Below are 115,343 nucleotides of genomic sequence, written 5' to 3'. Positions count from 1 at the left end.
TCTGGCCCCTGCCGCTCAGGTTTTGCATCAGACCTTCGGCATTGAACATGGCCTGATGAACACCACTCACGCCTACACCAACAGCCAGGCGTTGCATGATCAACCTGAAAAAGATTTACGGGGTGCGCGTGCGGCAGCGGTTTCCATTGTTCCGTATTCCAGCGGCGCAGCGAAAGCGATCGGGAAAGTTATCCCGGAACTGGACGGACGCATGACCGGTTATTCACTACGAGTTCCGGTGCCGGTGGTTTCCATCGTCGATTTAACCGTTAACCTTAAACGCGAAGCGACTGTTGAAGAAATTAACGCCGCGTTTCGCAAGGCGGCTGAATCCGGTCCGCTTAAAGGCATTCTGGGTTACAGCGAGGAGCCACTGGTGTCGAGCGATTATCGCGGTGATCCGCGTTCATCCATTATTGACGGGCTTTCAACATTGGTGATTGGCGGCAAGCTGGTGAAAATTCTCGCCTGGTATGATAACGAATGGGGCTTTTCAAACCGCCTGGTCGATTTGGCCCTGTTAATGGAAAAACGCGGTTTATAACCTCCTCTTTTCCTGCGAGAATAATGACAGACACCGCTTTATGCGGTGTCTTTTTATATGTCAAAGACGATCAGTATTTTTAATAAAACACACTGTATGTTGTAACTAATTAATTATTTCTTGGTCCAGGAACGAACGTCATTTCTCCTGCGGCCCGATGGTCATAAACGGGTTATAGGCGATTTCCCACAGATGTCCGTCCGGATCGGCGAAATAACCCGAATATCCACCCCAGAACACTTTCTGTCCCGGTTTAATCAATTTACCTCCCGCACTGACTGCCTGAGCCAGAATGGCATCCACTTTAGCTTCACTGGCCACCGTTTGCGCCAGCGCCATACCGCGAAAACCATACCCTGCCGGGCTGACTTGCGCATCTTTGGCCAGTTCATCCCACGGAAACAGAGAAAGCCAGGCACCTGCCAGTTCAAAAAAACTGACACCTTCAGAATCGATAACCACTTTTGGAAAGCCCAGTCCGTGCTGATAAAATTCGGTAGAAGCGGCCAGGTCTTTAACACCCAGCGTGATCATGTTGATGACAGGTTGCATTGTATTTTCTCCGTCAGAGGGATAAAGCAAACAGATAAAACGGCTTTCCGGACAGCATAAATAGTTTCCGGAAACTTTACTTAGATAACCCTTCCACTTGTCTCAAAATGTTAACGGCACCCGTCCTTTTCTGATAAATGTTGCTTATCGTGCTAATCTGACGTCTCAGAACCTGCTAATCCCCGACGTTGAGGATCTCCTGTGACAATATTACGCCGCCGCCCGGAAGCCACCTCTCCTGCCGTCCGTTTCCTGCCTGAAACTATTCATATCGGCCGTCAGTTGCGGACTTATTGTGATGCCCGTTTCAAAACTATTGGCCTGACACTGGCTCGCGGGCAAGTGTTATTACATCTGGAATCCGCCAGCGGACGCCTGCCTCAGGGTGAACTGACCGCGTTGCTGGAAGTGGAACACCCTACCGCCATTCGCCTGTTTGACAGCCTCGCCGAGCTGGGCCTGCTGGAACGCTGCCCCGGAGAAACCGATCGTCGTTCGAAAGATATCAGACTGACAGAAACCGGAACTGAGCTGGCAAACCAGGTACGCATCATGACGGATGACATTCTGATCCGCGTCATGGAAGGTATTCCGCAAAATGATGTGGATATCGCCCGGGGTGTTCTCGCCAGTATTACTGCCAATATCGCCGCGCTTTAATTGGCATTTTTTCTCGTTTTATAGCTTTTCCCGCCCGAAATAGTCACTTCCGTTACTGATTTGTTACTCGTTATTTTCATTTGTAAATATCACCAGTATGAATAATTGGGTAGACACCGTGGAAACGCCTTATTACATTATGTAGCAAGGTACAAATTAGTCGGGTAATGACTTACAAGGCGAAACGATGACGACGCGTTCTGATTCAGATGTCCGGCAGGATGCCGGTGAATTATCAACACGGGAAGCATCACCACCCCAGGAACAGGCAGCACAACCTGAAAAGCCCGCGCCGGTACCGCCGTCGCAGCATCACCCTTTCGCCGTTCAGGTCAGCACCGGGTTGCTGCAATATCCGCGTCTGCGGATTGTTGTCTATGCCATGGCATCACTGATTATCGGGCTGACGCAGGGGCTGGGGATTAATCTGGTCAGCTCCAACCTGCCGGGTATTCAGGGTTCGCTGGGCATTTCCAACGTCGAAAGTTACTGGCTGGTAGCGGCCTATACCGCAACCAGTGTCACCGGCACGATCCTGTTGTACAAAATCCGCACCCAGTTTGGTTTTCGTCGGTTTGGCGAATATGGCCTGCTGTTTTTCGCTGTCGCGTCAATGGCACAGACATTTACGCATGATTTTCAGACCGCGCTTGCCGTGCGTGCCGTGATGGGTTTTGCAATGGCGTCGCTCGGACCACTGGCGTTGTTTTATATGTTCGAGATCTTTCCGCCCGCTAAAAAACTGACGGCAGGATTATGTTTCGGACTGGCGGGCAGCCAGCTGGCGTTGCCGATCTCGCGCATTATTTCTCCGCATTTGTTAGATCTCGGACACTGGCATCAGCTGACGATGCTGGAGTCCGGCCTTTCGCTTATCTGCCTGACCATTATCTGGATTTTGCCACTTACCCATCCGCCGCGAGTGAAAGTGTTCGAGCGTACTGACTGGATAAGTTATCCGCTCATTGCCACCGCGGTAGCCTGTATGTCGGTGGTTCTGACCATGGGCCGTTATTACTGGTGGCAGGAAAAAGACTGGATTGGCGAAGTGCTGGTGGTCGGGATTATTGCGCTGACGCTGTCTTTTATGGTCGAGCTGAAACGCAAAAATCCGATTATCGATTTACGCTGGCTGATGACGCCGGAAATGCTGCTGTTCACCGGTTCGATGCTCTTCGTGCGCATGCTGTTGTCGGAACAAACTACCGGCATGGTCGGGTTTCTGAATCTGGTGGGATTAGTTAACGATCAGCTGATCATGCTGTTTTGCGTGATTCTGGCCGCGACTTTTGCCGGACTGGTGGTGGTCAGCATCATTCACAAAGCTAACCGGATTGTTTACATCCATCTGTTTTCAATTGCCCTGATCGCCGTCGCCTCGTTGACAGACGCCAACTCCACAGCAGATACCCGTCCGGAACAGTTTTACCTGACACAGGGAATGATCGCGTTTGCCGGAGCGATATTTCTTCCGACGTCTCTGTGGCTCGGGTTTATCCGTGCACTGCAATTCGGGCAGAGCCAGATCATCAGTTTTATTCTGGTGTTTCTCACGACCCAAAATGTCGGCGCTCAGGTGGGCAGCGCATTCCTTGGCACGATCCAAATCCTGCGGGAGAAATTTCATTCCAGCACGCTGGTCGAAAACATCAGCCTGCAAAACCCGCTGGTCGTTGAGCGTGTTTCCCAATACAGCCATTTGCTGAAACCGATATTAAACGACGGCACGCAACTGAATGCCGAAGGTCTGGCTCAGCTGAGCCAGAAAGTGACACAACAGGCCGGATTGCTGGCCTATAACGATGTTTTTATGGTGGTTTTCTATATGTCGCTGGGCTGCTTTGCCGTCCTTGTCGCGCACATTATTGCCGGACGGATGTTGATGAAGAAACGCGCAGCCGCAGAGGTTGTCGCGTAAGCACATTGTTTCTGTTAATGAACAAAAAGAGTAAAGCGGAAAAAACTGATGAAAAATATCTTTCGTTATCCATCAATTATTGTGGTGCTTTTCCTCGGCATTATCGGGGTCATGATCGTGCTGTACAGCTGGCAGTTGTTCCCGTTTAACTCTCAGGTGGAATCGACGGATAACGCGTATATTCGTGGCAACGTTACCCTTCTCAGCCCCCAGGTGTCAGGCTATATCACCGACGTCAAAGTACAAGATTTCATGCCGGTGAAAAAAGGTGACGTGTTGTTTGTGATTGATAACAGCACCTATCTTCAGGAGCTATTACAGGCAGAAGCCGCCGCCGCACAAGCACAGGTCACATTGCAAAACTTTGAGCAGAACCGCGCCTCGGGTGCCGCAAGCCTGCAACTGGCGGAGGCTGAACTGCAAAGCGCGCAGGCCGCACAAAGCAAAGCAGCACTCGATACCGGGCGTAACGGGCCTTTGCTGGAGAAAGGACTGGTGTCTAAAACAACCGGTGACGAACTTCATGCGGCGCTTTTGACTGCACAGGCAAACGTTGCCAAAGCACATGCCTCCGTGAATATCGCCCGGCAGGATCTGGCCCTGGTGGATGCAAATAAAGCTTCGCTGGCCGCCGCGTTAAAAGCCGCACAGGCGAAAGTTGAAGTGGCACAAATCAATCTGCAGCATACGCAGATCGTTGCCCCTTCAGACGGTCAGCTCGGTGAAGTCAGCGCACGACTCGGGCAGTACGTCAGTGCCGGGACACAACTGACCTCGGTTACGCCGAAACAGGTCTGGGTGACTGCCAATTTCAAAGAGCGCCAGCTGGCGGGCATCGTTATCGGCACACCGGCGACGTTCACTGTCGACGCCCTGAACGATCACCCATTTAAAGGGCATGTGGTACGGATTTCCCCTGCGGCAGGTTCGGAGTTTAGCGTTCTCAAAGCGGATAACGCGACGGGTAACTTCACCAAAATCTCACAACGTATCGCGGTGCGCATTGAACTGGAACCGGGACAGCAGCAAAGTAACCGTCTGCGTCCGGGCATGTCCACCATGGTCAGCGTAGATACTGCACAGGCCCCGGTCAGCCAGCAGTATTAGCCCCGGGGAAATCAGAATAATAGCGCTGTGCCACGTCAGGATGTGAGCGCAGCCGCCCTTTCAGATAATTGAAACCCACATCGCGGAATAACGGATTCAGCGGATCGCTGGCCTCTCCCCGCGCTTCCTGCGCCAGTTCTGCGGGCAACGGGAATAATGGCACAACAGCATCAAGCTGAGCGCCGAGGAAAAATGCCAGCGACAAGCGCTCGCCGCCTTCCGGTGGCGAGACAACCCGATGTACCGTAGCGCGCAGATAGCCGTTGGTGGCAAGTTCCAGTAACTCCCCGATATTTACCACCAGCGTATCAGGGACCGGAAACGCGTCGATCCACTGGTTTTCTTCCACTTCAACCTGTAAACCACGCTGTTCATCCTGCAAGAGAAAACTGAGGAATCCTGAATCCTTGTGCGCACCGACCCCCTGATTTCCGGCGCCCACCGTGCGCCCCGGATAACGAATCAGTTTGATATGTTCATTGGGCTTTACGCCATACAGCGGATCAAACGCGTCTTCCGGCAGTTTCAGCGCCAGGGCAAAAGCCCGCAGCAGACGCAGCGACATGGCCGTCATCTCCCGTTGCCAGCGCAGTAACAGCGGGCGCAATTCCGGCAATGCTTCCGGCCATTGATTCGGCCCCTGCAATCTTGCCCAAGCAGGCGTACTCTCTGTCACCGGCAGTTTTGGCCGCTCGGCACCGAGATCAAACTGTTCGCGCCAGTCCGGCTGACCCCGGGTAATCTCCGAGGCGGCCCGGTTATAACCGCGAAAGTGTGGCGAGTTGATCATCGCCACAGCCAGTTTGTCTTCCTCGGGCAGTGCAAAGAATTGTCGGGCAACCCGCTGAACATCCTTCAGTAACTGCGCATCAACGCCATGATTTTTCAGATAGAAAAAACCAATCTCACGCGCGGCATAACGCAGTTGCGCAAGGAACGCTTCCCGCTGTCCGGGCGTTGCAGAAAACTGACTGAAATCGATCAGAGGGATAGAGGGGGATGTCTGACTCATCGCGTAGTCCGCCGTGATGTTATTAATAATTATCAACGCTATCACGGTTGCCGGATGACAGACCAATAGCCAGATGGTCTGGTTTATACTTCAGGGTTATGAATGAGAGGCAGAAAACAGCCAGCCCTTCCGTGGACAGGCCGCTGATTTATTCACAAATTTCTAATGACTTAAGACTTAAGACTTATTGCCAAGATAGTGATACACCACCGCCAGATCCTTCCCGCCATAACCGCCATCGACCGCACCCTGCCAGGTCTGACTGATACGTTTCATCACCGGCAGTTCAAGATTACTGCCCGCTTCCAGCGCCAGATTGATATCTTTCAGGGCCCAGGTCAGCTGCATCTGCGGGGTGTAATCACCGCTTTTGAACATCTCCATTTTGCCCCTGATATACGGCGCAGCAAGCGGACCGCCTTCCAGCACATTCCACAGATCGTCGGGGGTGAAACCCAGCGCTTCGGCAAGTTGCGTAGTTTCTGCAATACCTTCCATCATGGCAATCAGCCAGGCATTGACCACCAGTTTCATTCTGGATGCACGCCCGGCTTCGCCCAGCCATTTTGTCGCTTTGGAAATGGCGGCAAATACCGGCTCAATAGCCGCACCCGCTTCGCGATCCCCGCTGGCCAGCACCACAATTTGCGCCTGCTCGGCCGGTGCTTTCGTCCCGGAAACCGGTGCATCAAAGAACACCACATCAGGACGCAGCGTTTTAATCAGCGCCATCAAAGATTCCGTCGCGTCTACGCCGAGCGTTCCCATTTGAGCGATAATGCCGCCCTGTTTCAGGCCGGCAAGCAAACCGTTGTCACCCTGATAAACGTCAAGGGACGTTTTGCCATCGGACAGCATTGTAATCACCACATCCGCCCCTTCAGCGGTTTCACGGGGTGTCCGGCCGCGTGTCGCACCGGCTTTCACCAAATCATCACCCCGTGAAGCCGTCCGGTTCCAGACGCGGGTATTGAACCCTTTTTTGATCAGGTTAGCGGCGAACGCGTGCCCCATTGCGCCCAGCCCCAGTACGGCGACCGTGGGTTGTTGCTGACTCATGCCTGACTCCTTACGTAAACAATGTATGTTGTAAAAAGGCTAACACCCCGGCGCGCTGTCCGGGGCATTGGCTTCTGTAAGCGAATGCAACAGAAAGGCTGATATTACTTAACCTCTGCTGAGTAAGTGGCGTAACATACGCGCTTTCGCGCCTGGCGTTTAATATTGATTTATTCAGGCAGCTTATGATTTGACTGATAATTTTCAGGAGTGGCAAGCATTATGAGTAAAGTTGTTTTGATCGGGATTGTTTCAGTCATTTTCGTTTTGATGGTGCTGATGTTGGGCTCAGTGTATATCTACCCGTGGTGGATGCAGCGCTCCACAGAAGGTGCGTGTGCCGATATCAGCAAGGACAATGCCATCGATACGGTCACCCGTGATTACATGGAAAACCGTATCCCTAACTGGGGCAATGATAAAGACAACATGGGCACGTCGGTGCCGGTTCTGAATTTCATCAGCGATGACGCTAAAGAAGACAAAGGGACCTATAACATCCCGTTCAGCGCGAAAGGTCCGAACGGCACCCTGGGTTATGTCGCGCACTTTAACTGTTCCAATCACTACGTGAAATATTCGACGGTGGAATAAATCCAGACGAACACCCTGGGCTTGCGGCTGTGACCCCGCCCGCTGGAACACCGACTCCGGCAACAGCGCGCAGTGAGAAAAATGCAGGATTCCAGGGGGTTCGTTTCAAATTCTTTGAGCCACTGTGGGCGGCAACCCACAACCTTGACCTGGATTCTAAATTTAAAAGCGCTCCGGAGCGCCCGCTCAGGCATCAGCTAAGCCGATTCCCTCTCCACCAGCCCCGGTGGCACAATAATATTCTGCGCTTCCAGATTCTGCCCGCCAATCCTCAGCAACAAGCGCCTGGCCGTTGCGTGGCCAATTTCCCGTGCGGAGTTCGCAATGGAGGTCAGCGGAGGCTCGGTCAGCTCCGATTCCGGTGCATCTTCCATACCTATCAGGGCAATTTTTTGCTGGAAGAAACTGTCTACTGCCCCGCCGCCGACTTGTGCGCCGGTGCGCAGAACGCCGAAATAGGCACCCAGTGCGACGGAAGATTTATGGCAGACAATCGCGCTGATTTTCGGATAGCGGGATAATAAGGTTTCGGCAGCATCGGCGGCACATTTTTGCTGATAGTCACATTCGATAATCCATTCAGTGCGAAATGGCAGACCGTATTGCAGCAGTGTGGCGCAGAAGCCGCCGAGGCGTTCGGCGCGGGTTAACGAATTGCTCAATCCGCCAAGATAGGCGATTTGTTTGTGGCCCTGTTTGATCAGATATTCCGTGGCCATTTTCGCCGCAAGCATATTATCGGGACGGACAACGTCCACCCCCTCAATGCCGCCGGAGCGCGCGGCGCAAATCAACGGGACGCCATGTTCTTCGGCCTTTTCTCTCAACCCACCGAGGGTATTCACGCCACCGGCGATCACAATGCCGTCCACGCCGTGGGTCAGCAACGTATCGAAACAACGCATCAGCCCTTTACCGGACGGGCCGCTTTGCAGCAGAAATAACACTTTGCCCTGCGCTTCAAACATCTCACTGAGACCGGCGGTCATTTCGGCATAAAACGGTTCACAGATATCGCGGACTATCAGCCCGACCACGCCGGATTCTCCGCCGCGCAGCGTACTCGCCTGCCGGTTGCGCACAAAACCCAGCGCATCAACCGCCCGGTTAACCCGTTCTGCGGTTGTCTGGGAAATCCGTCCCTTGCCGCTGAGCACCAGTGAAACCGTGGTCACGGACACTCCCGCGTGCTGCGCCACATCTACGATCGTGATTTTTTTAGGGTTCATCGGGTGTTGCCGTTGATTTGAAATGCCATGAAACAGGATCCCTGCCCGCCCGCTTTACTCGAAGGCTGGAATAATTAGCGTGGTCAGACAGTTATACCTAATTCCACTCTTTGAGTAAAACGTTTAACCTTCCTTTCACCAGCGTAGTGCAAGCATCATTAAATATTGTGAGGTACGACACGTATTATTTAGGTAAAACGTTTTATCTTAGCCGCCATCAAAAGCAGCTTAATAAAACAACTCATGGAGCGGGTATGCCTGCAAATAAAAAACAACGTGTCACACTTTGGGAATTCTTCCAAAGCCTGGGGAAAACTTTCATGCTTCCGGTCGCCCTGCTGTCGTTCTGCGGCATCATGCTGGGCATCGGCAGTTCGTTAAGCAGTCATGATGTGGTGACGCTGATCCCCGCATTAGGGAATCCGATCCTGCAACTGGTTTTCGTCTGGATGAGCAAAGTCGGATCGTTTGCCTTCAGCTTCCTGCCGGTAATGTTTGCTGTCGCTATCCCGCTGGGCATGGTGCGTGAAAACAAAGGTGTGGCGGCTTTCTCCGGCTTCGTCGGTTTCGCCGTGCTGAATCTGGCGATTAACTTTTTCCTGACCGCCAACGGCACATTGCCGACCGTCGACCCGATGGTGCTGAAAGCCAATAATATCCAGATGATCCTCGGCATTCAGTCTATCGACACCGGTATTCTGGGCGCAGTAATTGTCGGTATCATCGTGTACATCCTGCACGAGCGCTACAACACGATCCGTTTGCCGGATGCGCTGGCCTTCTTCGGCGGCACGCGTTTTGTCCCGATTGTCACCACTGTGGTGCTCGGTCTGGTCGGTTTGCTTATCCCGCTGATCTGGCCTTTCTTCGCTGCTGGCATTAACGGTCTGGGCCGCCTGATTCAGGGCGCAGGGGTATTTGGTCCGATGATTTTCGGTTCCGGCGAGCGTCTGCTGTTACCTTTTGGTCTGCATCACATTCTGGTTGCACTGATCCGCTTCACCGAAGCTGGCGGTACGCTGGATGTCTGTGGTCGCGAAGTCAGCGGCGCGCTGACCATCTTCCAGGCGCAGCTTTCCTGCCCGACCACGCACGGTTTTTCTGAAAGCGCGACACAGTTCCTTTCTCAGGGCAAAATGCCTGCGTTCCTCGGCGGCCTGCCGGGTGCTGCACTGGCGATGTACCACTGCGCGAAACCTGAAAACCGTCATAAAATTAAAGGCCTGCTGATTTCCGGCGTGGTTGCCTGTGTGGTTGGCGGCACCACTGAACCGATCGAATTCCTGTTCCTGTTTGTTGCGCCGGTTCTGTACGTGATCCACGCCATTCTGACCGGTCTGGGCTTCACCATCATGTCGGTTCTGGGTGTAACCATCGGCAATACTGACGGCAACATCATCGATTTTGTGGTCTTCGGTATCCTGCACGGCACTGCCACCAAGTGGTATCTGGTGCCGGTTGTGGCGGCTATCTGGTTCGCGGCTTACTACGCTATCTTCCGCTTCTCCATCACCCGCTTTAACATTAAAACCCCGGGCCGTGAATCTGAGAACATGCCTGCTGCCGCTGCGGTGCCGTCTTCCAGTAAATCTGGCTACAACGTGCCGGTTATTCTGAGCGCGCTGGGCGGTGCCGGTAATATCGTTTCTCTGGATAACTGCATCACCCGCCTGCGTCTTTCCGTGGCAGATATGTCGCTGGTTGACGATGCCACGCTGAAAGCCAACCGCGCCATCGGTGTTGTGCATCTTAACGAACACAATCTGCAGGTGGTGATTGGTCCGCAGGTGCAATCAGTGAAAGATGAACTTGATTACCTGATCCGCACCGCGGCGAGTCAGCCCGCGCCGGAACCGGCTATCGCGTAACTATGATTAACAGGGCGACTCCGGTCGCCCTTTTCTGCTTTATTCAGGGAGTGAAAAGAATGACTTTTGATTTCTCCACCGTTACCGACCGTCATGGCACCTGGTGCACCCAGTGGGATTACGTCGCTGACCGTTTCGGCAGCGCAGACTTACTGCCATTTACCATCTCCGACATGGATTTCCCTGCCGCGCCCTGCATTCTCGATGCGCTGCAAAAACGTCTGCAACACGGCGTGCTTGGTTACAGCCGCTGGCATCACGATGATTTCCTCGGCGCGGTGGCGCACTGGTATCAGCAACGTTTTAACAGCCAGATTGACCGCGAAATGGTGGTTTACGGCCCGTCAGTGATTTACATGGTTGCGCAACTGATCCGCCAGTGGAGCCAGCCGGGCGACGGCGTGGTGACATTTACGCCCGCCTATGACGCCTTCTTCAAAGTTGTGGATGGCAATCAGCGCCGGATGCTGGCCTGTCCGCTGATTAAAAACGCTAACGACTGGGCACTGGACGCAGAACATCTGGAAAGCCTGCTGGCGCAACCGGCCTGCTCTTTGCTGTTGCTGTGCAGCCCGCATAACCCGACCGGTAAAGTCTGGACGCGTACAGAACTGGCGCTCATCTCAGAACTTTGCGAACGCCACCACGTGCGGGTGATCAGTGATGAAATCCACATGGATATGGTCTGGGGCGAAAACCGCCATACGCCGTGGAATGAAGTCGCACGCGGCGAATGGGCGCTACTGACCTCCGGCTCGAAAAGTTTCAACATCCCGGCGCTGACCGGCGCTTACGGCCTGATCAGCCATCAGGCCCCGCGCGAGGCGTATCTGCATCAGCTAAAATCCTGCGATGGCTTATCGTCTCCGGCAGTGCTGGCCATTCATGCGCACGTTGCCGCGTATCATCACGGTGAACCCTGGCTTGACGCGCTGCGGGAATATTTACAGGGCAATCTGCAATACGTTGCGCAACAACTGAACGCCGCCTTCCCGCAGCTCAACTGGCAGCCGCCGCAATCCACCTATCTGGCCTGGATTGATTTGCGCCCGCTCGGGCTTGACGATAATCAACTGCAAAATGAGCTGATCGAACATCAAAAAGTCGCCATCATGCCGGGTTATACCTACGGTGAAGAAGGCAACGGCTTCCTGCGCCTGAATGTTGGCTGTCCGAGATCGAAGGTGGAAGCGGGTGTTGAAAAATTAATCAATGCTATCAGGGAGTTGGTCTAAGCTCCTCCCCCTGCGAAGGGGGAGGACGGGAGAGGGTTTTAAGGGCAAACACCTGGTCGATTCACACTTCAACCTCCTGATATTTCTTTAATACCCCACCCCAACCCTCCCCTTCGCAGGGGAGGGAGCAAATTCAAAACCCTTCTTGTTGCGCAACTAAATACAGTTATAATGCCCCGCACATTTCAATAATAATGAGTGCACACCATGATCGACACACGCCTTCCCCTGACCGACATTCACCGCCACCTTGATGGCAACATCCGCGCTCAAACCATTCTCGATTTAGGCCGTCAGTTTAACCTGACCTTGCCTGCCAATGAACTTGAAGCCCTGCGCCCGCATGTCCAGGTGATGCATACCGAACCGGATCTGGTGAGTTTTCTGCAGAAACTCGACTGGGGCGTAAAAGTGCTGGGCGATCTCGATGCCTGCCGCCGTATCGCCAAAGAAAACGTTGAAGATGCGGCGCGGGCCGGTCTGCATTATACCGAGCTGCGTTTCTCCCCGTATTACATGGCGATGAACCACAAACTGCCGGTCGCTGGCGTGGTGGAAGCGGTGATTGAAGGGATCCGCGAAGGTCAGCAACATCATGATATCGATGTGCGTCTGATTGGCATTCTGAGCCGTACCTTTGGTGAAGATGCCTGCCAGCAAGAGCTTGAGGGTTTGCTGGCGCACCGCGACGGCATTACCGCACTGGATCTGGCCGGTGATGAACTGGGTTTCCCCGGCAGTCTGTTCCTCAGCCACTTTAACCGTGCACGTGACGCAGGCTGGCGCATTACCGTGCACGCCGGTGAAGCCGCAGGGCCGGAAAGCATCTGGCAGGCGATCCGCGAGCTGGGCGCAGAGCGTATCGGCCACGGTGTGAAAGCCGCACAGGATCCGGAACTGATGGATTTCCTGGCGAAGCATCAGATTGGTATCGAATCCTGCCTGACTTCCAACATACAGACCAGCACCGTTGCCTCTTTTGAGCAGCATCCGCTGGCGATTTTCCTGCGTCACGGCGTGCTGGCTTCCATCAATACCGATGACCCGGCGGTTCAGGGCATTGAGATTGCTAACGAATATAACGTCGCCGCACCGGCTGCCGGGCTGACGCCAGACGAGATCCGCAAGGCACAGGAAAACGGCCTGACCATGGCGTTCCTGACCGATGCTGAAAAGCAGGCCATTCGCGACAAAGTAGCGGCGTAACGCTTTCTGTGATAATAAAAAAGGGCGGGAATAATCTCCGCCCTTTTCTTTTTGATTCAACCTGTTAAACCGTTTTTACTTCTTCTTTCTTCAGCAGTGCTGCGGCTTCTTCACGTGCCACACGTTTGGCATAGCGTGAGGCCAGTACCGCGCACACCATCAACTGGATCTGGTGGAAAATCATCAGCGGCAGCACCATCGCCCCTACGGCGGCAGCCGGGAACAGCACGTTCGCCATCGGAATACCGTTCGCCAGACTCTTCTTCGACCCGCAGAACACAATGGTGATTTCATCTTTGGTGTTAAAGCCAAACAGACGCGCCACGTAAGTGTTGATGATCAGCACAATAGTGAGCAGAACAACAGAACAGCCGAGGATCGCCAGCAGCGACCAGCCGTTGATCTGATGCCAGATCCCCTGCACCACCGCTTCACTGAACGCCACATATACCACCAGCAGAATCGATGAACGGTCAGTGACGTTGACGATTTTCTTGTGACGCTGTACCCAGCCGCCAATCAGCGGACGACAAAGATGCCCGATGATAAACGGCACCATCAGTTGCAGCACAATAGAACCGATGGCATGCAGGGTGTCAGTGGTGCCGCCCTGTGTATGCATCAGCAGGCCGACCAGCACCGGCGAGAGGAACACGCCAAGAATACTGGATGCCGACGCGCTGCAAATGGCCGCCGGAATGTTACCGCCCGCCACCGAAGTATAAGCAATCGCAGACTGCACGGTCGCAGGTAGTGCGCAGAGATACAGGAAACCGTAGTACAACGTCGGCGTCAGGATCCCTACCGGCACCAGCCATTTCATGCCCAGACCGAGCAGCGGGAACAACGCGAAGGTGCTGAGGAACACCACAACGTGCAGACGCCAGTGGCTGATACCCGCCATGATCGCTTCACGGGAAAGCTTCGCACCGTGCATAAAGAACAGCAGCGCGATAGCGGCCGTGGTCAGGTAACCGAAGAAGGTTTTATAAATGCCTTCACACGGGAAAAATGAGGCGACCACGACAACACAAACCAGGATCAGCAAAAACTTGTCGATTTTCAGACGTTGTAACCAGGACATGAACCTTCCTTGCAAAGTGAATAACAAATGAAAAATAAAAGTGCCACCAAAGTGACACTTAAGAAGCGTAGACGACGTGTTAGTTCTTGATGACTTTCAGGGTCGCCTGTTGTTCTGAGGACTGCATCCCCAGTTCGAGCATTTCCATCACACGGATAGCATCCGCCGCCGGAACCGGATTGTCGCCCTGTCCGTTAATGGCATCCCGCACCCCGGCATAATAAGCCGGGTAATTGCCCGGAATGGTCAGCAGCGATTTTTCCGCCAGTACGCCCTCGTGGCTCAGCGTAATCACACCATCGCGCTTGTCGAATCCCCAGTCAGGCTGTGGCAGACGTTCACCGGCTTTCAGACGATCTTCCTGCGGATCCAGCCCGAATTTCACGTAGCTGCCCTTTTCGCCCTGCACGATAAAACGCGCAGTTTCGGCAACCGCATACACCGTACTGTGCAACACCACGCGACGGCGCGGATAGGTCAGCACCGCGTTGAAATAGTCCACGGCTTTACCGCCGGGGCGCAGTACAGCCAGATCCGCCTGCAACGTTTCCGGCAGTCCGAACAATTGCAGCGCCTGATCCAGAAGATGCGAACCCAAATCGAACCAGATGCCGCTGCCCGGCGCATCACTTTCACGCCAGCGCTGCTGAACCTGCGGTTTGTAACGATCGTAATGGGATTCGAAATAGACGATATCGCCGAGCGCACCTTCTTCAATCAGCGTTTTAACCGTGAGGAAATCCGAATCCCAGCGACGGTTATGAAATACTGACAGCACCTTGCCTTTTTCACGCGCCAGCGCGTCAAGCTCGCGGGCTTCCTCAAGTGTTACGGTAAAGGGTTTATCCACGATAACGTGCTTACCCGCTTCCAGCGCCAGTTTCGCCAGCGGGAAATGGGTGGTATTGGGCGTCGGGATCACCACCAGATCAATGGACGCATCGGCAAACAGCTTTTCCGGCGAATCTACCACCTCCACATTGGGCCAGTCCGCATGGACTTTGCCCGCATCGCTGCTGGAAACCACCGCCAGCTCAAGGCCGGGCGTGCCATCAATCAGGGGTGAATGAAAGGTTTTACTGGCGAAGCCGTAGCCGACGAGGCCGGTACGCAGGGTCTGGGTCATAGGATTTCCTTTATTTAACGGTCTTACCCGCTGGAGGCTAATCATCTGATTTGACACCAGCCACGCAGGATGAACAAGTGAAAAATTTGCCCTGTCTCTTTGCACCGCTCCCTGCGAAGGGGGAAGGAGTTACCGCCCGATGAACGCATTAATATCTCGCGCCAGTTCCAGCCGCATCCCCTGCTCCCATATTCTCTCTGCCCCTTCCGCCGACATCACCCGCGTCGCCAGCGAGATAAACTTCTGTTTAAGCTGCTCATCAGAAACCGGATTTCCCGGTGCGCCAAGCGCGACATCAACCCGCAGGGTTTGCGACTGGCCAGAACGGGTGAAGAGCGTGACATCCGGCTCGCCGTCGGCGCTCAGGGTGTCGTCTTCCCGCAAATCAATCCGGCGGATCATCTCCAGCAAGGCCGGATCCTGACGTTTATCAGCGTCATACGCCGCCAGCCCTGCGTGTCCAAAGACCACACGGGCGGCGATAGCGTAGCGGATACTCATCTGCGCGGCGGCCAGCGTGGCGATTTCGTTGTCGCCGCACATGCCGTTGAGGAACGGACACAAGCGCACAACGATTTTTTCGATATCCCCCGCGCTGGCATTCAGTCTTTCCAGCAAAATGCCGGTGGCGTCGATGGCTGAATGCGTGCCACGACAGGAGGCGTAAGGCTTGATGGAACAACGTTCCAGCTTCCAGATTTCCCCCAGTTGCGCGGTCAGCGCTTCCGGCGTTGCACTGGCAGGGGCCAGCGTGGAAAGAAATCCTCCCCATTTATCCCCGAATAACTGCGACGGGCCGCTGATGCCCTGCCTGGCACTCAGCGCGGCCAGCACACCGCCTTCGGCAGCACGTCCGGCGTGCAGTTTTTTACTCTGCGAACCGTCGTGGATAAACGCCCACAAGCCGCCGCTGAAACTGCCGGAGATGCCTAATGCCGAACTGATTTGCGCCGCATTCAGCCCCATTAATTTTCCGGCTGCCGCCGCCGCACCAAACACGCCGCAGGTGGATGTCGAATGCCAGCCTGCGCCGTTATGTGGTGAATATCCGCCACAGGCTTCCAGCACGCGGCGCGCCACGTCATAACCGATCACGACCGCAGTGATAAACGCTTTTCCGCTGACCGGTTGCGGGCATAACGGCAGTACTGCCAGCAAAGCCGGAATCACCACCGCGCCGGAATGATCGCAACCGCCGGTATCATCAAGTTCCAGCGCATGCGCCGCCACGCCGTTAAGCAGCGCGGCGTTGCGCGGCGACGTCAGTTCGCGACAGCCCCACACCGGCGAAAGCGGCAATGCGCCTTCACCGAGGATCATCGCCGCCACCTGTTTTGCAACATCGCTGGCGGATCCCACCAGCCCCGCGCCGAGCGTGTCGAGGATATGCCGTTTGGCGCGTTCAACAAGCCGTGGCGGCAAATCCTCAAAACGGGTGTTCACCACGAATCCGGCCAGAAGCTGCTGTTGTGAAACATTACTCATAGCTGACTCCCGGCGCGGTGTGTTGCATCCAGATTTGCGCCGGATGCGACGCCTCGTTTTGCGGCTGATTCTGCGACCACCAGTCCGCGACTTCGCCGGCCGTCGCCACCCAGACATCCGGGTGCGAAGTGATGTAATCCAGCAGTTCCGCCAGCATACCAATGCGCCCTGCCGTGCCGATCACTTCCGGATGCAGGCGAAGCACGTAACACAGGCCAAAACGGTGGAAACCGTCGAAATCCATCTTCATATTGCCGAGGGTATGGCGGTAAGAGGCAATCCGCGACTGCGCCGGAGGCACCGCCGGGCTGAGGTTAAAGGCAAAATACGGCTCGTCTTCCATTTCATAATGCAGCGGCAGTTCCACCAGCCGCGACGCCAGACCATCCTGCATCGGCTGGAAATAGGGTAAATCATCCCCGCGCCAGCCGGATGTCCAGCTGAATCCTTCATCCGCCAGCACATCCGCAAAGCCCGGCGCCCAGTTACCGGCGGGCAAACGAAAGCCGCGTGGCACTTTACCCGTCAGCGCTTTCAGCGCCGCTTTACCCCGTTGCAGGCTGTCAGTTTGCTGATGCAACGACAGGCCGTCAAAATGGACGAATTCATAGCCACAGGTCGCCAGTTCGTGACCGGCACGGTCTATATCACGGATCTTCTGCGGGTTTTCATCCGCCACAATGCCCGGCACACACCACGAGCTGCGCAGGTTTTTCTCCTCCAGCAAAGCCAGCAGCCTGTCGATGCCGCGCAGCGTGCCATAACGCCAGACGGACAGCGTTTTTTCGCGTCCGGCCACCGCAGGCACCTGACTGAGAATGCCGTGAATATCATTGAAATCAACAGTAATCACCACCGCAGAGCGGTAACCTGCGGGCCAGTTTTGTTCAGTCATTGGCATGCTCCTGCATCCACCAGTGCGCGACGTCCCGGCAACGTGCAAACCACACGTCATCCCGCGCTTTCAGGTGAGCAAAAAATGCGTCAAGTAGCATAATGCGTCCGGGTTTTCCGCTGATTTTGGGATGGAACAACGTGGTCAGGCTCAGCCCTTCATCCATCGCGCCATCGAATTCACGACACCAGTTATCCAGCGTCAGTTCATAGCTGGCGGTGCGGTCTAAGCCTGAGGGGAAATTCGGCTCGCGGGTATAAGCAATAGAAGCGTAATCGTCCATTTCCCAGCGGCCCGGGATTTCCACCAGCGGGCGATCATGCCCCGCAACGTTGATGAGATAAGGCCGGTCGTCGCCGCGCATACTGCTGGAATAGGTCACGCCCGCCTCCAGTAACATGGCGGGGGTTTCTGCATGCCAGTCACCGGAAGGCGTGCGAAAACCCTCGGCTCGGATGCCGAGAAACTGCCAGAAAATCTCGCGGGATTTCTGCATCACCCACAACTGCTTCTCCGCGCTGATGGCGTAAAAAGACTCATGACGGTAACCGTGATACGCCACTTCATGGCCGCGTCCGACAATCGCCTGACACTGTTTCGGCCAGTTCTCCACGACCCACGCGGGGATGAAAAATGTCGCCGGAAGCTGGTGATCATCAAGCAAATCAAGAATGCGCTCCAGCGCGCGGTAGGGCCCGTAAGCGCCGAAGGTAAAGTAATCCGCTTTCTGCCAGAGGGTGCCGTTAAGCATCGCATCGCCGGTCGGGCCGTCGAGGTCAAACGCCAGCGCCATGCAGCCGCGTTTGTTTTGCGGCCATAAACTGGCCGCCTGTTGTGAAATCGTCATGAGTCAGTCCGTCACCTGAGGTTATTTGCCTTTGTTGATGGTCACTTCCTGGATTGCACCATCCTGCAAACCCCATTTGGTGAGGATTTTCAGATAGGTACCGTCGGCGATCATGTCGGTCAATGCGCCTTTTACCGCGTCAATCAGCGGCTGATCGTCCTTGCTGATCCCCATACCGGTCACCTGATAGGCAAAAGCTTTGCCCAGCGGTTTATAGGTGTCTTTCTCCAGATTCATGATGTACGGCAGGGTTTCGCTGCCCTGCACCACGCCTTCAATACGCCCCTGACGCAACTGGGTGCGCGCATCCGCCGTGCCTTCCGCGCCAATCACCACGATGGCGGGCTTACCTGCCGGAACGCAGTTAGCTTCACTCCAGGCCGCAATTTCAGCCGGGAATGTGGTACGGCGGCTGGTGCCGACTTTCTTGCCGCACAAATCCAGCATGGTATTGATTTCTTTGTGCGCGACGGTGGTATAGAACTGCGGCCCGCTGTTGTAGTAATCGACGAACGTGGCGATGTCCTGACGCGGTTTGGTGTCGGTCATACCGGATAAAATCATATCGACACGATGGGTGGCGACGGCGTTAACCATCTGTTCGAAGCCGATTTCCTGCCAGCTGATTTTGCGGTTCAGGCGTTTGCCGAGTTCCATGCCCAGATCGTAATCCATGCCGGTCAGATTACCGGTGGCCGGATCTTTGAATTCCAGCGGCGGATAGTTCGGCATCATCGCCACTTTAATTTCGTCTTTTTGCTTCAGCTCTGCCGCGCTGGCGACAGAAACAGCGCCGTTCAGCAGCACGCCAGCGGTAATGAGGGACAACAATGTTTTTTTCATGAAGGCATTCCCATAGTCAAAAGTTAACGTCAAAAGGGTCAGATCAGGACGGCAGAAATAAAGTTCTGCGTCCGTGGATTTTGCGGGTTGAGCAAAATATCTTCCGGATTACCACTTTCTATAATTCCGCCCTCGTCCATGAAGACCACGCGGTTTGCCACTTCCCGCGCGAAACCTAATTCATGCGTGACCACAATCATGGTCATGCCTTCTGCCGCCAGGCCGCGCATCACCGCCAGCACTTCGCCCACCATCTCCGGGTCGAGCGCCGAGGTGGGTTCATCAAACAGCATCACTTTGGGTTTCATCGCCAGCGCCCTGGCAATCGCCACGCGCTGTTGCTGGCCGCCGGAAAGTTCCAGCGGATAAGCATCACGCTTATGCGCCAGCCCGACGCGTTCAAGCAGCGCCATCGCTTCCTGCGTCGCCTCTTTCACCGGACGCAGCAGCACCTGACACGGTCCTTCGATGATGTTTTCCAGCGCGGTTTTGTCCGGGAACAGATTGAAACGCTGGAATACCATGCCGGTTTTCAGCCGCTGACGGGCAATCTGCCGGTCATTAAGCGGATACAGCTTTTTGCCGTCCATGCGGTAACCGACCAGTTCGTCATCGACCCAGACGCCCCCGCTGTCGATACGCTCAAGTTGATTGATGCAGCGCAGAAATGTGCTTTTCCCTGAGCCGGAAGGCCCGATGATGCACATCACTTCGCCGTGTTTAACCTCAAGATTGACGTTTTTCAGCGCCTGAAACTGATCAAAGTACTTATTGACGTTGACGGCTTTGATAATACTTTTCATGGTCAGGCTCCTGTCAGTGGCTGGTGCGGCGGCGGGTGCCACGGCCAAAATATCGTTCCAGACGGTTCTGCCCGAGCGACAGCACGGTCACCACCACCAGATACCAGATGCCCGCCACAAACAGCAGTTCCATTACCCGCGCATTGGCGAAGTAAATGGTCTGCGCGTTATAGAGCACTTCGGAATACTGGATCATGCTGGCAAGGCTGGTGGTTTTCACCATGCTGATGAATTCGTTACCAATGGGCGGGATAATCACCCGCATTGCCTGGGGCAAAATAATCCGCCGCAGCGCGTGCAGACGGGTCATACCGATGGATTTCGCGGCTTCGTACTGCCCGAGATCGACCGAGATCAGCCCGGCACGCACCACTTCCGAGGTGTACGCGCCCTGATTAATGCTCAGGCCGAGCAGCGCGGCGGTGAACGGCGTCATGATATCGACGGTCTGAATGTTGAATACGCCGGGAATGGCGATGACCGGGAAAATCAGCGCCAGGTTAAACCACAGCAACAGTTGTAAAATCAGCGGAGTGCCGCGAAAAATCCACGTATACCCCATCGCCACGCTGCGCAGGACCGGGTTTTGCGACATGCGCATCACGGCGATAATCACCCCGAACACGATCCCCAGCGCCATCGCCAGCACCGACATCACAATGGTATTGCCCAGACCGAACAGAATGGCTTTGGCAGTCAGGAACTGCGCCACGTACTGCCATTCGATTTTGCCGTGCGCAAAGGCATTCACCAGCAACGCCAGCAGCAGCAGGATCACCACCGAGGCAAAAATCCGGCCGTAATAACGTTGCGGCACGTAGTGATATTCGCTGAGATCAATCTCTGCGCTTTTCGCGTTTTCCGACATTTTCTGATAAGGGGTCATAAGCCTTCTCCCGCCCGGTTATAAAGACAAGCCAGCGTAGCCTATAGCCCAGTTCGCCTGCGCCTGCAGACGAATTTTCAGCCGCGCAATTTGCTCCTCCACCCGCACCGGCGCCGTGCCGCCTTTGCCGCTGCGGGCGTTGATCGCCGCTTCCAGCGTCAGGCATTCACGCACGTCGGCGCTCAGGCGTGCGTCTACTGCCAGTAACTGCGCGTCGCTGACCTCGTGCAGCGCCAGATTATGTTGCTCACACACCTGCACCAGTTTGCCGGTGATTTCGTGGGCTTCCTTGAACGGCACGCCACGGCGCGACAGCCAGTCGGCCACTTCAGTCGCCAGCGTAAAGCCCTCCGGTGCCTGTTCCCGTAAACGCTCAACATTGACGGTCATGGTATCGATCATGCCCGCCATCGCAGGCAGCACTAACAGCAACTGTTCGACGGTATCCAGCGCATTACGTTTGTCTTCGATAAGGTCACGGTTATAGGAAAGCGGCAGGCCTTTCATGGTGGTCAGCATGGCGGTGACGTTGCCAATCAGCCGTCCGCTTTTGCCGCGCGTCAGTTCAGCGATATCCGGGTTTTTCTTTTGCGGCATGATGGAACTGCCGGTGGCGTAGCCGTCGTCCAGTTCAACCCAGCGGAACTGGCGCGATGCCCACAGACACACTTCTTCACTGATGCGGGAAAGATTGACGCTCAGCATACTGCCCGCAAACAGGAATTCTGCGACGTGATCCCGGCTGGCCACGGCATCAATCGAGTTCTCACAGGCGCCGTCATAACCGAGATCTTTGGCGGAGAGTTCCGGGTGCAGGGCAATGGCAGAACCCGCCATCGCCGCCGCGCCCAGAGGCGACAGTGCGCAACGCTTATCCCAGTCCTGAAAGCGTTCAATGTCACGGCAAAAGGACTGCGCATGCGCCATCAGCTGATGCCCGAACACAATCGGCTGCGCCTGCTGAAGATGGGTAAAGCCCGGTGCCAGCGTATGAATATGCTGTTCCGCCTGCTTCACCAGTGCAGTCTGAAGTTCGAGCAATGCCGCCACAATCTTGCGGGCGTGGTCGCGCAGGTAGAGGCGTAAATCGTTAGCGGTCTGATCATTACGTGAACGTCCTGCCCGCAGCTTGCCGCCGAGTTCCCCCAGCCGCTCGGTCAGGCTGCGTTCGATAAACGTGTGAACGTCTTCATCCCCCTGAACCGGCTGAATAATGCCGGCACGGAAATCCTTCGCCAGTTGTTTAATAGCCTCCACCATCAGGACGGTTTCATTTTCGTCGAGTAAACCGGCGCGGCTTAATTCATACGCATGGGCGCGGCACCCTTCCAGATCATATTCGGCAAGGGAAAAATAATATTCCGGGCTGCGCGATAACGCGCTTAATGCGGCGGCTGGCCCGTGTTTGAAGCGTGCTCCCCACAGTAATTCTGGCTGTTGCGACATAATTTTTTCCTTGTATGGCATAAATGTTGCAAACCTGGATCCGGTGGCATGTCTGACGGTAAGAGAAAATAAAACCCTTCCGGCAACATGACGAATGACACTGAACAATCTGAGGCTTGCAAGGTAATAACGAGTGAGGCTACGTGAATTTGATGGTGTAGATTTTAAAGGCGGGGGTAAATATTAATTATGGAAAGTCCACTTTCCAAATCAGGAAACACATCACCCGCAAAAAGTGATATTAACCAGCACAGCCTTGGCGTCGCCGATTTAAAACTTTTGCGCGTCTTTAAAACCGTGGTGGAAGCCGGTGGCTTTACCGCCGCATGCAATGAACTGAATATTGGCCTGGCGGCGATCAGTAAACAAATTTCTGATCTCGAAATCCGTTTTGGCATGAAACTTTGCACCCGAGGACGCGAAGGATTTTATTTAACCGAACACGGTAAAGTGGCTTATCAGGCCTGCCTTGATTTATTTTCATCCATCAATCAGTTTCGCGACAAACTCAATCACGCCCGTCATGAACTGTTTGGCGAGCTGAATATTGGCATCATCGACAACACCATCACTGACCCGCAATCGCCCGTAGTCAGTGCGTTGGGTGAGATTTACCGTCAGGCACCGAAGGTCAGTATTCGCCTGCACGCCACTCAGCTGGACGAGATTGAACGCGGGATTATCGACGGACGTTTTACCTGTGGCATCATGCCGGTGTATCAGGAAAAACCGGAGTTTGCTTACTATTTCCTCTATCATGAAATGGCTTATCTTTATTGCGGCGACAAACATCCGCTGTTCAGCGTCCCTGCCGCTGAAATAAAAGAATCACAGATCAAATCGTCGCACATGGTGAATCATTTTTACGCCAATCACAGTAAAAAAAATATCTTTTCGGATGTCACTTCCACGCACGCCATTGCGGTGCAAGTCGAAGCCGTCACCATGCTGCTGATGACGGGAAATTATCTCGGATTTCTGCCTGAACATTACGCCAGTGCCTTTATGGGCGGAAATAAACTCCGCGCACTGATGCCGGAGAATATTGAAATTGCCACACCGTTCAGCCTTGTACTGAAAAAAGGCGCACCGTTTAATTCGGTGATGACGTTATTTTACAACGCCCTTAAACAGGCATTAATCCCCGTTCCTGAAGCCAGAGCCAGCTGACCGGCTTATGCACCCTTTGTATATCACTGTTTTTCTGCACCCTGAAGGTGCAAAGAAAGTCATGTTGTGGTGCGGATTATCACTTTTAATTATAAGTTCATTTACCTTCTTCTCATTAATTATCTAAAAATGTATAACATCAAAGCCCTGCATGATTTCCTTCTGCGATTTCAACTGTGGCGCAGTAATTGCTTCACCTACTTGTCTATACAGGGTTGCACATTAGGATTTTTATTGGCCGTCTTTTTCTCTTCCCACACCAAGCGAGGAAATTATGTCACCTTCTCAGACCTTTACGGGTTTCTTCAAAAACAAACTGGCTCTGGCCTGTTGTCTTGGCGCACTCAGCACATTCAGCCTGAGCACCTCCGCCGCTGCACCCGAAGCGGGCACGTTCAAAATGGGCATTGAACCCTGGCTGGGTTACGGCCAGTGGCACGTCGCACAAAGTCAGGGCATTTTTAAACAACAGGGGCTGGAGAAGGTCGATATCATTAACTTCGCCGAAGATAAAGACATCAACGCCGCCTTAGCCAGCGGCCAGATCGACGGCGCAAACATTGCCACACATACCGCGATGGCGATGGTCTCTGCCGGTTTGCCGATCAAAGTGGTGCTGTTACTGGATCAAAGTGAAACCGCAGACGCCCTGCTGGTGGGCAAAGACATCACCACGCTGAAAGATCTGAAAGGCAAGCAGGTGGCCTTTGAAGAAGGCACCACCAGCGACATTCTGTTGCACAGCGCCGTTAATTCTGCAGGTCTGAAATGGAGTGATATCACACCGGTGCCGATGCCAGCCGATTCTGCGGGCAGCGCGCTGATTGCCAAACGCGTCACTGCTGCCGTCACTTATGAACCCTATATTTCTGCCGCGAAAAAACAGGACCCGTCGCTGAAAATGCTCTACAGCGGCTCTTCCGATCCCGGCCTGATTGGCGATGTGCTGGTGGTCCGTGATTCCGTACTGAAAGAAAAACCGGGGCAAATCGCTGCGCTGATCAAAAGCTGGGACGCCGCCCTGACCCATTATCAGGCCAATACCACAGCGGATCGCGCCATCATTGCCAAAGCGGTTGGCGCAACGCCTGCAGATCTGGAAACCGCGTTTGACGGCGTGAAATATTACTCGCTGGCGGAAAACAAACAGGTGCTCAGCCATTCCTTCTCCGACCAGACCTTCGCCCACGTGCTCAAAGCCGCCACCGCCGCCGGGCTTATTCCTAAACCGGTAACCGCCGCCGGGGTGATTGACGCCAGCTTCGTGAACAGCCTGCCATGAGTTCGCGTCGTAAACCGCTCAATCTGATGGTGATTGGCCGCCTGCCGTCGCGCAAAGTGTTCGTCGGCATTGCGGTCACGCTGTTCGTGATCCTATTTCTTGCCTGGGGGCTGGCAACACGCAGCGGCGCGATCCCGCCGATTTTCCTGCCCAAACTGACCGATGTCTGGCTGAAAATGGTCAGTCTGGCGCAGGACGGCACGCTATGGAGCGACATTAAAAGCAGCCTGTACCGCATCAGTATCGCCTTCGCGATTTCCTCAGTGATGTCGATTGTGATTGGCGTGCTGGCAGGCTGTTACGGTTTCTTCAAAGCGCTGACCGAACCGCTGGTGGACTTTATCCGTTACATGCCGGTGGTGGCGTTCGTGCCGCTGACCATTCTGTGGACCGGCACCGACGATGTGCAGAAATTCCTGATTATCTGGATCGGCACATTCTTCCAGCAGGTTCTGATGGTGATCGACGCAGTGAAACGGGTGCCCGGCGATTTTGTCGGTTTAGGCCGCACGTTAGGCATGCCGGACCGCAAAATCTTGTTCCGCATCGTTTTACCCGGTGCACTGCCGGGTATCTGGGACGCACTGCGCATCAGTCTCGGCTGGGCGTGGACATGGCTGGTGCTGGCCGAACTGGTGGCATCCACGTCCGGGCTCGGTTACCGCATCGTGGTGTCGCAACGTTTCTTCCAGACTGACACCATCATCGGCTACATCCTGCTGCTGGGTATTCTGGGTTTAATCAGCGATCAGATCATGCGTGCACTTGAGCGCGTGCTGTTCCGCTACAACAAGAGGCGCGCCTGATGTCGGTGTTAACCATTTCCCATCTGCACAAAAGTTTTCAGGTTGGCAAACAAACGCGCGAAGTGCTGCACGACATCAGCCTGACACTGGCGGACAATGAATTTGTTTCGGTGGTTGGCACATCCGGCTGTGGCAAAAGCACCTTATTGTCGATTGCAGCCGGGCTTGAGGATTACGACAGCGGCGACGTTCAGGTGGATGGCAAAACCATTCGCGGCGCGGGCATTGACCGTGGCGTGGTGTTTCAGTCATACACCCTGTTGCCCTGGCTGACAGCGCGTCAGAACATTGAGTTTGCGCTGAAAGCTGCCGGATTCAGCCGCGCGGAATGCCGTGAAAAAGCCAGTCAGCATCTCGAACTGGTGCAACTGACGCAGTTTGCTGATGCCTGGCCCGCGGAGCTTTCCGGTGGCATGAAACAGCGTGTCGCCATCGCCCGTGCGCTGTCTTACCGCCCTAAAATCCTGCTGATGGATGAACCCTTTGGCGCGCTGGATGCCATGACCCGCCATCAGATGCAGGAATTACTGACCGGCATCTGGGAGCAACACCGGCTGACCGTCATGTTCGTCACCCACGATATTGAAGAAGCGGTATATCTTTCTGACCGCATTGTGGTGATGGGCCCCGGCACGATTGCCGCGACTTACGACGTGCCGTTACCGCGTCCGCGCCGTGAGGAACTGAGCGCCAGCCCTGAATTCACTGATCTGCAACGCCAGGTCCTGCACACTATCCGCAGCGGCCATCCCCGCGCTGCACTGGCCTGATAACCGGAGATTGACCATGTCTGCACCTTTTCAAGCCGTAACTTTTCATGATTTGAGTGATTCGTCTGAACTGCCAGCGGAGCTGTTCAAACGCACGGAAGCCGATTTGTCGTTTTTCACTGAGCGCGTTGCGCCGATCATTGAAGCGGTGCGTACCGAAGGCGATGCCGCCCTGCGCCGTTTTGCCCGCGATTTCGACGGCGTTACCGCGCCGCATATGAGCATTCTGGCGGAAGATACGGAATTCGAAACGGCGTTTGAACGCCTCGATCCGCAGGTAGTGGAATCGATCCGTTTCGCCGTCGAAAACGTCCGCGCCTTCCATGAAGCACAAAAACCGGAAGACATGTGGATGAAAGAAATCCGCCCCGGCGCCTTTGCCGGTGACCGCCATGTGCCTATCGATTCCGTAGCCTGTTACGTGCCACGCGGCAAAGGCTCATTCCCAAGCGTGTTACTGATGACCACCATTCCGGCGGTGGTCGCAGGGGTAAAACGCGCCATTGTCATCACCCCGCCTGGCCCCGACGGCAAAGTCGATGACGCCACGCTGGTGGCCGCACGTCTGGTTGGCATTACCGAAGTGTACAAATGCGGCGGCGCACAGGGCGTCGCTGCCGTGGCATTCGGCACGGAAACCGTGCCGAAGTGCCTGAAGATAGTCGGCCCCGGCAGCCCGTGGGTGGTGGCCGCCAAGCGTCAACTCTCGAATCTGATCGACCCCGGCATTCCTGCCGGTCCAAGCGAAAGCCTGATCCTCGCCGATGACACCGTGGACGGTGCGCTGGCAGCGCTGGATCTGATCATCGAATCAGAACATGGCCCGGATTCTTCGGCGTATCTGGTCACCAGCAGCCGTCGGGTCGCTGAACAGGCCATCGCCGCACTGCCCGGTTACTGGGCGCAGCTCGATGAAAAACGGGCCGGATTCTCACAGGCCGTATTATGCGGAACCCACGGCGGCGTGGTGCTGACAGCAGATTTCACCGCAGCCGTTGAATTTGTGAATCAGTACGCGCCGGAACATCTGGAAATTCTGGCCGAAGAACCGATGGCCGTGATGGGCAAAATCCGCAATGCCGGTGAAATCCTGCTGGGCAATTACACACCGATCACGCTGGGGAATTTCGTCCTCGGACCGAACGCAGTTCTGCCGACCAATGGCGCAGCGAAAACCGTCGGGCCGCTGTCTGTGTTCGATTACATGAAACGGATCTCCGTAGGCTATGTCACCCGCGAAGGCTATCAGCCGCTGGCCGATAAAGCACACGCCTTTGCATTGTATGAAGGATTCCCCGGCCACGCGCTGGCGGTATCGGCTTTACGCACTGAGATCATCAACAAAAAAGGCCAGTAACGATGAGCAATATGACGGGCAGTGAACCGCTGGCCGCGCAGGCGCGTCAGTTAGTGCAGGCGGGAGAATGGCAGCAGGCGGCAGACGTTTTGCGCCAGCTTATCGGCGAAGTCACCGGCGTGGCTGCCGGTCAGCTCACCATCAACCGCGATCAGTACAGCCTCAACTCTCTCAACGGCACCGTAACCCTTGAGGATGGCCGCGCCCTGTTCTTCAAATATCACAATGAAGAAGGCGAAGATAAAACCATCGAGGAGTATTACAACGCAGAATTGCTGCGTGAAAGCGGCTTTCGCGTGGATGTTCCTGTCTATGCCTGCGGCGAGCCGGGGCGGCAGATTCTGATGTACACCCTGCGCCATGACCGGCGCATGGCGGACATCTGCCGCGATATCGAACAGCAGCAGGCGTGGGACCAGGAAGCGGAAATCGAAGAGGCACAGCGCCGCGCTGACCGCGATATTCTGACCCATACCCTGCCGACGCTGAAACCCGGCTCAGTCAGTGCGGTGGCGGCCGAACCTGTCCATCAGTTGTTCTATCACCGGCTAATTTCTCCGGAAAACCCGGAAATCACCGCGGGTTTTGGTGGTCGCGTGGCCCGTTTTTACGTCGGTAAAACCTTCCGGCTGGAAGATGAGGAACTGGAATGGCAGACACTGAGCAACCTGCGATGGGTAATCAACGGCGTGGCTTATCAGCACAGTTTACGCCAACTATTCAGTGAAGCAGGCGTCCGCCTGGCACCGGCGGCACTGGCCGATCACGGGGTGATTACCGCGCACGGTGACGCGCATAATGCCAACGTCTGGTACGACACTACGGAGGAAATCCCGCAACTGGTCAGCTTCGACCCGGCGTTTGCCGGTCGCAATATTCCGGCGCTACTGGCGGAAATCAAAGCCACATTCCACAACATTTTTGCCCATCCGCTGTGGCTGTATGAACCTGCACGCTGCGGCGAACTTTACAAAGTAACCGTGATGCGTCGCGGCGACACGTTATATGTCGATCATAACTGGCAGTTAACCCCGCTGCGCGCAGCGTTTTTACGCGACAAAGGCGAGGAATACTGGCAGCCGTTACTGACGCAACTCGCCCGCCACGGCTGGCTGCCCCCCCACTGGCAGCGGATCTTCCGGCTCGCCATGTTCTGCTGCCCGACGCTGGTGCTGGATTTACGCGCCGGAGGTTTCAGCGGCCATACGCCAACCAGTTCCGCCCTCGGGCTGGCAATGGCCGTCATGCTCGGCAGCGAACCGGTCGAAGATACCGATGAGTTCAGCGACTGGCTGGCGCGGATAAGCCCGGTGGGGAGACCCTGATGGCCTCTCCTTTCTCCCTGCAACGTTTCTCGCTGCAAGGCAGGCGGGTACTGATCACCGGCAGTTCACGCGGCATTGGTCAGGCCCTGGCTTCAGGTATGGCACAAGCCGGAGCCAGCGTCATTGTCTCCGGGCGTGATATCACCACGCTGAATGCCGTTTGCGAACAAATCCGCCAGCAAGGCGGTGACGCCACGCCGCTGGTACTGGACGTCACGCAGCCCGCCACTTTTGCCGACGCTTTCGCCTCCCTGCCCGCACCGCCGGATGTGCTGGTTAACAATGCCGGTACTGAACAGTTATGCCCGTCGATGGATGTCGACGAAGTGCTGTGGGACCGCATTCTGACCACCAATCTTAAAGGCGCATTTTTCTGTGCCCAGGCCGCAGCGCGGCTGATGGCTGAAAATGGCGGTGGCAGCATCCTGAATCTGTGCTCCCTGACCAGCCAGGTCGGCGTGCCCGGCGCTGCTGCTTACGGCGCATCTAAATCGGCGATGGTCGGCCTGACACATACTCTGGCGACAGAATGGGCCTGTAAAAACATCCGGGTGAACGGCATCGGACCGGGATATTTCAAAACAGACCTGACCGCTGAGTTTTATGACAACGCCGCCTGGTGCCGGCAGATGCAGGCAAAGATCCCGCTGGGAAGATTTGGCGAACTGGAAGATCTGATCGGCGCAGCGGTATTTCTGAGCAGTCCGGCCGCGGCGTATATCACCGGGCAGGTGCTCTATGTGGACGGCGGATATCTGGCGGGGATCTGATGTCAGACACGGGTTGGCTCAGGCCCCGTGCAAGCTCGGCGTTCAACCGGAGTGTACATAAGTTACTGTTTTGTCTGTAATACCCCACCCCAACCCTCCCCCTTCGCAGGGGAGGGAGCCGACCGGGTTGCTTGTGGGATTGGCTTTTGCTCCTCCCCCTGCGAAGGGGGAGGCCGGGAGGGGGTATTAATGAAAAACCAATAAGTTAAAGCTTGCACGACACACCTGAAACTCTAAAAAACCTTAAATTCTCGCCCCCATTTCCTCCACCCTCGCAATTGCCGCATACAGCGCCTCCGCCGTCACCTGTTCCGGCATATTCGCCATATCCGGCGCATGCAGTGATGCCTGCACAATACTTTCCAGCTCATCCTCATTAAGATCGGCAATCTCACTCAGACGCAGCGGCACAGCGCAGGCTTGCGCAAGTCTGACGGCTTCCAGCAGTTCCTCATCACTGCGGTTTTCCAGCGCCAGCAGGCACAGGTTGCCGAAGCCGACCAGCAGACCATGGCCGAATTCACGGGTTTTATCACAGACCGTGAAACCTTCATAAATGGCGTGGGAAGCAGCGGCATGTGCCCCGCTGCTCATCAGCGATGTCAGGCCCGCAAACATGAAAATAGCATCGAGTACCTGATCCAGCCCGGCGTTCGGTTTACCTGCGCGGACGGCGTCGCAGGCCGCCGGGCCGTAAGATTCGATCAGGTCATAGCAGATCCGGCTGTTGGCGCTGGAAGAACGTGCGACGCCGCTCAGCTGGCCATGATGACTGCTGATGGCACGGAATTCATACCATTTTGCCAGCGTGTCGCCAAGGCCAGCAGCCAGCCAGCGCAACGGGGCAACAGCCAGAATTTCGCTGTCGATGATCACCGAAGCCGGTGCCTGTGGCAGCGGGAATAAATCCCGGAAATGACCGTCGTCGTGGTAACGGATGGTCAGCGGCGTGACGGCGGCGCAGGTCGCGGCAATCGTCGGAATCGTCACAACCGGCACATTGGTTTCCACGCCAACGGCTTTGCAGGTATCAAGAGATTTGCCGCCACCCACACCAATCACGATATCGGCTTTTTTATCTTTAACGATTTTAGCCAGGCGGCTGATATTGCCCTCACTGCTTTCCCCGCCAAACCATTCGCTGCCAACCAGTTCCACGGCGGAACCCTCAAGCTGGTGGCGGATTTTATCCCCCACGGCGGCCAGCGACTGATGGCCACCAATCACCAGCGCACGCGTACCCAGCAGTGCGCAAATGTCACCAAGCTGAGAGATAACGCCGGGGCCGCGCAGGATTTGCGCCGGGAAGATAATATTCTGTGCCTGCATAACTGCCTCTCCGTGATTTTTGTATTTGACGGGTCTGATGAAAATTCTCTGAAGATGTTTTTGTTATTACTTCAAATCAATAGGGTTGTTGACGCAACAAATGCGGCCCAAGCTGGCGAACCGACGTGCAGCCAAGCTGCGCCATCGTGCGGTCAACTTCCTGCAAAATAATCTCCAGCGCCCGTTGCGCACCCGCCTCACCGGCTGCGGCGACACCATATAACATCGGTCTGCCGAGCAGCACCGCATCCGCGCCCAGCGCCAGGGCTTTCACCACGTCAGTGCCACGGCGAAAACCGCTGTCGATGAGGATCGTCGCCTGCGAACCACACAGCTTGCGGATTTCCGGCAGCACTTCCAGTGCACTTACCGAACCGTCGAGCTGACGCCCGCCGTGATTTGACAGCACAATGCCATCGGCTCCGCTCGCAAAAGCGAGCTGTGCATCTTCCGGCGCGAGGATCCCTTTGATCAACAATGCACCCTGCCACTGGCTGCGGATCCAGCGCAGTGTTTCCCAGTTCAGACGGGTATCCATCTGCGCTGAAAAGTAGCTCGCCCCGCCCGCTCCTCGTTGTTTATCTGCCGGAACGTAGGGTTTGAGATTGCCGAAACCAGGCATTCCTGCCGGTTTTAAGGTTCTCCAGACCCAGCCCGGATGCAGCGCGACATCAATCATGCTCAGCACCGATAGCTTCATTGGCCGCCGGTAATTACGCTTATCTCTTTCGCGGTTACCGAAATGCACCGCATCAACCGAGACCACCAGCGTGGTGCAACCGGCTGCTCTGGCGCGCTCCAGCAGGCTGGTGGTGACGCTCCGGTCTTTGAGCACATACAACTGAAACCAGTGCTGGGGCAGATTTTGTGCCGCGATTTCTTCAAGCGAAGCGGATGAAACCGTGCTCTGGATATAGGCGATACCCGCACGTTTCGCTGTACGGGCCAGCATGGTATCCGCGCCGAAACGCAACATGCCGTTATAGCCTGTCGGTGCAATCAGTAACGGTGCAGAAAGCCGCTGCCCGCACACCGTGACGGACAAATCGCGCTGGCTTGAATCGTTCAGTACCGGCGGAATAAAGCGCCAGCGGCCAAAAACCTCACGGTTATCCTGCAGCGTTTGCTCATCATCCGCCCCGCCTTCAACATAGCTAAACGCAAAACGGGGCAAGGCGCATTTCGCCTGCCGGCGCAGATCGTCAATGTTCAGCGCAGCACGTTTCACTCCGCCTCCTCCGTCAGGATACGTTTCAGGCTGTCGATAAACTGCCGGTTATCCTGTTCATTACCGATGGACACGCGGATCCAGTTTTCATAACCGGTTTCACGCCAGGGTTTGATAATCACGCCATAAGTAAGCAAGCGTTGTGCCAGTTCCGTAGCCGGGCGGCCGCAATCGAAGAACAGGAAGTTGGCATAGGATGAGGCGACGTTAAAACCGAGCGCGGTAAGTTCGGCCGCCATGTCCTCACGCAGTGCGGTGACCAGCGCAATGCTGTCGCGGACATGCTGTTTATCCTGCAATGCCGCCACGGCAGCCACCTGCGCCGAACGGTTGATGTTGAAAGGTGTCCGCACCCTGTCCAGCAAATTCACCAGTTCAGGGTGACTGGCTAAACCATACCCCACCCGCAGCCCTGCCAGCCCGTACGCTTTCGAGAAAGTCCGCAGCACAATCCACGGTCGTGGCTGCTCAGCCAGCACCAGCAGACTGTCAGGATAGGCAGCGTCGGTTTCGCAATATTCGAAATAGGCTTCGTCAATCACCAGCACGCAATCCGCTGGCGCGGCATTAATAATGCGGGTGAATCCTTCCCGGTTAAGCATGCAGCCCACCGGATTGGACGGGTTGCTGAAAATCACCATTTTGGCCGGTGTGCGCAGTGCGGTTTCCCAGGCTTCAACATCAAATTCCTGCTGTGCATTCACGCCGACCATCGTGACATCCGCCCCCATCATGCGCGGGAAGATTTCGTGTAAACCAAACGAGGGGATCAGCGTCACAACACGGTCGCCGGGGTTAAGAAACGCCAGCGCCAGCATATGCAGAATGTCTTCGGAACCGTTGCCGATAACAATATTTTCGGCTGCCACGCCGGTATCTGCTGCCAGCGCGTCACGCAGCACCGCACTCGATGCATCAGAATAAATCGCACTGAAACGGGCATCCGCTTCTAACGCCGCCACCACCTGCGGGCTGGCACCAAGCGGGTTTTCATTACTGGCCAGTTTGGCAATATGAGTCACGCCGTATTTTTTTTGCACCGCATCGGCCGAAAGCCCGGCGTTATAAACGCTCAGTGACCGCGCCCCGGGCCTTGCCAGATTTTTCAGAAGCTGTTGCTGCTTTTTAAATGCCGAATCAAGAACTGCCAGATCTGAAGCCATTACTTACCTCACACTGTAGATATGCTCCCGAGTATGCCGTAAATCAGCGGATTTTTACGCCACTTTTTGCAGCATTTTCCGAATGTTTTTAAAACAAAACGGGCAACGGCCTGCGCCACTGCCCGTGAGGTTTGTTCAATTTAATTTCTCAATGAATTAATCACTTACCATTATTACTTTGCGAGCATTGGCAAATTCAGGTGATGACGTTCAGCACAGTCTTTTGCCTGTTCATAGCCAGCGTCTGCGTGGCGCATCACACCGGTTGCCGGGTCGTTCCACAGCACGCGGTCAAGGCGGGCATCGGCTTCCCGGGTACCGTCAGCCACAATCACCATTCCGGCGTGTTGCGAGAAGCCCATCCCGACGCCACCGCCATGATGCAGACTGACCCATGTTGCGCCGCCCGCAGTATTAAGCAAAGCGTTCAGCAGCGGCCAGTCGGAAACTGCATCAGAACCGTCTTTCATGGCTTCCGTTTCACGGTTTGGTGAGGCAACAGAACCGGTGTCGAGATGGTCGCGGCCGATAACCACCGGCGCTTTCAGCTCGCCATTACGTACCATTTCATTGAATGCCAGACCGGCAATATGGCGCTCTCCCAGCCCCAGCCAGCAAATACGCGCCGGTAACCCCTGGAAAGCAATACGTTCGCGCGCCATGTCCAGCCAGTTAATGAGGTTTGCGTTATCGGGGAACAGTTCTTTCAGTTTGGCGTCTGTTTTGTAGATATCTTCCGGGTCCCCGGAAAGCGCCACCCAGCGGAACGGGCCTTTGCCTTCACAGAACAGCGGACGGATATAGGCAGGCACAAAACCCGGGAAATCAAAGGCATTCTCCACGCCTTCGTCTTTGGCAACCTGACGGATGTTATTGCCATAATCGACCGTCGGAATGCCCATCGCATGAAAATCGAGCATTGCCTGAACGTGTTTGGCCATCGACGCACGGGCAGCTTTCACCACCGATTGCGGATCTGACAGTCGTGCATCCTGCCATTTTTCCAGGCTCCAGCCTTCCGGCAGATAGCCGTTCAGCGGGTCATGTGCCGAGGTCTGATCAGTGACGATATCCGGGCGCAGACCGCCTTCTTTTGCGCGGGCAACCAGTTGTGGCATCACCTCTGCGGCATTGCCCATCAGCCCCACGGAAATGGCTTTTTTCTCGGCGCAGGCTTTTTCAATCATGGCCAGCGCTTCATCAATGCTGTGTGCTTTGTAATCGAGATAACGGGTGCGCAGACGGAAATCGATGCGCGATTCCTGACATTCAATTGCCAGTACGCAGGCTCCGGCCAGCACGCCCGCCAGTGGCTGGGCGCCGCCCATGCCGCCCAGACCGGCAGTCAGGATCCATTTGCCGCGCAGGTCGCTGTTGTAATGCTGGCGTCCCGCTTCCGCGAAGGTTTCATAAGTACCCTGCACGATGCCCTGCGCACCGATGTAAATCCAGGAACCGGCGGTCATCTGGCCGTACATCATCAGGCCAGCTTTATCCAGTTCGTGAAAGTGATCCCAGTTTGCCCAGTGCGGCACAATGTTGGAATTGGCAATCAGCACGCGGGGCGCATCGGTATGGGTGCGGAAAACGCCAACCGGCTTGCCGGATTGCACCAGCAGCGTCTCGTCTTCACGCAGCTTGCGTAAACTGTCAAGAATGCCTTCAAACGCCGGCCAGTTGCGCGCGGCTTTACCAATGCCGCCGTAAACCACCAGATCTTCCGGGCGCTCAGCGACATCCGGATCGAGGTTGTTCTGGATCATGCGGTATGCCGCTTCAATCAGCCAGTTCTGGCAGCTCAGTTCCGTGCCCTGCGGCGCACGAACAACGCGGGCAATGGCCGTTTTTTGTGGAGCGTTCATCATCGTTTCCTTCTCTGAAATAGGGTGTTTGAATCAATCTTTACAGGACAAAAGTCATCAGGCAAAGCTTGGCAGCAGCGCTTCAATCGCCGCAGGCCAATGCTCGCGGGAAGCCCACAGACGCATCATTTCAACGTCCGGTGCCATCAGGCGGTCTTTTTCAAGAAACGCCACGTTTTCACGGATAGCTTTCATTTCATTTTCCAGCGTCGCTGAACTTTGCAGCGGACGAAGGAAATCAATACCCTGTGCGGCGGCCATCGCTTCAATGCCCACGACCACGCTGGTGTTAAAGCACATGTCACCCAGACGGCGGGCGGCGTAGGTTGCCATGGATACATGATCTTCCTGATTCGCCGAGGTCGGCAGGCTGTCAACGCTGCCCGGATGCGCCAGCGATTTGTTTTCCGACGCCAGTGCCGCTGCGGTAACCTGCGCAATCATAAAGCCGGAGTTCACACCGCCGTCATTGACCAGAAACGCCGGTAAACCGGAAAGCCCGGTATCGAGCAGTAACGCCATACGACGCTCGGAAATCGCGCCGATCTCAGCGACGGCCAGCGCGATGATATCGGCAGCAAAAGCCACCGGTTCGGCATGGAAGTTACCGCCGGAAATCACGTCACCGTTTTCGGAAAACACCAGCGGATTATCAGAAGCAGCATTGGCTTCGATGCGCAGGATACGGGCAGCGTGGTGCAGGTTATCCAGACAAGCCCCCATCACCTGCGGTACACAGCGGATGGAATACGGATCCTGTACGCGGCCGCAATCTGCATGAGACGTGACAATGTCACTCCCGCGAAGGATCTCGCTCAGTGCCGCCGCCACCCCAATCTGACCCTGCTGGCCGCGGGCTTCGTGAATGCGTGCATCCAGCGGTTTTACGGAACCTTTGATGGCTTCCAGCGACAATGCGCCCGCCACCAGTCCGGCAGAAAATACGCGTTCGGCTTCAAACAGACCGGACAACGCCAGCGAGGTGGAAACCTGTGTGCCGTTAAGCAGGGCCAGCCCTTCTTTCGGCCCAAGTTCAAATGGCTTCAGGCCTGCCGTCGCCAGACCTTCAGTCGCCGACATTTTTTCGCCTTGCGCCGTGACCTGCCCCTCACCAATCAGCATCAGGGAGAGATGCGCCAGCGGCGCTAAGTCACCGGATGCCCCCACTGAGCCTTTCTCAGGAATACACGGATAAACACCGGCATTGAACAAGGTAATCAGTGCGTCGATCACCTCAATGCGGATGCCGGAATGGCCGCGAGACAGGCTCAGCACTTTGGTCGCCATCACCAGACGCACCACGTTATCCGCCAGATCCTTGCCGATGCCGACGCTGTGCGACAACACCAGATTGCGTTGCAGTTCCGCCAGACGCGCCGCCGGAATACGCGTCTGTGCCAGCTTGCCGAAACCGGTATTGATGCCGTAGACCACTTTCCCCGACTCAACAATGCGGGTGACCGTTTCCTGCGACGCCAGCACGCCTGCGCGCGCCTCCTCAGCCAGTTCAAGGCGGACATTGCCCTGATAAATCTTGCGCAGCATCGGCAGATCAACATGACCTGGTTGCAGGCGGCAAAGGGTTAACGCATTGGATGAAGAAGCCATAATCTATTCCTGTATAGACAAGTGAAACCGGAAGTAAACCCGGCTAAGGACGCAGCCCGCCGGGCATTTACGCATTACATGACGAATCTACAATCTATTCTGTACAGATGCGGGGCGGTGAAATCAGTGATCCATTGCCTGCATCGTTTCGGTACGAATTTCTTCGGTAACCCGCGCTTTCAGCGCCATAAATTCCGGCGACGTTTTCAGGGTGTAGTCCCGCGGATGCGGGAAATTAACCGCCACTTCGGTTTTGATCCGCCCCGGCCGGGCACTGAAAATCGCCACCTTATTAGCCATGAAAATCGCTTCGTCGATATCATGTGTCACGAACAACACGGTTTTGCGCGAGGATTCCCAAATCGATAACAGCAGTTCCTGCATCATCACGCGGGTCTGATTATCCAGGGCGCCAAAAGGCTCATCCATCAGCAAAATTTTCGGGTCATTCGCCAGTGCGCGGGCGATGGCGGTGCGTTGCTGCATCCCCCCGGAAAGTTGACGCGGGAAGTGCTGCTCAAAACCCCGCAGCCCGACCTTATTAATAAAGTAGTCGCTGCGCTCTTTTTGCGCTGCCTTACTCACGCCACGCTCCTGCAAACCGAAACAGATGTTCTGTTCAACGGTCAGCCACGGAAACAAGGTATAACTCTGAAAGACCATGCCGCGATCGGCACCGGGGCCGTCCACCTGTTCACCATCGAGCCACACTTCGCCACGCGTTGGCTGATCCAGCCCGGCGACAATGCGCAGCAGCGTGGATTTACCACAGCCGGAAGGCCCGAGAATGGTGATGAAGTCGTTTTCATCAACCCGATAATCCACCGGCAACAGCGCCTGCGTTTTCTCGCCCTTCGGGCCGGTAAAAATACGTTCAACCTGACGGACACTCAGTTTCGGATGGCTCATCACAATGAACTCCATACAAACAGCCGACGGTTGGCCGCTTTGAACAACAGATCGGAGAGCAAACCAATGCAACCAATCACAATAATGCCGAAGATCATTTGCCCGGTATTGAGCAGTGCCTGACTGTTAACAATCATGTGTCCGATACCGCTCGAGGATCCGATAAGCTCCGCCACAATGACATAAGTCCATGCCCAGCCGAGCACAAGGCGCAGCAACTCAGCAATTTCCGGTGCCGCACCGGGAATGATCACCCTGCGCACCACACTCTGGTTGGTGGCGCCCAGCGTATACGCGGCTTCCACCAGGTCACGCCGCGCTGCTCCCACGGTTACCGCCACCATCAGGGTGATCTGGAAGAAAGAGCCGATGAAAATCACCAGAACTTTCTGCATTTCACCAATACCCGCCCACAGGATCAGCAACGGCACAAACGCTGACGCAGGCAGATACCGGCAAAAGGACACAAACGGTTCGAAAAAAGCTTCGATCAGTTTGTAAGACCCCATGAGGATGCCGAGCGGAACGGCAATGGCGCAGGCCAGAATAAAGCCGCCCAGCACGCGCATCACCGTCATACCTATATCAGTCGTAAAATCAAAATCGGTAAAGAGTAAAATCCCTTCCTGCAACATGCTCGCCGGGCTGGCGAGGAATGTCGGGGAAACAAGGCCGGTAAACGTCACCAGCGCCCACACAGCAAAAAACAGCACAAAGAAACAGAACCCGAGAAACCAGCGACGCCGCGACGCGACCGGACGCAAAGGCACCATCATCGGGTTATGCCAGACTTTTTTGCTTGCCGGCAACGGTGCCGGCTCGCGTAAGGCTGACTGCGAAGTCATATGTTGTTCTGCTGTCTGGCTGACAGGGCTGTTCATATCGCGGTCCTTCATGGCTATTTCACGTACTTCGCGTCATATAACGTATTGATTTCCGGCGTTTTACGCAGAATTTTCATCTCAGTCAGCAGGCGCGCCGCTTCGTTAGTGAAGGTCACAATTTCACCGCTGAAGAATTTCTGATTGGCCTCACGATCCTGCCAGCGCAGATAACTGGATTCTTCTGCAAACTGTTTGCCGGTCTCTTTCACTGCTGCGCCCATGATCTCGTTGGATTTCTCCGGTTCTTTCCTGATCATATCCAGCGCTTCAAAGTAGCTGTTCACCAGCGCCTGAGCGGCTTTAGGATTTTTATCCAGCCAGTCTGGCGTACAGCCCAGCGTGTCCATCACCATCGGATATTCCAGCGTGGTTGCCAGAATCTTCCCTTTATCCGGGCTCTGGCGGATGTTGGAAAGATAGGGTTCATAGGTCACTGCCGCATCATTCTGTCCGGCAATAAAGGCATGCGCAGCGGCATCCGGCCCGAGCGTGGCGAGTTTGACGTCTTTCATCGTCATGCCGTTTTTATCGAGGATCCACGCCAGCAGGAAGTAAGAGGACGTACCCGGTGCATCCACGCTGATGGTTTTGCCTTTCAGATCGGTAATCTTGTTGATACCGCTACGCACCGCGATACCATCTGCACCGTAAGATTTATCCAGCTGTACGATTTGTTTGATCGGCACCCCGCTGGCGTTCCAGGTTAAATAGGTTTCCACGGTGGTCGCCGCACATTGCAGGGAACCGGAAGCGATGGCCAGATGACGCGACTGCTGCGGCACCATTTTCAGCGTGACATCCAGACCGTTCTTTTTAAAGATGCCCGCTTTGTCTGCCAGGGTCAGTGGTGCAAAACCGGTCCAGCCAGAAATACCAATAGCAACCGGCGTATTCGCCGCTTGCGCCACGCTGACTGTCACACTACCCAGCGCCACTGCCAGCCCTAACAAAGACAACGAACGCTTCAGTACAGCCCTGGAAATCATGTTGCTCATCTGCCACTCCTGCCAAAGTATCTGTCTCGGGGGAAATGCCTGCTGCAGTGAAAGCCGCAGGCAAATTACGCTACTGTATATTCTTGTCTATACAAGTCAGTCGACAATATTTAAGCAAGCTTTATGCCAGTTTCTGCACATGCACTTTTACAACATTCAGCGCCGGTTATGGGGCGTTTTGCGCGGGCTGATGAATCAATTCGGTGCGCGCCATGCTCCCTTTTAGCGCAATCCTGTAAGGTATTTATCAGCTGATCGCCGCCCACAACAGCAGGCATCTCTGTTGCTGAGCAACTGGGGTCAGACTCACTGAACCCTGTTGCGATTGTGCCGCTGTCTCAGACCAGTAATACCCCTCGCCCGCCCTCAGCAGCGGGCCATCCGCCAGTTGCCACATCCCGCTGATGACATAAATCACGCCACCTTTTTCCCGCGTCACCGTCAGGTGTTCACGTGCGGCAATCACCCGTGCGGCACATTCAGTACGTCGCGTCATGATGTTAAAATCAGTTGTCACTCCTCCCATCAGGCGGGCATGGAGCGCAGTATCACCGCTGAAGGCAAAAGGCTCACCAGCGACAACGAGTAAGTGATCGACATCAGGCTGTGCCTGTAAATGCACACCTTCCCCGCTCAGCAAGGTGATGGAACGGTCAATACCGGGAAATGCCGAGAACGGGCCGTCCTGTGCGATGGTGGCAATGCTGGCGCGCCAGTCAAAATCATGGCCACCGGCAGGGAAACTGAAGATTTCGCGGGTTTCGCCACCGCCGTTACGCCACGGGCTGACCGGCAGGTCATCGAAGGTGAAATGCTGCCAGGCAATCATGCAACGTCCCCCGCCAGCTGACGGAGAAGCGCGAGGAAATCCGCCGCCGCAACCTGTTGTTGTTCATGCTGGCCGTTCACAATGCGCGCAATACCGCCGACATACACATCACGGATCTGCCCGGTATTACCGGCGAACAGCCAGCGGTTGAGCAGTTCACTGTTTTTTGCGGCGGCAAGATAGGGATCCTGCCCGTCGAGCACCAGCCAGTCGGCACGATAACCCGCAGAAAGCTGCCCGATAGCCGCGCCGCAAGCCTGTGCACCGCCCTGTAATGCCTGCGTATACAGCACATCGCCTACAGAATTTTGCGCAGAGGTCGTCAGCCGGTTACGTCGCTGGTCACGCAGGCGTTGCCCGTATTCAAACCAGCGCAGTTCTTCAACCACGTTCAGGGAGACATGGCTGTCGGAACCGATCCCCCATCGACCTGACTGCGCCAGATAATCGACGCCGGGGAAAATGCCATCGCCCAGATTAGCCTCGGTGGTCAGACACAACCCCGCGACCGCCCCGCTGTTTGCCATGCTCGCCAGCTCGAAACGGTCAGCGTGCGTGGCGTGGATCAGACACCAGCGGGAATCAATATCCAGATTGTCATACAGCCAGGAAATCGGGCGCTGCCCGCTCCAGCCCAGACAATCGTTCACTTCTTTCTGTTGTTCGGCGATATGAATATGCACCGGCAGGTTTTTATCTGCGGACTGCAACACCTGCTGCATTTGTTCCAGCGTGACTGCGCGCAGGGAGTGGAAGCACAGTCCCTGATTTTGCAGGCTTTTACCGCTGAGTTGTTTGCGGATAATTTCCTGTTGTTTGAGGTAACTGTCCGTATCCTGAATAAACCGTTTCTGTCCGGCCTGTGCCGGTTGCGCGCCAAATCCGGCGTAACTGTAAAGCACCGGCAGCATGGTCAGTCCGATGCCGGTTTGTGACGCGGCTTCACTCAGATGGGCAGTCATTTCACCGTGGTCGGCATAAGTCTGACCGCTGATGTCGTTATGCAGATAGTGGAATTCAGCCACCTGCGTGTAACCCCCTTTGAGCATTTCGATATACAACTGACGGGCAATGACACCCACCTGCTCAGGCGTGAGGCGCTGCACCATGCGATACATCAGCTCACGCCAGGTCCAGAAGCTGTCCTGCGGATCACCGGCGACTTCCGCCAGCCCGGCCATCACCCGCTGAAAGGCGTGTGAATGGAGGTTCGGCATGCCCGGAACCACCGGGCCGGAAAGGGGAAGACACCCCTGCGCATCGTTGTCCGGGGTCACCGCAGTCAGCATTCCGGCTGCATCGACGTCCAGCCGCACGTTATGCGCCCAGCCATCTGAAAGTAAGGCGCGTGAAGCAAAATAAGCAGGCATAACAGCATCATTCCTGAACAGTAAGAAGAAACATAAATGCAATTTTACGGAAACAATTGCAAAACTTTTAACCGACTTGTCTATACATATACATATGCCTGATTGCGCTGTAAACTTGCAACAACCCTTTTTTTATAAATTTAGTTTTCCGTCACGCCCTTTCCGTTTACTTTCCACTGATGGAAAATGCCGGGCGAACAGGCAAGCTTTCCCAATATTTCTGGAATTTCATTGAGTGAGGTAAGAGATATGTCGGAGCCCACACCACTTTCTCAACATGGTGCCGCGCCACATCAGGTCACACAACAACAGGGCGTGTCGCAGCAGACATTGTCCGAACTGGCGGCCGCGATGAGCGATACACCCGCACCGATTTATCAGCGGGTGAAACAGGCGATCATCAGCCAGATCCGCGCCGGTGTCTGGAAACCGCATCAGCGGGTACCTTCTGAAAGTGAGCTGGTCAATGAAATTGGCGTCAGCCGTATGACCATCAACCGTGCTTTGCGTGAACTGACCAGCGAAGGTTTTTTGATCCGCATGCAGGGAGTCGGCACGTTTGTGGCCGAAGCCAAGGCCTACACGCCGATGCTGGAAGTGCACAACATTGCCGATGAAATTGCCCAGCGCGGTCATCGCCACGACAGCAAGATTCTGGTGTGTGAAGCGCGGCTGGCGGATGCCGATCAGGCGCTGCAACTGGGTATCGCCACTGGCACGATGATGTTTTATTCGCAAATTGTTCATTACGAAAACAACGTCGCGGTGCAGATTGAAGACCGTTTTGTGAACCCGGAAACCGCACCCGATTATCTGCAACAGGTGCTGAACAAGCAGACGCCCTATACGTACCTGATGGAAATCGCGCCGCTGACGGCGGGTGAACATCGCGTTGAAGCCATCAGCGCCAGCGATGAGCAACGCGAGCTGTTGCAACTGAATGAACATGAGCCTTGTCTCCTGATCCACCGCCGGACCTGGAGCGGCAGCCGCGTAGTGACTTCCGCGCGCCTGATTTACCCGGGTTCCCGCTATCAATTATTTGGACGTTTCACCAGCCACGGCTGATTCCGGCACACCTTAATGGCGGCTTTGTACGGCCGCTATCTCTTCGTTCAAATTTTGGAAGACGTCTCGTAATAAGAAAAAACTATCGCCGGGCGCCTTGCCGGTTTAACGGTTATGCGTTAGGTTGACTTTAGTTGTCTATACAAGATGAATTCAGCCTGGAGCCTGTCATGCCGGTAGCGATATCCCCTTCTTTTTCTTCCGAACCCCCTTCCCGTTGTGACAGCGTATGGCGCGGTGCCACGCTGGTCACCATGCAGGACGGCCATTACAACCTGATTGAAAACGGGGCGATTGCTGTCGCAGGCGGGAAAATCGTCTGGACCGGCCCTGCCGCAGATTGTCCGGTTTTCGCAGGCGCCACACAGCATGAATTCAGCGGCGGGATCATCACGCCGGGCTTTGTTGACTGCCATACGCATCTGGTATTTGGCGGCGACCGCAGCGCAGAATTTGAACAGCGGCTGAACGGCGTCAGCTACGCAGAAATCGCCGCAGCCGGTGGGGGAATTCTCTCCACCGTCAATGCCACCCGCGAGGCCACCGAAGATGAACTTCTGGCTCAGGCGTTGTTCCGCTTACAGCCCTTGCTGGCCGAAGGCGTAACCTGTGTTGAGATTAAATCGGGTTACGGGCTGAGTGTAGAGAGCGAGCTGAAGATGCTGCGGGTGATCCGCCGGTTAGGTGTCATGCTGCCAGTCGAGGTGAAATCCACCTGCCTTGCCGCTCATGCCCTGCCGCCGGAATTCAAAGGACGCGCTGATGACTATATTGACCTCATCTGCGACACATTATTGCCGGAGGTTGCCAGTGAAAATCTGGCCGACGCCGTCGATGCCTTTTGTGAACATCTGGCGTTCTCACCGGCACAGGTTGAACGGGTTTTTAATGCCGCAAAAACCTTAGGTTTACCGGTTAAATTACACGCCGAACAACTGTCTTCCCTGCATGGTAGCGCCCTGGCTGCACGACATCATGCGCTGTCAGCCGACCATCTGGAATACGCCACAGCAGAAGATGCTCAGGCAATGGCCGCCAGCGGCACCGTCGCCGTATTACTGCCCGGGGCCTATTATTTGCTGCGCGAAACACAATGCCCGCCGGTGGATGAGTTCCGCAAACATCGGGTGCCGATGGCGCTGGCCAGTGATGCCAATCCGGGCACATCGCCTGCGCTTTCATTGCGTCTGATGCTGAACATGGGATGTACCTTGTTCCACCTGACGCCTGAAGAAGCGCTGGCCGGGATCACCTGCCATGGTGCACGTGCGCTGGGTTTACAGGACACGCACGGCACGCTGGAAGCGGGCAAAGTCGCTGACTTTATACACTGGCCACTGTCGCGTCCTGCCGGGCTGGTTTACTGGCTGGGCGGTCAGTTGCCCTGCACTGTTGTTTTTCGTGGAGAAGTACGAGGAGAGTTACGTTCATGAGCCTTTCAACTGCCAATGTTATCGCTGAACCGTACCATTTTATCCAGGGTACAGCGCCGTTACTGATCAGTATCCCTCACGCAGGTACACATCTGACGCCAGAAGTCGCCAGCGGTCTGAGCGAAGCCGCCCTCCCGCTTTCCGATACCGACTGGCATATCCCGCAACTGTACGATTTTGCGCGCTCACTGGGTGCCAGCATTTTGGTCGGCCAGTATTCACGGTTCGTTATCGATCTCAACCGGCCTTCCGACGATAAACCGCTGTATACCACTGCCACCACGGGTTTGTATCCCGAGACGTTATTTGATGGTCGCGCGACCTTCAAACCAGGCATGACGCCGACAAATACCCAACGCCAGCAATATTTGGATCAAATCTGGCAACCGTATCACCAGAAAATCCAGTCAGAACTGGCGCGCATGAAACAGGAATTCGGTTATGCACTTCTGTTTGATGCGCATTCCATTGCATCGGTGATCCCGCGTCTTTTCGACGGCCAGTTACCGGATCTCAACCTCGGCACCAACAGCGGCGCAAGCTGTTCACCGGCGCTGAGTGAAATCCTTGAGAGAACCTGCCAGCAACAAACCCGCTTCAGCCATGTGCTTAATGGCCGTTTTAAGGGCGGATATATCACGAGGGCTTACGGCCAGCCTGATGTGGATATTCACGCTGTTCAGCTTGAGCTGGCGCAGGTGAATTACATGGAGGAGATGGAGCCATTTGCCTACTCGCCTGATAAGGCGGCTGAATTGCAGGTGTTATTGAAACAGTTGCTGGAAGGGATGGTGAGATGGGGGACGGACAGGTATAAACAAAGCGCTGTTTAATTTCGCTTTTCGCTGGCCGCTAAGGCTTGATCGAGATTATTTCGGTTTCTCAATTGTGGTTATCACCCGGCCTTTCGCGCCGAAATTGTTTTGTTTTTTTAAAAGCCAGGGGCGATTCAGAAATCTTGCTGAACGGAGCGGCCTGGAGACCAAAGGCTCCAGGACCGAGTGAAGGAACCGCAACGCGGCAAGATTTCCAGCCTGTCTCCTTGGTTCCTGAAACATAGCCAGCGAGCGAAGCGCGTAGTGAAAAAGCGCGGGAGTCCAGAGGGCGCGCGCTTACGCGTCCTCTGGGCCAGTTTGGGCGGCGAGCCCAAGGTCTTGAGGTTTAACCGTCATAACCGCTGATAAGAAACCGAAATTTTCTCAATCAAGCCACTGCTGCAAGCGAGAAACCGCCCTAATGCCCGGTCTGCCATTATTTAAAGTCCGCATACGGCACTAACGGTTCCGGCGGCATATCCAGATCCCCTTGCCAGCCGCTCATCGAATATCTCGCGTAGAGCAGAAAGTGGCTTGGCGTGTAATCCTTCGCCTGCTGAATATCAATCCCCCCGCCGACGGTCCAGTGAGAACTGACGCGCCGTTCGAGCAGTGCCTGCAATGTATAGCCAAAACCGGATCCACTGCTGCCGGTTTCGATGGCATTTTTATCCGGTAATGAATCCGGGATCAGATTCTGGATCGGATAGCGTTTCTGATCGCTGGTTGAGGAGCGCGACCAGGAGACCGAACCGCCAAGCTGCCATGACCAGTTCTCCGTGCGCTGGCGATAACTGACCGGTACGGAGAGTGAGAAGTATTGCTGCGGACTGTAGTAACCCCCCTGTCCCAGCGTGTAACCGCTGAGATCTTTCTGGTAATGCCAGAGCATGGAGCTGAGGCCCACCGTGGCGCGGCGGTTATCTTCGTTAATGACTTTGTAGTAATAGCCCCCCATCAGGCGTTCGCGGGTGTTGTCTTCGACATTTTCACCGGTCAGCTGATGCGCGCTGAGATCAGCCCACACGCCGTTAGCCTGCCCCTGATCGTAACTTAATCCCAGGCTGGCACCGGTCGCACGAACGCCGCCCCAGGTGGTGCCGGTCCCCGGATCTTTTGCGCCCGCGAAAGAAAGTAACGAACTGGAAACCGGACGGCGTGACACAGTGGTCGTCCAGCCGATATCGCCCCAGTCACCGCTGTAAGCCAGCCCGCCGACCCAGTCTACAACCGGGAAACCCAGTGGCGTGGTGCCTAAATCGCCTTTCCATTTGTCATTTTCCCATCCTGCGCCAAGGCTGACGCCATTGGCGTTCTGGCTGCGGTAACGGCGGCAGTTTTGATCGCTACAGGTCCCGAAACTGGCTTCGTAATTACCGTCTTCGTTATCAAAGGTTCCGGCATCCATCCGCACCCAGTCGGCCCTCAGGAATCCGCGCCCCTGATAAACCGGCATATCCGCCTGCAACATGGTGGTGTTGGCCGTGAGATCAGATTTCCCCGGCGTGCCGCTTGATGTCCACGAATCGGTGTCCAGCGTGAAATTCACATCCTGCTGACGGTACAGATCATGCGCGTCTGAACGGATACCGCGTTTCAGCCAGTCATCCGTGGCATTGTTGCGGGTCAGGCGCGTATAGCTGTCGTTATCTTCTGGCACTTTACCGGTGATGCCGCTGGCGACCATCGCCTGTGCGTAATCCTGACGCGCCGTTTGTGGCTGTCCGAGTTGCTGCTCAAGGTTGGCGGCGTTGCGATAAATCAGCGCCTTGTCTTGTCCGTCCGGCTGCGAACGCGCAGCCGTTTTCAAGGGTTGTAACAGCGCCGCCGCTTTGGTGGTTTCACCGACATCACGCCAGGCCATGGCGACCTGTCGTTGCTGATTCAGGCTGAGTTCATGCAGATCAGCCTGCTGCAACTGCTGTTTCGCCTGCGAGGTATTACCGGCAGCAAGGGAAGTATCAATGGCGGTCAGGGTTTTACCGAGCTGAATGCGCTGCGCCATTTCGCGCATGTTGTCGTCCCATTTCGCCTGCGGCAAGGTATTGAGATGGCGCAGTGCGGCGTCGTCACGATCGGAACCGGACAGATACAACGCATAAGCGTAAACCTGTTGCGGATCCACCGGACGCTTCGCCGCAAGCTGTGCAAAAGCCGCATCCGCCTGCGCCGGTTCACCCGCCTCACGCAGGGCACTGGCATAATGGTAGGTCGTCCAGACATCGTCCGGATTGAGTTTCAGCACCTCGCCGTAGCGGTTCGCAGCCTGATTCCAGTTGTGTTCGGCGGCATATTTTTGCGCCTGCGCAGTGACAACGTCACTTTGCAGTCCACGCTGTTTATCGCTGAGTTTCGCCTGCGATGCACCAGGCAATGAATTAATGTAATCCAGCGCTTTTTGCGGCGACTGACGCTGATAGATATTCGCCAGCCCGCGCTGGGCGCTACTGTTATCGTGCTCCAGCTTCAGTGCGCGACGGTAAGCCTGCTCCGCCTGCGTGTCATTTTTGCGCTCAACCGCCACATCCCCAAGCCCGATCTGCGCCCACGGGTCGCGGGAGTCCAGACGTTGCGCCTGGTTGTAAGCCGCTTCGGCCTGATCAAGCAGCCCGGTTTTCAATGCCTTATCGCCCTGCTCGATTTTCAGCCAGTAGCTGTTGGACCGGATCAGGCTGTTCCATTTACCCGCGTTATAGCCATCTGTTTCGGCGGCTTTCGCCCGCTGAAACAAAGTCAGCGCCTGCTGGCGGTTACCGGCGCGGGAATAAGCCAGCCCCATCGCACCGAGGACTTCAGCATCGTCAGGTTGCGCCTGCAATGCCTGCTTCAGCGGCGCAATCGCGCCGGTGGAACCACCATTATTAATCTGCGCCAGACCACGGAGTCGCGCCTGATAACGCGGATCGGCCAGTAACGCCTGCTGGCGCTGAAGTTCCTGCTGCGCGGCAATCACCTGCGGACCGGTGTCGAACGTGGCGATAAACTGTTGCAAGGCATCGACGCTCGGGTTGCCCACAGGCTGGTCCTTAATCTTCTGCAGCCATAAATCAGCGGCCGGAGAACGCCCTTCATTGGTGGCGGCGATTTGCTTAATCAGCCCGACAGCTTTGGCGTTATCCCCTTCGTCAAACGCCATCTGCGCCAGTTGCAGACGTAACTGCACATCACCCGGATACTGATTATTCAGCGCCTGAAGCTGTGCCTGCGCACGGGCTTTTTGCCCCGGCAGCCGCGCAATAAGTTGCCAGTATTCTACTGCCAGATCCAGCGTTGGCGGCTGGCCACCAAACAACTCATCATATTGCGCTTTGGCTTCATCGAGCCGCCCTGCCGTTGCCAGTAACCGCGTCTGCTGGAGTTTTTGCTGCATTTCCGGGGAGGCGATTTTCAGGCTCAGCTGCGCCTGCCGGTATTCATCCGAACCAGGCGAAACCTGTTTAATTTTTTCCAGTTGCTGCTGTGCCTTGGCCTGATCGCCTTCGCGGAGAAGCAAACGTAAACGGGCGGACATGACTTTCGGGTTTTGCGGATCCATTAATTCCAGGCGAAACAGGGACTGACGCACCAGATCGTCCTGATGACTGGCTTCACCGACCCGCACCTGTTCCAGTAACCATTGTTCCGGTGAAACAACGGGGGCTGCAACCGCAGGCGCAGCCAGCAAGGCCAGCCCTATCGTCAGGGCCAGTCTGCTGCGCAAAAACAGGTTTGTGCGCTGTGTGTTCACGGACTTATTCCTGGTCATCATCAGACAGACGACGACGGGCCAGAGAACGCAAACCGGTCCACAACAGGATTGCTGCCAGAATCACCACGATCACCGCCATAACCGCCAGCAATACCGGATGGTTCGCCAGGGCGTTCCATACCCGCTCCCACCACGGCAAATGGCCAGCATAATAGGTATCACCGACTTTCAGGCTGCTGACGCCGGAATCACGCACCACCGCTACCGAGCCAAAGACCTGCGCCCTCTGTTTGCTATCCTGCATCGACTTGTTCAGCATTTCGAAGCCCTGCTGACCGTTTGCCATCAGCGCGACCACGCTGCGCTGATCAAAGTACGGCGACTGTAACCCGACAACCGCTGCAATCGGGCCTTGCGCACTGATTTGCGCGCTGGCATCCACCCGCGCATCGCTGGCCGGTGCCGTGTTATCCGGTAACGATGTCTGGCGGACTGGCGTATTCACCGCATCGCGCGCTGCCTCGATCAGTAAGCTGGCCTTTTTCTCATCGCGCATGCTGTCGTCACGCAAATCCGCAGGCAGATTGCCGATCACCAGCAGATCGGCGTCGGTGGATTTTGCTTTTGCCGCATCTTCGGTCAGCCCCACGCCAAGCGCCGGATAACCGGTGAGTGCGCCAATATTGCCCATCGTATCAAGCAGCGTGGTTAACTGAACCGGTTGCGGTTGCGGCTGAACCAGAAGCAGCGTCTGGGATAAATCCGCCAGGCGGCTGAACGGGAAACCGGCGTTGGCGAAGGCGCGCAAGTCAGGCATCGCCATGAAATGGCGGTAACCGGAGAAGTCGATAGTGGAGCTGTCATCTATCACCACATGATTTGGCACGGTGTTATAGGTTTCACAGCGCCCTTCGGTGCCGCTCGCCAGCAGCGAGGTGTAGTCAAAATCGAAGCGGATCTGGTTAACCGCACCCAGTTTCAGCGCGGGAATATTCAGGTCTTTGCTGCCATCCAGCAGCCCCTGTAACAGGGACAGATGCAGTAATTGTGAATCCTCATCGTGTCCGGTTTTCAGGGTCAGATCCTGCACAAACTGGTTATTCAGGCTGATGCTCAGGCGAGAAGTGTTTTTCAGCTGTGGCGAGGTATAACGGTACTTCAGCCGCATATCGATACCGGAGCTGTTAATCAGGAACAGATCCGGCGGCAGATTAATGTTGAGCGTGATCGGATTCGGCTGGATGCCGTCAGACTGTAACTGTTCCGCATACTGTTTCAGTTCGCCAAAGTTCATCGGGCGATCGGTACGCACCCAGTTTGGCGCGTCATACGGCTGGCGTGGCTGGATCCTGTCCACTTTATCGACGCCGATCGTTTCGCCACGAAACAGGATATTCCCCTGCGCAATGCCTTGTACTGCCGTCAGTAAGTCCTGATCATCACGACCGAGGATCAGCAGCATTTTGATGTACGGATTATCCGGGCGGCTGATCATCTGCACCACCGGCCCTTTCACCGGCGGCAATTCTTTGAGGAAATCAGGGCGTTTGCCATTGGTTGCAAACACCACCGCGTGGCTGTCCGGCAACTGGTTATACAACGTCGGGAAGGATTGCCCGCGCCACTGGGCTTTGGTGCCGAACCAGGAGGCCAGAATCGCCGCTGCCTGTTGCTGGCCGGCATCCGGAGACGTGGCAAAGACCATCGGCAGGCTCAGCGGACGACTGTCGCGCGCATCAAAGAACGGTACCGGGAAATGTGCCAGATCGTTGCTCAGCGGCAGTTTCTGATATTGCAGGCTAAGCGAACTGCCCTTGCCGATTTCCAGCCACAGGGTGGTGTTCGCCGGGTTTTCACAGACGTTCTGGTAGTGACCAATAAACTCCAGACGGATGCGGTTGAAGTCGGTGACATAACGCGGGTCAATGGTCATCTGCAGGTGATTTTTCTTGCCGAGCTGGTCTTTATCAATCACTTCAACGCCCATCAGCTGGTCGTTGAGATACACCTTAAGATGCGACTGAACCGGGATCAGCGATGGCGACGGCGTGAACTCGAGATTCAGTGTGGCCTGTGTCACGACTTCGTCACTGCGCACACCGAACTCAATCTGTCCGTTCGGCTGAATACCGCGCAAGGTGATGGCACCCGGCTGCGGTGCCACATCGGCAAACGGTAATGTCACGCTGCGCACTGGCGCACCCGGAATAATCATCGGGTTTACCGCAGGCGCCACCATCGGCAGGGTCACTTCAGGCGCAGGCGTGGCGTTGCCCGGTACAACCGGTGCAGGCGTCTGTTCACTGAAGGCCGGAGCCACAGAACCCAACGCCAATGTCATCAAGGCAGATGCCATAAAAGTGGTTAACGGAAGTCTTTTCATTGTTTTGTCATCATCAGGTTGTATTCATCAGGCTGAACGGCAAGCGGCGGATTACGCGGAGCGAAAGACAGCAGCCAGCGGCCAAACGTTCGGGTTCCGGACGCCAGCGGACGGTAGCGTTGCGGGGCGATGTCCAGCATCCGCAGATAGCCACGGATCCCCAACCCCAGCACCTCACGCAGGCTTTCCATCGGTTTGTCTTCAGGGAAGTTGTCTTCGCGTAATACCCAACTGTCGGCCCGGGCAAACGTACATTGGATGAAATCGATATGTTGTTGGGTGGTTAATGGCAGTAACTGCATGCCGATGCTTTCACCAAACACGCGGCTGATCTGCATCGGGAAGGTATATTCCTGTTGTCCACGGTGAAGCAGCAACGTGACGTTGTCACCGGCATGAAACTGGCTTGCGCTCGGGGTTTCCAGTCCGACACCGTTGTCGGAGTAGTCCTGAATGGTGCAGACATAAATGTGTCCGTCGGGTTTTAATAGTGACGCGGGCATTCTGGCTTCTACACGGTGTGCCTGGCGCACCTGTTTGGATTCGAACGCCACGGCAATCGCCCCGCCCAGAATAATCATGTTGTAAATCACCCACGCCATACTCACCAGCACCGTCAGGATTTCATCCGGGCGGCCATAAACAATGCGGTAAGCACCGAAGAATAAACCGGCCAGATTGAGCAACATCAGGATCTGATACGGGCGGCTGATTTTCCAGTCAACGTAAGCGTGCTTATTCAGGCCGCCTTTGGCCGTGACGTTGAAAGCCCCGGCATGCGGATTAAACAACGCCACGGTGGTTGGCCTGGCGATATACCAGGCCAGCACGGTTTCGTAGATTTCATTCCAGAACGAATGGCGGTATTTGCCCTGTACGCGGGAGTTAGTCAGGCTGGCATGGATCATGTGCGGCAAGACATACAGTGCGATGGCAACGGCCGGTGCATAAATGATGTAAGCATGCAGCAGCAGAAACGCCAGGGGCGCTGTGAGGAAGATCAGGCGCGGAATACCGGCCAGAAAATGCAACATGGCGTTGGCGTAACACAACCGTTGCGCCAGCTTCAGTCCTTTACCAAACATCGGGTTATCGAGGCGGAATATCTGTACCATGCCGCGCGCCCAGCGGATCCGCTGGCTGATGTGAGCAGACAGGCTTTCCGTCGCCAGCCCCGCCGCCTGCGGAATACGAATATACGCCGACGTGTAACCGTGGCGGTGCATCCGCAGAGACGTGTGCGCATCTTCAGTGACCGTTTCTACGGCGATACCGCCGATTTCATCAAGCACATCGCGGCGCAATACGGCGCAGGATCCACAGAAGAAACTGGCATCCCACAGGTCGTTGCCGTCCTGCACCAGTCCGTAAAACAGTTCGCCTTCGTTTGGCGTGCGGCGCATACGGCCCAGATTACGTTCGAACGGATCGGGCGAGAAAAAATGATGCGGCGTTTGCAACATGCTGAGTTTTTTATCTTTAAAGAACCAGCCGACCGTCAGTTGCAGGAAAGAACGGGTCGGCACGTGGTCGCAGTCAAAAATCGCCACAAGCTGGCTTTTCGCCTGTTTCAGTGCGTTATTGATGTTGCCCGCTTTGGCATTTTCACGCGTTTCACGGGCGATGTATTTCACACCAATTTCATGGGCAAAATCGGCGAATTCCTGCCGGTTGCCGTCATCAAGCAGATAAATGGTCAGTTTGTCCCGGGGCCAGTCGAGACCCAGCGCGGCGTACAGCGTCGGTTTCACGACGCTGAGATCTTCGTTATACGTCGGGATCAGCAAATCCACCGTCGGCCACGTCGAGACATCCGCAGGCATTGGCACCGGTTTACGGTTAAGCGGCCAGAGGGTCTGGATATAGCCCAGCACCAGCACCGTCCAGGAATAGGTTTCGGCACCTAACAGAAGCAGGCCGCAAATCAGACTCAGCGGATCTTCCCAGTTCAGCGTTGAGGTGTAGCGCCACCATAAATAACGGCAGGAAATGGTCAGCGACAACACGATCATCATCAGCGCCGGGAAGCGGCCCGGAATACGGCGAATAATCATCGCAATGCTCCACAGCAGCATCACGAAGACAAACTGTGCGATGTAACTAAAAGGCTGAGAAATACAGAACATCGCCAGGGTGAGCGCCACCAGTGCGGTCATCCAGACCAGAATACGTTTACCGAGACGGCTCATTTTGCCGATACGGCGTGTGACCTTAATTTCCAGCGGACTGTGTGTGACCTGTTCAGGCAATAATTCGAGCCACAAATGGATTTTTTTGCGTAACTGCTGTGGCCAGCGGGTGTGAATCACACGTCCGCGCCGGCTTTCAGCAGGCAGGATGATCAGCAACCACAAGCTTTGCACGATATAGCGCAGCGGATCGGCCAGACGCGGGCGCGACGGCGAAATCTGCGGATACCAGCGGGTGCGTTGTGCTTTAACACGCTGCCAGACAGGGGATTCAAAACGCAAAAACAGCCAGCTTAACGCCACGCAGAAAATCATTACGCCAGCGGCGGTCCGTGAGGAGTGGCTGGCGCGATAGTACCGGTAGCGGTTTTGTAATTCGAAAACTACCGGCGGCACCAGAAACAGGTTGAGCACGCGGTTCATTTTTCCGGACTCCGCCCCATTGTCTGGCTGTGCACGTCCCCTGAATGGCGCAAATGCAGCAGGAACCAGTTCGCCAGCGTGTTAATTTCGCGACTGATTTTACTGTTACTATTCCATTCCCCTGCCGGTTGTTTCGCCGCCAGTGACTCCGCCATGGCTTCGTCGCGGTGTAAAATCACCGGAATCAAAACGGGTAAAGTTTCCTGCCATAACAGCAAAATATCCTGCTGTAACTGACTGGAAGGAATGAACTGATTGAGCAGATAGCGCCCGTTGGCTGGCAGCACATACTGATGTAAACGGGTGTGTGACTGGGTATCGGCGTGGAGAAGCACTACCGTACTGTCGGCAATTTTTTGCGCGGTCAGCGGATCGGCTGCCGGAGAGTCGATCAGGATCCAGTCATATACGCCGGTATTTTTAAGCTGAGTGATCGCCTTTTGCCAGTCAAAATCCGGCTGACTGGCGTCGCCGGTCGTGGCATGCCCGTAAGGCAGGAAATCAAGATGAGAGTGGTAACGCAGTGCGGAGTTTTGCCACGGCTCTCCTGTATTGTGCGCATAGCGCCATCCGCGAGCCTGAGCGAAAGGCATACCAAAGTGCAATCGCAGTAAGTTTTCCGGTGAAAAGTCGATGACCAGAACCTTTTCATTTAATTGCGCAAGACCCCAGGCCAGTGCAGCCGTGACTGAAGTGGTGCCCGTACCGCCACGAATTCCCTGTAAGGCAATGACAGCCATATTATTTTTTCTCCGCGCCGCGTTCACCGTATTGCGCCAGCTCAGCCAGTAGCGGCCAGCGGGACATTAGTTGCGGAATCTTTTCTTTACGGGCTATATCGACATAATTTAATTCTGACAAAGAAAAAAGGTGACTCAGTGCAAAGAAATCATCATCTTTCGTCGGTTCAGATTCCTCCGGGTCTACAATATTGGCTCCCACCGATTCTTTCTCCCTGCTTCAATCTAAATACTGATACCACGACAGCCAAAATGCGCTGACCTGTCTGGGCTTTTTAGTATCAAACATTATTGTGAAGTATTATGATTATTTAATGTAGCAATGATAGAATTTATTATACTCACATTTCTCAGTGTGTCCCAAGCAGACTTTTAATCAAAAACGATACAAGCAGATTAACTATATGGCACTCTCCTTTTCATTGGGCATGAAGCAATTCTGGAATGGATTAGCCCGGATGCAGGCTCAGGGGCTTTACTGGGTTAACACCGAAAGTCAGGAAGCCGCTTATCATCTTTGCGGACAAACGGTTGAGGCTCAGCAAGGTGAAGTTCCGGTCAACGTTTTTTTCCCACAGCACAATTTAATTTGCACTGCACAAGAAAACAGGCTATCTGACGATGATATCCTTCTCACTTATTTAAAAAAATATCAGAAAAAAACGTTTTATTACCTGTTAGCGAATGGGAAGAAAGCATTTCTCTCCCTTGCAGCGGATATTAATCGTTTGCCTGCTCACTCAGCCTCATTAATGATTCTATTACTTCCGGTCAGTACCTGGCAGGCGCTAAATGATAAACAATGGGTCCGCTGGCTGAGTGAAATGAGCGCATGTGTCAATAATAAAGGTGCAACGATCCTTATTATCTGCTATGGAGCCGGTATTAATGCGGTTAAAACTCAGCTTCATTTATACCATCGCAATATATGCGGTCTTGCGGATTTGAAAACAGATGTTGAACCGAACCAGTGGGGCGTTTCCTGGTGGCATGACAATTTGGGGGCAGAAGCCAATACACTTTATCCCCTGACGCGCCGCCCAACCGGCTGGGAAATTCAAAAGAACGCCTCTGCCGCTGTTTCCGAACAAACCGGCGATGATCAGTGGATGCTGCTGGCCGAACGCTCAGTGCTTGAAGGCGCTCCTGCGCTTTCAGAACGCTGGTTCCTGTTCGATGATAATGAAGCGCTGAGCGAGCGCGCGGCACATGCGCGATCGGCGACGGTCATTTTCGCCCTCACCGGTAATGACGAAGTCGAAGTGCTGGCCCGTCAGGTTCATCGTTTACGCATGCAGCGTGGCAATGGTTTAAAAATTGTCGTGCGCGAAATGAATTCTTCTTTGCGCTATGTCGATCAGCGTCTGCTCCAGGCCTGTGGCGCGAATCTGGTTGTGCCACAGGCAGCGCGCCTCTCCAACTTTCTGACCCTGCTCGATGACCTGCAAAATCTCACTTATACCCGCCATGTGCCGGATGATATCGGGCTGCTGCTCGACAGCCGCCTGCCCACGCATCATAAGGGTTATCTGCCACTGCCGGTTTTCTGCGAAGTCATGCACGATATCTGGAATCACGCCGCGCTGGCGACGGAATCCCGGGGCATTTTAATTTCGCTGCGCCCTGCCGCCGGGATCAGCCCGCAGCAGGCGATGTCTTTGTGTTCGCTGCGCCGCGACGGCGATATTCTGACGGTTACCGGGCGTCATCTGTATCTGTTCCTGTCGAACTGTCAGGTCAGCGACGTCGAAAATGTACTGGCGTTTCTGTTTAATCTGCCGGTCAAAGAAGTGTTCACCAGCCAGACGTTCTGGAGCCAGGAGCTGGATATCCGCACGGAAGTTCTGCGTCTGGCCGCCAGGCCGCCGATGGCAAATCCGGTGTCTGAAGCGCAGCCTTTTGTGGCGCATAAAACCGAACCTTTAAAACGTGCGCAGGTTCATCAGCCCGTTCCCATCACGCTGGCCGTGAGCGATACGCCAGTTATTCAGGCGCAGGAGTAAAAGAGATGGATATTCAGGATATTATCGAAATCTTTATTCTGGCGGCGGTGATTTTTATCCCGCTGGGATATGCCCTGCGTAGCCGTTTGCCGCGCTGGAAAAACCGCTTTGCGACGCGATTTCTGTCGCCGCGTTATTTAACCCCCATGACCATCAGCAGCATCAATAAGAACCGCAAACGCTCCGCTACTTTGCCTGAAACTTCTGCGGCTACAGGAAAATCCAAAACTTCACTATGAACGAATCGCAATCTTCTTCGCCGCGTTTGCGGATCTGGCAATCCTGGCGCGGCCTCGGTGCCTGGAACTATTATTTTTTACTCAAGTTTGTTCTGCTTTCACAGGGTTATCTGAATTTTGATGCCCTGAGCAATGTCGTCTTTGCCGCCGTGTTGCTATTCCCGTTACGTTCGCTGCGCCTGCACCGCTGGAGACAGTGGATTGCCCTGCCTTTCGGGCTGGCGTTGCTGTATCACGATACCTGGCTGCCCGGCTGGCGTTCAATTGTCAATCAGGGGGCGGACGTAGCAGGCTTCAGTTTCAGTTATCTGCTCGAACTGGCCGATCGCTTTATCAACTGGCAGTGGATTGCCATCGGTTTCGCTTTGCTGGTCGGTTATCTGTTTATATCCCAGTGGATCCGGCTGACCACGTTTACCGTCATTGCGCTGCTGTGGCTTAACCTCAGCGGGCTGATCACACCGTTTTTCGCGCATTCGCCGCCACCGGCTATCGCCCAAAATGCCGTAACGACACCGGTGACCGTTGCGCCATCAGCCACTGATAACACCGTGAACGGCCCGCCAACCAATGCCAACCTGAACGCTTATTTAGAGCAGTTCTACCAAAACGAACGGCGTAAGGCGACGAAGTTCCCCGACGCACTTCCTGCCGATGCACAGCCGTTTGACCTGCTGGTGATCAACATCTGTTCGCTGGCCTGGTCAGATCTGGACGCCGTGAATCTTTCGAATTCACCGCTGTGGTCGCGTTTTGATTTTGTTTTCAGCAATTTCAATTCAGCCACAGCCTACAGCGGCCCGGCATCCATCCGCCTGCTGCGCGCCAGTTGCGGTCAGACATCGCATCATGATTTGTATCAGCCTGCCGGTCAGCAGTGTTATCTGTTTGACGATCTCGCGCGTCTGGGCTTCACGCCTCAGCTGGCAATGGACCATACGGGTGTGTTCGGTAATTACATCGGTAACCTGCGTGATGATGCTGACATGAAAGTCCCGCTGATGTCCCAGGCCGGTCTGGGTTATGAGCTGACGTCCTTTGATGGCTCACCAATTTTCAACGACGGACAACTGTTCTCCCGCTGGCTGGAGAATCAGGAGAAAGCCGGTACCGCACGCACCGCAACCTTCTTTAACCTGATTCCGCTGCATGACGGCAACCGTTACGTGGGCAGCAATAAGGGCGCGGATTATCATAACCGTGCGCAAACTCTGCTGAATCAGCTGAATATCTTTATGGATCAGCTGGATAAATCCGGCCGCAAAGTGATGCTGGTGGTGGTGCCTGAACACGGCGCCGCGCTGGTGGGCGACAAGATGCAAATCTCGGGTCTGCGTGATATCCCGAGTCCGGGCATTACCCATATTCCTGTCGGGGTGAAATTCTTTGGGATGCAGGCACCGCACGCGCCATCACCAATGAAAATTGACGGCCAGAGCAGCTATCAGGCGATTTCAGAAATGGTCGCCCGCGCAGTTGATGGCAAAGTGTTTACCAGCCCGACGATGGACTGGAAAACCTTCGGTTCGAACCTGCCACAAACGCCGCTGGTATCTGAAAATGAGAACTCAGTGGTGATGGAATATCAGGGGAAAATCTATATTCGCCTGAATGGCGGGGGATGGGTGCCGTATCCGAGCTGATGCTATTTTGTGGGCTCGCCGCCCACACGGGCAAAACCTTGGGTTGTCACCCAAGGTTTTGATTTAAAGCCGCCTGTGTCCGGCATTGACACTCTCATTCTGCAAATAACTGGTCATACACATGCTGTAAATGCCGGCTCATTCTTGCCTTCGCCCCTGCGCCATCCTGCGCCAGAATCGCGTCTAAAATCCCCTGATGATCGGCATTCATTTCACGGGCAAAATCCACTTCGGTGTAATGACTCTCCAGACGCATAAACCGACGTGAACGACGTTTATCCCACAAATATCCCATCATATCGTGCAGCACTTCGTTGCCGGTCATTTCACTGATCATCATATGGAAACGGCGGTCAGCTTCGAGAAAAGCGTCGTTATTGGCATTCAGTTCGTTTAATTCCCGGGCGATGGCTCTCAGTTTTTCACGCTGCTCTTCGGTGCCGTTAATCGCCGCCAGTTCTGCTGTCATCGATTCATAAACCTGGCGCGCTTTCACCAGCGATTGCAGGCTGAATTCCTCTTCGGTACTTACCGTTTGCACCGCAGGTGTGGCCTGCGGCAACGGGTCGCTGACGTACACGCCGTTGCCGGTACGGATTTCCACCCAGCCAGTGATCTCCAGCGCAATCAATGCCTCACGGATAGATGAACGACTGACGCCAAGTTGTTTAGACAAATCCCGTTCTGACGGGATCATCGCGCCCGGGGCAAACTGCCCGGTATTAATGCAGTTAATCAATACATTAGAAATCTGGCGATACAGCCGTTCAACTTTAAGGGTGGGTAATGCCATTATTTTCTCCGTGTTCATGCTGAATCCCAGATCTGTTATCCCGGTCACATTAATGTTCGGTTTGATGCTGAATCATATGTCGGTCTGATGGCCTGACCAGCAGACCACCTGACCAGGCCGCGCATTAAGATTGAACTTATCACCGGCCCTGCGTCAACTACATTCAGACAGTCAGTTAACAATTTTAAGGAAAACACATGGAACAGACATGGCGTTGGTACGGCCCGAACGATCCGGTTTCACTTGATGATGTGCGTCAGGCTGGCGCAACCGGCGTGGTTACCGCCCTGCACCATATTCCTAACGGTGAAGTCTGGCCGGTAGAAGAGATAAAGAAACGTAAGGCGATAATTGAAGCCAAAGGTCTGGTGTGGTCCGTAGTGGAAAGCATTCCGGTGCATGAGGAAATCAAAACCCGCAGCGGGGATGTTGAAAAGCACATTGCTAACTATCAGCAATCTATCCGTAATCTGGCGGAATGCGGCATCTATACGGTCTGCTATAACTTCATGCCGGTTCTCGACTGGACACGCACGGACCTCGGCTATCTGCTGCCGGACGGTTCACGCGCCCTGCGCTTCGACCATATCGCATTTGCGGCCTTTGAATTGCATCTGCTGAAACGCGAAGGTGCGACGTCTTATTACAGCGCGGATGAGCAAAAACAGGCAGCCGAATACTTTGCGGCGATGACACAGGCGGAGAAAGATCAACTGGTGTCTAACATCATTGCCGGTTTACCGGGTGCGGAAGAAGGCTACACGCTGGACCAGTTCCGTGCGCGTCTGGCGACTTACGACGGTATCGACAAAGCCAAACTGCGCGAAAACATGGCGCATTTCCTGCGCAGCATTGTGCCGGTTGCCGAGCAATGCGGTTTAAGTCTGGCAGTTCACCCGGACGATCCACCGCGCCCTATTCTCGGCCTGCCGCGTATTATCTCCACCATTGAAGATATGCAATGGCTGAAAGAAACCGTCGACAGTATCCACAACGGTTTCTGCTTCTGCACCGGTTCTTACGGCGTGCGTGAAGATAATGACCTGGTGAAAATGATGACCACTTACGCCGACCGCGTGCACTTCATCCATCTGCGCGCCACCCAGCGCGAAGACGTGCCGGAAAGCTTCCATGAAGCCGATCATTTAGATGGTGATGTGGATATGGTGGCGGTTATCAAAGCGATTCTGACGGAAGAACAAACACGTCGCCGCGCTGGCAATCTGCGCGCTATCCCGATGCGTCCGGATCACGGCCATCAGATGCTGGATGATTTGCATAAGAAAACCAATCCGGGGTATTCGGCGATTGGACGTCTGCGGGGACTGGCGGAACTGCGAGGTGTGGAGCGGGCTTTGAAACAAAGCTTCTTTAGCGAATGAATTCGCGCTTCTTAATAACTGAATTGTGAAATTTCGGTTTTTCAATAACGGTTATCACTCGGCCTTTCGCGCCGAAACCGACCAAGAGGGAAAAGTGCTTTTTCCCTCTTGGATCTCCCTTCGCTTTTCAACACGCGCTAACGCTCGCTGGCTATGTTTCAGGTACCACCGCGACAGGCTGGAAAGCTTGCCGCTGCGCGGTGCCTTCATTTCGGGATTGCAGCCTCAGGTCTGCAACCTCTCATTCAGCAAGCTTTCTGAATCGCCCGCACGATCTTAAAATCAACGGCAGATTGTCTTTTATCTTTTAGAAAAGTTGATTGGCGTGATCAAAATTCAGCTGAACGGAGCGGCTTCGAGACCTGTGGCTCGAAGACCGAGAGAAGGTAGTGCGAAGCACCTGGATTTGCGCCACTGACTAATGCACCAGAACATGTCCGTCATACCCGCGATAGCGCGCAGTGAAAAAAGCGCGGAGTCCAGAGGCCCGCGCGTTACCGGGTCTCTGGTCGGTGTGGGCCGACGCCCACGACCTTAAGGCCAGTTTGGGTGGCAACCCAAGGTTTCAAGGCCGCCCCTTTTGCAGCGGCCCACTCTGCAAAACTCAAAAATGATACGCCACGGCATTTTCATGCTCAGGCCACGGATGTGATTTATACGGCTTGGCCGGATAGTTAATCTCCACACTCCGGCGGCGGAAATCACTCGGGCTGACCCCCACCCGTTTACGGAAGACCCGCGAGAAATACAACTGATCGTCATATCCCACCACACGGCCAATCGTCGCGATGGATTCCTGCGTAGTTTGTAATAAGAGTTTGGCGCGGATCACCCGCTGATCTTCGCGCCAGCGCAGGATGTTGATCCCGACCTGTTCGCGGAATAAATGCGCCAGCCGCGATGGTGAGAGGCAAACATGGCGGGCGACTTCATCGATACGCAGCTCACCCGCCAGATTGCCGGTAATAAACTGGCAGGCTTCGATGACACGTGGGTCCATGATTTTCTGCGGACTCTGCGGATCTTCTTCCATGGCACGCAGCAACAGACGTTCCAGCAGATTCATCCCCAGCTCTTCGCAAAAACGTCGCCCCGATTTTTGCGTTTGTTCGATGTTGGCAAACAGACGGTCAAATTCCAGCAACAAGGTATTATTCGGTAAAGAAAGACGCCCGACATCGCGGGTTTTGGTGTGCCATTCCAGCCAGTCTGCCCAGTAGGCGCGCGGGCGGAAATACACCCAGCGATGATACCAGGAGTCGGCGTTGGCAGAACGACTGTAAAGATGGCGGGCTATCGGTGGGAATAACAGCAGATCACCGGGATTGCAGTAGAACGTGTCTTCGCCGTCGAAGACTTTACCCTGCCCCTTCACCGTCAAATTAAGAATGTAGCCTTTCATTCCACCCGGACGGTCGATGGCGAAATCCAGTGGCCCGTCAGCAAGGATAGGTGTCATACCGGCGACCAGATAGGCATTGAAACTGTAACCCGGTAACAGCGGATTTTGCTGCTGATCCTGAATCATACGGTGATACATCGAACCTCCTGAAACTTCACTGGACTATGGACTTTTCATCTATTCTAATCGGCAGTGAAAACGCTGCCAGTAAAGGTTGCTAAATTGTGAACAACCACGCGTTTTTTCGGCATTTAACCCGTAATAGCGTTAAATGCCGCGTGATGATTGCGTGAAAGCGTTATCACAAAACCAGATTAAACGGTCTTTTTCGCTTTCTGTTTGTAGCGGTCGAAGATAACTGCCGCCAGCAGGATCAAGCCACGTACCACATATTGCGAGAACGGAGAAATGTTCAGCAGGTTCATGGCATTTTCCACGGTACCCAGAATGAGGATCCCGGAAACCACATAGGAAATTTTACCGATACCGCCTTTCAGGGAAACGCCACCCAATACGCAGGCAGAGATAACGATCAGCTCGAAGCCCAGTGAGGTCATCGGCTGGCCGCTGGTCATACGTGACGCCAGAATGATCCCCGCCGCCGCTGATACCAGCCCGGACAGCACGAAGATGATGATTTTCGTACGCACCACCGGCACACCGGCCAGACGCGCCGCATCTTCATTACCGCCAATCGCCAGTGTGTTACGCCCGAAGGTGGTTTTGTTCAGCAACAGACCAAAGATGATCAGACAGCCGACCGTCAGCCAGATAGGTGCAGGCAGCCCCAGCCAGTTGGCATAACCGAGGGTGAAGAAACGTTCGTCTTCGATGCCCACCGCTTTACCGTCAGAAATGATGTACGCAAGACCGCGCACAATCTGCATAGTGGCAAGCGTGGTGATCAGCGCATTGATTTTCAGACGGGCGATAACAAAACCGTTGAGCAAACCGGTCAGCATCCCGAGCAGTAAACCGGCAGCAACGCCGATCCACAGGCTTTCGGTCATGTTGATCACCACGGCGGTGGTAACGCCCGCACAGGCAATCACCGATGCAACAGACAGATCGAAGTCACCGGAAGCCAGACAGAACAGCATCCCGCAGGCCACCATGCCGGACATCGAAATCGCCAGCCCCAACCCTTTCATGTTGATGAAAGAACTGAAGTTTGGCACGAAAATGGTACAGGCGATAAACAGCACGGCGAACACCACTAACATGCCGTAACTGTCCCAGATACGCATCAGACCCTGGCCGCCGCGTGAGGCTGCTGAAGGTTGATCCGGTTTGGCTGAATTGGTTGTCATACTCGACATAATATTTTTGCTCCTCAGTCAGGCAGCGTCATGGGCAGAATCAAGAACTGGCGTGCGCAACATAGCGAGCCCCAGCGCTTTTTCTTCGGTGGCGTCGTCATGCAACAGTTCGCCGGAGATTGCGCCTTCGCGCATCACCACCACCCTGTCGGCCAGACCCAGCACTTCCGGTAAATCACTGGACGCAAACAGCACCGCAATGCCTTGTTTTGCCAGTGAATAAATCACATTATAAATTTCATGCTTGGCGCCAACGTCAATACCCCGCGTTGGTTCATCCAGCAAAATGACTTTCATTTCTTCCGACAACCAGCGACCCAGAATGGCTTTTTGCTGATTACCCCCTGAAAGGTTCATGATCAGTTGCTGGTCGCTGGGGGTTTTGATATTCAGCGCATCGATATGTTTACGCGCATTTTTCGCTTCCCAGGCGTTGTTGATCAGGCACCCTGCTTTCACCGTTTTGCGACGGGCGCTGATGTTGATGTTGTCGCGCACCGAGTGCACAGGAATAATGCCGTCAGCTTTGCGGTCTTCCGGGCACAACATGATGCCCTGGCGGATCGCATCTGCCGGTTTACGAATATTCAGCGCTACACCGTCCAGCCGGACGGTACCGCCGGTAATACGCGTACCACCAAATAATCCTTTCATCAGCTCACTGCGCCCTGCACCCACCAGCCCGAACAGGCCGACGATTTCGCCCTGACGTACCGTCAGGCTGATCGGCGTTCTCACGCCCGGTGCTTTCACCTCATCCAGTTCAAGGCGAATTTCGCCGTGCGGACGTGGCGCGTAACCGTAAATGTCATCGAGATTACGGCCAACCATCGCCTGCACCAGCTTGCTGTTATCCACCTGCGTCATGTCGTCAAAGGTGCGAACGTAACGTCCGTCTTTGAAAACGGTGACAGCGTCACTTAATGCAAAGATCTCTTCCATACGGTGTGAGACATATAAAATCACACGTCCTTCCGCCCGTAACTCACGGATAACACGGAACAATTGTTCAATTTCGCGTGCAGAAAGCGAACTGGTAGGTTCATCGAATGCAATAATTTTGGCATTGCGCGCCAGCGCCTTGGCAATTTCCACCATCTGCCACTGGCCGATGGAGAGATATTTCAGCGGTGTATCGGGGTCGATATCCAGCCCGAGATGTTCAAGCTGAAGTTTGGCTTCGTAACGCAGCAATTTACGGTTCACAAAACCGTGTTTGCTCGGCAACTGCCCGAGATAAATGTTCTCTGCTACCGTCATTTCCGGCACCAGATGGAGTTCCTGATAAATGATCGCCACACCGGCATCGAGCGCATCCGTGGTATGGCTGAACGCGACCGGCTGGCCTTTGATATGAATATTGCCCTGGGAAGGCTGATAGTTCCCGCTGAGGATCTTCAGCAGGGTGGATTTCCCCGCTCCGTTTTCGCCCATCAGCGCATGAATTTGTCCGGCGTAACAATTGAATGAAATACCGTCCAGCGCTTTCACGCCCGGAAAAGTTTTGCCAATGTCATGGAATTCCAGATACGGCCTGGCCGCATCAAACTCCGTCAGTGACGGTGTCAGCAAAGGCGTCTTATTATCGAAAGATTGCTGAGTCATAGTGGCTACCTGGAAGTTGAGTAAGTATGGATGCACGCCACTGCAAAGCAGAAAACAGTTCAAACTATTTAAAACTGTCGTCCGTTCTGCAGCAGCGTCTTCTAATGCTCGTTCTCAATCGCATTCCTCTAAATCATTCGGGTTGCAGCCAACGCATCTGCAGCCCGAAGGATGACGAGGAAATTACATTAAGCCTTTCTTCTTCAGCTCTTCTTTGAAGTTGTCGCGGGTAATCAGGACAACATCCGTCACTTCGGTAAATTTCGGTGGTTCAACGCCTTTGGTAACCCATTCATTCAGCATCTGAATACTTTTGTAACCGTGGATATCCGGGCTAGGTAACAGGGAACCGTAGAAGCCAGTCTGGGCGCTTTTTGACAACTCATTCACTGCATCCACACCGTTGATGCCGATGCCGATCACGTTAGCCGCTTTAAAGCCCTGACCTTCGGTTGCACGCACGCCACCCAATACGGTGTTGTCGTTCATGCCGATGATCAGCCAGTTTTTCACTTCAGGATGTTGCACCAGCAGGGAGTTACCGGCATCCAGTGCGCCCGGGATGTCGTTAGATTTAGTCGGGACTTTGTAGATTTGTTTTTCCGGGAAACCGGCAGCTTTCAGTGCCTCCATTGAACCGGAGGTGCGGCGGCGCGCCGTATCGAGTTCATCGGCAGTAATGGCCATCACGCCGGTATCAGCGACTTTCCAGCCACGTTTTTGCATTTCTTTATACAGTTCCTGCCCCTGACGTTCGCCGATTTTGGTCGCGGCCATCATGACTAATGGCACTTCTTCCATTGGCTTGCCTTTGGCATTCACAAACTGGTCATCCACCTGGATCACTTTCATGTCATAGCTGCGCGCTTTCGCCATGATGGCAGGGCCGAGACGCGGATCCGGCGTACAGATGACAAAGCCTTTCGCGCCGTTGGCCGCCAGGCTGTCGATTGCATTCAACGTTTTTTCACCATCCGGCACGGCGATTTTAATGACGTCGAAGTGAAGATCCTTACCGGCTTTATCTGCGAACCGCCATTCAGTCTGGAACCACGGCTCTTCCGGCTGTTTAACCAGGAAGCCCAGCTTCGGATTCTCGGCTGCCATAGCTGAATGTGACATAAGGGCAGCTAACCCGACCGCCGCTAATGCCTTAGTGAATTTATGCATGATGTTCTCCGACTTTTATTGTTGTTTTTCACAATCACAGTCTTAAATCTGGTGGTTTGCCGCAATCGTGAAAACGTTATCAGTAGCGTAAAGAAACAAAGTGAAAGTGCGGCGAAGTCCAGTTTATAGAGGATTTGCGTCACACTCTCTTGTAAGACGGGTTAAGTTTTAGCGGTAATTTTGCAGCGGAATGTAGAGCGCTATCACACGGCGGGAAAACAGCAGGTTTGTGCATAGATATAGCGATTTTAGCCAAACGCTAACATTTGACCAACCTCACAGAAACATCATTGGGAGCAGATTTGTGCATACTTCCAGCTAACGCCTCCTCACTCACTTTTTTGCATCCTCCTACTGTTAGAGCAATTCGATTCGCCGCCGTAATGACTACGGCAAACCTGAAGGAGTGAGAAAGAATGACGCAAGGTGCGATTGCTCTTGGTCTTGATTTTGGCAGCGATTCCGTCCGTGCCCTGGCTGTGGATTGTCAGACCGGTGCCGAGATGGAAACCGATGTGGTTTATTATCCGCGCTGGAATGAAGGTCGCTATTGTGATGCGGCAATAAATCAGTTCCGCCATCACCCGCTCGACTATATAGAGGCAATGGAGCAGGCGATTAAAAACGTTGTGCAACGGCTGGGCAGCGAGCGGGCTGCACGCGTGGTGGGTATCGGCGTCGATTCCACCGGCTCAACCCCGGCTCCTGTCGATGAGGAAGGCAACATTCTGGCGCTGAAAGCGGAATTTGCCGAAAACCCGAACGCCATGTTTGTGCTCTGGAAAGATCACACGGCAATAGAAGAAGCGGAAGAGATCAACCGTCTGTGTCGCAGCGGCGATTTCCCCGACTATTCCCGCTATATCGGCGGCGTTTATTCCTCAGAATGGTTCTGGGCGAAAATCTTGCACGTTTCCCGTGCTGATGCTGCGGTTAAACAAGCAGCCGCGTCATGGGTTGAATTGTGCGACTGGGTGCCCGCCCTGCTTTCCGGCACCACCGCGCCGGACAAAGTGGTGCGCGGACGTTGCAGCGCCGGACACAAAATGCTCTGGCATCCGTCATGGGGCGGCCTGCCACCAAAAGCGTTCTTTGCCGCCCTCGATCCGCTGCTGGTTGAACATCTGCCCTATCCGCTGTTTACCGACACCGTCACCGCCGAACAGGCTGTTGGCACACTGACACCTGAATGGGCAGAACGTCTTGGCTTACCCGCCAGTGTGGTGCTTTCGGGCGGCGCATTCGACTGCCATATGGGGGCAGTCGGCGCGGGCGCACAGCCTTATACGCTGGTCAAAGTGATCGGCACCTCCACCTGCGACATCCTGATCGCCGATAAAGAACGCGTAAACGACCGCGCTATCGCCGGGATCTGCGGACAGGTGGAAGGCAGCGTCGTGCCGGACATGATCGGGATGGAAGCCGGACAATCCGCTTTCGGCGACATGTACGCCTGGTTCAGCCGTCTGCTGAGCTGGCCGCTGATTCAGGCCGCAAAAGCCCATCCGGAAATGGCACCGCAACTGACCAGCCTGCAAAAAAATCTGCTGACCGATCTCACTGTGGCCTGGGCCGCTCATCCGAAACTGGATCATCTGCCGCTGGTGCTCGACTGGTTTAACGGCCGCCGTACACCGTTTGCCAACCAGCGCCTGAAAGGTGTCATTACCGATATCAATCTGGGCACCGAAGCACCTGAACTGTTCGGCGGCTTTATCGCAGCGACCGCTTTTGGCGCGCGCGCCATCATGGAATGTTTCGAACAGCAGGATATCCCGGTGGAAAACGTGCTGACGCTCGGGGGCATCGCGCGTAAATCGCCGGTCATCATGCAGGTTTGCGCCGATGTGATGAACCGTCCGTTGCAAATTGTCGCTTCCGATCAGTGCTGCGCCCTGGGTGCCGCGATTTTCGCCGCCGTCGCTGCCGGGGAGTTCAAAGATGTTCCTGCCGCACAGGAAAAAATGGCCTGCAGCATCGAACGTACGCTGACGCCGGATCCGCAGCGCGTCGCGCAATATCAGCGCCTGTACGAACGTTATCAGCAATGGTGTGCCACGACTGAACCGCTGTTTGCAGCGAAACCGGCGCATTAACCCGTATTTCATCTATCCGATATTCAGGAGTAATAAATGGACGCGTTTAAACATCTCGAAGTGTGGTTCGCCATTGGCAGTCAGCATCTGTACGGTCCGCAGGCATTACGTCAGGTAAAAGAGAACGCCGAGAAGGTGGTCAGTAGCCTGAACAGCGAAGCCGGTTTGCCGATAAAACTGGTGCTCAAACCGCTGGTGACCACGCCGGACGAAATCACCGCATTGTGCCGTGAAGCCAACTATGACAACGCCTGCGTGGGCATCATCACCTGGCTGCATACCTTCTCGCCGGCCAAAATGTGGATTGCCGGGCTGAGCATCCTGCATAAGCCGCTGATGCAGTTCCATACGCAATTCAACGCTGAAATTCCATGGGAAACCATGGACATGGACTTCATGAACCTGAACCAGACCGCGCACGGTGGCCGTGAATTCGGCTTCATCGGTGCCCGTATGCGCCAGCAACACACCGTGGTGGCCGGTCACTGGCAGGACGGTGAATCTCACCGCCGTATCGCCCAGTGGATGCGCGTTGCTGCCGCCAAAAACGAAAGCCAGCACCTGAAAGTGGCACGTTTTGGCGATAACATGCGTGAAGTTGCTGTCACCGAAGGCGATAAAGTCGCCGCCCAAATCCAGTTCGGCTACAGCATCAGTGCCTACGGAATTGGTGATTTGGTCAGCGTAATCAACGAAGTCAGCAAAGGCGACATCGATACGCTGGTGGAAGAATATGAAGCCACCTATCGCCTGACGGATGCGGTAAAAATTAACGGCGAACGTCGTGAAAACCTGCTGGATGCTGCCAAAATTGAACTTGGTATGACCCGTTTCCTCGAACAAGGTAAATTCGGGGCATTCACGACCAACTTTGAAGATCTGCACGGCATGAAACAACTGCCCGGGCTGGCAGTCCAGCGTCTGATGCAGAAAGGCTACGGCTTTGGTGGCGAAGGTGACTGGAAAACGTCTGCCCTGCTGCGCATCATGAAAGTCATGGCCAGCGGTCTGAAAGGCGGCACTTCTTTCATGGAGGATTACACCTACCACTTCAAACCAGGCAGTGATCTGGTGGTGGGCTCGCACATGCTGGAAGTGTGTCCGTCGATTGCCAAAGAAGAGAAGCCGCTGCTTGATGCGCAATATCTCGGCATAGGCGGTAAAGCGGATCCGGCGCGTCTGATTTTCTCCACACCGGCAGGTCCGGCGGTCAATGCCAGCGTCATCGACATGGGCGACCGCTTCCGTCTGCTGGTCAATCTGGTGGATACCATCGAACAGCCACACCCGCTGCCAAAACTGCCGGTTGCGCGCGCTATCTGGAAAGCCCAGCCATCACTGGCAACAGCGGCAGAAGCGTGGATCCTCGGCGGCGGCGCGCACCATACCGTGTTCTCACAGGCACTGGATATTGACGCGCTGCGGTTATATGCAGAATTTTCCGGGATTGAATTGCTGGTGATCGATAACGACACGACGTTGCCGGACTTCAAGAATCAGATCCGGTGGAATGAGGTGTATTACAAGCTTTGCAGTCGCTGATTTGTTTGCAGAAGGCCGCTGCAATGGCGGCTTACACTGCTAAAGCGAGTTAGCGTAAATTTCGGTTTCTTACGTGCGGTGATCACTTAACGCGCTGCGCCGAAACCGCCCAAAAGGGGAAAGTGCTTTTCCCCTTTTGGATTTCCCCACGCTTTTTCAACACGCGCTCCGCTCGCTGGCTATGTTTCAGTTGCCGCGGTGACAGGCTGGAAATCTTGCCGCTACGCGGTACCTTCATTTCGGGATTGCAGCCTCAGGTCTGCAACCTCTCATTCAGCAAGCTTTCTGAACCGCCCGCACGATCTTAAATTCAAAGACAGAATGTTGTGATCTTTTAGAAAAGTGGATTGGCGTGATCAAAAATGGCACCGAATGAATGGTTCGAGACCTTAGGCTCGAAGCCTGAAATTCGGGAATCGCGCAGCGATGACATTTTGCGCCACTCTCCAATGTACCGGAACATGTCCGTCGTACCTGCGATAGCGCGCAGTGAAAAAAGCGCGGAGTCCAGAGGCCCGCGCGTTACCGGGTCTCTGGTCGGTGTGGGCCGACGCCCACGGTTTTGAACTTGAACTTGAACTTGAACTTGAACTTGAAGTTTGTTTTAAACACCCCTCCTGATGCCCGTTAAGCATCACAAATTTAAATATTCCCCGCTTTTTCATCACCCATAATTGATAAGCGTCATAACGCCCGGTGAACTATTTCGGCAAAGTGCCCGCCTTTCACTTGGATCCAAATTTAATCTCGGGGAATACAATAATGCTGGAATTACTGATCGGGCTGGTAGTCGCCGTCTTTGTCGGCCGCTATATCATTAAAGGCTATTCACCCACCGGCGTTCTGATGGTCGGCGGCTTATTATTGCTGATTATCAGCGCCATCATGGGTCACAGCATTCTGCCGGAAGGCACCAAAAGTACCGGCTGGAATGCGACAGATATCGTTGAGTACGTCAAAATTCTGCTGATGAGCCGCGGTGGCGATCTGGGGATGATGATCATGATGCTGTGCGGTTTCGCAGCCTATATGACCCATATTGGTGCCAACGATGTGGTCGTCAAACTGGCGTCGCGCCCGTTACAGATGATCAATTCACCGTACATTCTGATGGTTGCGGCGTATATTCTGGCGTGTCTGATGTCCCTGGCCGTGTCTTCGGCGACCGGTCTGGGCGTGTTACTGATGGCAACGTTGTTCCCGATTATGGTCAATGTCGGCATCAGCCGTGGCGCGGCGGCGGCGATTTGTGCGTCTCCTGCGGCGATCATTCTTTCCCCTACCTCAGGTGATGTGGTGCTGGCGGCGCAGGCGGCGAATATGCCGCTGGTGGATTTTGCCTTTAAAGTCACCCTGCCGATTTCGATTGCTGCCATCGCGGCGATGGCGGTCGCGCACTTCTTCTGGCAACGCTATCTGGATAAACGCGATACCTCCGTGCTGGCAGATGCTGTCGATTCCAATGCTGACGATGTCATTGAAACCAATGCTCCGGCTTTCTACGCTATTTTGCCTTTCACGCCGATTATCGGTGTGCTGATTTTTGACGGTAAATGGGGACCCAATCTGCATATCATCACCATTCTGGTGATTTGTATGTTACTGACCGCCCTGATTGAAACCGTGCGTAACCGTAACGGCAAAGCGGTATTCGCCGGACTGGACGTGGCTTATCGCGGCATGGCGGATGCATTCGCCAACGTGGTGATGCTGCTGGTCACGGCGGGCGTGTTTGCTCAGGGGCTGAGCACCGTCGGGTTCATCAGCAGCCTGATAGGACTGGCGCAAAACTTTGGCTCCGGCAGCATCGTCATGATGCTGGTGCTGGTAGTCATCACCGTGCTCGCCGCCATGACCACTGGCTCCGGTAATGCTTCGTTTTACGCCTTCGTCGAACTTATCCCAAAACTGGCCGCGAAAATGGGCATCAACCCGGAATATCTGGTCATCCCGATGTTGCAGGCATCCAACCTGGGTCGCACTATTTCCCCTGTTTCGGGCGTCATAGTGGCCGTGGCCGGTATGGCAAAAATATCGCCTTTCGAAGTCGTCAAACGCACGTCCGTTCCCGTGCTGGTTGGCCTGATTGTGGTAATTGTCGCCACCGAAATTCTGGTGCCGGTGCATTAAAGCCTTTCTATTTAAATCCCCTTCCTGAGCGAAGGGGATCATTGATCACATAAATACGATAACGAGAATGCCTCTCACAGGTTAAGCTACTGCGCCTTGAAGGTCGGGGAAGTTTCCCTGTGCTGATTTGATAGCAAAACCAGCGTGAGAAAAGCTTTTATGTTGAATAATCCGGGTTATAAACGTATTGGCGGGTGGCTACTGGCCCCGATGGCGTATCTGATTGTGACGCTGCTGAGCGTGGTATTAATGCTGTTTCTGTTTTCAATGGCGTTATTTATGCCGGAATCGCGCGAATATCTCATCACCAACTCTCAGGCATTTACCCTGCAATGGTATTTCTCGGTGGTGACCACGTTAGCGATGGGGTTATTTACCGTCGCGGTATTGCTGCAATTCTGTAAGCGCGCCAGAGTGTTACCCAAAATGTATATTATCTGGTTATTGTGCACAGTACTTCTGGCGGTAAAAGCCTTTGCATTCTCACCGGTTACCGATGATTTGGCCGTGCGTAACTTATTGTTACCTTTATTGGCCGCCGCCGTCTTTGTGCCTTATTTCAAGCGCTCACTGCGGGTAAAAGAAACCTTCACGGAATAACCCTGAGGTTTTTAATGTTTATTATGTCCGGGCAATTGTCATGACCTCTTATTTATTACTTTTTGTCGGCACTGTGCTGGTAAATAACTTCGTACTGGTTAAGTTTCTTGGCCTGTGCCCGTTTATGGGCGTTTCCAAAAAACTGGAATCCGCTATCGGTATGGGTCTCGCCACCACATTTGTGATCACCCTGTCGAATATCTGCTCGTGGATCGTCAACACTTTCGTTCTGATGCCGCTGGGGCTGGTCTATCTGCGCACTATGGCCTTTATTCTGGTGATCGCGGTTGTTGTGCAGTTCACCGAAATGGTGGTGCGCAAAACCAGCCCGTCTCTGTACCGCCTGCTGGGCATCTTCCTGCCGCTTATCACCACCAACTGCGCCGTGCTCGGCGTGGCGCTGCTGAACATCAACCAGCAATTCAACTTTATGCAATCTGCGCTGTACGGTTTCGCTGCGTCACTGGGCTTCTCGCTGGTGATGGTGCTGTTTGCCGCTATCCGTGAACGTCTGGTGGTGGCTGACGTCCCGGCACCGTTCAAAGGTTCTTCGATTGCGCTGGTCACGGCTGGCCTGATGTCATTAGCCTTTATGGGCTTCACAGGTCTGGTGAAATTCTAATGTTTGAATTATGGGTAGCGATTGGCGCGCTGACCGCTCTGGCGCTGGTTTTTGGCCTGCTGCTGGGTTACGCCTCGCGCCGTTTTGCCGTGGAAGGCAACCCGGTTGTCGATCAGATTGACGATATCCTGCCGCAAAGCCAGTGTGCGCAATGCGGCTATCCCGGCTGCAAGCCTTACGCCGAAGCGGTCGCCAATGGCGACAACATCAATAAATGCGTGCCGGGCGGCGAAGCCGTCATGCTCAAGCTGGCGACCTTGCTTAACGTTGAGCCGCAGCCGATGGGTGAAGACGCCGCGGCTGCTGTCCCGGTGCGTAAAGTGGCCTACATTGACGAGAGCAACTGCATCGGCTGCACCAAGTGTATTCAGGCCTGTCCGGTGGATGCCATCGTGGGTGCCACCCGCGCCGTACATACCGTGATTACTGATTTATGTACCGGCTGTGACCTGTGCGTCGCGCCGTGCCCGACGGACTGCATCGAAATGCTGCCAGTAAAAACCACCACCGCAAACTGGAAGTGGGATTTGAAATCCATTCCGGTTCAGGTCATCCATGCGGAGTAACATGTTTAATCTGTTTGCGGCGCTCAAAAAAGACAAAGTCTGGGACTTCGACGGCGGTATTCATCCGCCGGAAATGAAGACTCAGTCAAGCCACGTTCCGCTGCGCAACGTGCCGCTGCCTGAGCGCTTTATCATCCCCCTTCAGCAACACCTTGGCCCTGAAGGCGAGCTGTGTGTGAAAGCCGGCGACCCTGTGTTAAAAGGTCAGCCGCTGACCACTGGCCGTGGCCGTACCGTGCCGGTTCACGCGCCGACGTCGGGCGTGATCACGGCCATCGAACCGCACATCACCGCGCACCCTTCCGGTCTGAAAGAACTCTGTGTGCTGATTGAAGCCGACGGCCTTGATACCTGGTGCGAACGCGAATTCATTGCCGATTACCGCCAGCTTTCTGCTGATGAACTGAATCAGCGCATCAGTCAGGCCGGTATTGCCGGGCTGGGTGGCGCAGGCTTCCCGACCGCCAGCAAATTAGCCGGTGGCCTGACATCGACCCGCACACTGATCCTCAACGCGGCCGAATGTGAGCCTTACATCACTGCCGATGACCGGCTGATGCAGGAACATGCCATGGAAATTCTCCAGGGTACGCGCATCCTCTGCCACATGTTGCATCCTGAACGGGTGCTGATCGGCATCGAAGACAACAAGCCTGAAGCGATTGCCGCGCTTAAAGCCGCGATCAGTGCTGAAATCTCCGACGGAGTGCGTTTCGAACTGCGGGTCATTCCGACCAAATACCCGTCCGGCGGTGCCAAACAGCTCACCAAAATCCTGACCGGCCTCGAAGTGCCGAAAGGCCATCACTCGTCGTCCATCGGCGTACTGATGCAAAACGTCGGCACCGTGTTTGCCATTAAACGCGCAATCATTGACGGCGAACCGCTGATCGAACGCGTGGTCACGCTGACCGGTGAAGCGATGGCAAAACCGGGTAACGTCTGGGCGCGTCTGGGCACGCCGATTGAACACCTGATGCAGGAAGGTCAGTTACAACCGCAGGGCGATAAAAAGATGGTGATCATGGGCGGCCCGCTGATGGGCTTCACCCTGCCATCGCTCAATGTGCCCGTGGTCAAAATTTCCAACTGTCTGCTCGCGCCGTCTGACGCCGAACTGGGTCAGCCGGAGCAGGAAGAAGCCTGTATCCGTTGCAGCCTGTGCGCGGAATCCTGTCCGGCCGGTTTACTGCCTCAGCAACTTTACTGGTTCAGTAAAGGCGAAGAACACGAAAAAGCGCGCAAGCATAATCTGTTCGACTGCATCGAATGCGGCGCCTGTGCCTATGTCTGTCCGAGCAATATTCCGCTGGTGCAATATTACCGTCAGGAAAAGGCCGAAATCCGCGCCATCGATGCAGAGACTGCCCGGGCCACCGAAGCCAAAGCCCGTTTCGAAGCCAAACAGGCGCGTATGGAACGTGAGAAATTAGCGCGTGAAGAGAAACATCAGAAAGCGGCAGTGAAGCTGGACGACGTCGCAGCAGAAGAAGCACCTGTCGCTGAAAAGGCCACGGAACAACAGGCCGAAGCCGATCCGCGCAAAGCGGCGCTGGCCGCTGCCATTGCCCGTGCGAAAGCCAAAAAAGCCGCCGCTGAGCAGGACATTCCGGTGGCTTCTGAGCCGGTGCCTGAAACGCCGCCATCTGCAGAAGACGATCGTAAGGCCGCCGTGGCAGCCGCTATTGCCCGCGTGAAAGCGAAGAAAGCCGGTAATAACGGCGTTGTCGTGGAAGCCAAGGAAAGCGAACTGAACGTTGCACCAAAGCCCTCCGCTGACGACGATCGCAAAGCTGCTGTCGCCGCCGCCATTGCCCGCGTGAAAGCCAAAAAGGCCGCTGCTGCGCAACCTGCGGGCACTGAAGAAAACGTGACAACGTCACCTGCAGAACCTTCCGCAGACGACAAACGCAAAGCGGCGGTGGCGGCTGCCATCGCGCGTGCCAAAGCCAAAAAAGCCGCTGCACTGAGTGAAGCGCAGGACGCTGAACCGGAAGAAAAAGAAACATCACAACAAGAAAGCGATCCACGCAAAGCCGCTGTAGCGGCTGCGATCGCCCGAGTTAAGGCCCGTAAAGCCGCTCAGACAATGTCAAACGAGGAATAGATGGCCTTCAGGATTGCAAGTTCACCTTTTACGCATAATCGCCAGAACACCAGTACCATCATGATGATGGTGATTCTGGCGTGTATTCCCGGCCTGCTCGCTCAGGTCTGGTTCTTCGGTTACGGCACGCTGATTCAGCTGACGCTGGCTATCGTCATTGCCCTGCTGGCAGAAGGCGCGGTGTTACAGTTGCGCAAACTGCCGGTGAAAAAACGCCTGGGCGATAACAGTGCCCTGCTGACAGCCGTTTTGCTGGGTATCAGCCTGCCGCCGCTGGGCCCGTGGTGGATGGTGGTGCTCGGCACGATTTTCGCCATCATCATCGCCAAACAACTTTACGGGGGTCTTGGTCAGAATCCGTTTAACCCGGCCATGGTAGGTTATGTGGTGCTGCTGATTTCTTTCCCGGTTCAGATGACAACCTGGCTGCCGCCGGATGTTTTACAGCATCATCACGTCGGATTCACCGACACGCTGCTGACCATTTTCACCGGCCATAACAGTCAGGATCTGACCGCGTATCAGTTGAACATGAACGTGGATGGCGTGACGCAGGCGACACCACTGGATGCGTTTAAAACCGGTCTGCGCTCCGGCCATACCGCCGATCAGATCCTCGGAACGCCGTTGTTCAGCGGCACACTGGCCGGTCTCGGCTGGCAGTGGATTAACCTCGGATTCCTGGCCGGTGGCCTGTTCCTGATGTGGCGCAAAATCATCAGCTGGCATATTCCGGCCGCCATGTTAGGCATGCTGGTCATTTGCGCGGGTATCGCGTGGGGTCTGGCACCGGAAAACTATCCTTCACCGCTGATCGGACTGTTCTCCGGCGCGACGATGCTGGGCGCGTTCTTTATTGCCACGGATCCGGTGACGGCATCCACCACCCCGAAAGGCCGCCTGATTTTCGGGGGACTGATTGGTTTACTGGTGTGGCTGATCCGCAGTTACGGCGGTTATCCGGATGGTGTCGCTTTTGCCGTTTTACTGGCCAATATCACCGTGCCGCTGATTGATCACTACACACAACCACGTGTTTACGGGCATCGCTGAGGAAGAATTATGTTAGCTACAATGCGACGCCACGGCCTGATTCTGGCTTTCTTTGGCGCACTGATGACCGGTATGACGGCACTGGTCAACCTGATGACCAAGCCGACCATTGAACATCAGGCGCTGTTACAGCAAAAAACGCTGTTTGATCAGGTGATCCCGGCCAGCGTGTACGACAACGATATGCAAAACGAATGTTACAACGTCACTGATGAGTCACTTGGCAGCATGGCACCGCACCGTCTGTATCTGGCGCGCAAAAATGGTCAGCCGGTGGCTGCCGTGGTTGAAACCACCGCGCCTGACGGCTATTCCGGTGCGATTCAGTTGCTGGTGGCGGCTGATTTTCATGGCAAAGTTTACGGTTCCCGCGTGCTGGAACAGCACGAAACGCCGGGGCTGGGTGACAAAATTGAAGTGCGCATTTCCGACTGGATCAAACATTTCGCCAATCAGACCGTCAATGGTGCAAGCGATGAGCGCTGGGCGGTGAAGAAAGACGGCGGTATGTTTGATCAGTTTACCGGTGCGACCATTACACCGCGCGCCGTCGTCCGCTCGGTAAAACGTACGGCGCTGTTTATCGGGACGGTACCGTCTCAGCTTTCCCACCTCACCCCTTGTGGAGCCCGTGATGAGTGAAGCCAAAAAGATAATCGTTCAGGGTCTGTGGACCAATAACTCCTCGCTGGTTCAGCTGCTGGGGCTTTGTCCGCTGCTGGCCGTGACGTCGACTGCCACCAACGCCCTCGGTTTAGGGCTGGCGACTACGCTGGTGCTGACCTGTACCAACGCCATGATTTCCGCATTCCGTAAGTGGATCCCGGATGAAATCCGCATCCCGATTTACGTGCTGATTATCGCCTCGGTGGTCAGTACCGTGCAGATGCTGATCAATGCCTACGCGTTCGGTCTGTATCAGGCGCTGGGCATTTTTATTCCGCTGATTGTGACCAACTGCATTGTGGTCGGCCGTGCCGAAGCCTGTGCCGCCAGCAGCCCGATCCATCTGGCCGCCCTCGACGGTGCGATGACCGGTCTCGGGGCAACCTGCGCAATGTTTGTGCTGGGTTCAATGCGTGAAATTCTCGGCAGCGGCATGCTGTTCAATGGCGCTGATTTGTTGCTCGGCAGTTGGGCGAAAGTGCTGCGCGTCGAAGTGCTGCATCTGGATAACCCGTTCCTGCTGGCGATGTTACCGCCGGGCGCATTTATCGGCCTCGGTCTGCTGCTGGCCGGCAAATATCTGATTGATCAGCGTATGAAAGCACGGCAAGCGGCACAGCACGTTGTGGCGGAAGAAAGTCTGCCAAAGGGAAGCGTTCATGAATAAGGAAAAACGCACCGAAATTCTCAGCCGTTTGCGCGATAACAATCCGCATCCCACTACCGAACTGGTGTACACCACGCCGTTCGAACTGCTGATTTCGGTATTACTTTCTGCGCAGGCTACCGATGTCAGCGTGAACAAGGCGACGGCAAAGCTGTATCCGGTCGCCAACACGCCTGAATCGGTTCTGGCGCTTGGCGTGGACGGCGTAAAGGAATACATCAAAACCATTGGCCTGTTTAATGCCAAAGCGGAGAACGTGATTAAAACCTGCCGTATTTTGCTGGAAAAACACCATGGTGAAGTGCCGGAAGACCGCGCAGCGCTTGAAGCGCTGCCTGGCGTTGGCCGCAAAACCGCCAACGTAGTGCTCAATACCGCCTTCGGCTGGCCGACCATTGCCGTGGATACGCATATTTTCCGCGTCTGTAACCGCACGAAGTTCGCGCCGGGTAAAACCGTGGATGACGTCGAAGAGAAATTGCTGAAAGTGGTTCCGGCCGAGTTCAAGCTCGACTGCCACCACTGGCTGATCCTGCATGGCCGCTATACCTGCATTGCACGTAAGCCGCGGTGCGGGTCGTGTTTGATCGAAGATTTGTGCGAGAGTAAAGAGAAGGTTTATGCGGAGTGAAAGGGGGTTCCCTTTGGATCCCTTTAAATGGCTTTAAATGGCTTTAAATGGCTTTAAAAGCTTTAAATAGAATTGAGTAAATTTCGGTTTCTCAATAACGGTTATCACACGGCCTTTCGTGCCGAAACCGACCAGAGGGGAAAGGCTTTTCCCCTCTGAACTCCCCTCGCTTTTTCAAACATGTGATCCGCGCGCTGGCTATGTTTCAGCAACCGCAGCGACAGGCTGGAAATCTTGCCGCTGCGCGGTTCCTTCGTTTCGGGATTGCAGCCTATGGTCTGCAACCTCTCATTCAGCAAGCTTTCTGAATCGCCCGCAGGATCTTAAATTCAAAAAACAAAATTACTCTGTTTTAGAGAGTTCAATGGCGTGCTCAAAATCCAGCTGAACGGAGCGGCTTCGAGACCTGTGGCTCGAAGACCGAGAGAAGGTAGTGCGCAGCACCTGGATTTGCGCCACTCATCAATACAGCAGAACATGTCCCTTGCGCCAGCGGAGCGCGCAGTGAAAAAGCGCGGAGTCCAGAGGCCCGCGCGTTACCGGGTCTCTGGTCGGTGTGGGCCGATGCCCACGGTGTTGACCTTGAATTTGAATTTGAATTTGAAGTTAAAAGCCGCCATTGCAGCGGCCTCTGCAATCAAATAAACGATTTCGCCTGCTTCAGCACCACATCACAGGCTTTGGTTTTCACTTTCTCTTTCACCTGCGTCAGCCCGCTCCCCAGATTATTCAGATCCACGCTTTGATCTTTACCGGTTTTCAGCAAACCCCCCAGACCCTGCTGATAATCCTGGCTTTCAGCACCCTCTGCCGTCTGGATGCCCAGCTTGCTCAGCAACTGATCTTTCACATTCTCAGTGCTGGCTTTGGAAAGTACGTTGTTCTTCACGCAGTACTGCAACACACCTGCGACGTTGTTCGCGCTGGTCGACGTCAGGGCACTGTCGCCGCCACTGAGCAGCGAGGTCAGCGAAGATGTGGTACCGGCAGAACCGGTTTTGCTGCTGGTGCCATTCAGTCCTTCGTTGGCGGCCTGCTGCAGTTGTCCCAGAAGATTATTCGAAGCCTGTGCACCTGCTGAAAGCAAAATACCCGCAGAGGCCATCGCCAGAACAACGGCTTTCAATGTTTTCATGTCTTACTCCATCCATTTCACATAAGTATTGCGGCAAAGCTTGGGCTGAAAGTTTCATGACATCAATAGGAATACCGGACAGAACGTCTTTATTGCGCCACATTTGACGACTTGTTAAGCGCCTGCTGCGCCAGCCAAAGCCCGGCGGCGGTGAAGAAATGCTGCGCCAGCGGCGTTGCCCTTCCCGCTTCGGCGACGACCAGCGCGGCGTGACGACTCATCGGCGTGATATCCAGCGGGCAACGTTTCAGTGCAGGATGCATTTCATCAATCAGATGTCCACGCGGCACCAGCGCACAGCCAATTCCGACAAACACGCCCTGCATCAGCTGGAAAATAGACGTGCTTTCCAGCCGCGGATGCAGCTCAAGTCCGGCCTGGCGGAAGAAATTATCCAGATACCGGCGGAAATAGCGGCTCGGTTCAGACAGACACAACGGCAGCGCGGCAACCTGTTCGGCGGTTATCCGTTCAATGCCCTGTAACTGCGGGAAATGATCCGGGTGATACACCACGTCAACACCGCCATCATCGAGCGGCACCAATTGGAAGCGCAGCTCATTGAGCGTCGAGAACTCAAAGAAACCGATACCGACATCCACCGAATGGCTGCTCAGCGCTTCAATCAACTGATCAGCACTGACTTCTGCCACGCGGTAATCCAGCCCCGGATGCGCTTCGCTGACCGCCTTAATCAGTTGCGCCAGCGACACGCTGCATTGCGGCATCACGCCGATACGCAATGTCCCGCTCATGCCCTGTTTCAGCGATTCGACTTCCAGTTTCAGGCCTTCATAGACAGCCACGATTTCCCGCGCCCAGCTCAGCACCCGCAGACCTTCTGCGGTAAAACCTTCGAAGTTATTACCGCGATTGATCAGATTCAGGTCGAGCTCTTTTTCGAGGTTTTTGAGACGCATCGACAGTGTCGGCTGGCTGACAAAGCTGGCTTCCGCCGCCCTGCCAAAATGCCGTTCGCGTTCGAGGTTACAGAGATAGATAAGTTGTTTGATATCCAATTTATTTTCTAATTCAGCCGGTTGTTATGCCTTATCGATTGCTGCTGATTATAAGCCAAAGTCATGATAATGACGCAGCGGATTAAAACCGGCTAAGGCATCCTGACGTTGTTTGCGGGCGCGACGGGCCAGTGCATAGGCCGGATCGCCATTGAAACCGTGGAATCCGCCCGGATAGATGCTGAATTCCACCGGCACGCCAGCGCGGATTAACCGGCGGGCATAGTCGATGTTTTCATCGAGGAACAAATCAATTGAGCCGACGCCAATCCAGGCCGGTGGTAATCCGCTCAGATCCTCTGCGCGGGCAGCCGCAGCGTAGCAGGAAATATCCGGCAAACCGGCTTCGTGACCGAGGTAGGCGTGCCAGCCGAAACGGTTGTCCTCGCGCGTCCAGGAGAATTCGCCGGTCACCGGATTCGGGTTGGGATCGGTCACAGTGCGGTCGTCGAGCATCGGATACATCAGGTTTTGAAACGCCAGTGTCGGACCGCCCCGGTCGCGGGTCAGCAGCGCCAGAGAGGCCGCCAGCCCGGCACCGGCGCTGTCACCCATCACACCGATATGCGCAGGGTCAATACCCAACACCTCTGCCTGTGCGGTCATCCAGATCAGCGCGGCATAACAATCTTCCAGCGGGCCGGGGAACGGCGTTTCCGGCGCGAGACGGTAATCCACCGATACAATGACGCAGTCGTGCTGTGCCGTCGTCGGGCGGGTCAGCGGCATCGACTGTTCAGGGCTGCCCAGCACATAACCGCCACCGTGAATATGCAGAATACCCATCCGGCCTTTCCGTTCATGCTGCGGCGAAATCACCACGACACGCACCGCTGGCGCATTTTCACCACCTGAAATGTGATGCTGACTAACCGTTACCGGCAACCCGTCATCCTGTGACAGACTTTCCAGCGCCGCCGTCTGACGTTGCTCGCGCATGGCAGGCAGAACGGAGGCTGCAAGCACGCGTTCTGGCATCAGATCCAGTAACGGGCGCAGTTCGGGGTCAACAAGGTGGGCAGTTTTCATGGCGGGATCCATTTATCCGTTTATCATCCCGTCATTTATAACGCCTTGAGCCGGTTTTAAAAAGTCTGAATTGTTATTGCTTATGACTGATTACGTTCAGATTTTTCATGAGGTTAAGCCCATAACCCCGTGAATGCCCATATAAATCCCCACCAGCGCGATCAGCACACTGGAAAAATAAGGCGCCCGGCGCGCCAGCGTGTTTAAACCGCTCCAGCGTTTAGCCGCCTGGCGGACACTGACGGCAGCCGCCACGCCTACAGTTACCAGCGTCAGCGCCAGTCCGATGCTGAAACACACTACCATCGTCGCTCCCAGCGCCAGTTGTTTAAGCTGGATGCAGATCAGCAGCACGGTAATGGCGGCCGGGCACGGGATCAGCCCACCGGTCAGACCGAAAAATAAAATCTGCCCGTTAGTCACTTCCGTACTGGCAAAACGTCGCTCAATATCGCTGGCGTGCGCCAGTTCATGGGCGTCCTGATACTCCTGCGGCGACAGGCTGATACGCTTCATGCCACGCAGGTTATTAAGTCCCCGGGGCTGAACGTGACGCTGAACATTCGCATGCGTGTGGGAATGTCCGTGATGATGGTCATGATCAGCATGATGCCCGTGCGCGTGCTCCTTCTTCCAGAGTTGTTCACCACGAAATGTACGCCAGAACATCCATGCCGCCGTGCCCAGGATGATGACCGCAGACACCAGTTGCAACCACGGCTCGACAGCCTCTGCGGTGAACCGGTTGCTGAGATACATGCCGCCAAACGCGATGATCCAGACAATCGCAGTATGCGAAACCGTGGCCGCCAGCCCCAGTAAAATAGCCTGCCGGACAGTGCCTTTAATCGCAATGATAAAGGCAGCCATCATGGTTTTCGAATGGCCGGGCTCAAGCCCGTGCAAAATCCCCAGCAATATGGCGCTGGGGATAAAGATCCACGCATTTCCCTGCTGTAAAAGGGTAGAAAAGTCATTCATGTTAATGATTCCCGATAAGGTAGGCGCTGGGATTCTACTCCCCCCCAGTATTAAATACACCCCCCCAGTATCCACAAATGATATGATCGCGCCGTCATTGGTGTCACGGAGGAAGTGAGATGTCCCATACCATTCGCGATAAACAGAAGCTGAAAGCCCGTACCAGCAAAATTCAGGGTCAGGTGGCGGCGTTAAATAAAATGCTGGATGAGCCCCATGAATGCGCGGCTGTTCTGCAACAAATTGCCGCGATCCGCGGCGCGGTGAATGGCCTGATGCGGGAAGTGATTAAAGGCCATCTGACTGAGCATATTGTTCATGAAGAAGATGTTGTGAAACGTGAGGCCGATCTGGACGTCGTACTGAGCGTGCTGAATTCTTACGTGAAATAACCTCCTGTACCGCAGGTCTGATCACGCCAAAAGGGGCCGAAGCCCCTTTTATTTCCTTCACGGAGTATCGTGATTAGCTTTTGACTTGTTTGGTGGCAAAACCTTTGTTTAGTTTGCGCCAGTACACCAGCCAGGTGATCAGCGCACAGACCACGTAAAACACCAGGAAGACTTTCATCGCGCCAGCCGGTGAACCGGTCAGCGCCAGTGAAGTCCCGAACGCTTTAGGAATAAAGAAACCGCCAATCGCGCCGATTGAAGAGATAAAACCGAGCGCCGCAGCAGTATCCGTCACCGCCTCACGCAGCGCTTCATCATCGCTGGCGCCACGCGCTTTAGCCTGGTCGGTAGTCAGTTTGCGGAAAATCACCGCAATCATCTGGTAGGTGGAGCCACTGCCCAAACCGGCCGTCAGGAACAGCACCATAAATACCGCGAAGAATGCCGGGAAGTTGCCGCCCGCGCCGCCGACCGGCAAGGTCAGGAACAGTAAACCGGCAAAAATCGCCATGACGATGTAATTCACCAGGGTTACGCGAATACCGCCAAGGCGGTCTGACAGCATGCCTCCCGCAGAACGCGCCAGCGCGCCAAAGAACGGGCCGAAGAAGGCGAATTGCAGGATGTTAACGTCGGGGAACTGGGTTTTAGTCAACATCGCAAAACCGGCGGAGAAACCGATAAACGAGCCGAAAGTCGCCAGATACAATATGCTCATGATCCACAGATGACCGCGTTTCAGCACCGGCAACTGCTGGCGGATTGAGGCTTTAGAAGACGCCAGATCGTTCATACCAAACCAGGCAGCAAGCGTACCGATGATCAAAAAGGGTACCCAAATCCACGCCGCATTTTGCAGCCACATGTCCGCACCGTTCGCCAGGGTTTGTTTATCGCTGAAAGCCGCAAACACACCCAGGGAAATGACCAGCGGCGCAACCAGTTGCATCACGCTCACGCCCAGATTACCCAGACCGCCATTGATCCCTAATGCGCCGCCCTGCTTCGCTTTCGGGAAGAAGAAGCTGATATTGGACATGCTCGAGGCGAAGTTTGCTCCACCGAAACCGCACAACAGCGCAATGATCAGGAAAACGTTATACGACGTGGTGGTATCCTGCACCGCAAAACCCAGCCACAGGCACGGCAACACCAGAAATACGGTACTGATGGCTGTCCAGCGGCGGCCACCGAACAGTGGGATCATAAAGGAGTAAGGCACGCGCAACAGTGCGCCGGACACAGACGGAATAGCGGTCAGCATAAACAACTGATCCGTGGTGAAGTTAAAACCGACTTTATTGAGGTTAACGGAGACCAGGCTGAACAGCATCCAGACGCAGAATCCCAGCAACAAGCAAGGCACGGAAATCCATAAATTACGGCTGGCCACTTTATGCCCGGTCTTTTCCCAAAAGGCCGGATCTTCCGGACGCCAGTCCTGCAGCAGGCGTGACGGTTTTTCCGTCGGTGAAGCTGATGTGTGTGACATGTGTACCTCGGTGGCAACGCATTGTTGTTGTAATGATTAAGTTATGTCGCACACACTAGGTAGAGCCCCGCTTCAGGATGTTGATACAAATCAACGCAATCGCAGGTGGATAATGCAGGAAAAATGACCATGAATCCTTTGTGAGTATCCGGTGAAAAAAGAATAAACTGCTAGTATTCATAAAGTTGATGAAGAAATATTCTTTCATCTAATGAAGGTATAAATCAGATGGAAATAAAGGAGTAACCATAAAGAGGTATAGGGAAACGCCCTCTGATCATAAAAAATGCCCACTCTGTACAGGATGGTGTCAGCCCGGCACGGTATCCGCAGCTTTCGATATAGGTTCAGGAAATACTATTCATGTTTAAACGCGCACTGCCTTCTTTATCGCTCATCAGCCAGATCACATTGCTGATGCTGCTGCTCGGCCTTCTGGGCATTGGCGGAATGAGCATGGCAGCGTGGATGGCGGGCAGTATCGAAGGCAACGCCCATGCGATTAATAAAGCGGGTTCCCTGCGTATGCAGAGTTACCGGCTGTTGTCGCAGGTTCCCCTGAGCGAAACCAGTGCCCGTTATATCAGCCAGATGGAAGCTGACGAAAGCAGCGCCGATTTATTACAGGCGGTAGAGCGCGAAAACCTGCAACCGCAGTTTCTGGCGTTACGTCAGTACTGGCAAACTACCCTGCGCAACCAGCTTCTGGCGGCTAAGCATCCGCAAGATGTATCAGCCAATATCGCCGTATTTGTCGGCCAGCTTGATGTGCTGGTCGCCGCACTTGAGTACAAAACCGAATACCATCTGCAACAGATTTCGCTGATTCAGCGCGGGCTGGTGGCGGTCACTGTATTACTGATGGCGCTGACCATCTGGTTCCTGCGCCGCCATCTGTTAACGCCCTGGAAAAGCCTGCTCGCACAGGCCAGCGCCATTACCGCCGGGGATTTCAGCCACCGCTATCAGCGCAAACGTGTGGCGAATGGCGATGCGCATAATGAAATGGATATTCTCGGTGATTCGCTTAACAGCATGTCGCTGGCGCTGGCGGAGATGGTCGATAATCTGGCGCAGCGCGTGGCAGAAAAAACCGCCGACCTGCAACAAAAAAATCAGATGCTGGATTATCTGTACCGTGTGAGCCGTCAGCTTCACACCAGCGACCCGCTTGAGGTGCGCATGGAGCCGGTGCTGAAAGAGTTACAGTCACTGACTCCGCTGAGCGGAATTCAGTTGCGCCAATACGAAAATAACAGTGTGGAAGTGTTCAATGAATTCAGCCATGCTTCACCCCGTCAGCCTGACAGCCCTAAGGTCGGTGAACATGCGGATGACGGCGGCGAATCCCTGAGCTGGAGCCTGCGCGACGATCGTGAAAATTACGGTGTGTTGCTGGCACAGTTGCCGCCGGGCCAGTATCTGGATGACGATCAGCAGCAACTGCTACATACCCTGCTGGAACAGCTCACCAGCACCCTGATGCTGGCGCGTCAGGCAGAACATCAGCAGCAGTTAATGCTGATGGAAGAGCGCTCAGCCATCGCCCGCGAACTGCACGACTCGCTGGCGCAGTCGCTGTCGTGCCTGAAAATTCAGGTGGCCTGCCTGCAAATGCACGCTGACACGTTCTCTGAAGAAGATAAAAATCTGTTGCAGCAAATGCGTGAGGAACTGAGTACCGCTTATCGTCAGTTGCGGGAACTGCTGACCACGTTCCGACTGACGCTCAATACTCCCGGCCTGCGTGCTGCGCTGCAACATACCGTGGATGAATTCTCGCGCCGCATGGGTCTGTCCATCGGTTTTGATTACCAGATCCCGCCGCGTTCCGTGCCGGCCAATCAGGGTATTCACCTGCTGCACATCGCCCGTGAAGCCCTGAACAATGTTTACAAACACGCTAACGCCACGCAGGTATCGCTTTCACTGCACTGTCATGACGGCGAAATCAACATGCGTGTTTGTGACAACGGCGAAGGCATTTCACAGGACGTCGAGCGACAAAATCATTATGGCCTGATCATCATGCAGGATCGCGCCAGTACCTTACACGGCAGTTGTCGGGTCGCCCGACGCCCGGATGGCGGCACAGAAGTCACGGTGCGTTTCCGTCCGGAAGCCCTGCCTGTCAATCCCCAGGAGCAAGTATGAACGACATCACCCCTTCCACTATTTTGCTGATTGACGATCATCCTATGCTGCGTAACGGCGTGAAACAGCTGATCGCGCTGGACTCGCGTCTCAAGGTCATTGGCGAAGCCAGCAATGGCGAACAAGGCGTTGAACTGGCGAAACAGCTCGACCCGGATCTGATCCTGCTGGATCTGAATATGCCGGGCATGAACGGGCTGGATACCCTCGACAGCATGCGCCAGACCTCGCTTTCCGGTCGTATCGTGGTATTCAGCGTGTCGAATCACGAAGATGACGTGGTGACAGCCCTGAAACGTGGCGCGGATGGTTATTTACTGAAAGATATGGAACCGGAAGATTTGCTCGCCGCGTTGCATAACGCCGCCGCCGGGAAGATGGTGCTGAGCGAAGCGCTGACGCCGGTGCTTGCCGCCAGCCTGCGTGAAAGCCGCCCGAGCGGTGACCGCGATATTCAGTCCCTGACGCCGCGCGAACGCGACATCATCAAACTGATCGCTGAAGGTTTACCGAACAAAATGATCGCCCGCCGGTTGAATATCACCGAAAGCACGGTGAAAGTGCACGTCAAGCACCTGCTGAAAAAAATGAAACTCAAATCCCGCGTCGAAGCGGCGGTATGGGTGTTGCAGAGTAATGTGCTTTAACAAGGTGTTAGCCTTTAAAACCCCCTCCCTGCCTCCCCCTTCGCTGGGGGAGGCGCAAAAAGCCAGACCATCAGTGCAGTGGCTCGATCAGAAATTCAGCCCCGCGTCGTTGCCGTATTGCGGTTGCGCAGTCAGCGGCGGGGATACATTGAGGGTGATCCAGTTTGACGTCACTTTCTGCGATTTACTGTCTTCCACGGTCACCGACAGACGATAAATGTTGGTGGCGTCCGGGGAATCATCCCACGGCGGCACAATCACACTCCAGCCATCGGGATTACGGTTATTCGCGGGCGGCGTCAGGCTCAGCGCCTGCGTATCGCCCTGCCAGCTCAGCGCCACCACTGAATTCAGCGCGCGCAGTTGCAGTTTCAGCGGCACAGTTTCGCCCGGCTGCAATGACCACGGCGGCGTGGCTAAAAACACCGACAAGGTTTTACGCTGTTTGAATTCCATCACCGGCATATTATTGCGATCAACCATGTCCATGCGGCTTCCGCGCAGCGAGCGCGCTGCCGCGACATTCCGGAAAGACAATTGTTGATCCAGCGGCACACCCAGCCGGTAATTGAGGGTCAGTTTCACCACATCCTGATTATCGCCATCCTGCCCGGCCTGATGCTCGGCCATCACCGTCACCAGCGGTACCGGTGTGTAATTCACGCCAAACGACACCGCCGAGGGATTACTCTGCCGCGTGCCGTTACCGAACAAATCCACCTGATGACCGAAATACTGCTCATAACTCAGCGAAGCCCCCAACTGGCGGTAGAACGGTAAATAGCCTTTGGTGGTGATGTCATAGCCACGCGCCTGACGGCGCAGTTGCGCAGACGTACTGCTGTCAGCTTTATAGGACGAAAACGGATGATAATAATTGGTGGAGAAACGCAGGTAATCTGTCCAGGCTTCCGCGCCCAGACTGCCGCGCGTCAGCTGATGATCGAAATCATTATCCACAAAAGCGTTATATCCCAGCATCCACGCGCCGGTGTTGAAGCGCTGGCCCAGGCCGAAATTACCGACAGTGGCATCCGTCTCGCTTTGCAGGCCAATCTGGCTGTAAACCAGATTGGTTTGAGAATTATATAGCGGGCTGAAAAGCCGGCCGGAGCTGCCGTCAAGATTACGCCCGGTCATATCCAGTGAGGTGCTCACTATCCCCAGCGGCGAAAGCAAACTGCTGGTTTCTTTTTGCACCAGTTTCGCGGCCTGACTCAACGCCAGCGTCTCCGCCTGCACACGCAGGGGATCATCGCTGTCCGTAGTGGTGGCTCCCAGCTCTTTCAGCGTGGTAGCAAGTTGTTTTTCAGTGGCCGTCGGTCCGGTATTGTTATGGATATACTGGCTGCCAAGGCTCGGTAACGTCTGAGACGCTTGGGTCGGGGTGCCATTGTTAAAGACAGAACTTTCGTCGCTGGCAGGCAGAAAACCGCTGAGGTTATAGCTGAGTGCGCCGTATTCGGTGGGTTCTGCCGTCAGCGCACTGGCGCTTACAGCATAGAAGGCGGTTCCCCCAGCCATCAGCAAAGAGGCGCAGGTCTTGCCTGCAAATCGCTTCAATAAATCAGAAAAAAAATCTGTGACGTCAGTCATACCTTACACATTTTGCCCGTAAGGTTTGATCTTACCGCACGGTCAGCATAATTCAACCTTCACGCCACGAACGGCCACATACATCATTCCCTTAAATGAAATCATGCCAATTCATTTCCATAGTGAATGCATGGATGATTTGCCGCCACCTCACAAAAAATATCACCTAAAATAACACCAAAGATATCATTGCACACATTTGATAACATTTTTAACAAACCAACCATTTATCTTTACAGTCTGTTTTCATTTATCCTTAGCAGGTTAACGATTATCCCGACGCCACCCGACTGCCCTGGCAGAGTGGGTCCGGACCTTAAAGTGATGTATACCAACAGGGAACATAAATGAGCAAAAAAACCTTGCCCGGCGTGACCCGCAGACAAATTCTCTCCTTCACGGCCGCCTCTGCAGTACTGGGTGCCGCCAAAGCCGCAAATGCGGTGACGCTCAAAGGCACGCCCGTGTGGAGCCCCTTTGACGCCAGCCCGCCGCCGCAGATTGAGACCGATGGCTGGGCGTTCTTCACCGACGCCGAAGCCGCTGCTATGGAAGCTATTGTTGACCGTCTGGTGCCCGCCGATGACCTGAGCGTGGGCGGTAAAGATGCCGGATGCGCAGTGTTTATCGACCGTCAGCTGGCCGGATTCTACGGCACTTATTCCCGCCTCTATATGCAAGGCCCTTTCCAGGACGGTACACCGGAACAAGGTGACCAGTCACCGCTGGTTCCGCAACAGCGTTACCGTCTTGGTCTGGCCGCACTGGATAAATACACCCGGTCACAGCATCAGAAATTATTCAAAGATCTGCCCGGTGACCAGCAGGATCAAATCCTGGCAGGCCTTGAGAGTGGAAAAATTGCCCTTGATGGGATCGATTCCAAATGGTTCTTCGCCATTGCACTTAAGAACACGATGGAAGGTTTCTTCGCTGACCCGATTTATGGCGGTAACCGCAATATGGTGTCGTGGAAAATGCTGGGCTTCCCCGGCGCACGCTACGACTACCGCGAATATGTCGGCAAACATAACCAGAAACTCGATCTCGAACCGCTGAGCATTTCCGGCGGCGACGCATGGAAAATGAAAAGCTAAGGGCAGAACAATATTATGGCAAAAAAATTACCCAAAACCGACGTGGTGGTGATCGGACTCGGCTGGGCCGGCTCGATCATCGCCAATGAATTGTGCGACGAAGGTCTGAATGTGGTGGCAATTGAACGCGGTCCGTGGCGTGATACGGCGCGCGATTTCAACGTAGCGACCGTTACTGATGAATTGCGTTACAACACCCGTCAGGAACTGATGTTACGCACCCGTCAGAACACCATCACCATCCGCAACAATCCGGCGCAAACGGCTTTGCCGATGCGCGAATGGGGATCTTTCCATCCGGGTAACGGCACCGGCGGCGCAGGCAACCACTGGGCGGGGATCACCTTCCGTTTCCAGCCAGATGAATTCCGCCTGAAAAGCCATCTGACTGAACGTTACGGCGCGAACGCCATCCCGGAAGAGTTAGTTCTGCAAGACTGGGGCACCGACTGGGACGAAATGGAACCGCATTACGCCTCTTTCGAACGTCTGGCCGGGGTGTCCGGTAAAGCCAGTAACGTGAACGGCGAACATCATGACGGCGGTAACCCGTATGAAGGGATGCGCTCGATTGAATATCCGACCCGCCCGATGGATCAGCCTTACGGCCCGACACTGTTTGCTGAAGCCGCGCGCAATATGGGCTACAAAGCCTTCCCGGTGCCCTCTTCCCTGATTTCCGAGCCTTACACCAACCCGCTCGGTGTAAAAATGGGACCCTGTACCTACTGCGGCTTCTGCACCAACTACGGCTGCGCGAACTATTCCAAGGCCAGCGCCATCACTACCGTATTACCGGCGCTGATCCGCAAGGAGAATTTCGAAGCCCGCACCAACTGTGAAGTGATGCAGGTGCTGACCGATTCCACCGGCAAACGCGCCACCGGTGTGGTCTATATCGACTCGTCCGGTGACGAGTGGGAACAACCGGCTGATCTGGTGATCGTCAGTGCCTTTACCTTCGAAAACGTCCGTCTGATGCTGCTTTCCGGCATCGGTAAACCCTATGACCCGGTCACCTTAAGCGGCACCACGGGCCGTAATTACGCTTATCAGACCGCCAACGGTGTGCAACTGTTCTTCGATGACAAAAACTTTAACCCGTTCATCGGTGCAGGCGCGGTCGGGATGGGCATCGACGATTTCAACAATGACAACTTCGATCACAGTGGTCTGGGCTTCTTTGGCGGTGGCAGTATCCGTGTCACACCCATCGGCGGTGCGCCCATCGGCTACCGCCCTGTTCCGCCGGGAACGCCGAAATGGGGCAGCGAATGGAAAAAAGCCACGGTCGCCAACTATCTCAGCTCGATGTCGATCGGCTGTGAGGCCAGCAGCTACACCACCAAAACCAACTATCTGTCGCTGGATCCGAACTATAAAGACCGTCTGGGTCGCCCGCTGCTGCGCGTGACCTTCGATTTCCCGGAAAACGATCTGAAAATGGCCGCGTATTGCACCGGTAAAGTGGCCGAAATCGCCAAGGCGATGAACCCGCGTCAGCTGGTCGCTAATCCGATGAAAGGCCACTGGAACGGTACGCCGTATCAGTCTTCCCACGTGGTCGGCGGATTTGTGATGGGCGCGGATCCGTCCACCAGCTCGGTAAACAAACATCTGCAAGTCTGGGATGTGCCTAATCTGTTCGTGGTCGGCGCCTCTGCCTTCCCGCAAAACCCGGGCTATAACCCGACCGGCACCGTCGGCGCGCTGGCGTTCAAAGCCGCCCATGCAATCCGTAACTACTATCTGAAAAAACCGGGAGAGATGATCGCATGAAAAAGTTAACCTCATTCTCACTCGGTTTACTGGCTTTGAGCATCAGCGGGCTGGCCCACGCGGCAGGCGACGGCTCTTTCGAACAGGTGGAACGTGGCCGGTATCTGGCAACGGTGGGCGACTGCGCCGCCTGTCATACCGCCTCCACGCCGGATGCCAAACCTTTCGCCGGTGGCGTACCGATTGAAACACCGTTTGGCCGTCTGGTCGGCGCAAACATTACGCCAGATGTGCAAACCGGTATCGGCAAATGGACGTTCGATGACTTCCAGCGCGCGATGTCCGAAGGCATCGGCCACGGCGGTAAACGTCTTTACGGTGCGATGCCGTTCACGGCCTACACCAAAGTAACCCGCGAAGATAACGCCGCCATCTGGGCATATCTGCAAACCCTGCAACCGGTGCATCACGAAGTCGAGACCAACCAGTTGCCGTTCCCGTTCAACGTGCGTACCAGCCTGATGGGCTGGAACTGGCTGAACTTCACCCAAGGCGAATTCAAACCGCAGATGGATAAATCGGCGGAATGGAACCGTGGCGCGTATATCGTTGAAGGTCTGGGGCACTGCGGCACCTGTCATACACCGAAAAATATGATTGGCGGCGACAAGGACAGCGAGTTCCTGCAAGGCGCGGTGGTGGAAGGCTGGGTCGCGCCGGATATCACCAGCAACAAGCACACCGGTGTCGGCAACTGGACGCAGGAAGATCTGATGCAATATCTGAAAACCGGGTCTAACCGTTTCGATATCGCTTCCGGTCCGATGGCGGAAGAAGTCACTAATTCGTCTCAGCACTGGACGGATGCTGACCTCAAAGCCGTGGCGGTGTACCTGAAAGACAGCGGTCATGACAGCGGCAGCAAAGCCCCTGCGCCGGTGAAAGCCGATGATAAGGCGATGGTGGCCGGGAAAAATATCTATGCTGACCGGTGTTCCGCATGCCATACGCCAGCCGGAAAAGGTCAGGAAGGTCTGTTCCCGCGCCTGGCCGATTCACCGCTCATCAACCAGACCAACGCCACATCGCTTATCCGCGTGGTGCTGACGGGCAGCCGTCCGGTGGCTACCGACAGCCAACCGACCGCGCCGTCGATGCCATCGTTTGATGCCAACATGAGCGATGCTGATGTCGCTAACGTGCTGACGTATATCCGTAACAGTTGGGGAAATGCCGCCGCGCCGGTTTCTGCCTCAGACGTGAAAGAGTTACGCGCAGAACTGAAGAAATAAGCAGGGATCTGCTGAAATGTTAAAGGCCGCGAGAGCGGCCTTTATTTTGAATGCATCATGGAGAAATCAGTGCCGGGGCGGCATCTGCATAATCTGCACTAACAGATGATCATTATTCTGGTTTAATTGCACCAGATGTTTGCATTCTACTTTTATTGCAGTGAGCTGTTCTTCAGTCAGCGAGTACGGCAGATTAATATCAATGCTGTACATATTCTGCTGCTCAGCCAGTTCAATCAGCCGGACAATATTGGTCTCGTCGCTGACCTGGGTGGAAACTACCTGTAAGGCCAGTGCGCGCAACGCTTCCTGCCTGGATTTTTCTTTTTTCGAACGGGATTTCAAAACCATGCCAAAGAACGGCATCACGCCATAAATAGCGTCGACAAAACTCCATTTCTTTTTGCAGGATGCGGACAAGTATTCCATGTAGTCAAAGGATGCTTGTTGACTGCGCGCATCGGGTACCAGGCGGTTTTCATTCATCCCCTCTTCCTCTTCCTGGTCAGGGTCAATCAATTATTTAATCAATGTATAACGCCGAAGATATTCAGCTATATAATGGCATAATTCACTAACACTTTGCCAGTCGCTTCCGGTGCTTTCCGTAACGGAAACTGACATGTTCTATTACGCTAGCACGATAGCGTCGCCCTGCGGGTCACGCTATGCTAATCACCGGATTTCTTAAAGCAGCAAGCCAATGAATAAAATCGTTTTTGTAGAAGATGATGCAGAAGTCGGCAACCTGATTGCCGCCTATCTGGGTAAACACGATATCGACGTGCTGGTTGAACCGCGTGGCGATACCGCGCAGGCGCGTATTGAAAAAGAAAAACCCGATCTGGTTCTGCTCGATATCATGCTGCCGGGCAAAGATGGCATGACATTATGCCGCGATTTACGCCCGATCTTCCCCGGCCCGATTGTGTTGCTCACATCACTCGACAGCGACATGAACCACATTTTATCGCTTGAAATGGGCGCCAGTGATTACATCCTGAAAACAACGCCACCAGCGGTACTTCTGGCCCGTTTGCGGCTGCATTTACGTCAGAGTCCGGCGCAGAATAGCCAAAATGAACAACCGGTTCAGACGCTCAAAAGTGGCAATGCCCTGCATTTCGGTCAGTTGTGCATCGACCCGGTTAACCGCGAAGTGACACTGGTGGATGAAACGATCGTTCTTTCTACCTCCGACTTTGATTTGTTGTGGGAACTGGCAACACACGCCGGGCGCATTATGGATCGCGAAGCGCTGCTGAAAAACCTTCGCGGGGTCAGCTATGACGGGCTGGATCGCAGCATTGATGTCGCGATCTCCCGCCTGCGTCGCAAACTATATGACAACACCCTTGAGCCATTTCGCATCAAAACCGTGCGCAATAAAGGCTATCTGTTTGCTCCCAACGCCTGGGAGACGTTACAGGAATGAAAAAGCTTTTCATCCAGTTCTTTCTGTTACTGCTGGTCTGTTTTCTGGTGATGGCGATGCTGGTCGGACTGGTTTACAAAGTCACCGCTGAACGTACCGGCCGTCAGTCCATGAACGATTTGATGAAAAGTTCGCTCTACCTGATGCGCAGTGAACTGCGGGAAATTCCGATTAAAGACTGGAACAAAACCATCAATACGCTGGATCTGAATCTGTCTTTCAAACTGCATATCGAGCCGCTCGGAAAACGCAAACTCAGCCCTGTGCTGGATCAACGTCTTAAAGACGGCGAAATTATTGCGCTTGATGACGAATACACTTTCATTCAGCGTGTGCCGCGCAGCCATTACGTGCTGGTGGTCGGCCCTATTCCGTACCTGTTTTATATGCATGAAATGCGGCTGCTGGATCTGGGGTTGCTGATCTTCATCGGTTTATCGCTGGCCCTGCCGGTATTCCTGTGGATGCGTCCGCACTGGCAGGATTTGCTGCGGCTGGAAAACTCCGCGCTGCGCCTCGGTAACGGCCATCTCGACGAACGTATTGATTTTGATTCGACCTCCAGCCTTAACCGGCTGGGCGTGGCCTTTAACCAGATGGCAGACAACATCAGTACGCTGGTCGCCAGTAAAAAACTCCTGATCGACGGTATCGCCCATGAGCTGCGTACGCCGCTGGTACGCCTGCGTTACCGGCTGGCGATCAGTGAAAACCTGCCGGAGTCGGAACAAAATGCCATCAACCGCGATATCGGGCAGCTTGAAGCGCTGATCGACGAATTGCTGACTTATGCACGTCTGGACCGTCCGCAGGTGGCGCTTAACCTGGAAAAAGTCAATCTGGCCGAATGGCTGGCAGACAAAGTCGATGATTTCCGGCTGATCACCGAGCGCACCATTCTCTATGACGCGCCGCAAAATGCCGATTTCGGCGGCGTGGATTTACGTCTGATGGAGCGTGTGCTGGACAATCTGGTCAATAACGGTCTGCGCTATTCGCAACAGACATTGCGCGTCAGCCTGTGGTTAGACAGTGAACTCGCCTGCCTGCAGGTTGAAGACGACGGGCCGGGCATCCCGCCGGAAGAACGTACCCGCATCTTTGAGCCCTTTGTTCGCCTTGACCCGAGCCGTGATCGCGCCACCGGCGGCTGCGGGCTGGGGCTGGCAATCGTCCATTCCATCGCCGTCGCTTATCAGGGGCGTATCGCCGTTGACGGCAGCCCGCTCGGCGGTGCCAGTCTGCGTTTCAGCTGGCCGGTAAAACCCACATTCAATCTGGCTGCAGAACAGCCTAATCACGAAAATCAGGAAGGGAGCCACAATGACCATCGCCTATAAAAAATTACACGACACCTTCGCCCGTTTGTCCCGCTTCGGCCATTTATCGGCTATTGCAGGCTGGGATGCCGCGGCCATGATGCCACCGGAAGGCGGACAAGCCCGCTCGGAAGCGCTGGCTGAACTGAGCGTGCTGACGCATCAGATCCTCACGGCGAAACAGGTCGGTGAATGGCTGGAACAGGCCAGCGGCGAACAACTTAATGACGTTGAGCAGGCCAATCTGCGCGAAATGCGCCGTCACTATCAGCAGGCGGCTTTGCTGCCGGAAAGCCTGGTACAGGCAAAATCACTGGCCGGCGCACGTTGCGAGCAGGCGTGGCGTATCCAGCGTAAATCGAACGACTGGGAAGGCTTCTCGGATAACCTGAAAGAAGTGGTTAAACTGAGCCGTCAGGAAGCACAGTTGCGCGCCGAGGCTGCGGGCATCAGCCGTTACGACGCCCTGCTCGATTTATACGAACCGGGCATGACCTCACAGAAGCTGGATGTGCTGTTTGGCGATCTGAAAACCTGGCTGCCGGATCTGTTACAAACCGTGGTGGAAAAGCAAAAATCCGAAACCCGCATTGCGCCACAGGGGCCGTTTGACATCGAAAAACAGCGGCAGCTTGGTCTGAAAGTGATGGGTAAACTGGGGTTTAATTTCGATGCCGGTCGTCTCGATGTCAGCGCGCACCCGTTCTGTGGCGGGGTTCCGCAGGATGTACGTATCACCACACGTTACAATGAAAATGAGTTCCTCAGCGCCATGATGGGGGTTATCCACGAAACCGGTCATGCACGTTACGAGCAAAACCTGCCAAAAGAATGGCTGGGCCAGCCGGTTTCCAACGCCCGTTCGATGGGTGTTCACGAATCACAAAGCCTGCTGTTTGAAATGCAACTGGGTTGCAGCGAGCCGTTCCTGAAATCTGTGTATCCGCTGGTTATCGAGCAATTCGGTCACCGTGAAGGGCTGGATGAAAGCAACTTTATGAAGCTGAACCAGCACGTCCAGCCGGGCCTTATCCGTGTCGACGCCGATGAACTGAGCTATCCGGCCCACGTCATTCTGCGCTATGAAATCGAAAAAGCGCTGATGGAAGGTGAAATAGAAGTTGATAATATTCCGGCCCTGTGGAACAGAAAGATGCAGGAATATCTTGGCATCGACACGGTCGGCAACTACCGCGACGGCTGCATGCAGGATATCCACTGGACCGACGGTGGCTTCGGTTATTTCCCGACATATACCCTCGGCGCGATGTACGCCGCGCAGTTGTTCCAGACGGCTAACAAAGCCATTCCGACGTTGCAGGATGACATTGTCCGCGGCGACCTGACCGCCCTGTTCCAGTGGCTGCAACAGAATATCTGGCAGCACGGCAGCCGGTTCACGACAGATCAGCTGATGAAAAACGCGACAGGCGAAACGCTGAATCCGGCGTTCTTCCGGGCGCATCTTGAAGGGCGATACTTGTAGGTGGAAGGCGTGCATTGTCGATTTTTTTAAAAATAAATCAATAAGTTGAAGTTTGCTTTAAAAGGGAAGTTGCCATTAATACCCCCTCCCCGCCTCCCCCTTCGCAGGGGGAGGAGCAAACACGCGGTCCGCTCCCTCCCCTGCGAAGGGGAGGGCTGGGGTGGGGTTTTAAAGCAAAATCAATACGTTGAAGTTTGCATTAAACGCAAACACGCGATCCACTGCCCCGTAGCAACCCCATCGCTATATCCTCCAATTTCACCGTAATTCCCTGATTTTATTACGCCCCCCTCCTTTGTACATTCCGTTACACGCCGAAACCAATCACTCACGGACAACCAGATCCAACACGCCTAGTATTCTTCATACCGGCCCCGCAGTGGGGTGGACACTTAAACAAAAATTCTGAGGAATTAAAGATGAAAAAAGTATTAGCTCTGGTTGTAGCCGCTGCAATGGGTCTGTCTTCTGTCGCTTTCGCTGCTGAAACTACTGCAACTCCGGCGCCAGCTGCTGCTGCAACTACCGCTGCTCCAGCACCTGCTGCCAAGCATGTGACTAAGCACAAAACTCACAAGAAAGTAGCTCAGAAAGCGCAGGCTGCTAAAAAACACGTGAAACACGCTAAGAAAGCTGCTCCAGTAGCTCAGAAAGCGCAGGCTGCTAAAAAACACGTGAAACATGCTAAGAAAGCTGCACCAGTAGCTCAGAAAGCCCAGGCTGCTAAAAAACACGTGAAACACGCTAAAAAAGCTGCACCAGCTGCAAAAGCAACTCCAGCAGCATAAGTAGTCAGTAAAAGTCTTTGTGAGCGTATCTACTCACCATTATCAAGGCTGATGATTTAACACCCGGTTCGCCGGGTGTTTTTTTCTCCGGTTTTCTATCTTGAGGTACTGATGGAAGATGCTGCGCCGCTACCTGTTCGAAATCACCCTGTGTTCCCTGATCCTTTGCGGTCTGATCACCCTGTTCTTCTACTTCTGAGATACCCCGCGATGACGCCCGTCATCGGCTCAAAAGGCTGAGTTACCAGACAAATATATCCACCACGAAACATAACCGTCTATAATCGTTCCATAATTACGGCTTCCCGGGTTCTCCCTGTTTTCAAGGTCAGAATGTTATGCGCATCGCGTTACCGCTGTTTTTGTGCTTTTTCTGTTTTACCGCCAGTGCCCTTGTACATGCAGGCTCTCCTGATGATGCAGATTCCGACACACCTTCCATCAGCATGAAAGAAAAAACGGCCCTTTTCTTTGGTCACGATCAGCGCACACCTGTGGCTGCGGCGGCGCACTGGCCATGGCAGGCCATCGGGCAGATTGAAACCGAGAGCGGCAATTTATGCACCGCGACGCTCATTTCTAAACATCTTGTCCTCACGGCGGGCCATTGTGTGCTGGCGCCTCCGGGCAAAATAGACAAAGTCGTGGCGCTGAGATTCATTTCTCATGATCAGAAATGGCGATATCAGATCACCGCATTACAAACGCTGGTGGATCCGAAATTGGGCAAGAAACTGAAAGCGGATGGCGATGGCTGGATTGTTCCGCCTAAAGCGGCACCGTTTGATTTCGCACTGGTTCGCCTGACAGATGAAAAGCTGGCATTGCCGATCAAACCCCTGCCATTGTGGGAAGGCTCCCGTGACAACCTGACCGCTCTGCTGAAACAGGAAGGCAGGAAAGTGACCCAGGCCGGATACCCGGAAGATCATCTGGATGATTTGTATGTACACCAGGATTGTCTGATCACCGGATGGGCGCAACCGGGTGTGTTATCGCATCGCTGCGATACTTTGCCGGGCGACAGCGGCTCACCGCTACTGCTGAAAAATGCCGATGGCTGGTCGCTGGTCGCGATTCAAAGTTCCGCGCCAGCGGCACAAGACCGTTATCTGGCCGATAACCGTGCGCTGGCCGTTCCGGCCATCCGCGATGCCCTGAATACGCTGTCTTCCGGCGTGATCAGCGCCAGCACGCCGGTAACGACGCCCGCTCAGTAGCCGTAAGCATCAGCATTTCAGAGCATAAAAAAACCGCCTTCGTGTATCAGGCGGTTTTTTAGTTTTGAGAACCGGTTAAACCAGTTGCTCCATGGTCTGCAAAATCCGTTTATCCGAAATCGGATACGGCGTGCCCAGTTGCTGAGCGAAATAGCTGACGCGCAGTTCTTCAATCATCCAGCGTATTTCTTTCACCTCATCGCTTTGCTGACGCACCGGCGGCAGTTTGTTGAACCACTGCTGCCATTGCTGCCGGATGTTTTCCACTTTCAGCATCTGCGCGCGGTCGCGGTGCGGATCCATCGCCAGCTTGTCCATCCGGCGTTCAATGGCCTGCAAATAGCGCAGCGTATCCGGCAGACGTTTCCAGCCATTTTGCGTCACGAAACCGCGATAAATCAGGCCGGACATCTGGGTTTTGATATCTGAAAGCGCCAGCGCCATGTTGATATCAATCCGTCCTTTCAGCCGTTTATTGATGCTGAAAACGGTCGTCAGAATTTGCTCCACCTGAATCGCAATCTGCACCACCGTATCATTCAGGTTGGCGCGCACGTGCTCATGCAGTTTCGCGAAATCTTCTTCACGCCACACCAGCCCGCCGGACTCCGCAATCAGTTTGTCGATGCCGCAGGAAATGCAGTCGTCAATCAGATCCAGTACTTTGCCATACGGGTTAAAATACAGCCCCAGCTTGGCTTTGTTCGGCAACTTCTCATGCAGGTATTTGACCGGTGAAGGAATGTTCAGCAGCAGCAGGCGCCGCATCCCGCTGAGCATTGCCTGTTGCTGTTCCAGTTCACTGTCAAACAGGCGGATCGCTACGCTGTCTTTCTCATCCACAATCGCCGGATAAGCTTTTACTTCATAGCCGCCGCGCTTTTGTTCATAGCGTTCCGGTAAGGTACCAAAGCTCCAGACATGCAGATCGCGTTGTTCGATACCGTCATCAGCCACCGCAGAAAGCGTTTGCTGAACCTGCTCTTTCAGGCCAGATTTCAGCGCGGCCAGGTCTTTGCCCTCGCGCAGCGTTTTGTTTTTATCATCGACAATGCGGAACGTCATTTTGAGATGATCGGGCACCTGATCCCACTGCCAGTCTTCGCGTGACACCGTCACGCCACTCATCTTCCGCAGTTCCTTTTCCATCGCATCCAGCAACGGCATCTCGAACGGTTTGATGCGCCCGAGCAAGGCATCCGCGTAATTTGGCGCAGGCACAAAATTGCGGCGAACGGGTTTTGGCAGCGATTTAATCAGCGCCATGATCAGATCACGACGAATGCCCGGGATCTGCCAGTCAAAACCTTCTTCACTCACCTGATTGAGCAGCGGTAAAGGAATATGTACCGTTACGCCGTCAGCATCGGTACCCGGCTCAAACTGATAGGTCACGCGCAGTTTGAGATTGCCCTGATGCCAGAAGTTCGGGTAATCGTGAGCGCTGATATTGCCCGCGCCCTCTTTGATCAGCATGCTTTTTTCAAAGTTCAGGCTGTCCTGTGGCTGCGTTTTCCACCAGGTATCAAAATGACGCGCCGACACCACTTCCTGCCCGATGCGTTGTTCGTAGAACAGGAACAGGGTTTCGTCATCGACCAGAATATCGCGGCGACGGGATTTGTGTTCCAGCTCTTCCACTTCAGTGCGCAGACGCAGGTTAGCGCGGAAGAACGCATGACGGGTCTGCCAGTCGCCTTCCACCAGCGCATGACGGATAAACAGTTCCCGTGACACGACCGGATCAATCGTGCCGTAATTCACCCTGCGTGCCGCCACAATCGGCAGGCCGTACAGCGTGACTTTTTCCGTCGCCATCACCGCGCCCTGGGCTTTTTCCCAGTGCGGCTCGCTGTAACTGCTTTTCGCCAGATGCTGGGCCAGCGGCTCGATCCATTCTGGTTCGATACGCGCGGCAATACGCCCCCACAGGCGGCTGGTTTCCACCAGTTCGGCGACCATCACCCATTTCGGCGGTTTTTTGAATAATCCGGAGCCAGGGAACACCGCAAAACGGGCATTGCGTGCACCGGTATATTCCTGCTTATCCGCATCTTTCTGGCCGATATGCGACAGCAAACCGGTCAGCAATGCGCAATGAACTTCGCGGTATTCAGCCGGCAGGCTGTTCACCGGCAGCCCCAGTTCTTTCACTACCTGACGCAACTGGGTGTAAATGTCCTGCCACTCGCGCACGCGCAAATAGTTGAGGAAATCGCTGCGACACAATTTGCGGAACTGTGCAGAAGACAGCGCTTTCTGTTGCACCTGCAGGTGATCCCACAGGTTTACGAATGCCAGGAAATCAGAGTCTTTGTCGGCAAAGCGACGATGTTTTTCATCGGACGCCTGCTGTTTGTCCATCGGACGCTCACGCGGATCCTGAATCGACAGCGCGGCGGTAATGATCATCACTTCACGTACGCAGCCGTTTTTCTGTGCTTCCAGCACCATGCGCGCCAGACGCGGATCCACCGGCAACTGCGCCAACTGACGACCGAGCGGTGTCAGCGTATAGCGGCCATCGACGGCGTTATTAATGGCGTTCAGCTCTTCCAGCAGACGGACGCCATCCTGAATATTGCGTTTGTCCGGTGCCTCAACAAACGGGAATGCAGCGATATCACCCAGCCCCAGCGAGGTCATTTGTAAAATGACGGAAGCCAGATTGGTGCGCAGAATTTCAGGGTCGGTAAATTCCGGGCGCGAGAGGAAATCCTGCTCCGAATACAGGCGGATACAGATACCTTCGGAAACACGTCCGCAGCGGCCTTTACGCTGGTTAGCCGACGCCTGCGAAACCGGTTCGATCGGCAGGCGCTGCACTTTGGTGCGGAAACTGTAGCGGCTGATACGCGCGGTGCCGGGATCAATGACATATTTGATACCCGGCACGGTCAGCGAGGTTTCGGCGACATTGGTCGCCAGCACGATACGGCGACCGGAGTGCGACTGGAATACGCGGTTCTGCTCGCTGTTCGACAGCCGCGCATACAGCGGCAAAATCTCGGTGTGAGGCAAATCCAGACGGTTCAGCGCATCGGCGGTATCACGAATTTCACGCTCACCGCTCATGAAGATCAAAATGTCGCCCATGCTTTCGCGACCGAGCTCATCGACCGCATCGAAAATCGCCTGCAACTGGTCACGATCCACATCATCTGCGTCATCCACAATCGGGCGATAACGCACGTCAACCGGATACGTCCGGCCGGAAACTTCAATGATCGGCGCATGATTAAAATGACGCGAGAACCGCTGCGGATCGATAGTTGCCGAGGTAATAATGACTTTCAGATCGGGGCGTTTTGGCAGCAACTGACGCAGGTAACCGAGGATAAAGTCGATATTCAGGCTGCGTTCATGCGCTTCATCGATGATCAGCGTGTCGTACTGCATCAGCATGCGATCCTGCTGGATCTCCGCCAGCAGAATACCGTCGGTCATCAGCTTAACGAGGGTGTTTTCACTGACCTGATCGTTAAAACGAACTTTATAACCGACAGTGTTACCCAGCGTGGTATCCAGCTCATCGGCAATACGGTTGGCCACAGTACGCGCCGCCAGACGTCGCGGCTGGGTATGACCAATCACGCCTTTAATCCCGCGACCGAGTTCCATACAGATTTTCGGGATCTGCGTGGTTTTACCGGAGCCGGTCTCACCTGCGACAATCACTACCTGGTGATCGCGGATAGCGTTATAGATGTCTTCTTTCTTCTGGCTGACCGGCAGGTTTTCCGGATAGCTGATTTTTGGCCGTGAGGCTTCACGGGCGCTGACTTTTTTCAGGCTCTCGTTGATGGCGGTCTGGATTTCAGCACTTAACGCGTCGAGTGCTTCGGGTTTATCAATCTTTCTGGCACCCTGCAAACGGCGTTGCAGGCGTTGCCGGTCACGTAGCATCAGCCCGTCTAACTGCGCTGATAATGCCGCGAGCGGTGATTTCACGTTCACAATTCCTTGTTGCATGTCAGCCGGAGAGCAAAACGTCTGCGCCAGCTGAATCTGAATGGGTGATGAGGAAGGTTTAAGCCTTGCCTGCTTGTGTCTATGTTAACACAAGGTATTGAACATGCTGAAAACGGGTGATGACGCCACAGGATTAAAGTTGTTCAAAAAAATCGATGATAGGTCTCTAAATATTGCGCTATCACTGAATAAGCTTTGTGAATAAAGTAAGTTCCATTCGGGGGACGTTCTGGTTATAAAAAACCATTCCCTATGTATCACACAGTTAAGGAACTCACTAATGAGCAAAGTACTCGTTCTGAAATCAAGCATTCTGGCTAACTTCTCTCAGTCAAATCAACTGGCCGATTACCTGATTGCACAGTATCAGTCTGCAAACAGCGGTTCTGCCGTGACAGTTCGTGACCTGGCGGCTAACCCAGTCCCTGTATTAGATGGCGAACTGGTTGGCGCACTGCGTCCTTCCGATGCACCGCTGACGCCACGTCAGGAAGAAGCACTGGCGCTGTCTAACACCCTGATTGACGAACTGCAGGCGCATGACGTGATTGTTATCGCTGCACCCATGTACAACTTCAACATCCCGACTCAGCTGAAAACGTATTTCGACCTGGTTGCCCGTGCTGGCGTGACGTTCAAATACACCGAGAAAGGCCCTGAAGGCCTGGTGAAAGGCAAACGCGTTATCGTTCTGACCAGCCGTGGTGGTATTCATAAAGACACCCCAAGCGACCTGGTAGCACCATACCTGTCTCTGTTCCTGGGCTTCCTGGGGATGAGCGACGTAGAATTCGTTTACGCGGAAGGTATTGCTTACGGTCCTGAAGTGGCGACCAAAGCACAGACTGATGCGAAAGCAGCAATCGATGCCGCCATCAAAGAACTGGCTGCTGCATAATTATCGTTATCACAATCTGAGCACCCATTCACTTAAGAATCTGTCCGTTCCGCTCAGATGATGTTGTGATAAAGCTATTGCGCGCTGAAAGGCGCGCTTTTTTTTGCCTGCGATCCTCTGCTTACTTCTGCAACCATTTACCGTTGATGCCCCGCACATATTCGCCCTTTCCGGCACGGGCGACCAGTTTTTGCCCGGCCAGTCTGGCGACATCGTCGGTACTGACGTTATTGTCCTGCGCCACCTGTGCGTATTGCTGCTGACGGGCATCATTGATTTTTGACACCAGCGCGACGCTCTCCGCATCCTGTTTCAGCGGTGCCAGATAGCCGGACAGCGTTTCACCCACGCGCCCCTGCTGTTTGGCTTCATTGAGCGTTAACGCGAACGCCTGACTGCAAAACAGTAAACCACCCGTCAGTAACATCAGGCTGATTCTCCTGATGCTGTTTTTATTGAAAAATATCGCGGACATAGTGGCCCCTAGAATAAATTGCTTTGATTCTTCAACAGATTTTCCACGTCTTTATCCACTTTGATATGGATCTCGTGTTCGATTTTCACGTTCATGTTGATGGTGATCGGCTCTTTCGGCGCGGCCAGTTCGATACGCGGCACGCAACCGCTGAGCATCATTACGCAAAGCGCCACGCCCGGGCCGACAACTCGCAATTTCATTGTTCCTTCCTCACTGTTGGATCCTTTTTCTGTCCCGCCGCAGACGGATTTTTTGACAGCGCATCAGCAGGCAAAGACATCTGCTGTTGCAGCCATTCCTGAAGATTGTCGCCAAAACGCAAACTGCGCCAAAGCTGATAGATATTTTCCTCATGGGAATAATTGAGGACGATTTCACGTTTTTCTTTGTCGCCACCGTGCGTCGTGTCGGTGTAATTCACACCGTCAACTTTAGCCCTCATGGTCAGCACACCAAGATTATCCAGACTGACCTGCGCATCGGAACGGCTGATTTCCAGATAGCGCAGCAGGCCAATGACCATATTGTTGGCGAAATTGCCGCTGGCCATTGCATCGGCAAATTGCGGGTCGAGGCGCAGCGTCAGGCTGCCATCGTTTCTGATCCAACCGTTATGGATGATCCACTGCGGATTTTCCACATACAGCGGCAACTCACCATAAATCACACCGGACATCGCCAGTTGCTTGGGTTTCAGCGCCGTAAACAGTTCGCTGAGATTGATCTTTTCCAGCTTCAGCACGGCCGCATCATGCTGCGGCATACGCAGCGCAGACAAGCTGAGATGACCACGCAATATATCGACACCGAGATTGCTCAGGGTCAGTGGCGTTTGTTCACTCCACGGATAATGTCCCTGTAAATCGGCCGTCACGTTCTGCATTTTGACCAGATTGTTCACTTCGCCGATACGCAGCGTCACCGGCTTTTTCACGCCGAGCTGCCAGACCTGATCCTGAAGGCGATACGGCAGGCTGAAATCCAGCCCGCTCAGGTCGCCGTCTTGCATCCAGAAGCCCCCGTTTTTCACCACCCAGTGCCCCCCCGCGACAAATCCCTGCCCGCGCGCGGCCGAAAATGCCGACTGCGCGTAGAAGGTGCCTTCACGTAATTTGATGTTCAGATCCGGCGTGAGAAGCGGCTGGAACGCGGTCAGTTGCTGTTTCGGCCACCAGCCTTCCCCGCGCAGACGTTCGCCATCCCAGCGCCCGTTGAGCCGGATCGGGCCGATCGGTTTGGCATCCAGCATCCCGCGCATGATGAAACTGTCCGGGCTGCCACCGCTGAGCTGTAACGTCAGCGTGGCGGGAGGCAGATAGCCGCCGTTCGCCAGCGAAATCTTCTTCGCCACCAGTTTGATGTCCCCTTTAAACGCAGTTGGCTCATCAGGATACTGCGGTTTGAAGCGGGCGGATGGCGGACGTTTCCAGATCAAAGGGTGTTCGAGCGTAAGGCGCGGCGCATCGACATCTGCCAGCCCGTAATGCAGGCGGTCAAAGCCCGTCGAGAGCGAATTAATGCTGATCAGATTGTCGTGCCACTGCCCTTTGCCAGACATGTCCCAGCGGCCGTTCAGTGGCGGCAAATGCCCGTTGCCCCAGTAATTGAAATTCCACAGTCCAATGTCCGGCCAGAACGCCAGCGATTTCCCGCTGAGATGCAAATCAAACGCGCCCCAGAAACTGTGACGTGCTTTGAGGATCGCTTGCAACGGCCCGCTCACGCCCTCTGCGGAGACTTTGACCCCCGCCAGTGGCCAGCGCGCATCGCTGATGGTCAGTTCCGGCGTCGGCTTACCCCACGCCCGTAACAGCGAACCGCTGCGCAATGAAAGCGTCGGGTTAAGCACCGAGCCGCTGAGCTGACCGGGCAATGACGCACTCAGAGACGTGGTCTGTAAATTTGCCTGACCGGTCAGGCGGAAACCTAAATCGCTGTCGAGTAAACCAATGCGTCCCGGCCCGAGCGTCAGCACCACGTTGGCCTTGCCGTTGTGGCCCTGCGTCAGCACATTCAGCCTTGCGGTAATGTGGGTCTGATCAAACGCCGGTGACCAGTCGCTGAGGGTCAGATTTACGCCCCCTGCCAGGGGTTGTGTGGCATAAGGCCAGCGCCATTGTCCCTGCGTGATCTGTAATTCGTTATTGTTGAGTTTCCATGGCAGCATCGCCAGAGGCTGATCACTGCCCTTTTCGGTCAGCGTCAGAATACCGTCGGTTGCCTGCCAGCTCAGCGTAATGTCAAGCGGCTGAGGCACCTGCGCCGTTTGCATTTCGGCGTGCAGTTCGCCGGATTCAGGCAGATGATCGAGATTCGCTGGCAGCAGCAGTTTACCGCTGAGCGTCACCGGCTGCGTACTGCCCGGCGGCGTCAGACTGAATGAACGGATGGCAAGCTGACGATTACCGTCAAGCACGGCGTCAAGTTTCAGGGCATCGCCATTCACAGAAAGATGTTGTACGCCGTCCAGATTACTGAGCTGCACACTGGCAGCGTAATGCTGCCACGGCGTCACAGAAAGCTGGCCGATACTGACGTCACCGGCAGGCAGGAGTTGCTGTATCTCTGCGAGGGAAAGCGTTGACTGACTTTCGCTTTTGGGCAGTTTTGCCAGACAGGCGGTATCGACCGTCAGCGCATCAAGCTTCAGCGCCCATTGGCCGGTGTTATGACTGAGGCGGGCATTTCGTGCCGTCGCGAGCGTGCAGTCCCCGGCCTGATAGCGCACGCCCGGCAGTTGCAGGACGCCGTGCGACCAGTGCGGAGAACCACTCAGCACCAGTTGGGTTCCGCCCGGCAACCAGTGGCTGGCAACAACGGGCAACCAGCGCGGCACGGTTTTCCATAACACCCACAACAGCAGCGTAATAATCACCACTATACTCAGGAGTATCTGCGCGCTTTTCTTCAGTCCGTTCCTCATGACTTGCCTTGTCTTATGCTTCACTAAATGATCTAAACGCCCGCAAGATATCATAATTAGCGTAACAACTGATGACAGGAATGCCAGAGCACCTGAATCAAATAGCACAGGATAAATTGTCTGCCTTCCTGCGCTCTGCTAGTTTGATGGCATATTGCGAATTGTTTCTGAAACTGTTTATTCCTTATAAAACATGCGGAAGCCGTTTCGCCAGAGATTCAAACTCACTGCGGAGAAACACCATGAAAGTGGCTGTCTACAGTACTAAAAATTACGACCGGAAATATCTGGAACTGGTCAACGCGCATTATGGCTATGAACTGGAATTTTTCGACTTTCTGCTGACCCCGCAAACAGCGAAAACGGCGGTAGGTGCCGATGCAGTCTGCCTTTTCGTGAATGACGATGGCGGCCGCGAAGTGCTGCAGGAACTGGCCTCTCTGGGCATTAAAACGCTGGCACTGCGTTGTGCGGGCTTTAACAATGTCGATTTAGATGCCGCAAAAGAACTGGGAATTTCGGTGGTGCGCGTACCGGCTTATTCGCCGGAAGCGGTGGCTGAGCATGCAGTGGGAATGATGATGTGTCTTAACCGCCACATCCATCGCGCTTATCAACGCACGCGTGAAGCCAACTTCTCGCTGGAAGGTCTGATCGGTTTTAACATGTATCAGCGCACCGCCGGTATTATCGGTACGGGTAAAATTGGCGTGGCGACGATGCGGATCCTGAAAGGTTTCGGCATGCGCATTCTGGCGTTTGATCCGTATCCCAGCCCGCTGGCCCTCGAACTCGGCGCGGAGTATGTCGACCTGGATACGCTGTATGCCGAATCCGATGTCATTTCGCTGCACTGCCCGCTGACACCGGAAAATCATCATCTGCTTAATGCAGAAGCCTTCTCCAAAATGAAAGACGGTGTGATGATCGTCAACACCAGTCGTGGCGGATTACTGGATGCCACTGCCGCTATCGATGCCCTCAAAAAACAAAAAATCGGCGCACTGGGCATGGACGTTTACGAGAATGAACGCGATTTATTCTTCGAAGACAATTCTAACGAAGTGATCCTTGATGACGTCTTCCGTCGTCTGTCGTCCTGCCACAACGTGCTGTTCACCGGCCATCAGGCCTTCCTGACCAGCGACGCACTGACCAGCATTTCAGAAACGACGCTGTTGAATATTGATCAGCTGTCGAAAGGTGTGGTCTGCCCGAACCTGCTTTAATCACGTAATCAGCATCATCATTATAAGGCTCACTCCGGTGAGCCTTTTTACTTTCTGCATCTGCGCTGCAACACACTCAGCGGCTCAACACGCGGCTGATTTCCGGGCCGTAGCCGGTGAGGGTCAGGACATCATCAGCCAGCGTGACCGAGGAAAATGGCAGGCTGCTTTCGCCGTCGACCATACCTTTCAGCGTAATAAAATCAGTATTGTCTACACGGTCATAACCGCCACGGTGATCGTGACCGGCGAAATAGGCGCGAACGTCGTACCGGCACAGCAATTCCACCAGCGTTTCACAATTCCACAGGTTGTGGCTGTTAACCGGTGTCAGCGGATAATGGCCGAAAACCAGTACCACCTCGCGCTGCTCACGCGCCTCAAGCAGGTTTTTCTCAATCCATTCAAGCTGTTTCGGCCCGACCGCACCGTTCCAGGGCTGTGCCTGCGACTGCTGACATTCTGTCAGTTCTTCCAGCATATATTCTGCTAACTGGCGGTCATCGGCATTGGCGTGGTTGCAATACAAACTGACGTCGTTACCGTCGATGACCAGAAAACGATAGCCCGGCAAACTGAACGAATAATAACTTTTCGGTAAAGCGATGGCCGGTTTCTGCGCCCCGAGATGCTCGGAAATCACCTGCGCGTCGTGGTTGCCGATCACCGCCGCATGCGGGTGGCGCAGCGCCTCATAACGGGCAAGAACGGCCTGAAAACTGCTCCAGTCGCGGTCCACCAGATCACCCAGCGTGACCACAAAATCGAGTTTGAGATCATTAAGCTCATTGATGGCGGTGGCCAGTTTATTCAGGCTGTTGCGGTAATAACGGATTTTTTGGGGTTCGGCATCCGCATACTGCGGGTCGGCAATCAGCCCGAAGCGCAGCCGTGTGCCAGTGACCAGCGCATCGTGAACGTCCGGCAACTGATAAAATGCACTCACGTTGCCCAGCGCCAGCGCCTGCCGTTCGGATATCAAAGGGGATAAAGTGGTGACGGCCATAACATTCTCCTGTCGGGTTCTTAACGGATCCCTGCCCGCATAAAGGATTGAACAAACTGACGCTGAAATATCAGAAATAACACCAGCAGTGGCAACACGGTCATCAGGGTGGCGGCACTGATCAGCGCCCATTGCACGCCCTGCTCCGGCGCGGAAAACAACTGCAGTCCGACCGTCACCGGCCGCACTTTGACGGAATCGGTGATCACTAACGGCCAGAGAAAATCGTTCCAGTGGAAGCTGATAGAAACCAGTGCAAAAGCGACATAAATCGGTTTCGCCAGCGGGATATAGATTTTGCGCAGGATATAAAACCGGCTGGCGCCTTCCACAATGGCGGCTTCTTCCAGCACCAGCGGAATACTTTTAAACGTCTGGCGCAGCAGGAAAATGGCAAACGCCGAGGCAAAATACGGCAGCGCGATGCCCGCCAGCGTGTCACGCAACCCGAGCGCGCCAATGGTTTTGTAGTTGTTCAGGATCAGCACATCGGGGCTTATCATCAGTTGCAGCAAAATCAGTGCGAAGATAAATCCGGCACCTTTCAGTTTAAACCGCACCAGCGCGTAAGCCGCCAGCGTCGCCAGAATCAGCTGGCACACCACAATCATCATCACCAGCAAAGTAGTGTTCATGAAGTAGCGCGCGAAAGGTGCCGCCTGCCAGGCGTTGATGAAATTTTGAAAAGTCAGCGGCGCAAACAGCGAAAAACTGCCCTGCACTGACGCCGGATGAATCGCCACCCAGACCGCGACCAGCACCGGTAAAAACCACAGTAACGCCGCCAGCCAGATGGCGAGATTCAGGATCAGGCGGCTGAAAGAAAACGATTTCACTGATAATGCGCCCTTTTATCCAGCAGGTTGAATTTAATCAGCGCGATGACGGCGAGGATCACCAGTAACACGACGGTCATTGCCGACGCAGCCGGTAAATCCCAGTAACTGAACGCCGTGCGGTAGATGTAAAACAGCAGCAGACTGGTGCTGTTATTCGGCCCGCCGTTGGTCATCGCAATCACCTGATCGACAATCCTGAATGCATTCATCGAGGCGTTGATCAGCACGAATAATGTGGTTGGCATCAGCAGCGGCCACTGTACCCGGCGGAAGAAATAGCGCCGTGATGCCCCTTCGATTTCTGCCGCTTCGGCCAGCCGCGGGTCGATTTGCTGTAATGCGGCAAGGTAGAAAATCATGAAGAACCCGGCCTCGCGCCAGACTGAAACTGCCATCAGGCTGTAGAGTGCCGTGCCCGGTTCACCCAGCCAGTTGACCGCAGGTAGCGAAAAGAGCGCCAGCATTTTGTTGAGCAAACCGAGTTGCGGCGTATAGAAAAATAGCCACAGATTGGCAATCGCCACCATCGGCAGCAGCGAAGGAATAAAGAAAGCGGCGCGGGTCAGCGCATTGCCGCGCAGACGGCGGTTGACCGCCAGCGCCATCAGCAGCGCAAGGGCAACCGACAGCGGGATGGTGATAAGGGCGTAGAGCAGATTGTTGCGTAACGACAACATAAACACGTCGTCGTCCAGCAGCGCACGGTAGTTATCCAGCCCGACAAACTGCGGCGGATGCCCGCTGCGGGCAGCGCTGAACAGACTTTCCCACACCGTTGCCAGCGCCGGATAGTGGGTAAACAGCAGCAGAAAGCCCAGCGCGGGCAGCAGCAACAGATAGCCGTAAAGTTGTAATGACAACCCGCGTGTGCGGGTGGCCGGAAGAACTGCGTGAAATGTGCTCATGCTGTTCCTTTCGCGCTTACTGATACGGTTTCAGCAGGCGGTCAGCCTGTTTCTGCGCCGAACTCAGCGCGTCTGCCGGCGTTTTTGCCTGTGTGACCGCCGCTTCAATCGCGTGGTTCATCAGTTCCTGAATTTGCACGCTGTTATAGGTCGAGAGTTCCGGCTGCGAATATTTCAGTTGTTCGCGGGCCACCAGCGCCTGCGGAACCTGTTTCACATAATCCTGCATGACCGGGGTTTCCCACGCAGCAGGCGATGTCGCGACATAACCGGTGGCGATACTCCAGCGCGCCGCCTGTTCAGGGGCAGAAACCCAGCGGATAAATTCCAGTGCCGCTTTCTGTTGTTCCGGCGTGGTGTTTTTGAAGACGTAAAGATTACCGCCGCCGGTCGGGCTGCCACGCTGCGTTTTCTCCGGCAGCATCGCCACACCAAACGGGAATTTCGCGTTCTCACGCACGGTCGTCAGGTTGCCGGTCGTCGTGACCATCATCGCCGTTTTGCCGTCGATAAAGTCCTGCGGTGTGGTGCCCCAGGCGATGGTGCCCTTCGGTGACACCGCTTCTTTCTGCGACAGATCGGTCAGCCATTGCAGGGCTTCCACATTGGCGGGTGTGTCAAATGTCACTGCCGTGCCTTTGCCATTATCCAGATGGCTGCCGTTGGTGGCCGCAATCCCCTGGAAATTCCAGTAACCGTTCGGCGTGGACGGGATTTCAATGCCCCACTGCTTCACTTCAGAACCGTCACGCACCACCAGTTTTTTGCCGAAATCGACCACCTGCTGCCAGCTGGCAGGCGGCGTGTCGCCATTCAGACCCGCCTTCTCAAACGCCTGTTTGTTCCAGTACAACACCACCGTCGAACGCTGAAACGGAATGCTCCAGACTTTGCCCTGAATGTGGCGGATAAAGGCCGGATAGAAGCCGTCGATCCATTTTTTACCGTCTGCGTCATTCGCCAGATCGCTGACCGGCAAAATCGCGCCCGCGTCGATCAGGGAATACGCTTCAATATCGCCGATCACCGCAATTTGCGGGGCATTGCCGCCACGAAACGCCGTCAGCGCTTTGGTGACGGTGGTGGCGTAATCACCGGTATAAACGGGCTGAATGCTGATATCAGGATGTGTTTTCTGGAAATCTTCCACCAGCGTATCCACCGTATGACTGATTTTCCCGCCGACAGCAATCGGGTAATACATTTGTAATTTCACCGGATCTGCCGCAAAAGCAGAGGTGCAGGAGATGAGCAGAACGGCGGTAGCGAGACGTGAAAAACGGTGAACAGGTGACATAGTTTTCCCTTCGGCAATAGGCGTTGTATGAGTCAATAAAAGTGAATAACGGCAAAAAATGACAACTACACGGCAACTCTGTGATCTGACGGTAAACAGGATTGCTCAGCGTGGAAGCAGCGTTTTCCGTCTGCTGTAATGAAAAAATATTGTGCGCCCGTGGTCCATTGCAGACCGACCCTCTGACCATCAGCAAAGCGTTTCATGCCCGCGACTTTCACGGTCATTAGCTCGGGATACCCGGCCAGCGCGCAGGCCACCAGGGTGTCCGCCCCCATGTATTCATGGCTGACCACCTGGGCGGTCAGGCTGGCGTGTTCAGGCGAAATCAGCTGAATATCTTCGGCGCGCAGGCCGAGACTCAGGGCGTTTTCGTTGAGGTTTTCCACCACCGGCAGCGGCGTACCGGCGAGATAGTGATGCTGCCCGCGGCGTTCGAGCGGCAGAATATTCATTGGCGGCGCACCGATAAATTGCGCGGCAAAAATGCTGGTCGGGTTGTTATAAAGGTTATCCGGGGTGTCGTGTTGCTCGATGCGGCCATCGTTGAGCAAAATGATTTTGTCCGCCATGCTCATCGCTTCGGTCTGATCGTGCGTGACATACAATAAGGTCAGGCCGAGCTTCTTCTGAATTGCACGGATTTCGCGGCGCATACTCTGGCGCAGTTTGGCGTCGAGATTGGAAAGCGGTTCGTCCATCAGGCACAGCCTGTTGTTGGCAATCACCGCCCGGCCCAGCGCCACGCGCTGTTGCTGACCGCCGGAAAGCTGCGAGGGTAAGCGGTCGAGCAGCGGCTCCAGTTCCATCAGCCTGCTGACGTCCGCCAGTCGCGATGCAAAATGACGCTTGTCTTCGCCACGCGCACGCAGGCCGAAAAGCAGATTTTCGCGCACATTCATGTGCGGGAATAACGCGTAAGACTGAAACACCATCGACAGTTTACGCTGCGAGGGTGCCAGCGACGTGACATCGGATTGCTGAAAATACAACGTACCGCTTTCCGCCGTTTCCAGCCCGGCGATGGTGCGTAATAACGTCGATTTTCCGCAGCCGGAAGGTCCGAGCAAGGCAATGAAATCACCCTCTTCCACATCAAAACTGATGTCATTGAGGGCCACTTTCGTCCCCCAGGATTTCCGGATGTGATGCAGTGATAGGTAGCTCATGCCGCTGTATGTCTCTCTGACCGGTGATGGGCATAACCTATCGGGCTAAAATGACGCTTTTATGATCGGGAGATGACGGGATAAAGACGGACAAGGTTTTAAGCCCCATTCATTCACGCTATAATACGCCAACAAATATTGCATAAGTCAGTTGAATATATCGACATGGCGAGTGCCAAAGGAATATTTCTCAGGAGAGAAGATGAAGAAGTCACTGTTTGCTCTGGCCGCCGCGATGACCCTGGGAGCGTGCAGCATGAATCAGAATACCGCCGTTAAACAGACCGATTTGCAGCATCACCGTTTTGAGTTGCTGAGCGTCGATGGTCAGACGGTGCCTGCCGCGCAAGGGCGCATTCCGGACATTGAGTTCGGCTCAAACATGCACGTTTCGGGAAAAATGTGTAATAACTTCATGGGTCAGGGCCAGTTGCAAAACAACGTGCTGACCGTGAAAGGACTGGCATCCACCATGATGATGTGCCCGGATGAAAACCTGAATAAGTGGGATCACGTGATCAGCGATGTGCTTAATAATGGCGCGGCGCTGACCTTGCAGGAAAACAAACTGACCCTGACACAGGGTAAACACCAGTTGATTTATCGTCTGAAAGACCGGATGTAAATTTATTGCCACGTTAACGGCAAAAACGCCAGACGACTGTCTGGCGCTTATCAGGCTTTACACACACCCTGCATCAAAGCACTTTCCGAGCACTGACGACCATTAGCCATCGAACACATACCGACGCGGCTGCCATCAAGTTGCGGTGCCATCCGTAATTGCCCGCCCGC

Annotated in this window: 97 protein-coding genes (2 of these 97 cut by a window edge); 47 read left to right on the top strand and 50 right to left on the bottom strand. The window is 54.8% G+C overall.

The features are described from left to right. On the top strand, positions 1-544 hold the 3' portion of the coding sequence (gene gap, locus EX31_RS06915) for a type I glyceraldehyde-3-phosphate dehydrogenase (protein ID WP_013575505.1). It extends 467 nt beyond the left edge of the window; the window shows 544 of its 1,011 coding nt (coding positions 468-1,011); its start codon lies beyond the left edge, outside the window; it ends in the stop codon at positions 542-544. Between the two features lie 138 nt (positions 545-682). On the opposite strand, the gene EX31_RS06910 is transcribed toward gap, so the two are convergent. Continuing rightward, a complete protein-coding gene (locus EX31_RS06910; protein ID WP_037034010.1) occupies positions 683-1,096 on the bottom strand; it encodes a VOC family protein in 414 nt (137 codons plus the stop codon). Positions 1,097-1,297: 201 nt separating this feature from the next. Between EX31_RS06910 and EX31_RS06905 the strand changes: the two genes are divergently transcribed. From EX31_RS06905 to EX31_RS06895, 3 genes are all read left to right on the top strand, one after another. Next, the gene (locus EX31_RS06905; RefSeq protein WP_037034009.1) at positions 1,298-1,756 is read left to right on the top strand and encodes a MarR family winged helix-turn-helix transcriptional regulator; all 459 of its coding nucleotides are present in this window, start codon (positions 1,298-1,300) and stop codon (positions 1,754-1,756) included. 187 nt (positions 1,757-1,943) lie between these two features. Then, the gene (locus tag EX31_RS06900) at positions 1,944-3,674 is read left to right on the top strand and encodes an MFS transporter (protein WP_051931001.1); all 1,731 of its coding nucleotides are present in this window, start codon (positions 1,944-1,946) and stop codon (positions 3,672-3,674) included. 48 nt (positions 3,675-3,722) lie between these two features. Next, on the top strand, positions 3,723-4,781 hold the full coding sequence (locus EX31_RS06895) for an HlyD family secretion protein (protein ID WP_037034008.1): 1,059 nt from the start codon (positions 3,723-3,725) through the stop codon (positions 4,779-4,781). Here EX31_RS06895 and EX31_RS06890 read toward each other — a convergent pair. Together EX31_RS06890 and EX31_RS06885 are read right to left on the bottom strand one after the other, a co-directional pair. Beyond that, positions 4,765-5,793 carry an isopenicillin N synthase family dioxygenase gene (locus EX31_RS06890; protein WP_013575502.1) on the bottom strand — a complete coding sequence of 343 codons (1,029 nt, stop codon included), beginning with the start codon at positions 5,791-5,793 and terminating at the stop codon, positions 4,765-4,767. The genes EX31_RS06895 and EX31_RS06890 overlap by 17 nt on opposite strands. A gap of 177 nt (positions 5,794-5,970) precedes the next feature. Further along, entirely contained in the window at positions 5,971-6,852 is an 882-nt protein-coding gene (locus EX31_RS06885; RefSeq protein ID WP_037034007.1) for an NAD(P)-dependent oxidoreductase, read from the bottom strand. 222 nt (positions 6,853-7,074) lie between these two features. Between EX31_RS06885 and EX31_RS06880 the strand changes: the two genes are divergently transcribed. Then, positions 7,075-7,446 (top strand): YebF family protein, encoded by a 372-nt coding sequence (locus EX31_RS06880; protein ID WP_037034006.1) that lies wholly within the window; start codon positions 7,075-7,077, stop codon positions 7,444-7,446. A 197-nt stretch (positions 7,447-7,643) separates the two neighbouring features. On the opposite strand, the gene malI is transcribed toward EX31_RS06880, so the two are convergent. Further along, positions 7,644-8,675, bottom strand: a complete 1,032-nt coding sequence (gene malI, locus EX31_RS06875) for a Mal regulon transcriptional regulator MalI (protein ID WP_037034005.1) — start codon at positions 8,673-8,675, stop codon at positions 7,644-7,646. A 254-nt stretch (positions 8,676-8,929) separates the two neighbouring features. Between malI and malX the strand changes: the two genes are divergently transcribed. The 3 genes from malX (at position 8,930) to add (ending at position 12,984) form a co-directional block, all read left to right on the top strand. Then, positions 8,930-10,543 (top strand): maltose/glucose-specific PTS transporter subunit IIBC, encoded by a 1,614-nt coding sequence (gene malX / locus EX31_RS06870; protein WP_037034003.1) that lies wholly within the window; start codon positions 8,930-8,932, stop codon positions 10,541-10,543. Positions 10,544-10,602: 59 nt separating this feature from the next. Continuing rightward, positions 10,603-11,778 (top strand): MalY/PatB family protein, encoded by a 1,176-nt coding sequence (locus EX31_RS06865; protein WP_037034002.1) that lies wholly within the window; start codon positions 10,603-10,605, stop codon positions 11,776-11,778. A gap of 207 nt (positions 11,779-11,985) precedes the next feature. Beyond that, positions 11,986-12,984, top strand: coding sequence for an adenosine deaminase (gene add, locus EX31_RS06860; RefSeq protein WP_037034001.1), 999 nt, complete (start codon positions 11,986-11,988; stop codon positions 12,982-12,984). 64 nt (positions 12,985-13,048) lie between these two features. Here the strand turns inward: add and EX31_RS06855 are convergent, their stop codons facing one another. From EX31_RS06855 to argH, 9 genes are all read right to left on the bottom strand, one after another. Continuing rightward, positions 13,049-14,068 carry a bile acid:sodium symporter family protein gene (locus tag EX31_RS06855; RefSeq protein ID WP_013575495.1) on the bottom strand — a complete coding sequence of 340 codons (1,020 nt, stop codon included), beginning with the start codon at positions 14,066-14,068 and terminating at the stop codon, positions 13,049-13,051. A gap of 79 nt (positions 14,069-14,147) precedes the next feature. Continuing rightward, positions 14,148-15,194 carry an oxidoreductase gene (locus EX31_RS06850; protein WP_037033999.1) on the bottom strand — a complete coding sequence of 349 codons (1,047 nt, stop codon included), beginning with the start codon at positions 15,192-15,194 and terminating at the stop codon, positions 14,148-14,150. A gap of 129 nt (positions 15,195-15,323) precedes the next feature. After that, positions 15,324-16,679 carry an MmgE/PrpD family protein gene (locus tag EX31_RS06845; RefSeq protein WP_037033997.1) on the bottom strand — a complete coding sequence of 452 codons (1,356 nt, stop codon included), beginning with the start codon at positions 16,677-16,679 and terminating at the stop codon, positions 15,324-15,326. Next, a complete protein-coding gene (locus EX31_RS06840) occupies positions 16,672-17,574 on the bottom strand; it encodes a polysaccharide deacetylase family protein (RefSeq protein WP_037033996.1) in 903 nt (300 codons plus the stop codon). The genes EX31_RS06845 and EX31_RS06840 overlap by 8 nt, the downstream gene beginning before the upstream one ends. Further along, positions 17,567-18,421 (bottom strand): polysaccharide deacetylase family protein, encoded by an 855-nt coding sequence (locus EX31_RS06835; protein ID WP_037033995.1) that lies wholly within the window; start codon positions 18,419-18,421, stop codon positions 17,567-17,569. The genes EX31_RS06840 and EX31_RS06835 overlap by 8 nt, the downstream gene beginning before the upstream one ends. A 21-nt stretch (positions 18,422-18,442) precedes the next feature. Beyond that, complete coding sequence (locus EX31_RS06830; protein ID WP_013575490.1) at positions 18,443-19,264, bottom strand: ABC transporter substrate-binding protein; 822 nt, start codon at positions 19,262-19,264, stop codon at positions 18,443-18,445. A gap of 38 nt (positions 19,265-19,302) precedes the next feature. Next, positions 19,303-20,067 (bottom strand): amino acid ABC transporter ATP-binding protein, encoded by a 765-nt coding sequence (locus EX31_RS06825; RefSeq protein ID WP_013575489.1) that lies wholly within the window; start codon positions 20,065-20,067, stop codon positions 19,303-19,305. 13 nt (positions 20,068-20,080) lie between these two features. Further along, positions 20,081-20,953 carry an amino acid ABC transporter permease gene (locus EX31_RS06820; protein WP_037033994.1) on the bottom strand — a complete coding sequence of 291 codons (873 nt, stop codon included), beginning with the start codon at positions 20,951-20,953 and terminating at the stop codon, positions 20,081-20,083. Between the two features lie 18 nt (positions 20,954-20,971). After that, positions 20,972-22,399: an argininosuccinate lyase gene (gene argH, locus EX31_RS06815; RefSeq protein ID WP_037033992.1), complete on the bottom strand. Its 1,428-nt coding sequence runs from the start codon at positions 22,397-22,399 to the stop codon at positions 20,972-20,974. A 189-nt stretch (positions 22,400-22,588) separates the two neighbouring features. Here argH and EX31_RS06810 point away from each other — a divergent pair, with 189 nt between their 5' ends. The 7 genes from EX31_RS06810 to EX31_RS06780 all read left to right on the top strand — a co-directional run bounded on the left by EX31_RS06810 (position 22,589) and on the right by EX31_RS06780 (position 29,879). Further along, on the top strand, positions 22,589-23,569 hold the full coding sequence (locus tag EX31_RS06810; protein WP_037033991.1) for a LysR family transcriptional regulator: 981 nt from the start codon (positions 22,589-22,591) through the stop codon (positions 23,567-23,569). Positions 23,570-23,843: 274 nt separating this feature from the next. Next, the gene (locus tag EX31_RS06805) at positions 23,844-24,851 is read left to right on the top strand and encodes an ABC transporter substrate-binding protein (RefSeq protein WP_013575485.1); all 1,008 of its coding nucleotides are present in this window, start codon (positions 23,844-23,846) and stop codon (positions 24,849-24,851) included. Next, entirely contained in the window at positions 24,848-25,657 is an 810-nt protein-coding gene (locus tag EX31_RS06800) for an ABC transporter permease (RefSeq protein ID WP_013575484.1), read from the top strand. Before EX31_RS06805 ends, EX31_RS06800 begins: the two co-directional genes overlap by 4 nt. Then, positions 25,657-26,427, top strand: coding sequence for an ABC transporter ATP-binding protein (locus EX31_RS06795; RefSeq protein ID WP_037033990.1), 771 nt, complete (start codon positions 25,657-25,659; stop codon positions 26,425-26,427). The genes EX31_RS06800 and EX31_RS06795 overlap by 1 nt, the downstream gene beginning before the upstream one ends. 16 nt (positions 26,428-26,443) lie before the next feature. Next, positions 26,444-27,784, top strand: coding sequence for a histidinol dehydrogenase (hisD, locus tag EX31_RS06790; RefSeq protein WP_013575482.1), 1,341 nt, complete (start codon positions 26,444-26,446; stop codon positions 27,782-27,784). Between the two features lie 2 nt (positions 27,785-27,786). After that, positions 27,787-29,109, top strand: coding sequence for a hypothetical protein (locus EX31_RS06785; protein WP_037033989.1), 1,323 nt, complete (start codon positions 27,787-27,789; stop codon positions 29,107-29,109). Further along, positions 29,109-29,879, top strand: a complete 771-nt coding sequence (locus EX31_RS06780; protein ID WP_037033988.1) for an SDR family NAD(P)-dependent oxidoreductase — start codon at positions 29,109-29,111, stop codon at positions 29,877-29,879. Before EX31_RS06785 ends, EX31_RS06780 begins: the two co-directional genes overlap by 1 nt. Before the next feature lie 243 nt (positions 29,880-30,122). Here the strand turns inward: EX31_RS06780 and EX31_RS06775 are convergent, their stop codons facing one another. From EX31_RS06775 to EX31_RS06730, 10 genes are all read right to left on the bottom strand, one after another. Beyond that, positions 30,123-31,208 carry an iron-containing alcohol dehydrogenase family protein gene (locus EX31_RS06775; RefSeq protein ID WP_037033987.1) on the bottom strand — a complete coding sequence of 362 codons (1,086 nt, stop codon included), beginning with the start codon at positions 31,206-31,208 and terminating at the stop codon, positions 30,123-30,125. A 76-nt stretch (positions 31,209-31,284) separates the two neighbouring features. Further along, on the bottom strand, positions 31,285-32,436 hold the full coding sequence (locus tag EX31_RS06770) for an alpha-hydroxy acid oxidase (protein ID WP_037033986.1): 1,152 nt from the start codon (positions 32,434-32,436) through the stop codon (positions 31,285-31,287). Continuing rightward, positions 32,433-33,599: a histidinol-phosphate transaminase gene (hisC, locus tag EX31_RS06765; RefSeq protein ID WP_037033985.1), complete on the bottom strand. Its 1,167-nt coding sequence runs from the start codon at positions 33,597-33,599 to the stop codon at positions 32,433-32,435. The genes EX31_RS06770 and hisC overlap by 4 nt, the downstream gene beginning before the upstream one ends. Positions 33,600-33,772: 173 nt before the next feature. Beyond that, a complete protein-coding gene (gene hutU / locus EX31_RS06760) occupies positions 33,773-35,461 on the bottom strand; it encodes a urocanate hydratase (RefSeq protein ID WP_037033984.1) in 1,689 nt (562 codons plus the stop codon). 57 nt (positions 35,462-35,518) lie between these two features. Then, positions 35,519-37,069 (bottom strand): histidine ammonia-lyase, encoded by a 1,551-nt coding sequence (gene hutH / locus EX31_RS06755; protein WP_037033983.1) that lies wholly within the window; start codon positions 37,067-37,069, stop codon positions 35,519-35,521. A gap of 123 nt (positions 37,070-37,192) precedes the next feature. After that, the gene (locus EX31_RS06750) at positions 37,193-37,978 is read right to left on the bottom strand and encodes an ABC transporter ATP-binding protein (RefSeq protein ID WP_037033982.1); all 786 of its coding nucleotides are present in this window, start codon (positions 37,976-37,978) and stop codon (positions 37,193-37,195) included. Beyond that, positions 37,978-38,859, bottom strand: coding sequence for an ABC transporter permease (locus EX31_RS06745; RefSeq protein ID WP_013575473.1), 882 nt, complete (start codon positions 38,857-38,859; stop codon positions 37,978-37,980). Before EX31_RS06745 ends, EX31_RS06750 begins: the two co-directional genes overlap by 1 nt. Positions 38,860-38,876: 17 nt before the next feature. Further along, positions 38,877-39,857 carry an ABC transporter substrate-binding protein gene (locus tag EX31_RS06740; RefSeq protein WP_037033981.1) on the bottom strand — a complete coding sequence of 327 codons (981 nt, stop codon included), beginning with the start codon at positions 39,855-39,857 and terminating at the stop codon, positions 38,877-38,879. Between the two features lie 247 nt (positions 39,858-40,104). Beyond that, complete coding sequence (locus tag EX31_RS06735) at positions 40,105-40,686, bottom strand: HutD/Ves family protein (protein WP_081925150.1); 582 nt, start codon at positions 40,684-40,686, stop codon at positions 40,105-40,107. Further along, on the bottom strand, positions 40,683-42,056 hold the full coding sequence (locus EX31_RS06730) for a formimidoylglutamate deiminase (RefSeq protein ID WP_037033980.1): 1,374 nt from the start codon (positions 42,054-42,056) through the stop codon (positions 40,683-40,685). The genes EX31_RS06735 and EX31_RS06730 overlap by 4 nt, the downstream gene beginning before the upstream one ends. Positions 42,057-42,305: 249 nt before the next feature. On the opposite strand from EX31_RS06730, the gene hutC reads away from it, so the two are divergent. The 3 genes from hutC to hutG all read left to right on the top strand — a co-directional run bounded on the left by hutC (position 42,306) and on the right by hutG (position 45,390). Beyond that, positions 42,306-43,124 carry a histidine utilization repressor gene (gene hutC / locus EX31_RS06725; RefSeq protein WP_037033979.1) on the top strand — a complete coding sequence of 273 codons (819 nt, stop codon included), beginning with the start codon at positions 42,306-42,308 and terminating at the stop codon, positions 43,122-43,124. Between the two features lie 170 nt (positions 43,125-43,294). Next, the gene (hutI, locus tag EX31_RS06720; protein ID WP_037033978.1) at positions 43,295-44,557 is read left to right on the top strand and encodes an imidazolonepropionase; all 1,263 of its coding nucleotides are present in this window, start codon (positions 43,295-43,297) and stop codon (positions 44,555-44,557) included. Continuing rightward, complete coding sequence (hutG, locus tag EX31_RS06715; protein WP_037033977.1) at positions 44,554-45,390, top strand: N-formylglutamate deformylase; 837 nt, start codon at positions 44,554-44,556, stop codon at positions 45,388-45,390. The genes hutI and hutG overlap by 4 nt, the downstream gene beginning before the upstream one ends. A gap of 418 nt (positions 45,391-45,808) precedes the next feature. Here hutG and EX31_RS06710 read toward each other — a convergent pair whose 3' ends face one another. From EX31_RS06710 to bcsR, 5 genes are read right to left on the bottom strand one after another with little or no spacing between them, the layout of a single operon-like run. Continuing rightward, on the bottom strand, positions 45,809-49,099 hold the full coding sequence (locus EX31_RS06710) for a cellulose biosynthesis protein BcsC (protein ID WP_037033976.1): 3,291 nt from the start codon (positions 49,097-49,099) through the stop codon (positions 45,809-45,811). Between the two features lie 4 nt (positions 49,100-49,103). Beyond that, entirely contained in the window at positions 49,104-51,443 is a 2,340-nt protein-coding gene (gene bcsB, locus EX31_RS06705; protein WP_037033975.1) for a cellulose biosynthesis cyclic di-GMP-binding regulatory protein BcsB, read from the bottom strand. Next, positions 51,440-54,055 (bottom strand): UDP-forming cellulose synthase catalytic subunit, encoded by a 2,616-nt coding sequence (gene bcsA, locus EX31_RS06700; RefSeq protein WP_037033974.1) that lies wholly within the window; start codon positions 54,053-54,055, stop codon positions 51,440-51,442. The genes bcsB and bcsA overlap by 4 nt, the downstream gene beginning before the upstream one ends. Next, positions 54,052-54,795 (bottom strand): cellulose biosynthesis protein BcsQ, encoded by a 744-nt coding sequence (bcsQ, locus tag EX31_RS06695; protein ID WP_013575463.1) that lies wholly within the window; start codon positions 54,793-54,795, stop codon positions 54,052-54,054. The genes bcsA and bcsQ overlap by 4 nt, the downstream gene beginning before the upstream one ends. A 1-nt stretch (position 54,796) precedes the next feature. Then, on the bottom strand, positions 54,797-54,997 hold the full coding sequence (gene bcsR, locus EX31_RS06690; protein ID WP_013575462.1) for a cellulose biosynthesis protein BcsR: 201 nt from the start codon (positions 54,995-54,997) through the stop codon (positions 54,797-54,799). A gap of 202 nt (positions 54,998-55,199) precedes the next feature. Between bcsR and bcsE the strand changes: the two genes are divergently transcribed. The 3 genes from bcsE to bcsG are packed head-to-tail and all read left to right on the top strand — an operon-like array spanning position 55,200 to position 58,680. Then, positions 55,200-56,798 (top strand): cellulose biosynthesis protein BcsE, encoded by a 1,599-nt coding sequence (gene bcsE, locus EX31_RS06685; RefSeq protein ID WP_037033973.1) that lies wholly within the window; start codon positions 55,200-55,202, stop codon positions 56,796-56,798. Positions 56,799-56,803: 5 nt separating this feature from the next. Continuing rightward, positions 56,804-57,037: a cellulose biosynthesis protein BcsF gene (bcsF, locus tag EX31_RS06680; protein WP_013575460.1), complete on the top strand. Its 234-nt coding sequence runs from the start codon at positions 56,804-56,806 to the stop codon at positions 57,035-57,037. Then, entirely contained in the window at positions 57,034-58,680 is a 1,647-nt protein-coding gene (gene bcsG / locus EX31_RS06675; protein WP_013575459.1) for a cellulose biosynthesis protein BcsG, read from the top strand. The genes bcsF and bcsG overlap by 4 nt, the downstream gene beginning before the upstream one ends. Before the next feature lie 94 nt (positions 58,681-58,774). Here the strand turns inward: bcsG and EX31_RS06670 are convergent, their stop codons facing one another. Next, positions 58,775-59,473, bottom strand: coding sequence for a FadR/GntR family transcriptional regulator (locus tag EX31_RS06670; protein ID WP_037033972.1), 699 nt, complete (start codon positions 59,471-59,473; stop codon positions 58,775-58,777). Positions 59,474-59,670: 197 nt separating this feature from the next. On the opposite strand from EX31_RS06670, the gene uxuA reads away from it, so the two are divergent. Continuing rightward, positions 59,671-60,855, top strand: coding sequence for a mannonate dehydratase (uxuA, locus tag EX31_RS06665; RefSeq protein WP_037033971.1), 1,185 nt, complete (start codon positions 59,671-59,673; stop codon positions 60,853-60,855). A gap of 604 nt (positions 60,856-61,459) precedes the next feature. On the opposite strand, the gene araC is transcribed toward uxuA, so the two are convergent. From araC to EX31_RS06645, 4 genes are all read right to left on the bottom strand, one after another. After that, positions 61,460-62,395: an arabinose operon transcriptional regulator AraC gene (gene araC, locus EX31_RS06660; protein ID WP_037033970.1), complete on the bottom strand. Its 936-nt coding sequence runs from the start codon at positions 62,393-62,395 to the stop codon at positions 61,460-61,462. Between the two features lie 176 nt (positions 62,396-62,571). Beyond that, positions 62,572-63,576: an L-arabinose ABC transporter permease AraH gene (araH, locus tag EX31_RS06655; RefSeq protein WP_013575455.1), complete on the bottom strand. Its 1,005-nt coding sequence runs from the start codon at positions 63,574-63,576 to the stop codon at positions 62,572-62,574. A gap of 18 nt (positions 63,577-63,594) precedes the next feature. After that, entirely contained in the window at positions 63,595-65,181 is a 1,587-nt protein-coding gene (gene araG, locus EX31_RS06650) for an L-arabinose ABC transporter ATP-binding protein AraG (RefSeq protein WP_037033969.1), read from the bottom strand. Between the two features lie 183 nt (positions 65,182-65,364). After that, the gene (locus tag EX31_RS06645) at positions 65,365-66,351 is read right to left on the bottom strand and encodes an arabinose ABC transporter substrate-binding protein (protein ID WP_013575452.1); all 987 of its coding nucleotides are present in this window, start codon (positions 66,349-66,351) and stop codon (positions 65,365-65,367) included. A gap of 416 nt (positions 66,352-66,767) precedes the next feature. On the opposite strand from EX31_RS06645, the gene EX31_RS06640 reads away from it, so the two are divergent. From EX31_RS06640 to nth, 11 genes are all read left to right on the top strand, one after another. Further along, positions 66,768-68,447 (top strand): ribulokinase, encoded by a 1,680-nt coding sequence (locus EX31_RS06640; RefSeq protein ID WP_013575451.1) that lies wholly within the window; start codon positions 66,768-66,770, stop codon positions 68,445-68,447. Positions 68,448-68,483: 36 nt separating this feature from the next. Further along, positions 68,484-69,989, top strand: coding sequence for an L-arabinose isomerase (gene araA, locus EX31_RS06635; RefSeq protein ID WP_013575450.1), 1,506 nt, complete (start codon positions 68,484-68,486; stop codon positions 69,987-69,989). A 762-nt stretch (positions 69,990-70,751) separates the two neighbouring features. Beyond that, positions 70,752-72,119: an anaerobic C4-dicarboxylate transporter DcuC gene (gene dcuC, locus EX31_RS06630; RefSeq protein WP_037033967.1), complete on the top strand. Its 1,368-nt coding sequence runs from the start codon at positions 70,752-70,754 to the stop codon at positions 72,117-72,119. Positions 72,120-72,278: 159 nt separating this feature from the next. Continuing rightward, entirely contained in the window at positions 72,279-72,719 is a 441-nt protein-coding gene (locus tag EX31_RS06625; protein WP_037033966.1) for a DUF2569 domain-containing protein, read from the top strand. A gap of 40 nt (positions 72,720-72,759) precedes the next feature. Then, positions 72,760-73,341: an electron transport complex subunit RsxA gene (rsxA, locus tag EX31_RS06620; RefSeq protein WP_013575431.1), complete on the top strand. Its 582-nt coding sequence runs from the start codon at positions 72,760-72,762 to the stop codon at positions 73,339-73,341. Beyond that, positions 73,341-73,907, top strand: a complete 567-nt coding sequence (rsxB, locus tag EX31_RS06615) for an electron transport complex subunit RsxB (RefSeq protein ID WP_013575430.1) — start codon at positions 73,341-73,343, stop codon at positions 73,905-73,907. The genes rsxA and rsxB overlap by 1 nt, the downstream gene beginning before the upstream one ends. A 1-nt stretch (position 73,908) precedes the next feature. Beyond that, positions 73,909-76,014 carry an electron transport complex subunit RsxC gene (rsxC, locus tag EX31_RS06610; RefSeq protein ID WP_037033964.1) on the top strand — a complete coding sequence of 702 codons (2,106 nt, stop codon included), beginning with the start codon at positions 73,909-73,911 and terminating at the stop codon, positions 76,012-76,014. Then, positions 76,015-77,067, top strand: a complete 1,053-nt coding sequence (gene rsxD / locus EX31_RS06605; RefSeq protein ID WP_013575428.1) for an electron transport complex subunit RsxD — start codon at positions 76,015-76,017, stop codon at positions 77,065-77,067. A 9-nt stretch (positions 77,068-77,076) separates the two neighbouring features. Next, positions 77,077-77,709 (top strand): electron transport complex subunit RsxG, encoded by a 633-nt coding sequence (gene rsxG, locus EX31_RS06600; protein ID WP_013575427.1) that lies wholly within the window; start codon positions 77,077-77,079, stop codon positions 77,707-77,709. Beyond that, entirely contained in the window at positions 77,702-78,400 is a 699-nt protein-coding gene (locus EX31_RS06595; protein WP_037033962.1) for an electron transport complex subunit E, read from the top strand. Before rsxG ends, EX31_RS06595 begins: the two co-directional genes overlap by 8 nt. Next, positions 78,393-79,031, top strand: coding sequence for an endonuclease III (gene nth / locus EX31_RS06590; RefSeq protein ID WP_013575425.1), 639 nt, complete (start codon positions 78,393-78,395; stop codon positions 79,029-79,031). Before EX31_RS06595 ends, nth begins: the two co-directional genes overlap by 8 nt. Before the next feature lie 637 nt (positions 79,032-79,668). Here nth and EX31_RS06585 read toward each other — a convergent pair. From EX31_RS06585 to EX31_RS06570, 4 genes are all read right to left on the bottom strand, one after another. After that, on the bottom strand, positions 79,669-80,166 hold the full coding sequence (locus EX31_RS06585) for a YjjA family protein (RefSeq protein WP_037033961.1): 498 nt from the start codon (positions 80,164-80,166) through the stop codon (positions 79,669-79,671). Positions 80,167-80,255: 89 nt separating this feature from the next. Next, positions 80,256-81,185 (bottom strand): LysR family transcriptional regulator, encoded by a 930-nt coding sequence (locus EX31_RS06580; RefSeq protein ID WP_013575423.1) that lies wholly within the window; start codon positions 81,183-81,185, stop codon positions 80,256-80,258. Between the two features lie 48 nt (positions 81,186-81,233). Continuing rightward, positions 81,234-82,214 (bottom strand): alpha/beta hydrolase, encoded by a 981-nt coding sequence (locus EX31_RS06575; protein WP_037033960.1) that lies wholly within the window; start codon positions 82,212-82,214, stop codon positions 81,234-81,236. A 105-nt stretch (positions 82,215-82,319) separates the two neighbouring features. Further along, on the bottom strand, positions 82,320-83,195 hold the full coding sequence (locus EX31_RS06570) for a nickel/cobalt efflux protein RcnA (protein ID WP_037033959.1): 876 nt from the start codon (positions 83,193-83,195) through the stop codon (positions 82,320-82,322). Positions 83,196-83,314: 119 nt separating this feature from the next. On the opposite strand from EX31_RS06570, the gene rcnR reads away from it, so the two are divergent. Next, positions 83,315-83,587: a Ni(II)/Co(II)-binding transcriptional repressor RcnR gene (gene rcnR, locus EX31_RS06565; protein ID WP_013575420.1), complete on the top strand. Its 273-nt coding sequence runs from the start codon at positions 83,315-83,317 to the stop codon at positions 83,585-83,587. 73 nt (positions 83,588-83,660) lie between these two features. On the opposite strand, the gene EX31_RS06560 is transcribed toward rcnR, so the two are convergent. After that, positions 83,661-85,079: a NarK family nitrate/nitrite MFS transporter gene (locus EX31_RS06560; RefSeq protein WP_013575418.1), complete on the bottom strand. Its 1,419-nt coding sequence runs from the start codon at positions 85,077-85,079 to the stop codon at positions 83,661-83,663. A gap of 363 nt (positions 85,080-85,442) precedes the next feature. On the opposite strand from EX31_RS06560, the gene narX reads away from it, so the two are divergent. Next, entirely contained in the window at positions 85,443-87,233 is a 1,791-nt protein-coding gene (gene narX / locus EX31_RS06555) for a nitrate/nitrite two-component system sensor histidine kinase NarX (RefSeq protein ID WP_037033958.1), read from the top strand. Then, positions 87,230-87,880: a two-component system response regulator NarL gene (narL, locus tag EX31_RS06550; protein ID WP_013575416.1), complete on the top strand. Its 651-nt coding sequence runs from the start codon at positions 87,230-87,232 to the stop codon at positions 87,878-87,880. Before narX ends, narL begins: the two co-directional genes overlap by 4 nt. 87 nt (positions 87,881-87,967) lie before the next feature. On the opposite strand, the gene EX31_RS06545 is transcribed toward narL, so the two are convergent. Next, positions 87,968-89,476, bottom strand: a complete 1,509-nt coding sequence (locus tag EX31_RS06545; protein WP_037033957.1) for a YchO/YchP family invasin — start codon at positions 89,474-89,476, stop codon at positions 87,968-87,970. 347 nt (positions 89,477-89,823) lie between these two features. Here EX31_RS06545 and EX31_RS06540 point away from each other — a divergent pair, with 347 nt between their 5' ends. Genes EX31_RS06540 through EX31_RS06530 form a run of 3 tightly spaced genes read left to right on the top strand, consistent with a single transcriptional unit; the run spans position 89,824 to position 93,584 of the window. Then, on the top strand, positions 89,824-90,573 hold the full coding sequence (locus EX31_RS06540) for a gluconate 2-dehydrogenase subunit 3 family protein (RefSeq protein WP_037033956.1): 750 nt from the start codon (positions 89,824-89,826) through the stop codon (positions 90,571-90,573). 15 nt (positions 90,574-90,588) lie between these two features. Continuing rightward, complete coding sequence (locus EX31_RS06535; RefSeq protein ID WP_013575413.1) at positions 90,589-92,352, top strand: GMC family oxidoreductase; 1,764 nt, start codon at positions 90,589-90,591, stop codon at positions 92,350-92,352. Further along, positions 92,349-93,584, top strand: a complete 1,236-nt coding sequence (locus tag EX31_RS06530; protein ID WP_037033954.1) for a c-type cytochrome — start codon at positions 92,349-92,351, stop codon at positions 93,582-93,584. Before EX31_RS06535 ends, EX31_RS06530 begins: the two co-directional genes overlap by 4 nt. 66 nt (positions 93,585-93,650) lie before the next feature. On the opposite strand, the gene EX31_RS06525 is transcribed toward EX31_RS06530, so the two are convergent. Continuing rightward, positions 93,651-94,070 (bottom strand): hypothetical protein, encoded by a 420-nt coding sequence (locus EX31_RS06525; RefSeq protein ID WP_013575411.1) that lies wholly within the window; start codon positions 94,068-94,070, stop codon positions 93,651-93,653. Positions 94,071-94,287: 217 nt separating this feature from the next. Between EX31_RS06525 and rstA the strand changes: the two genes are divergently transcribed. The 5 genes from rstA to EX31_RS06500 all read left to right on the top strand — a co-directional run bounded on the left by rstA (position 94,288) and on the right by EX31_RS06500 (position 99,832). After that, entirely contained in the window at positions 94,288-95,019 is a 732-nt protein-coding gene (gene rstA / locus EX31_RS06520) for a two-component system response regulator RstA (RefSeq protein ID WP_013575410.1), read from the top strand. Continuing rightward, positions 95,016-96,359 (top strand): two-component system sensor histidine kinase RstB, encoded by a 1,344-nt coding sequence (rstB, locus tag EX31_RS06515; protein WP_037033953.1) that lies wholly within the window; start codon positions 95,016-95,018, stop codon positions 96,357-96,359. Before rstA ends, rstB begins: the two co-directional genes overlap by 4 nt. Next, entirely contained in the window at positions 96,343-97,824 is a 1,482-nt protein-coding gene (locus EX31_RS06510; protein WP_037033951.1) for a carboxypeptidase M32, read from the top strand. The genes rstB and EX31_RS06510 overlap by 17 nt, the downstream gene beginning before the upstream one ends. Before the next feature lie 419 nt (positions 97,825-98,243). Then, a complete protein-coding gene (gene asr, locus EX31_RS06505; protein ID WP_015697278.1) occupies positions 98,244-98,612 on the top strand; it encodes an acid resistance repetitive basic protein Asr in 369 nt (122 codons plus the stop codon). A gap of 338 nt (positions 98,613-98,950) precedes the next feature. Further along, a complete protein-coding gene (locus tag EX31_RS06500; RefSeq protein ID WP_037033949.1) occupies positions 98,951-99,832 on the top strand; it encodes a trypsin-like serine peptidase in 882 nt (293 codons plus the stop codon). A 75-nt stretch (positions 99,833-99,907) separates the two neighbouring features. Here EX31_RS06500 and hrpA read toward each other — a convergent pair whose 3' ends face one another. Further along, entirely contained in the window at positions 99,908-103,783 is a 3,876-nt protein-coding gene (hrpA, locus tag EX31_RS06495) for an ATP-dependent RNA helicase HrpA (RefSeq protein ID WP_037033948.1), read from the bottom strand. Positions 103,784-104,084: 301 nt separating this feature from the next. Here hrpA and EX31_RS06490 point away from each other — a divergent pair, with 301 nt between their 5' ends. Beyond that, a complete protein-coding gene (locus EX31_RS06490) occupies positions 104,085-104,702 on the top strand; it encodes an FMN-dependent NADH-azoreductase (RefSeq protein WP_013575404.1) in 618 nt (205 codons plus the stop codon). A 121-nt stretch (positions 104,703-104,823) separates the two neighbouring features. Here EX31_RS06490 and EX31_RS06485 read toward each other — a convergent pair whose 3' ends face one another. Genes EX31_RS06485 through EX31_RS06475 form a run of 3 tightly spaced genes read right to left on the bottom strand, consistent with a single transcriptional unit; the run spans position 104,824 to position 108,103 of the window. Continuing rightward, positions 104,824-105,129: a YdbL family probable chaperone protein gene (locus tag EX31_RS06485; protein ID WP_037033947.1), complete on the bottom strand. Its 306-nt coding sequence runs from the start codon at positions 105,127-105,129 to the stop codon at positions 104,824-104,826. Between the two features lie 56 nt (positions 105,130-105,185). Then, complete coding sequence (locus tag EX31_RS06480) at positions 105,186-105,380, bottom strand: YnbE family lipoprotein (RefSeq protein ID WP_037033946.1); 195 nt, start codon at positions 105,378-105,380, stop codon at positions 105,186-105,188. Next, positions 105,377-108,103: a YdbH family protein gene (locus EX31_RS06475; protein WP_037033944.1), complete on the bottom strand. Its 2,727-nt coding sequence runs from the start codon at positions 108,101-108,103 to the stop codon at positions 105,377-105,379. Before EX31_RS06475 ends, EX31_RS06480 begins: the two co-directional genes overlap by 4 nt. 242 nt (positions 108,104-108,345) lie before the next feature. Here EX31_RS06475 and EX31_RS06470 point away from each other — a divergent pair, with 242 nt between their 5' ends. Next, entirely contained in the window at positions 108,346-109,332 is a 987-nt protein-coding gene (locus tag EX31_RS06470; RefSeq protein ID WP_013575400.1) for a 2-hydroxyacid dehydrogenase, read from the top strand. Between the two features lie 76 nt (positions 109,333-109,408). Here the strand turns inward: EX31_RS06470 and EX31_RS06465 are convergent, their stop codons facing one another. The 5 genes from EX31_RS06465 to EX31_RS06445 form a co-directional block, all read right to left on the bottom strand. Next, on the bottom strand, positions 109,409-110,338 hold the full coding sequence (locus tag EX31_RS06465) for a metallophosphoesterase (protein WP_037033942.1): 930 nt from the start codon (positions 110,336-110,338) through the stop codon (positions 109,409-109,411). Between the two features lie 20 nt (positions 110,339-110,358). Further along, positions 110,359-111,174, bottom strand: coding sequence for a carbohydrate ABC transporter permease (locus EX31_RS06460; RefSeq protein ID WP_037033941.1), 816 nt, complete (start codon positions 111,172-111,174; stop codon positions 110,359-110,361). Further along, on the bottom strand, positions 111,171-112,082 hold the full coding sequence (locus EX31_RS06455; protein WP_037033939.1) for a carbohydrate ABC transporter permease: 912 nt from the start codon (positions 112,080-112,082) through the stop codon (positions 111,171-111,173). Before EX31_RS06455 ends, EX31_RS06460 begins: the two co-directional genes overlap by 4 nt. A gap of 16 nt (positions 112,083-112,098) precedes the next feature. Next, positions 112,099-113,379, bottom strand: a complete 1,281-nt coding sequence (locus EX31_RS06450; RefSeq protein WP_037033938.1) for an ABC transporter substrate-binding protein — start codon at positions 113,377-113,379, stop codon at positions 112,099-112,101. Positions 113,380-113,444: 65 nt separating this feature from the next. Next, a complete protein-coding gene (locus tag EX31_RS06445; protein ID WP_037033937.1) occupies positions 113,445-114,548 on the bottom strand; it encodes an ABC transporter ATP-binding protein in 1,104 nt (367 codons plus the stop codon). A gap of 202 nt (positions 114,549-114,750) precedes the next feature. On the opposite strand from EX31_RS06445, the gene hslJ reads away from it, so the two are divergent. Continuing rightward, a complete protein-coding gene (gene hslJ, locus EX31_RS06440) occupies positions 114,751-115,173 on the top strand; it encodes a heat shock protein HslJ (protein WP_037033936.1) in 423 nt (140 codons plus the stop codon). A gap of 50 nt (positions 115,174-115,223) precedes the next feature. Here the strand turns inward: hslJ and EX31_RS06435 are convergent, their stop codons facing one another. Further along, positions 115,224-115,343: the final stretch of a putative hemolysin gene (locus EX31_RS06435; RefSeq protein WP_013575393.1), read on the bottom strand. The gene runs 162 nt beyond the window's last position; 120 of the gene's 282 nt are visible here — the last part of the coding sequence; the start codon falls outside the window, past its right edge; it ends in the stop codon at positions 115,224-115,226.

Source organism: Rahnella sp. WP5, from assembly GCF_000745615.1.
GTDB classification, from domain to species: domain Bacteria; phylum Pseudomonadota; class Gammaproteobacteria; order Enterobacterales; family Enterobacteriaceae; genus Rahnella; species Rahnella aceris.
This window is presented reverse-complemented; position numbering and strand designations above follow the sequence as displayed.

What these genes read in the sequence shown, in the direction of transcription:
- EX31_RS06910 (WP_037034010.1), bottom strand. Translation starts at nt 1,096, where the DNA reads ATGCAACCTGTCATCAACATGATCACGCTGGGTGTTAAAGACCTGGCC.
- EX31_RS06900 (WP_051931001.1), top strand. Translation starts at nt 1,944, where the DNA reads ATGACGACGCGTTCTGATTCAGATGTCCGGCAGGATGCCGGTGAATTA.
- EX31_RS06895 (WP_037034008.1), top strand. Translation starts at nt 3,723, where the DNA reads ATGAAAAATATCTTTCGTTATCCATCAATTATTGTGGTGCTTTTCCTC.
- EX31_RS06890 (WP_013575502.1), bottom strand. Translation starts at nt 5,793, where the DNA reads ATGAGTCAGACATCCCCCTCTATCCCTCTGATCGATTTCAGTCAGTTT.
- EX31_RS06885 (WP_037034007.1), bottom strand. Translation starts at nt 6,852, where the DNA reads ATGAGTCAGCAACAACCCACGGTCGCCGTACTGGGGCTGGGCGCAATG.
- EX31_RS06880 (WP_037034006.1), top strand. Translation starts at nt 7,075, where the DNA reads ATGAGTAAAGTTGTTTTGATCGGGATTGTTTCAGTCATTTTCGTTTTG.
- malI (WP_037034005.1), bottom strand. Translation starts at nt 8,675, where the DNA reads ATGAACCCTAAAAAAATCACGATCGTAGATGTGGCGCAGCACGCGGGA.
- malX (WP_037034003.1), top strand. Translation starts at nt 8,930, where the DNA reads ATGCCTGCAAATAAAAAACAACGTGTCACACTTTGGGAATTCTTCCAA.
- EX31_RS06865 (WP_037034002.1), top strand. Translation starts at nt 10,603, where the DNA reads ATGACTTTTGATTTCTCCACCGTTACCGACCGTCATGGCACCTGGTGC.
- add (WP_037034001.1), top strand. Translation starts at nt 11,986, where the DNA reads ATGATCGACACACGCCTTCCCCTGACCGACATTCACCGCCACCTTGAT.
- EX31_RS06855 (WP_013575495.1), bottom strand. Translation starts at nt 14,068, where the DNA reads ATGTCCTGGTTACAACGTCTGAAAATCGACAAGTTTTTGCTGATCCTG.
- EX31_RS06850 (WP_037033999.1), bottom strand. Translation starts at nt 15,194, where the DNA reads ATGACCCAGACCCTGCGTACCGGCCTCGTCGGCTACGGCTTCGCCAGT.
- EX31_RS06845 (WP_037033997.1), bottom strand. Translation starts at nt 16,679, where the DNA reads ATGAGTAATGTTTCACAACAGCAGCTTCTGGCCGGATTCGTGGTGAAC.
- EX31_RS06840 (WP_037033996.1), bottom strand. Translation starts at nt 17,574, where the DNA reads ATGACTGAACAAAACTGGCCCGCAGGTTACCGCTCTGCGGTGGTGATT.
- EX31_RS06835 (WP_037033995.1), bottom strand. Translation starts at nt 18,421, where the DNA reads ATGACGATTTCACAACAGGCGGCCAGTTTATGGCCGCAAAACAAACGC.
- EX31_RS06830 (WP_013575490.1), bottom strand. Translation starts at nt 19,264, where the DNA reads ATGAAAAAAACATTGTTGTCCCTCATTACCGCTGGCGTGCTGCTGAAC.
- EX31_RS06825 (WP_013575489.1), bottom strand. Translation starts at nt 20,067, where the DNA reads ATGAAAAGTATTATCAAAGCCGTCAACGTCAATAAGTACTTTGATCAG.
- EX31_RS06820 (WP_037033994.1), bottom strand. Translation starts at nt 20,953, where the DNA reads ATGACCCCTTATCAGAAAATGTCGGAAAACGCGAAAAGCGCAGAGATT.
- argH (WP_037033992.1), bottom strand. Translation starts at nt 22,399, where the DNA reads ATGTCGCAACAGCCAGAATTACTGTGGGGAGCACGCTTCAAACACGGG.
- EX31_RS06810 (WP_037033991.1), top strand. Translation starts at nt 22,589, where the DNA reads ATGGAAAGTCCACTTTCCAAATCAGGAAACACATCACCCGCAAAAAGT.
- EX31_RS06805 (WP_013575485.1), top strand. Translation starts at nt 23,844, where the DNA reads ATGTCACCTTCTCAGACCTTTACGGGTTTCTTCAAAAACAAACTGGCT.
- EX31_RS06800 (WP_013575484.1), top strand. Translation starts at nt 24,848, where the DNA reads ATGAGTTCGCGTCGTAAACCGCTCAATCTGATGGTGATTGGCCGCCTG.
- EX31_RS06795 (WP_037033990.1), top strand. Translation starts at nt 25,657, where the DNA reads ATGTCGGTGTTAACCATTTCCCATCTGCACAAAAGTTTTCAGGTTGGC.
- hisD (WP_013575482.1), top strand. Translation starts at nt 26,444, where the DNA reads ATGTCTGCACCTTTTCAAGCCGTAACTTTTCATGATTTGAGTGATTCG.
- EX31_RS06785 (WP_037033989.1), top strand. Translation starts at nt 27,787, where the DNA reads ATGAGCAATATGACGGGCAGTGAACCGCTGGCCGCGCAGGCGCGTCAG.
- EX31_RS06780 (WP_037033988.1), top strand. Translation starts at nt 29,109, where the DNA reads ATGGCCTCTCCTTTCTCCCTGCAACGTTTCTCGCTGCAAGGCAGGCGG.
- EX31_RS06775 (WP_037033987.1), bottom strand. Translation starts at nt 31,208, where the DNA reads ATGCAGGCACAGAATATTATCTTCCCGGCGCAAATCCTGCGCGGCCCC.
- hisC (WP_037033985.1), bottom strand. Translation starts at nt 33,599, where the DNA reads ATGGCTTCAGATCTGGCAGTTCTTGATTCGGCATTTAAAAAGCAGCAA.
- hutU (WP_037033984.1), bottom strand. Translation starts at nt 35,461, where the DNA reads ATGAACGCTCCACAAAAAACGGCCATTGCCCGCGTTGTTCGTGCGCCG.
- hutH (WP_037033983.1), bottom strand. Translation starts at nt 37,069, where the DNA reads ATGGCTTCTTCATCCAATGCGTTAACCCTTTGCCGCCTGCAACCAGGT.
- EX31_RS06750 (WP_037033982.1), bottom strand. Translation starts at nt 37,978, where the DNA reads ATGAGCCATCCGAAACTGAGTGTCCGTCAGGTTGAACGTATTTTTACC.
- EX31_RS06745 (WP_013575473.1), bottom strand. Translation starts at nt 38,859, where the DNA reads ATGAACAGCCCTGTCAGCCAGACAGCAGAACAACATATGACTTCGCAG.
- EX31_RS06740 (WP_037033981.1), bottom strand. Translation starts at nt 39,857, where the DNA reads ATGAGCAACATGATTTCCAGGGCTGTACTGAAGCGTTCGTTGTCTTTG.
- EX31_RS06735 (WP_081925150.1), bottom strand. Translation starts at nt 40,686, where the DNA reads ATGATTGCCTGGCAGCATTTCACCTTCGATGACCTGCCGGTCAGCCCG.
- EX31_RS06730 (WP_037033980.1), bottom strand. Translation starts at nt 42,056, where the DNA reads ATGCCTGCTTATTTTGCTTCACGCGCCTTACTTTCAGATGGCTGGGCG.
- hutC (WP_037033979.1), top strand. Translation starts at nt 42,306, where the DNA reads ATGTCGGAGCCCACACCACTTTCTCAACATGGTGCCGCGCCACATCAG.
- hutI (WP_037033978.1), top strand. Translation starts at nt 43,295, where the DNA reads ATGCCGGTAGCGATATCCCCTTCTTTTTCTTCCGAACCCCCTTCCCGT.
- hutG (WP_037033977.1), top strand. Translation starts at nt 44,554, where the DNA reads ATGAGCCTTTCAACTGCCAATGTTATCGCTGAACCGTACCATTTTATC.
- bcsB (WP_037033975.1), bottom strand. Translation starts at nt 51,443, where the DNA reads ATGAAAAGACTTCCGTTAACCACTTTTATGGCATCTGCCTTGATGACA.
- bcsA (WP_037033974.1), bottom strand. Translation starts at nt 54,055, where the DNA reads ATGAACCGCGTGCTCAACCTGTTTCTGGTGCCGCCGGTAGTTTTCGAA.
- bcsQ (WP_013575463.1), bottom strand. Translation starts at nt 54,795, where the DNA reads ATGGCTGTCATTGCCTTACAGGGAATTCGTGGCGGTACGGGCACCACT.
- bcsE (WP_037033973.1), top strand. Translation starts at nt 55,200, where the DNA reads ATGGCACTCTCCTTTTCATTGGGCATGAAGCAATTCTGGAATGGATTA.
- bcsF (WP_013575460.1), top strand. Translation starts at nt 56,804, where the DNA reads ATGGATATTCAGGATATTATCGAAATCTTTATTCTGGCGGCGGTGATT.
- bcsG (WP_013575459.1), top strand. Translation starts at nt 57,034, where the DNA reads ATGAACGAATCGCAATCTTCTTCGCCGCGTTTGCGGATCTGGCAATCC.
- EX31_RS06670 (WP_037033972.1), bottom strand. Translation starts at nt 59,473, where the DNA reads ATGGCATTACCCACCCTTAAAGTTGAACGGCTGTATCGCCAGATTTCT.
- uxuA (WP_037033971.1), top strand. Translation starts at nt 59,671, where the DNA reads ATGGAACAGACATGGCGTTGGTACGGCCCGAACGATCCGGTTTCACTT.
- araC (WP_037033970.1), bottom strand. Translation starts at nt 62,395, where the DNA reads ATGTATCACCGTATGATTCAGGATCAGCAGCAAAATCCGCTGTTACCG.
- araH (WP_013575455.1), bottom strand. Translation starts at nt 63,576, where the DNA reads ATGTCGAGTATGACAACCAATTCAGCCAAACCGGATCAACCTTCAGCA.
- araG (WP_037033969.1), bottom strand. Translation starts at nt 65,181, where the DNA reads ATGACTCAGCAATCTTTCGATAATAAGACGCCTTTGCTGACACCGTCA.
- EX31_RS06645 (WP_013575452.1), bottom strand. Translation starts at nt 66,351, where the DNA reads ATGCATAAATTCACTAAGGCATTAGCGGCGGTCGGGTTAGCTGCCCTT.
- EX31_RS06640 (WP_013575451.1), top strand. Translation starts at nt 66,768, where the DNA reads ATGACGCAAGGTGCGATTGCTCTTGGTCTTGATTTTGGCAGCGATTCC.
- araA (WP_013575450.1), top strand. Translation starts at nt 68,484, where the DNA reads ATGGACGCGTTTAAACATCTCGAAGTGTGGTTCGCCATTGGCAGTCAG.
- dcuC (WP_037033967.1), top strand. Translation starts at nt 70,752, where the DNA reads ATGCTGGAATTACTGATCGGGCTGGTAGTCGCCGTCTTTGTCGGCCGC.
- EX31_RS06625 (WP_037033966.1), top strand. Translation starts at nt 72,279, where the DNA reads ATGTTGAATAATCCGGGTTATAAACGTATTGGCGGGTGGCTACTGGCC.
- rsxA (WP_013575431.1), top strand. Translation starts at nt 72,760, where the DNA reads ATGACCTCTTATTTATTACTTTTTGTCGGCACTGTGCTGGTAAATAAC.
- rsxB (WP_013575430.1), top strand. Translation starts at nt 73,341, where the DNA reads ATGTTTGAATTATGGGTAGCGATTGGCGCGCTGACCGCTCTGGCGCTG.
- rsxC (WP_037033964.1), top strand. Translation starts at nt 73,909, where the DNA reads ATGTTTAATCTGTTTGCGGCGCTCAAAAAAGACAAAGTCTGGGACTTC.
- rsxD (WP_013575428.1), top strand. Translation starts at nt 76,015, where the DNA reads ATGGCCTTCAGGATTGCAAGTTCACCTTTTACGCATAATCGCCAGAAC.
- rsxG (WP_013575427.1), top strand. Translation starts at nt 77,077, where the DNA reads ATGTTAGCTACAATGCGACGCCACGGCCTGATTCTGGCTTTCTTTGGC.
- EX31_RS06595 (WP_037033962.1), top strand. Translation starts at nt 77,702, where the DNA reads ATGAGTGAAGCCAAAAAGATAATCGTTCAGGGTCTGTGGACCAATAAC.
- nth (WP_013575425.1), top strand. Translation starts at nt 78,393, where the DNA reads ATGAATAAGGAAAAACGCACCGAAATTCTCAGCCGTTTGCGCGATAAC.
- EX31_RS06585 (WP_037033961.1), bottom strand. Translation starts at nt 80,166, where the DNA reads ATGAAAACATTGAAAGCCGTTGTTCTGGCGATGGCCTCTGCGGGTATT.
- EX31_RS06575 (WP_037033960.1), bottom strand. Translation starts at nt 82,214, where the DNA reads ATGAAAACTGCCCACCTTGTTGACCCCGAACTGCGCCCGTTACTGGAT.
- EX31_RS06570 (WP_037033959.1), bottom strand. Translation starts at nt 83,195, where the DNA reads ATGAATGACTTTTCTACCCTTTTACAGCAGGGAAATGCGTGGATCTTT.
- rcnR (WP_013575420.1), top strand. Translation starts at nt 83,315, where the DNA reads ATGTCCCATACCATTCGCGATAAACAGAAGCTGAAAGCCCGTACCAGC.
- EX31_RS06560 (WP_013575418.1), bottom strand. Translation starts at nt 85,079, where the DNA reads ATGTCACACACATCAGCTTCACCGACGGAAAAACCGTCACGCCTGCTG.
- narX (WP_037033958.1), top strand. Translation starts at nt 85,443, where the DNA reads ATGTTTAAACGCGCACTGCCTTCTTTATCGCTCATCAGCCAGATCACA.
- narL (WP_013575416.1), top strand. Translation starts at nt 87,230, where the DNA reads ATGAACGACATCACCCCTTCCACTATTTTGCTGATTGACGATCATCCT.
- EX31_RS06545 (WP_037033957.1), bottom strand. Translation starts at nt 89,476, where the DNA reads ATGACTGACGTCACAGATTTTTTTTCTGATTTATTGAAGCGATTTGCA.
- EX31_RS06540 (WP_037033956.1), top strand. Translation starts at nt 89,824, where the DNA reads ATGAGCAAAAAAACCTTGCCCGGCGTGACCCGCAGACAAATTCTCTCC.
- EX31_RS06535 (WP_013575413.1), top strand. Translation starts at nt 90,589, where the DNA reads ATGGCAAAAAAATTACCCAAAACCGACGTGGTGGTGATCGGACTCGGC.
- EX31_RS06530 (WP_037033954.1), top strand. Translation starts at nt 92,349, where the DNA reads ATGAAAAAGTTAACCTCATTCTCACTCGGTTTACTGGCTTTGAGCATC.
- EX31_RS06525 (WP_013575411.1), bottom strand. Translation starts at nt 94,070, where the DNA reads ATGAATGAAAACCGCCTGGTACCCGATGCGCGCAGTCAACAAGCATCC.
- rstA (WP_013575410.1), top strand. Translation starts at nt 94,288, where the DNA reads ATGAATAAAATCGTTTTTGTAGAAGATGATGCAGAAGTCGGCAACCTG.
- rstB (WP_037033953.1), top strand. Translation starts at nt 95,016, where the DNA reads ATGAAAAAGCTTTTCATCCAGTTCTTTCTGTTACTGCTGGTCTGTTTT.
- EX31_RS06510 (WP_037033951.1), top strand. Translation starts at nt 96,343, where the DNA reads ATGACCATCGCCTATAAAAAATTACACGACACCTTCGCCCGTTTGTCC.
- asr (WP_015697278.1), top strand. Translation starts at nt 98,244, where the DNA reads ATGAAAAAAGTATTAGCTCTGGTTGTAGCCGCTGCAATGGGTCTGTCT.
- EX31_RS06500 (WP_037033949.1), top strand. Translation starts at nt 98,951, where the DNA reads ATGCGCATCGCGTTACCGCTGTTTTTGTGCTTTTTCTGTTTTACCGCC.
- EX31_RS06490 (WP_013575404.1), top strand. Translation starts at nt 104,085, where the DNA reads ATGAGCAAAGTACTCGTTCTGAAATCAAGCATTCTGGCTAACTTCTCT.
- EX31_RS06485 (WP_037033947.1), bottom strand. Translation starts at nt 105,129, where the DNA reads ATGTTACTGACGGGTGGTTTACTGTTTTGCAGTCAGGCGTTCGCGTTA.
- EX31_RS06480 (WP_037033946.1), bottom strand. Translation starts at nt 105,380, where the DNA reads ATGAAATTGCGAGTTGTCGGCCCGGGCGTGGCGCTTTGCGTAATGATG.
- EX31_RS06475 (WP_037033944.1), bottom strand. Translation starts at nt 108,103, where the DNA reads ATGAGGAACGGACTGAAGAAAAGCGCGCAGATACTCCTGAGTATAGTG.
- EX31_RS06470 (WP_013575400.1), top strand. Translation starts at nt 108,346, where the DNA reads ATGAAAGTGGCTGTCTACAGTACTAAAAATTACGACCGGAAATATCTG.
- EX31_RS06465 (WP_037033942.1), bottom strand. Translation starts at nt 110,338, where the DNA reads ATGGCCGTCACCACTTTATCCCCTTTGATATCCGAACGGCAGGCGCTG.
- EX31_RS06455 (WP_037033939.1), bottom strand. Translation starts at nt 112,082, where the DNA reads ATGAGCACATTTCACGCAGTTCTTCCGGCCACCCGCACACGCGGGTTG.
- EX31_RS06450 (WP_037033938.1), bottom strand. Translation starts at nt 113,379, where the DNA reads ATGTCACCTGTTCACCGTTTTTCACGTCTCGCTACCGCCGTTCTGCTC.
- EX31_RS06445 (WP_037033937.1), bottom strand. Translation starts at nt 114,548, where the DNA reads ATGAGCTACCTATCACTGCATCACATCCGGAAATCCTGGGGGACGAAA.
- hslJ (WP_037033936.1), top strand. Translation starts at nt 114,751, where the DNA reads ATGAAGAAGTCACTGTTTGCTCTGGCCGCCGCGATGACCCTGGGAGCG.